At 39.3% G+C, this 115343-nt stretch carries 107 protein-coding genes, 3 tRNA genes, 1 pseudogene and 1 riboswitch (1 of these 112 running past the window's edge); of the genes and pseudogenes, 39 read left to right on the forward strand and 72 right to left on the reverse strand.

Going from position 1 to position 115343, the window contains the following annotated elements; all coding sequences use genetic code 11:
* The first annotated feature begins 1 nt into the window (after position 1).
* From C502_RS0105585 to C502_RS0105625, 8 genes are all read left to right on the forward strand, one after another.
* Positions 2–76: transfer RNA gene (locus C502_RS0105585), tRNA-Gln, on the forward strand.
* Between the two features lie 29 nt (positions 77–105).
* A tRNA-Gln gene (locus tag C502_RS0105590) sits at positions 106–180 on the forward strand.
* Positions 181–198: 18 nt separating this feature from the next.
* Positions 199–273, forward strand: a tRNA-Gln gene (locus C502_RS0105595).
* 100 nt (positions 274–373) lie between these two features.
* Positions 374–1327: a ribose-phosphate pyrophosphokinase gene (locus C502_RS0105600; RefSeq protein WP_018677861.1), complete on the forward strand. Its 954-nt coding sequence runs from the start codon at positions 374–376 to the stop codon at positions 1325–1327.
* 98 nt (positions 1328–1425) lie between these two features.
* Positions 1426–1722, forward strand: a complete 297-nt coding sequence (gene rplY / locus C502_RS0105605; protein WP_018677862.1) for a 50S ribosomal protein L25 — start codon at positions 1426–1428, stop codon at positions 1720–1722.
* Between the two features lie 19 nt (positions 1723–1741).
* The gene (pth, locus tag C502_RS0105610) at positions 1742–2323 is read left to right on the forward strand and encodes an aminoacyl-tRNA hydrolase (RefSeq protein WP_018677863.1); all 582 of its coding nucleotides are present in this window, start codon (positions 1742–1744) and stop codon (positions 2321–2323) included.
* Positions 2324–2469: 146 nt separating this feature from the next.
* Positions 2470–2850 (forward strand): aspartate 1-decarboxylase, encoded by a 381-nt coding sequence (gene panD, locus C502_RS0105620; protein WP_004655255.1) that lies wholly within the window; start codon positions 2470–2472, stop codon positions 2848–2850.
* Between the two features lie 174 nt (positions 2851–3024).
* Entirely contained in the window at positions 3025–4815 is a 1791-nt protein-coding gene (locus tag C502_RS0105625; protein WP_018677864.1) for a patatin-like phospholipase family protein, read from the forward strand.
* A 15-nt stretch (positions 4816–4830) separates the two neighbouring features.
* Here C502_RS0105625 and C502_RS0105630 read toward each other — a convergent pair whose 3' ends face one another.
* On the reverse strand, positions 4831–6006 hold the full coding sequence (locus tag C502_RS0105630; RefSeq protein ID WP_018677865.1) for a hypothetical protein: 1176 nt from the start codon (positions 6004–6006) through the stop codon (positions 4831–4833).
* Positions 6007–6022: 16 nt separating this feature from the next.
* Entirely contained in the window at positions 6023–6241 is a 219-nt protein-coding gene (locus C502_RS19460; RefSeq protein WP_018677866.1) for a hypothetical protein, read from the reverse strand.
* Positions 6242–6423: 182 nt separating this feature from the next.
* Positions 6424–6581: riboswitch (FMN riboswitch) on the forward strand.
* A 94-nt stretch (positions 6582–6675) separates the two neighbouring features.
* Between C502_RS19460 and ribB the strand changes: the two genes are divergently transcribed.
* Positions 6676–7335, forward strand: coding sequence for a 3,4-dihydroxy-2-butanone-4-phosphate synthase (gene ribB, locus C502_RS0105640; protein WP_018677867.1), 660 nt, complete (start codon positions 6676–6678; stop codon positions 7333–7335).
* 50 nt (positions 7336–7385) lie between these two features.
* On the opposite strand, the gene C502_RS0105645 is transcribed toward ribB, so the two are convergent.
* Positions 7386–8060 carry an HAD-IA family hydrolase gene (locus tag C502_RS0105645; protein ID WP_018677868.1) on the reverse strand — a complete coding sequence of 225 codons (675 nt, stop codon included), beginning with the start codon at positions 8058–8060 and terminating at the stop codon, positions 7386–7388.
* A gap of 93 nt (positions 8061–8153) precedes the next feature.
* Between C502_RS0105645 and C502_RS0105650 the strand changes: the two genes are divergently transcribed.
* Positions 8154–8921 (forward strand): hydroxymethylpyrimidine/phosphomethylpyrimidine kinase, encoded by a 768-nt coding sequence (locus C502_RS0105650; RefSeq protein WP_026315750.1) that lies wholly within the window; start codon positions 8154–8156, stop codon positions 8919–8921.
* A gap of 57 nt (positions 8922–8978) precedes the next feature.
* On the opposite strand, the gene C502_RS0105655 is transcribed toward C502_RS0105650, so the two are convergent.
* The gene (locus C502_RS0105655) at positions 8979–9671 is read right to left on the reverse strand and encodes an SDR family oxidoreductase (protein WP_026315751.1); all 693 of its coding nucleotides are present in this window, start codon (positions 9669–9671) and stop codon (positions 8979–8981) included.
* Between the two features lie 10 nt (positions 9672–9681).
* The gene (locus C502_RS0105660) at positions 9682–10278 is read right to left on the reverse strand and encodes a glutathione S-transferase family protein (protein WP_005158378.1); all 597 of its coding nucleotides are present in this window, start codon (positions 10276–10278) and stop codon (positions 9682–9684) included.
* A 76-nt stretch (positions 10279–10354) separates the two neighbouring features.
* On the opposite strand from C502_RS0105660, the gene C502_RS0105665 reads away from it, so the two are divergent.
* Positions 10355–10903 carry a TetR/AcrR family transcriptional regulator gene (locus C502_RS0105665; protein ID WP_005158381.1) on the forward strand — a complete coding sequence of 183 codons (549 nt, stop codon included), beginning with the start codon at positions 10355–10357 and terminating at the stop codon, positions 10901–10903.
* Between the two features lie 162 nt (positions 10904–11065).
* Here C502_RS0105665 and acpP (C502_RS0105670) read toward each other — a convergent pair whose 3' ends face one another.
* From acpP (C502_RS0105670) to C502_RS0105695, 6 genes are all read right to left on the reverse strand, one after another.
* The gene (gene acpP, locus C502_RS0105670; protein WP_005158385.1) at positions 11066–11308 is read right to left on the reverse strand and encodes an acyl carrier protein; all 243 of its coding nucleotides are present in this window, start codon (positions 11306–11308) and stop codon (positions 11066–11068) included.
* Positions 11309–11493: 185 nt separating this feature from the next.
* Positions 11494–11730, reverse strand: coding sequence for an acyl carrier protein (gene acpP, locus C502_RS0105675; RefSeq protein WP_005158388.1), 237 nt, complete (start codon positions 11728–11730; stop codon positions 11494–11496).
* Positions 11731–11816: 86 nt separating this feature from the next.
* Entirely contained in the window at positions 11817–12551 is a 735-nt protein-coding gene (gene fabG / locus C502_RS0105680; protein WP_005158393.1) for a 3-oxoacyl-ACP reductase FabG, read from the reverse strand.
* Positions 12548–13534 carry an ACP S-malonyltransferase gene (gene fabD / locus C502_RS0105685; protein WP_005158395.1) on the reverse strand — a complete coding sequence of 329 codons (987 nt, stop codon included), beginning with the start codon at positions 13532–13534 and terminating at the stop codon, positions 12548–12550. Before fabD ends, fabG begins: the two co-directional genes overlap by 4 nt.
* Positions 13535–13731: 197 nt before the next feature.
* Entirely contained in the window at positions 13732–13917 is a 186-nt protein-coding gene (gene rpmF, locus C502_RS0105690) for a 50S ribosomal protein L32 (protein ID WP_004638135.1), read from the reverse strand.
* Positions 13918–13991: 74 nt separating this feature from the next.
* Positions 13992–14552 (reverse strand): YceD family protein, encoded by a 561-nt coding sequence (locus tag C502_RS0105695; RefSeq protein ID WP_005158415.1) that lies wholly within the window; start codon positions 14550–14552, stop codon positions 13992–13994.
* 95 nt (positions 14553–14647) lie between these two features.
* Between C502_RS0105695 and C502_RS0105700 the strand changes: the two genes are divergently transcribed.
* Together C502_RS0105700 and C502_RS0105705 are read left to right on the forward strand one after the other, a co-directional pair.
* Complete coding sequence (locus C502_RS0105700; RefSeq protein WP_018677869.1) at positions 14648–15310, forward strand: elongation factor P hydroxylase; 663 nt, start codon at positions 14648–14650, stop codon at positions 15308–15310.
* Positions 15311–15398: 88 nt separating this feature from the next.
* Entirely contained in the window at positions 15399–16016 is a 618-nt protein-coding gene (locus C502_RS0105705; RefSeq protein ID WP_018677870.1) for an L-threonylcarbamoyladenylate synthase, read from the forward strand.
* Between the two features lie 10 nt (positions 16017–16026).
* On the opposite strand, the gene C502_RS0105710 is transcribed toward C502_RS0105705, so the two are convergent.
* A complete protein-coding gene (locus tag C502_RS0105710) occupies positions 16027–16746 on the reverse strand; it encodes a GNAT family N-acetyltransferase (protein WP_018677871.1) in 720 nt (239 codons plus the stop codon).
* A gap of 249 nt (positions 16747–16995) precedes the next feature.
* On the opposite strand from C502_RS0105710, the gene C502_RS0105720 reads away from it, so the two are divergent.
* Genes C502_RS0105720 through rluB form a run of 3 tightly spaced genes read left to right on the forward strand, consistent with a single transcriptional unit; the run spans position 16996 to position 19375 of the window.
* Positions 16996–17790, forward strand: a complete 795-nt coding sequence (locus tag C502_RS0105720; RefSeq protein ID WP_018677873.1) for a segregation and condensation protein A — start codon at positions 16996–16998, stop codon at positions 17788–17790.
* Positions 17787–18386, forward strand: a complete 600-nt coding sequence (scpB, locus tag C502_RS0105725; protein WP_018677874.1) for an SMC-Scp complex subunit ScpB — start codon at positions 17787–17789, stop codon at positions 18384–18386. The genes C502_RS0105720 and scpB overlap by 4 nt, the downstream gene beginning before the upstream one ends.
* Positions 18387–18427: 41 nt before the next feature.
* Entirely contained in the window at positions 18428–19375 is a 948-nt protein-coding gene (gene rluB / locus C502_RS0105730; RefSeq protein WP_018677875.1) for a 23S rRNA pseudouridine(2605) synthase RluB, read from the forward strand.
* Between the two features lie 62 nt (positions 19376–19437).
* Here rluB and C502_RS0105735 read toward each other — a convergent pair whose 3' ends face one another.
* From C502_RS0105735 to C502_RS0105795, 13 genes are all read right to left on the reverse strand, one after another.
* Positions 19438–21156, reverse strand: a complete 1719-nt coding sequence (locus C502_RS0105735; RefSeq protein ID WP_018677876.1) for an ABC transporter ATP-binding protein — start codon at positions 21154–21156, stop codon at positions 19438–19440.
* Between the two features lie 12 nt (positions 21157–21168).
* Positions 21169–22311: an ABC transporter permease gene (locus C502_RS0105740; protein WP_018677877.1), complete on the reverse strand. Its 1143-nt coding sequence runs from the start codon at positions 22309–22311 to the stop codon at positions 21169–21171.
* 10 nt (positions 22312–22321) lie between these two features.
* Positions 22322–23260, reverse strand: coding sequence for an ABC transporter permease (locus tag C502_RS0105745; protein ID WP_018677878.1), 939 nt, complete (start codon positions 23258–23260; stop codon positions 22322–22324).
* Positions 23261–23272: 12 nt separating this feature from the next.
* Complete coding sequence (locus tag C502_RS0105750) at positions 23273–25291, reverse strand: M3 family metallopeptidase (protein ID WP_018677879.1); 2019 nt, start codon at positions 25289–25291, stop codon at positions 23273–23275.
* A gap of 56 nt (positions 25292–25347) precedes the next feature.
* Complete coding sequence (locus C502_RS0105755) at positions 25348–27162, reverse strand: ABC transporter substrate-binding protein (protein WP_018677880.1); 1815 nt, start codon at positions 27160–27162, stop codon at positions 25348–25350.
* A 10-nt stretch (positions 27163–27172) separates the two neighbouring features.
* Positions 27173–28960, reverse strand: coding sequence for an ABC transporter substrate-binding protein (locus C502_RS0105760; RefSeq protein WP_026315752.1), 1788 nt, complete (start codon positions 28958–28960; stop codon positions 27173–27175).
* Between the two features lie 161 nt (positions 28961–29121).
* A complete protein-coding gene (locus C502_RS0105765) occupies positions 29122–29793 on the reverse strand; it encodes a hypothetical protein (RefSeq protein WP_018677882.1) in 672 nt (223 codons plus the stop codon).
* Positions 29794–30125: 332 nt separating this feature from the next.
* Positions 30126–30770: a dethiobiotin synthase gene (gene bioD / locus C502_RS0105770; RefSeq protein WP_018677883.1), complete on the reverse strand. Its 645-nt coding sequence runs from the start codon at positions 30768–30770 to the stop codon at positions 30126–30128.
* A complete protein-coding gene (gene bioC / locus C502_RS0105775) occupies positions 30767–31576 on the reverse strand; it encodes a malonyl-ACP O-methyltransferase BioC (protein ID WP_026315753.1) in 810 nt (269 codons plus the stop codon). The genes bioD and bioC overlap by 4 nt, the downstream gene beginning before the upstream one ends.
* Positions 31567–32721 (reverse strand): 8-amino-7-oxononanoate synthase, encoded by a 1155-nt coding sequence (locus C502_RS0105780; RefSeq protein ID WP_018677885.1) that lies wholly within the window; start codon positions 32719–32721, stop codon positions 31567–31569. The genes bioC and C502_RS0105780 overlap by 10 nt, the downstream gene beginning before the upstream one ends.
* Positions 32708–34003 carry an adenosylmethionine--8-amino-7-oxononanoate transaminase gene (gene bioA / locus C502_RS0105785; RefSeq protein WP_018677886.1) on the reverse strand — a complete coding sequence of 432 codons (1296 nt, stop codon included), beginning with the start codon at positions 34001–34003 and terminating at the stop codon, positions 32708–32710. Before bioA ends, C502_RS0105780 begins: the two co-directional genes overlap by 14 nt.
* A gap of 311 nt (positions 34004–34314) precedes the next feature.
* Positions 34315–35037, reverse strand: a complete 723-nt coding sequence (locus C502_RS0105790; RefSeq protein WP_023274692.1) for an alpha/beta hydrolase family protein — start codon at positions 35035–35037, stop codon at positions 34315–34317.
* A gap of 42 nt (positions 35038–35079) precedes the next feature.
* Positions 35080–35409, reverse strand: a complete 330-nt coding sequence (locus C502_RS0105795; protein ID WP_018677888.1) for a DUF6176 family protein — start codon at positions 35407–35409, stop codon at positions 35080–35082.
* A 133-nt stretch (positions 35410–35542) separates the two neighbouring features.
* Between C502_RS0105795 and C502_RS0105800 the strand changes: the two genes are divergently transcribed.
* Entirely contained in the window at positions 35543–36121 is a 579-nt protein-coding gene (locus tag C502_RS0105800) for a peroxiredoxin (protein ID WP_026315754.1), read from the forward strand.
* 52 nt (positions 36122–36173) lie between these two features.
* Here C502_RS0105800 and ftn read toward each other — a convergent pair whose 3' ends face one another.
* Positions 36174–36638 carry a heteropolymeric bacterioferritin subunit Ftn gene (gene ftn / locus C502_RS0105805; RefSeq protein ID WP_018677890.1) on the reverse strand — a complete coding sequence of 155 codons (465 nt, stop codon included), beginning with the start codon at positions 36636–36638 and terminating at the stop codon, positions 36174–36176.
* Between the two features lie 353 nt (positions 36639–36991).
* On the opposite strand from ftn, the gene C502_RS0105810 reads away from it, so the two are divergent.
* Positions 36992–38047, forward strand: a complete 1056-nt coding sequence (locus tag C502_RS0105810) for an SDR family oxidoreductase (protein WP_018677891.1) — start codon at positions 36992–36994, stop codon at positions 38045–38047.
* A 64-nt stretch (positions 38048–38111) separates the two neighbouring features.
* On the opposite strand, the gene C502_RS0105815 is transcribed toward C502_RS0105810, so the two are convergent.
* A complete protein-coding gene (locus C502_RS0105815; RefSeq protein ID WP_018677892.1) occupies positions 38112–39032 on the reverse strand; it encodes an alpha/beta hydrolase in 921 nt (306 codons plus the stop codon).
* Positions 39033–39181: 149 nt separating this feature from the next.
* Here C502_RS0105815 and C502_RS0105820 point away from each other — a divergent pair, with 149 nt between their 5' ends.
* Positions 39182–39712, forward strand: coding sequence for a TetR/AcrR family transcriptional regulator (locus C502_RS0105820; RefSeq protein ID WP_018677893.1), 531 nt, complete (start codon positions 39182–39184; stop codon positions 39710–39712).
* Positions 39713–39744: 32 nt separating this feature from the next.
* On the opposite strand, the gene ligA is transcribed toward C502_RS0105820, so the two are convergent.
* From ligA to C502_RS0105840, 4 genes are all read right to left on the reverse strand, one after another.
* On the reverse strand, positions 39745–41772 hold the full coding sequence (ligA, locus tag C502_RS0105825) for an NAD-dependent DNA ligase LigA (protein WP_018677894.1): 2028 nt from the start codon (positions 41770–41772) through the stop codon (positions 39745–39747).
* A 72-nt stretch (positions 41773–41844) separates the two neighbouring features.
* A complete protein-coding gene (locus tag C502_RS0105830; RefSeq protein WP_018677895.1) occupies positions 41845–42828 on the reverse strand; it encodes a cell division protein ZipA C-terminal FtsZ-binding domain-containing protein in 984 nt (327 codons plus the stop codon).
* Position 42829: 1 nt separating this feature from the next.
* A complete protein-coding gene (gene smc, locus C502_RS0105835) occupies positions 42830–46312 on the reverse strand; it encodes a chromosome segregation protein SMC (RefSeq protein ID WP_018677896.1) in 3483 nt (1160 codons plus the stop codon).
* 10 nt (positions 46313–46322) lie between these two features.
* On the reverse strand, positions 46323–47018 hold the full coding sequence (locus tag C502_RS0105840; protein ID WP_018677897.1) for a GntR family transcriptional regulator: 696 nt from the start codon (positions 47016–47018) through the stop codon (positions 46323–46325).
* A gap of 345 nt (positions 47019–47363) precedes the next feature.
* Here C502_RS0105840 and C502_RS0105845 point away from each other — a divergent pair, with 345 nt between their 5' ends.
* Positions 47364–48329, forward strand: coding sequence for a hypothetical protein (locus C502_RS0105845; protein ID WP_018677898.1), 966 nt, complete (start codon positions 47364–47366; stop codon positions 48327–48329).
* A gap of 18 nt (positions 48330–48347) precedes the next feature.
* Positions 48348–48890: a GTP-binding protein gene (locus C502_RS0105850; RefSeq protein WP_018677899.1), complete on the forward strand. Its 543-nt coding sequence runs from the start codon at positions 48348–48350 to the stop codon at positions 48888–48890.
* A gap of 9 nt (positions 48891–48899) precedes the next feature.
* Here C502_RS0105850 and C502_RS0105855 read toward each other — a convergent pair whose 3' ends face one another.
* Positions 48900–49700: a sulfite exporter TauE/SafE family protein gene (locus tag C502_RS0105855; protein WP_018677900.1), complete on the reverse strand. Its 801-nt coding sequence runs from the start codon at positions 49698–49700 to the stop codon at positions 48900–48902.
* A gap of 29 nt (positions 49701–49729) precedes the next feature.
* Here C502_RS0105855 and C502_RS0105860 point away from each other — a divergent pair, with 29 nt between their 5' ends.
* Entirely contained in the window at positions 49730–50482 is a 753-nt protein-coding gene (locus C502_RS0105860) for a biotin--[acetyl-CoA-carboxylase] ligase (RefSeq protein ID WP_018677901.1), read from the forward strand.
* 15 nt (positions 50483–50497) lie between these two features.
* Positions 50498–51241: a pantothenate kinase gene (locus C502_RS0105865; RefSeq protein ID WP_018677902.1), complete on the forward strand. Its 744-nt coding sequence runs from the start codon at positions 50498–50500 to the stop codon at positions 51239–51241.
* On the opposite strand, the gene C502_RS0105870 is transcribed toward C502_RS0105865, so the two are convergent.
* Positions 51211–51804, reverse strand: coding sequence for an RBBP9/YdeN family alpha/beta hydrolase (locus tag C502_RS0105870; RefSeq protein ID WP_018677903.1), 594 nt, complete (start codon positions 51802–51804; stop codon positions 51211–51213). The two genes, C502_RS0105865 and C502_RS0105870, sit on opposite strands and share 31 nt — an antisense overlap.
* Positions 51805–51961: 157 nt before the next feature.
* Positions 51962–53368, reverse strand: a complete 1407-nt coding sequence (gene ffh, locus C502_RS0105875) for a signal recognition particle protein (RefSeq protein ID WP_018677904.1) — start codon at positions 53366–53368, stop codon at positions 51962–51964.
* Positions 53369–53516: 148 nt separating this feature from the next.
* Between ffh and C502_RS0105880 the strand changes: the two genes are divergently transcribed.
* From C502_RS0105880 to C502_RS0105890, 3 genes are all read left to right on the forward strand, one after another.
* Complete coding sequence (locus C502_RS0105880) at positions 53517–54326, forward strand: cytochrome C assembly family protein (protein WP_018677905.1); 810 nt, start codon at positions 53517–53519, stop codon at positions 54324–54326.
* Between the two features lie 31 nt (positions 54327–54357).
* The gene (locus C502_RS0105885; RefSeq protein WP_018677906.1) at positions 54358–54849 is read left to right on the forward strand and encodes a hypothetical protein; all 492 of its coding nucleotides are present in this window, start codon (positions 54358–54360) and stop codon (positions 54847–54849) included.
* Positions 54850–54927: 78 nt separating this feature from the next.
* Positions 54928–55851: a tRNA dihydrouridine synthase gene (locus C502_RS0105890; protein WP_018677907.1), complete on the forward strand. Its 924-nt coding sequence runs from the start codon at positions 54928–54930 to the stop codon at positions 55849–55851.
* A gap of 41 nt (positions 55852–55892) precedes the next feature.
* Here the strand turns inward: C502_RS0105890 and C502_RS0105895 are convergent, their stop codons facing one another.
* From C502_RS0105895 to C502_RS0105930, 8 genes are all read right to left on the reverse strand, one after another.
* Entirely contained in the window at positions 55893–56942 is a 1050-nt protein-coding gene (locus tag C502_RS0105895) for a DUF6160 family protein (protein WP_018677908.1), read from the reverse strand.
* A gap of 107 nt (positions 56943–57049) precedes the next feature.
* A complete protein-coding gene (locus C502_RS0105900; RefSeq protein WP_018677909.1) occupies positions 57050–59656 on the reverse strand; it encodes a DUF6160 family protein in 2607 nt (868 codons plus the stop codon).
* Between the two features lie 38 nt (positions 59657–59694).
* Entirely contained in the window at positions 59695–60471 is a 777-nt protein-coding gene (locus C502_RS0105905; protein ID WP_018677910.1) for a DUF6160 family protein, read from the reverse strand.
* A gap of 14 nt (positions 60472–60485) precedes the next feature.
* On the reverse strand, positions 60486–62828 hold the full coding sequence (locus tag C502_RS0105910) for a hypothetical protein (RefSeq protein ID WP_018677911.1): 2343 nt from the start codon (positions 62826–62828) through the stop codon (positions 60486–60488).
* A 241-nt stretch (positions 62829–63069) separates the two neighbouring features.
* On the reverse strand, positions 63070–64470 hold the full coding sequence (locus C502_RS0105915; protein WP_018677912.1) for a hypothetical protein: 1401 nt from the start codon (positions 64468–64470) through the stop codon (positions 63070–63072).
* Between the two features lie 411 nt (positions 64471–64881).
* The gene (locus C502_RS0105920; RefSeq protein ID WP_018677913.1) at positions 64882–66288 is read right to left on the reverse strand and encodes a hypothetical protein; all 1407 of its coding nucleotides are present in this window, start codon (positions 66286–66288) and stop codon (positions 64882–64884) included.
* 1009 nt (positions 66289–67297) lie between these two features.
* Positions 67298–67867, reverse strand: coding sequence for a dCTP deaminase (gene dcd, locus C502_RS0105925; protein ID WP_018677914.1), 570 nt, complete (start codon positions 67865–67867; stop codon positions 67298–67300).
* A gap of 114 nt (positions 67868–67981) precedes the next feature.
* Positions 67982–68575 (reverse strand): LysE family translocator, encoded by a 594-nt coding sequence (locus C502_RS0105930; protein WP_018677915.1) that lies wholly within the window; start codon positions 68573–68575, stop codon positions 67982–67984.
* A 313-nt stretch (positions 68576–68888) separates the two neighbouring features.
* Here C502_RS0105930 and C502_RS0105935 point away from each other — a divergent pair, with 313 nt between their 5' ends.
* Positions 68889–69461 (forward strand): DUF2062 domain-containing protein, encoded by a 573-nt coding sequence (locus C502_RS0105935; protein WP_018677916.1) that lies wholly within the window; start codon positions 68889–68891, stop codon positions 69459–69461.
* Between the two features lie 29 nt (positions 69462–69490).
* On the opposite strand, the gene apbC is transcribed toward C502_RS0105935, so the two are convergent.
* The 3 genes from apbC to C502_RS0105950 all read right to left on the reverse strand — a co-directional run bounded on the left by apbC (position 69491) and on the right by C502_RS0105950 (position 72145).
* Positions 69491–70720, reverse strand: coding sequence for an iron-sulfur cluster carrier protein ApbC (apbC, locus tag C502_RS0105940; RefSeq protein ID WP_018677917.1), 1230 nt, complete (start codon positions 70718–70720; stop codon positions 69491–69493).
* A 160-nt stretch (positions 70721–70880) separates the two neighbouring features.
* On the reverse strand, positions 70881–71417 hold the full coding sequence (locus C502_RS0105945; protein ID WP_018677918.1) for a hypothetical protein: 537 nt from the start codon (positions 71415–71417) through the stop codon (positions 70881–70883).
* Between the two features lie 191 nt (positions 71418–71608).
* Positions 71609–72145 carry a GNAT family N-acetyltransferase gene (locus C502_RS0105950; RefSeq protein ID WP_018677919.1) on the reverse strand — a complete coding sequence of 179 codons (537 nt, stop codon included), beginning with the start codon at positions 72143–72145 and terminating at the stop codon, positions 71609–71611.
* A 107-nt stretch (positions 72146–72252) separates the two neighbouring features.
* On the opposite strand from C502_RS0105950, the gene C502_RS0105955 reads away from it, so the two are divergent.
* Positions 72253–72750, forward strand: coding sequence for a hypothetical protein (locus C502_RS0105955; RefSeq protein WP_018677920.1), 498 nt, complete (start codon positions 72253–72255; stop codon positions 72748–72750).
* A 33-nt stretch (positions 72751–72783) separates the two neighbouring features.
* On the opposite strand, the gene C502_RS0105960 is transcribed toward C502_RS0105955, so the two are convergent.
* A complete protein-coding gene (locus tag C502_RS0105960) occupies positions 72784–73245 on the reverse strand; it encodes a hypothetical protein (protein ID WP_018677921.1) in 462 nt (153 codons plus the stop codon).
* The gene (locus tag C502_RS0105965; RefSeq protein WP_018677922.1) at positions 73226–73681 is read right to left on the reverse strand and encodes a hypothetical protein; all 456 of its coding nucleotides are present in this window, start codon (positions 73679–73681) and stop codon (positions 73226–73228) included. Before C502_RS0105965 ends, C502_RS0105960 begins: the two co-directional genes overlap by 20 nt.
* Before the next feature lie 202 nt (positions 73682–73883).
* On the opposite strand from C502_RS0105965, the gene metG reads away from it, so the two are divergent.
* Entirely contained in the window at positions 73884–75941 is a 2058-nt protein-coding gene (metG, locus tag C502_RS0105970) for a methionine--tRNA ligase (RefSeq protein WP_018677923.1), read from the forward strand.
* A gap of 48 nt (positions 75942–75989) precedes the next feature.
* Here the strand turns inward: metG and C502_RS0105975 are convergent, their stop codons facing one another.
* Positions 75990–76853 carry a hypothetical protein gene (locus C502_RS0105975; protein ID WP_018677924.1) on the reverse strand — a complete coding sequence of 288 codons (864 nt, stop codon included), beginning with the start codon at positions 76851–76853 and terminating at the stop codon, positions 75990–75992.
* A gap of 450 nt (positions 76854–77303) precedes the next feature.
* On the opposite strand from C502_RS0105975, the pseudogene C502_RS0105980 reads away from it, so the two are divergent.
* Positions 77304–77549: pseudogene (locus C502_RS0105980) on the forward strand (MBL fold metallo-hydrolase); the annotation flags it as partial.
* An 83-nt stretch (positions 77550–77632) separates the two neighbouring features.
* Here C502_RS0105980 and C502_RS0105985 read toward each other — a convergent pair.
* Positions 77633–78256: a LysE family translocator gene (locus C502_RS0105985; protein WP_026315756.1), complete on the reverse strand. Its 624-nt coding sequence runs from the start codon at positions 78254–78256 to the stop codon at positions 77633–77635.
* A gap of 356 nt (positions 78257–78612) precedes the next feature.
* Here C502_RS0105985 and C502_RS0105990 point away from each other — a divergent pair, with 356 nt between their 5' ends.
* Entirely contained in the window at positions 78613–80235 is a 1623-nt protein-coding gene (locus C502_RS0105990) for an oleate hydratase (RefSeq protein WP_018677927.1), read from the forward strand.
* A gap of 46 nt (positions 80236–80281) precedes the next feature.
* Here the strand turns inward: C502_RS0105990 and C502_RS0105995 are convergent, their stop codons facing one another.
* Both C502_RS0105995 and C502_RS0106000 read right to left on the reverse strand, forming a co-directional pair.
* Positions 80282–81040, reverse strand: a complete 759-nt coding sequence (locus C502_RS0105995; protein ID WP_018677928.1) for a class I SAM-dependent methyltransferase — start codon at positions 81038–81040, stop codon at positions 80282–80284.
* 100 nt (positions 81041–81140) lie between these two features.
* A complete protein-coding gene (locus C502_RS0106000) occupies positions 81141–81818 on the reverse strand; it encodes a DUF1345 domain-containing protein (RefSeq protein WP_018677929.1) in 678 nt (225 codons plus the stop codon).
* 179 nt (positions 81819–81997) lie between these two features.
* Between C502_RS0106000 and C502_RS0106005 the strand changes: the two genes are divergently transcribed.
* The 4 genes from C502_RS0106005 to C502_RS0106020 all read left to right on the forward strand — a co-directional run bounded on the left by C502_RS0106005 (position 81998) and on the right by C502_RS0106020 (position 86325).
* Positions 81998–82546, forward strand: coding sequence for a TetR/AcrR family transcriptional regulator (locus C502_RS0106005; protein WP_018677930.1), 549 nt, complete (start codon positions 81998–82000; stop codon positions 82544–82546).
* 13 nt (positions 82547–82559) lie between these two features.
* Entirely contained in the window at positions 82560–84206 is a 1647-nt protein-coding gene (locus C502_RS0106010; RefSeq protein WP_018677931.1) for an MFS transporter, read from the forward strand.
* 25 nt (positions 84207–84231) lie between these two features.
* Positions 84232–85389 (forward strand): HlyD family secretion protein, encoded by a 1158-nt coding sequence (locus C502_RS0106015; protein WP_409360630.1) that lies wholly within the window; start codon positions 84232–84234, stop codon positions 85387–85389.
* Between the two features lie 66 nt (positions 85390–85455).
* The gene (locus C502_RS0106020) at positions 85456–86325 is read left to right on the forward strand and encodes a 1-aminocyclopropane-1-carboxylate deaminase/D-cysteine desulfhydrase (protein ID WP_018677933.1); all 870 of its coding nucleotides are present in this window, start codon (positions 85456–85458) and stop codon (positions 86323–86325) included.
* Between the two features lie 39 nt (positions 86326–86364).
* Here the strand turns inward: C502_RS0106020 and C502_RS0106025 are convergent, their stop codons facing one another.
* On the reverse strand, positions 86365–90480 hold the full coding sequence (locus C502_RS0106025; RefSeq protein WP_018677934.1) for a prealbumin-like fold domain-containing protein: 4116 nt from the start codon (positions 90478–90480) through the stop codon (positions 86365–86367).
* A 383-nt stretch (positions 90481–90863) separates the two neighbouring features.
* On the opposite strand from C502_RS0106025, the gene C502_RS0106030 reads away from it, so the two are divergent.
* On the forward strand, positions 90864–92060 hold the full coding sequence (locus C502_RS0106030) for a BaiN/RdsA family NAD(P)/FAD-dependent oxidoreductase (protein ID WP_018677935.1): 1197 nt from the start codon (positions 90864–90866) through the stop codon (positions 92058–92060).
* Positions 92061–92096: 36 nt separating this feature from the next.
* Here C502_RS0106030 and C502_RS0106035 read toward each other — a convergent pair whose 3' ends face one another.
* From C502_RS0106035 to C502_RS0106045, 3 genes are all read right to left on the reverse strand, one after another.
* Complete coding sequence (locus C502_RS0106035) at positions 92097–92276, reverse strand: hypothetical protein (protein ID WP_018677936.1); 180 nt, start codon at positions 92274–92276, stop codon at positions 92097–92099.
* A 257-nt stretch (positions 92277–92533) separates the two neighbouring features.
* Positions 92534–94096, reverse strand: a complete 1563-nt coding sequence (locus tag C502_RS0106040) for a mechanosensitive ion channel (protein ID WP_018677937.1) — start codon at positions 94094–94096, stop codon at positions 92534–92536.
* 227 nt (positions 94097–94323) lie between these two features.
* Positions 94324–94524 carry a hypothetical protein gene (locus tag C502_RS0106045; RefSeq protein WP_026315757.1) on the reverse strand — a complete coding sequence of 67 codons (201 nt, stop codon included), beginning with the start codon at positions 94522–94524 and terminating at the stop codon, positions 94324–94326.
* A 206-nt stretch (positions 94525–94730) separates the two neighbouring features.
* On the opposite strand from C502_RS0106045, the gene C502_RS0106050 reads away from it, so the two are divergent.
* A complete protein-coding gene (locus C502_RS0106050) occupies positions 94731–95153 on the forward strand; it encodes a hypothetical protein (RefSeq protein WP_018677939.1) in 423 nt (140 codons plus the stop codon).
* A 66-nt stretch (positions 95154–95219) separates the two neighbouring features.
* Here the strand turns inward: C502_RS0106050 and C502_RS0106055 are convergent, their stop codons facing one another.
* Entirely contained in the window at positions 95220–95981 is a 762-nt protein-coding gene (locus C502_RS0106055; RefSeq protein ID WP_018677940.1) for a ferredoxin--NADP reductase, read from the reverse strand.
* Between the two features lie 84 nt (positions 95982–96065).
* Here C502_RS0106055 and gigC point away from each other — a divergent pair, with 84 nt between their 5' ends.
* Positions 96066–96950, forward strand: coding sequence for a LysR family transcriptional regulator GigC (gene gigC / locus C502_RS0106060; RefSeq protein WP_018677941.1), 885 nt, complete (start codon positions 96066–96068; stop codon positions 96948–96950).
* A gap of 15 nt (positions 96951–96965) precedes the next feature.
* On the opposite strand, the gene C502_RS0106065 is transcribed toward gigC, so the two are convergent.
* The 16 genes from C502_RS0106065 to ndhC form a co-directional block, all read right to left on the reverse strand.
* Positions 96966–97667 (reverse strand): cold shock domain-containing protein, encoded by a 702-nt coding sequence (locus C502_RS0106065; RefSeq protein ID WP_018677942.1) that lies wholly within the window; start codon positions 97665–97667, stop codon positions 96966–96968.
* Positions 97668–97766: 99 nt separating this feature from the next.
* Positions 97767–98060, reverse strand: coding sequence for a cold-shock protein (locus C502_RS0106070; RefSeq protein ID WP_018677943.1), 294 nt, complete (start codon positions 98058–98060; stop codon positions 97767–97769).
* A gap of 117 nt (positions 98061–98177) precedes the next feature.
* The gene (gene upp, locus C502_RS0106075) at positions 98178–98813 is read right to left on the reverse strand and encodes a uracil phosphoribosyltransferase (protein ID WP_018677944.1); all 636 of its coding nucleotides are present in this window, start codon (positions 98811–98813) and stop codon (positions 98178–98180) included.
* Between the two features lie 104 nt (positions 98814–98917).
* A complete protein-coding gene (nuoN, locus tag C502_RS0106080) occupies positions 98918–100417 on the reverse strand; it encodes an NADH-quinone oxidoreductase subunit NuoN (protein ID WP_018677945.1) in 1500 nt (499 codons plus the stop codon).
* Positions 100418–100420: 3 nt separating this feature from the next.
* Positions 100421–102019 carry an NADH-quinone oxidoreductase subunit M gene (nuoM, locus tag C502_RS0106085; protein ID WP_018677946.1) on the reverse strand — a complete coding sequence of 533 codons (1599 nt, stop codon included), beginning with the start codon at positions 102017–102019 and terminating at the stop codon, positions 100421–100423.
* A 1-nt stretch (position 102020) separates the two neighbouring features.
* A complete protein-coding gene (gene nuoL / locus C502_RS0106090; protein WP_018677947.1) occupies positions 102021–103916 on the reverse strand; it encodes an NADH-quinone oxidoreductase subunit L in 1896 nt (631 codons plus the stop codon).
* Positions 103913–104221: an NADH-quinone oxidoreductase subunit NuoK gene (nuoK, locus tag C502_RS0106095; protein WP_004638057.1), complete on the reverse strand. Its 309-nt coding sequence runs from the start codon at positions 104219–104221 to the stop codon at positions 103913–103915. Before nuoK ends, nuoL begins: the two co-directional genes overlap by 4 nt.
* Positions 104221–104739, reverse strand: coding sequence for an NADH-quinone oxidoreductase subunit J (nuoJ, locus tag C502_RS0106100; protein WP_171067616.1), 519 nt, complete (start codon positions 104737–104739; stop codon positions 104221–104223). The genes nuoK and nuoJ overlap by 1 nt, the downstream gene beginning before the upstream one ends.
* Entirely contained in the window at positions 104739–105281 is a 543-nt protein-coding gene (gene nuoI, locus C502_RS0106105; RefSeq protein ID WP_018677949.1) for an NADH-quinone oxidoreductase subunit NuoI, read from the reverse strand. Before nuoI ends, nuoJ begins: the two co-directional genes overlap by 1 nt.
* Before the next feature lie 18 nt (positions 105282–105299).
* Entirely contained in the window at positions 105300–106316 is a 1017-nt protein-coding gene (nuoH, locus tag C502_RS0106110; protein WP_018677950.1) for an NADH-quinone oxidoreductase subunit NuoH, read from the reverse strand.
* 3 nt (positions 106317–106319) lie between these two features.
* On the reverse strand, positions 106320–109004 hold the full coding sequence (gene nuoG, locus C502_RS0106115) for an NADH-quinone oxidoreductase subunit NuoG (protein WP_018677951.1): 2685 nt from the start codon (positions 109002–109004) through the stop codon (positions 106320–106322).
* An 11-nt stretch (positions 109005–109015) separates the two neighbouring features.
* Positions 109016–110341 (reverse strand): NADH-quinone oxidoreductase subunit NuoF, encoded by a 1326-nt coding sequence (gene nuoF, locus C502_RS0106120; RefSeq protein ID WP_018677952.1) that lies wholly within the window; start codon positions 110339–110341, stop codon positions 109016–109018.
* Positions 110338–110847 carry an NADH-quinone oxidoreductase subunit NuoE gene (gene nuoE, locus C502_RS0106125; protein WP_018677953.1) on the reverse strand — a complete coding sequence of 170 codons (510 nt, stop codon included), beginning with the start codon at positions 110845–110847 and terminating at the stop codon, positions 110338–110340. Before nuoE ends, nuoF begins: the two co-directional genes overlap by 4 nt.
* A gap of 12 nt (positions 110848–110859) precedes the next feature.
* Positions 110860–112647 carry an NADH-quinone oxidoreductase subunit C/D gene (gene nuoC / locus C502_RS0106130; RefSeq protein WP_018677954.1) on the reverse strand — a complete coding sequence of 596 codons (1788 nt, stop codon included), beginning with the start codon at positions 112645–112647 and terminating at the stop codon, positions 110860–110862.
* 84 nt (positions 112648–112731) lie between these two features.
* Positions 112732–113409, reverse strand: a complete 678-nt coding sequence (locus C502_RS0106135; RefSeq protein ID WP_004881335.1) for a NuoB/complex I 20 kDa subunit family protein — start codon at positions 113407–113409, stop codon at positions 112732–112734.
* 6 nt (positions 113410–113415) lie between these two features.
* On the reverse strand, positions 113416–113967 hold the full coding sequence (ndhC, locus tag C502_RS0106140) for an NADH-quinone oxidoreductase subunit A (RefSeq protein ID WP_018677955.1): 552 nt from the start codon (positions 113965–113967) through the stop codon (positions 113416–113418).
* 396 nt (positions 113968–114363) lie between these two features.
* Here ndhC and C502_RS0106145 point away from each other — a divergent pair, with 396 nt between their 5' ends.
* Positions 114364–115343 carry the 5' portion of a sensor domain-containing diguanylate cyclase gene (locus C502_RS0106145; RefSeq protein ID WP_018677956.1) on the forward strand. The gene runs 439 nt beyond the window's last position, so only the first 980 of its 1419 coding nucleotides appear in the window; the start codon lies at positions 114364–114366; its stop codon lies beyond the right edge, outside the window.

The raw sequence follows: 115343 nt of genomic DNA on the forward strand, positions 1-115343 counted from the left end.
TAGGGGCGTCGCCAAGTGGTAAGGCACCGGGTTTTGATCTCGGCATCCGTTGGTTCGAATCCAGCCGCCCCTGCCAATTTTCATCTGTAGATATATGTAATATATAGGGGCGTCGCCAAGTGGTAAGGCACCGGGTTTTGATCTCGGCATCCGTTGGTTCGAATCCAGCCGCCCCTGCCATTACATATTATCAAATTTAGGGGCGTCGCCAAGTGGTAAGGCACCGGGTTTTGATCTCGGCATCCGTTGGTTCGAATCCAGCCGCCCCTGCCATATAATAGATTGTTTCCAAATTACCCGTTGGAAAAATTAAAAATTTTTCCCTTGCGCTCGGTCGAAGTATTGCTTCGCTTAACCCTCGCTCAGGTGCTTCATGCCCAATCTTGTCGTTTTCAGTGGAAGTGCTCATCCGCATTTCGCCCAAAAAGTCGTAAGCCATTTACATATTCCACTCGGTGCTGCTTCTGTAAGCAAGTTTTCTGATGGTGAAATTTCAGTTGAAATTACTGAAAATGTTCGTGGTAAAGACGTTTTTATCGTTCAATCTACTTGTGCGCCAACCAATGATAACCTGATGGAAATCTTGGTTATGGCTGATGCATTGCGTCGTGCAAGTGCTGGTCGTATCACCGCAGTCATTCCGTATTTCGGCTATGCACGCCAAGATCGTCGTCCACGTTCAGCTCGTGTACCGATTACTGCGAAAGTTGTTGCAGATATGCTGACAACTGTTGGTATTGATCGCGTCGTCATGATTGACTTACATGCAGACCAAATTCAAGGTTTCTTCGATATTCCCGTTGACAACATCTATGGTACGCCTGCGTTATTGGCAGACCTACGTCAACAACAACATGACAATCTTATGGTGGTTTCACCTGACGTTGGCGGTGTTGTTCGTGCACGTGCTGTTGCAAAACAATTGGGTGATATCGATTTAGCGATTATTGATAAACGTCGCCAAAAAGCAAATGAATCACAAGTGATGCATTTGATTGGTGATGTAAAAGATCGTGATTGTGTCATTGTCGATGACATGGTTGATACGGCAGGTACGCTATGTAAAGCTGCTGATGCATTGAAACAATTTGGTGCTCGTCGTGTCATTGCTTATGCAACGCATCCTGTTTTATCGGGTAAAGCACTTGATAACCTTCGAAATTCTGTCATTGATGAACTTGTTGTTACCGACACGATTCCTCTTTCAGATGAAGCCTTAAACTTAGGTAAAATTCGCCAAGTTTCTGTTGCGAGCATGGTTGCTGAAACAATTCGTCGTATCAATAACGAAGAATCTATTAGCGCAATGTTTGATAGTTATCTATAATAGCCCAGCTTTTTCTTAAACCCTAGCTTCTGCTAGGGTTTTTCTATCACTAAACTGGTCGCAAGTTTAGTCTCTTAAATCTCAATGAGGATATGCCCATGGCAAACTTCGTATTAAATGCTCAAGCACGTGAAGCTGCTCTACAAGGGAAAGGTGCGAGCCGCCGCCTTCGTCACGCAGCACAAATTCCAGCAATCATCTATGGTGGTAGCGCTGAGCCTGTAACAATTACTTTAGAACTTCGTCAAATCGTTAAAGCTTTAGAAAATAACGCTTTCTTCGAAGAAGTGATCGAAATCCAAATCGGTGACAAAGTTGAAAATGTTAAAATCCAAGCGTTACAACGTCACCCAGCTAAAAACACACCTATGCACGCTGACTTCAAACGCGCATAAGTGTTAAAGGCATAAATTAGTGTCAGATATTTCGCTAATTGTTGGTTTGGGTAATCCTGGAAAGGAATATGCCCAAACCCGCCATAATGCAGGCTTTTGGTTTGTTGAACAGCTTGCTGATCGTTATGGTATTTCCTTAAAAGCTGATCCAAAATTTCATGGATACAGTGGTCGTGGTCAAATTGAAGGCCATGATGTACGTTTACTCTTACCTACCACTTTTATGAACCGTTCTGGTCAAAGTGTCGTACCATTTGCTAAATTTTATCAAGTTGTTCCTGAAGCAATTCTCGTTGCTCATGATGAACTCGATATGGACCCTGGTGTTATTCGTTTAAAATCAGGTGGTGGACACGGTGGACATAATGGTCTTCGTGATATCGTTCCGCATATTGGTGCTAATTTCCATCGCTTGCGCATCGGAATTGGACATCCTGGTTCTAAAGAACGTGTTTCTGGTCATGTGCTTGGCAAAGCTCCTAGCAGTGAACAAGCTTTAATGGATGCAGCCATTGATCATGCCTTATCCAAAGTGAAAATGCTCGTCGATGGACAAGTCTCACAGGCAATGAATCAAATTAATGCATACAAACCCGCTTAAATTTAAACTGAATTGTTGATCAATCACGCTTGCCATATTGCATTTTTAAGCGCAAAATGCGCATCAAACCGCCTATCGCCAGCGGGAAACGTGACAAGTCAACCAATAAGATATTCATCTTAGGTCTTACTCAGGAGACGCTAGCCATGCTATCTCGTTTATTAAAATGTAAAATTCACCGCGCAGTTGTCACTCATGCAGAACTTCATTATGAAGGTTCTTGTGCAATTGATGGTGTATTAATGGACTTAGCAGGGATTCGTGAATACGAAGAAATCCACGTATGGAACGTAACGAACGGCAAACGCTTCACAACTTATGCAATTCGTGGTGAAGATGACTCAGGTATTATTTCAGTGAATGGCGGCGCAGCACACCAAGCTGATGTCGGTGATTTAGTGATTATTGCAACTTTTGGTGATTTCACTGAAGTAGAAGCAAACCTTCACAAACCTCGTTTGGTTTATGCAAATCCAGACAATACAGTCAATCACACAGCAAACTGTATTCCTGTACAAATTGCATAAGCAGTAAAAAATTCCTAAAAGCCAGTCAATATGAACTGGCTTTTTTATTAGAATTTAAAAAGAGAAAACTGAAATACAAAAACACTTAAAAATAAGCTTTTATTTTACTGAACCTGACTTGTAAAACAGTACGACACTTTATTAAATAAATAGAAAATAAAGAAAATTAATAATATGGATATTGTAACAATACTTAGTAAAGTCACAGTTTTTTCCCACTTAGATGAACTAAGCTTAGTTATGCTTGCTCAGCACTGTTCAATTACATATTTACAAGCAGGGCAACAACTCTACCAAACCAATGATCCTGCCACTCACCTTTATATCATCGTTTATGGTCGTATCAGGTTAAATACAGTTTCAAATTTATCTACCTATTTAGGTCGTTATGAAGTTCTTGGTGAAATAGGTATAATTTCCAATCAACCACATCATGGTTCAGTCAAAGCCATGAGGGATACGACACTATTATCTATTCCACGACAACAATTTATAGATTTCCTTTACCACCAAATTAATACGCTATTTGCTTTATCCCAATTAATTATTGCTCGCACACAACCTGATTTACAACATGCACATCCCATGAGCCATAATAGAACCTTGTCAATTATTCCTGTTTCTTCTCAAATTCCAGCAATCCATTTAGCAGAAAAACTTACTGAGCACTTACAGCGTTGGCCACATGTACGTTTAGTCACAGCTGCTCATGTCGATGCTCTATTTGGAATTGGGTTTAGCCAAACACCGCTCGATTATGGTGATGATGATTTAAAATTGAGACAATGGTTAGCTAGTTTAGAAGAAAAACATTGCTACGTCCTATATGCAGCACACCAAAATGATGATCAGTGGTCAAAACGCTGCTTACGCCAAGCCGATCGTGTATTGATATTAGCTGAAGCCAATCAAACACCTACTCATACCAAATTGGTAGATGTCTTAAATCAACATGATTGGCAAAGCCAGATTGAATTAGTTCTACTGCGCTCAGAGGGTGATCCATCTCCTCATACGCTTATTTGGAAACAGCTCTATCATGCAAGAGCTCATTATTTTATTCATCCTTGGGCGCAAACTGACATCTGTGCAATTGCTCGACAGATTTCAAGTCAAGGGGTCGGTTTAGTTCTTGGTGGAGGTGGTGCACGTGGCTTTGCTCATATTGGGTTAATTCGTGCGCTTGAGCAATTGCATATCCCAATTGATATAGTGGGTGGAACTAGTATGGGCGCATTTGTCGCTGCTTTAGTTGCATGTGGTTTTGATAGTATTGAGATGACACATATCGCTTATGAGACTTTTGTGGCACGAAACTATTTGAATGATTACACCATGCCTAGAGTATCTTTAATTCGTGGACAGCGTTTCCATTCTCGCCTACAAGCGATATTCGGTCATCAACGTATAGAAGAATTAAAAAGAACCTTTTACTGTATTTCAACCAATCTCACGACTGGCGAAGCTGTGATTCATGATCAAGGTGAATTGGCAACATGGGTTGGAACCAGTATGAGTGTTCCTGGTGTTGCACCACCTGTAGCATGGCGTGAAAACTTATTATGTGATGGTGGTGTCATCAATAATCTTCCAACAGATGTGATGCAAAATTTAGAAAGAGGCACAATTATAGCTAGCAATGTCAGTTTACATGATGATATTCGGGTTCCTGGTATTGGTTTGGATCAACCCGATCAAAGTGCCCTATTGAATTGGAACAAACTAATCAAAGATAAACTCCTTCATGCACCACGCCTTGCAGAAATTTTAATGCGGACTGCGACACTTGCAAGTGACACCATGATCCAAACTGCCGCTATTGAACGTGCGAATCTACATATTCGTATGCCAATTAATGGGATTGGAATGTTTGATTGGCATCGACTAGATGAATTGGTTGAAATCGGCTACGAACATGCTCTTGCCACATTAGTTCCGATTCGAGATACCCTCCCCATCGCTTAGACTTTAGATTAAATTTTATATCAAAGTATCAATTTGATAACGGTCAATTAAACCATCTAAATATTGATACGTTTCGACATCAAGTTGTTGCATATAAGTATGGAGAATTTGCTGACATTGCTGCTGTTGCTCTAATGGCATACGGCGTACAATATCAAAAGTTACTTCCCATTGGGAGCGCAATAAGGAAGCATAAGCAATATGATGTAAAACCTTTACGTCAATTTGAGCAATTGCAGTTGCAACCACTTGTCTCGCTTCATTTTGCATATAATTAACAACAACCAACATATCTGTCCATAAATCACATTCGTCCGCTGCTTCAACAATACTTTTGATGATTTCAACCTGTCGCAAAGCAGGTAAATTTGCAACATAGTATTGGGCTTGTTCAGATAAACAGGCAACAACTGGTAGCATATCTTCCCAAAGTTGATCTTCTTGCGCTGCCCGAATAATTGCATTTATTACAGTTTCACCTTGCTGTACGGCTAGATCACCCAATTCCTGCTTTAGCTCATAACCAATATGACTCATTAATGCCAATAACTTAGGCCACACTAAACGCTGTGTTTGATCACCTATAATCAATAATGTCTTTTTAATACGTTCTTTAGGCAAAACATGTACCAAATGATCAATGCGTTCTCTTGATTCGATATAAAAAGCGATTTCCAATAAATCGCTTTCCTTATCAATCATTTGAGCAACGTCTTGTACAACCTCATCAGATAGCATTCCAACAAACCGCCCCATGGTAACAAAATTTTCTTGTTCTAAAAGAACTTTAGCAATATCAATAATTTGATGTGTAGTTAGATAAGCCAATAATTCTCTTGCCAATCTAGGGTCTAAGTAAACTGAAATCGAAGCCAGTGTATTCGCTGGTAAATGTTTCGCAATTCGATAAAGGTTCTCTGTTGATAAATGTACTGCGATTTGAGCGACGATAAAGGGATCAAAAAAATGCTTTACCATCAACACCGTCAACCTACTCGGCAGCCAATTCACCCACCCAGCTAAATAACGAAAACGTGTTTTTTGTTGGCTTTGTAGCAACTCAATAATTGCAAAACGAAATTGTCTCAAGTTTTCTGGTGCTAAAGGAAGTAAAAAAGCCAATTGCTGCTCTGAAACATTTAGAATCTGAGTAAGTTTTATAATTTCAGCATGAACAGCAAGTCGAGTCATGACAGTTCCCTTATTTTTAGATTTTTTTATTTTTAAAAAGAAACCGTAAAAAAAATGGCATCTGAAATAAACTTTTATTAATTTTTTGATTTTCCGATTGAACAGTCTGTTGCAATTGTTGATTAAGCCAGTTCATATCCTGCTCAGAAATATAACTAAAATCCTTAAGACTCATCACAGGCCGATGCAGTTGTTGTGCCAGCTTCTCTAACTCTGATTGGTGTAATTGATCCATTTAGCTGACCCATTTTATTGTTGTTTTATCATTTGAGTTTATGCTTAATTGGCATTCATTACTAGTTTCGCCAATGAATAAAAAAGATTGAACAAGCTCTCTGCTTATTTCTAGATTTGTATAGAACGATTCATTCTATAAAAACTATATTTTTCACAAAAAATATGAATATAATTAAGACACATCGCTTCAGGGCGGGGTGAAATTCCCCACCGGTGGTAAGTTAGGCTTTGATCATCACCGACCTAATCAGCCCACGAGCCTGTATATATATTTATATACTCGCAGATTTGGTGAGAGACCAAAGCCGACGGTATAGTCCGGATGAAAGAAGACGAAATCACCAGAACAACTTTGGTTCGTTTTGGTGCGCGCTTATTTTTACATCAGTCCTGAAATGTTCAACCGTATCCTATTTACGAGAGCGTTTCATTATGTCAAGTTTAATTCAACCCGAACTTTTTTTTTCAGCCCTTTCTCCTGCTGAACAACGTATTCAACAAGCTTTAGAAGACATCCGCCAAGGCAAACCAGTATTGGTAATGGATGATTTTGACCGCGAAAATGAAGCCGACTTAATTATTGCTGCTGAAACACTCACTGTCGAAACCATGGCACGAATGATTCGTGATGGTTCTGGTATTGTGTGCTTATGCCTAACAGAAGAATTGGCAGATCATCTAGAACTCCCACCAATGGTGGTCGACAATTCTAGCCAATTTAAAACAGCATTCACGGTAACGATCGAAGCAGCTCAAGGCGTTACGACAGGTGTTTCTGCTAAAGATCGCGTAACAACAATTTTAGCTGCCACTAAAGATGGTGCTATTGCAAGTGACCTCAGTCGCCCAGGTCATGTATTTCCATTACGCGCACGTGATGGCGGTGTATTAACTCGCCGTGGACATACCGAAGGAACCATTGATTTAGCTCGCTTGGCTGGCTTAAAACCATCAGGTGTATTATGTGAATTGACTAATCCTGATGGTTCTATGGCATCAGGTATTCAAGTTTTGGCTTATGCTCAAACACATGGTTTAACACTCATTAGTATTGACGAATTAGTTCAATATCGCTTGAAGCATAATCTCTAATCAAAGAATAAAAAGCCTCGAATCATCGAGGCTTTCCATCACTTCAATGGTTATGAAACTTTTCGTTCCACATTAAGTTCATCAACCTTGCTGATCAATTGGCTAAATTGTGAAATTTGGGCAATCGGTTGTGCCTGAGCGAGTTCTTCTGCTGTACCATAACCATAATTTACAGCAATGGTTTCAATACCGTGGGCACGTGCACCAATCACATCATATTGACGATCTCCCACCATAATGCACTGCTGCGCATCCAATTGCTCTTTTTCAAGAATATATGCAATTAGATCTATTTTATTGGTACGTTCACCTGTTAATTCACTGCCATACATTTCAGTAAAATATTGATCCAACCCAAAATGAGCAAGGATACGTTTCGCATAAACTGTTGGCTTCGCCGTCGCTAAAAATAACCGATAACCTTGTACTTGTAACTGTTGCAACGTTTCTACCACTGTTGCATAGACCTCGTTTTCAAATAAACCTGTCACTGAAAAACGCTCGCGATAAGCAAGTAACGCTTGTTCAGCAAAATCATCATCCTGAGTATTTAATAACTTTGCAAATGAAGCTTTCAACGGAGGTCCAATCGTCCAATCTAAATCGACTTCATCCGCTAAAGGGTGGCCCAGTTTTTCTAAAGCATAACGAATTGAGCGATGAATACCCGCTTTGGGGTCAGTTAAAGTCCCATCTAAATCAATCAGAATATTTTTGATCGTCATTCGTTCAATCTCTTAAAGCCTTACATAACATAGTCGAGAGTTTCTCGAAACTCCCATATACTAGCCTAAATGAGAGAATAAAAGGAAATGGCTGTGCGTCCTACCGTACTATGTTTTTCAGGTTTAGATCCATCGGGCGGTGCTGGCTTACAAGCAGATATTGAAGCAATTGGGCAAAGTGGCGCACATGCAGCAATTGCTTGTACTGCTTTAACCATTCAAAACTCGCAACAAGTCTTTGGTTTCGAAGCAACATCAAAAGAGTTACTACTTGCTCAAGCCAATGCGGTGGTGGGTGATTTACCGATTAAATGTGTGAAATCTGGCATGTTAGGCACGACAGATAATATCGCAGCCTTAGCTGAGTTTTTACGTGGGTATCCAGATTATCTATATGTGCTTGATCCAGTTTTAGTGGCAAATAGCGGGGGTTCATTGGGTGACCAAGCCACTTTAGTCAAAGCATTTGTTGAATTAATTCCATTGGCAACCGTGATCACCCCCAATACCGTTGAATTAAGAGCCTTAACAGGTATTGATGATATTGAGCAAGCCACTCAAAAATTATTTGAAATGGGCGCAAAAGCTGTACTAGTGAAAGGTGGACATGAAGATACACCTGATCATATTCGCAATGTCCTTTATGCTGATGGCAAAATGATTGCGGAAAGCCGTTGCCCACGCCTAGAGGGGCAATATCATGGCTCTGGCTGTTCTTTGGCAAGTTTTACTGCGGGGCGATTAGCTCAGGGTGATTCACTCAAAATTGCCGTTCAACATGCTGAAACATGGTTATTTGGCGTATTAAAACAGGCTGAGACACCTGTACCCAATGGGCAAAAGGTTCCAAAACGCTTTTAATACTTTAGTGGAAATGAATAGAAATATGCAGATTTCTATTCATTTGCTCAAGCTACACTAACGATAGTTCACACCATTATTCAAATCAAAAACTTCACCACTTAAACAAGTGGGGGCAGCATCTGCTAACCAAAATGCCATATCTGCAATTTCTTGTGCTTGGCAAAATTGCTGATTCAAAGTGGCTTCTTTTAAACGTTTCTGTCTCTCAATCGGAATCTTTTGCATCATCTGAGTTTCAACAGGACCAGGTGCGATGCTAAAGGTTTGAATATGATACTGGGCATGACTTCGAGCTAAACTACGCATCCCATTTATCAACCCTGCTTTTGAAATTCCATACCAAATATCAGGATGCCCAATTTGCCCTGCAATTGATGCAATACTAATGATTCGCCCAGATTGCTGTGTTTTAAACACATTCTCAGCCACATCTATACTCAATTGCATGGTATGAATCAAATTCACATTCATAATGTTATACAATTCATCCCACGTATATGAACTTGCTGTAAGTGTATTCATATAACCTGCATTATTAATCAGAATATCAAATCGTCCGATCTGCTCCATAACACTTTTAAGTTGCTTATATTGCAACATATCCGCTTGCCAATGATGTAAATGAGCATGGGTATATTGTGGTACATGGCGAGAAATATTATGCACCTCATAATGCTGATCTAAGAATTTCTGGGCAATTGCTTGCCCAATCCCTTGACTTGCTCCAGTGATAACCATTTTTTTCATCATCAACTTATTATTCCTCTAATTCAATAAAATGCGGTAATTGTTGGAAACGTGCTAGCCAAGCTTGGACATCTGGATATGGGTCTAATTCAATGTTTCCTTGATGCGCTAAAGCGATGTAGGGATAACAGGCAATGTCTGCAATCGTAGCTGATTCACCAACCAACCAATGTCTTGTTTTTAAATGTTGATTCACCACTGCTAATGATGCATGTGACATCACAGTGGCATGCTCGATATCAATGTTCGGTTTCTTGATCAAATAAAATGCCCGAGCTGCCGATAAACTAGAAGCAATTCTTTGATTGGCAAAAAACAGCCACTCTAAAATACGTGTCATTGTGATTGTTTCTTGTGGAAACCAAAGCTGATGAGCATCATATGTTTTGGCTAGATAGCATAAAATTGCCTGTGAATCATGGATATATCTCCCCTGATCCTCTAAAACAGGAATCTGCCCTAAAGGATTGAGCTTTAGAAACTCTGCCGTTTTTTGTTCTTGATGAAGTAAATTTACGGAGATTTGTTCATAGTCCAAATTCAAAAATGAAAGTAATAATCTGATTTTGTAACAATTTCCTGAGATTACAGTATTATAAAGTTTCATTGTCATCTTCTTTTGTGGTTATAGTTTCACTGTACCGAACGATCGGTACAAAAACAAGTAATCTGAGTAATTTTTTATGGATAAACCAACATTGATTCGATCTTTGTTAAGTATTTTTAGAGAATATGGCTATGAAGGTGCATCTTTATCTAAAATCTCAGAACGTACAGGTTTAGGTAAAGCCAGTTTGTACCATCATTTTCCAAATGGAAAACAACAAATGGCACAAGAAGTTTTGAGCTATTTAGAACAATGGCGCGAAGACAATATTTTTATTCATCTACAAAGCAGTACCCTACCCATTGAACGTTTAGAAGCTTTAACAAATTCATTGAAGCAGGTGTATGAAAATGGTCATGTGGCATGTATTTTGGCAGTTTTGACCTTGAGTGAAGCTCACCAAATCTTCTTACCTCAAATCCAACCTGTCTTTTTAAGATTGATTGAAAACATTGCACTCGTTTTACAAGATGCAGGAATGACAGAGGATCAAGCTTTAGAACGGGCACAAGATACCGTGATACGCATTCAAGGGGCTTTAATCTTATCTAGAGCATTACAAAGCCCAACACCTTTTTTACAATTGATGGATAAACTACCTAAACAATTATTAAGTAATATTTGAATTCTATAAAAAAGGCGCATAGTGCGCCTTCTTGCTTGACTTGACGCAATTATCATCTTAAATACGTCTTGTAAATCTATGTATATTTTTAAGTTAATTCTTCATAGAGAACCACAAAAACGACTCCATGCTGCTTTCGATCAGCTCAAAGCATTATGCAATTTACGCATCTTCTCCCACAATATTCGCCATATAATCAATTGCAGATCGAACTGTGATAATTTTCTCTGCCTCTTCATATGGAATTTGAATACCAAATTCTCCTTCCAAAGCCATAATAAGCTCAACTACAGCTAATGAGTCAGCGCCTAAATCATCTGTAAAAGATGCATTAGGCAAAACCGTGTCTTCATCTACACGAAGTTGCTCAATAATGATCTCTTTAACACGTTTTGCTATATTCATAAAATTCCCTTTTGTTGTTATGGTTCCATAAATTATTTTAAATAGCATAAATTTTATACGCCTAAATAAACTCTTTTCATATTCAGAGTTTACTTTTTCTTGTAAAAATATGTATAAATCCTCTCAAGCGAAAGTTGAGCATATAAAAAAGCCACCTTGCGGTGGCTTTTGGTCATACAAAATGATTAGCCAAGTTTTTTACTTACATAATCAATTGCAGATTGAACAGTCGTGATTTCATTTGAATCTTCATCAGGGATGGTGATATCAAAATCATTTTCAAAAGACATAACTAATTCAACTAGATCTAAAGAGTCAGCACCCAAATCATCCATGAAAGATGCTTCGTTTTTAATCTCTTCAGCACGAATACCTAATTGTTCAGCTACTGCATGTTTGATACGTTGTTCGATATCGCTCACAGGAATTCTCCTCATTGCTTGTGGCGTTTTAATTTGCCACTAGTTTAATTGAATATAAAATTTTTTAAAAGTTTATACATCGCCACTTAGGCCATGTATAAACCACCATTTACGTGTAAAACTGTACCAGTAATGTAACTAGCCTTATCGCCAGCAAGGAAACTCACTGCATTCGCAATATCTTGAGGTTCACCTAGACGATTTAAAGCTACTTGATCACTCATTTTTTTACGAACATCTTCGCTTAACTGATCAGTCATTTCAGTGGCAATGAAACCAGGTGCAACACTGTTCACTGTAATCTGACGACTACCCATCTCTTTGGCTAAGCTACGACCGAATGCTTCAATCCCTGCTTTTGCTGCCGAGTAGTTGGCTTGTCCAGGGTTAGCAAAATGTGCAACCACTGAACTAATATTAATAATGCGACCAAAACGTGCTTTCGTCATACCTTTAAGCACACGCTTAGACAAGCGATAAACAGCTTTCAGGTGAATATTGAGAATGTCATCCCAATCATCTTCAGACATACGAAGTAGCAAATTATCTTTGGTAATGCCTGCATTGTTGACCAATACCAACACTGAACCATATTTTTGTTCAATGTCTGAAACCAGTGCATCAATCGCTGTGCCATCACGAACATCGAGTACAGCACCTGCTCCATGTTCAGCAAAACTTTCTGTGAGTTTTTGCGCGCCTGATTCAGAAGTCGCGGTACCAACTACAAAAAAACCGTCTTGAATGAGTTGCTGTGCAATTGCTGCGCCAATACCTCGGCTTGCTCCTGTCACTAACGCAACTTTTCGTTGTTGTGTCATGCAATTTTTCCTTCTGCCACTAACACTGCGTTTAGGGCATCTTCCATACGTGCTTTGCTATCAATCGCAAATGCTTTTTCTATGTTCGGTAATCGCTTGGCAAGATTGCTGAGTACTGTACCTGGTCCACATTCAACCACGTACTGGATACCTTGATCTTGTAGATACTGCATGGTACGTGTCCATTGAACTGACTGGTATAACTGAGCCGTTAATGCCTGACGTAACTGAGCAACATCTGTCGCAATTTCCGCGTTGACATTTTGTATTACAGGAAGGCGTGGTAGCTCAATGGCAGTTTGTTCCAAAGCTTCAGCAAACTTTTCTGCGGCTGGTTTCATTAAAGTACAATGTGACGGTACAGAAACAGGCAATGCAATCGCTTTACCTGATTGTTCTTTGGCTTCAGCCATGACTTGCTGAACTAGAGCAGCACTGCCCGCAATAACAACCTGACCCTGTGCATTGTAATTTGCAGCGTCAACTGAACCTTGACCCGTAGCAGATGCATTCTTACAAAGCTCAATGACTTTCTCATCTGCCAAGCCAAGAATTGCAGCCATTGCACCTTCACCTTGAGGAACAGCGCTCTGCATCAATTTTCCACGTACATGTACCAATTTAACCGCATCGGCTAAAGTCATTGCTTCTGCTGCAACAAGCGCGCTGTATTCTCCTAAAGAGTGCCCAGCCAAGTATTTGGGAGCAATACCACCGAGTTCTAACCAAACACGCCATAATGCAATGCTCGCAGTCAGTAATACAGGTTGCGTATTCTCAGTTTGATCTAAACCTTCACCACTTTGGGCAATATGCCAAAGATCGAAGCCAAACGCTGAAGATGCTTCTGCAAATGTATCTTGAACGACACTAAACTGCTCTGCAAGTTCAGCCAACATGCCTACTTTTTGTGAACCCTGACCAGGAAAAACAAATACTGTTTTTGTTGCTTGAGCAGCCTGCTCAAGTCGTTTAGTCGACATATAAAAATCCTTAAAATGGTCTATCGCCAATTTCATCAACACCCATGATTTTACATGAGAATGACAACAGACTCTTTTCCGATGCGGCAATTTACCATTTATTAATTCGTTTTTTAATTGCGAAAAACAACAAAAAAGGGAGCTTTCGCTCCCATTTTTTCTATACTTTAAGCTAACGCTTAATGCATATAACTCAATTATTCAGCATCAGCTGCTTTAGCGAATAATTGACGACCACGGTAAATACCATCTTTAGTCACGTGGTGACGACGATGAGTTTCACCCGTAGTTTGGTCTACAGATAATGCATTCTCGGTTAAAGCGTCATGTGAACGGCGCATGTCACGGCGAGAGCGACTTTTACGGTTTTGCTGAACGGCCATGATGGCTCCTTACAAAGATCGAAAAAATGGATCAGAACAAATTCAGTTGTCTTAACTCAACATTATAACACAAATTATGAGTTAAGTTTACCCTTCAAACTTGCCAAAACATCAAACGGATTATCCCGTTTCTCTTCGACAACGTCCTGAATGGTAGGTTGGTGCTTATGCTCACAAGCATCATGCTTAGGAGATAAAGGCATCAACAATAACAGTTCATCTTCTAGTAATGCGAGTAAATCAACTAATGCAGGTGCATCAAAATCACCTTTCTTCGAAGATTCACTTTCACCTAAAACGATGAAATCAGCATCCTCATCCAATCGCTCTATCAGTGACTCATCATCAATTAAAGCTAAATGAAAGTCTGAAACCAATTCAATTTCAACAGGTCCCAAACAACGTTGGCACACCATTGGAACTTTTGCTTCAGTATGTCCATCTAACCATACAATACGATGATAGATATCCATTGATAGCTTACAGTCTATGTTGATCAATTGATCATCAATTGAACCAACAGCTTCTCGAGCAATACGAGCAAAGCGAGACAATGGCAGTGTTCCTGACCATGTAAAGCCCTGTTCAGCCCATTTAAATGGCTCGATTTGGCTTGGAAAAGTATTTGCTGACATAATTAAGGCGGCAATTCTACAAATTCATCGGTACTCTGTCAAAGATTAAGATACAATTTTGCACTTCTTTAGACAGAACTCGTGGTAACACAGCAATGCATCTGTTGCAGCCGCAACTTGAAGTAACAACTTCATTACTTGTTAGCCCTTATTCAACTCCTGTCTCTGCCTTAGCGCCAAATCAAGTGCAACGTTCATCTTGGCAAAAGTTAACAACAGAACCAGAACAGGTTGATTGGCTTATTTTACACTTTAATCACTGGTTTTCCCACCATAATGTCACACTTGTTAAAGGTGATTTTGAACCAGAATATTTCCCAGCGACTTTTGAACAAGCTGCAAGGATCCAATTTGCCCATGGTTTTTTTAATAGTGCCTTGCATGAAATAAGCCATTGGAGTATTGCTGGTGCACAACGTCGCCTGCTTCCTGACCTTGGTTATTGGTATGCCCCAGATGGTCGCAGTACGGAACAACAGGCACTTTTTGAACAAGTTGAGATTAAACCTCAAGCGATTGAATGGTTATTTGCGACTGCCTTTGGTCGAAAATTCCGTGTATCTTTAGATAATTTGACAGGTGATGGCGGCAGTGGACAACATTTTAAAGATGATGTTTTTACACAAGTACAACGTTATTTTTCTGGTGAAGCCAAGCTACCCCATGATGCAGCCCATTTCATTTATTGCATCTGTCTTTGTACACGCAATCGTACACCGTTACAACTTGATGAATTTAAACGTGAATATCTTGATTAAATGACAAAATTAACACATCAGAGACTTGCATCAGTTATACAACACATTTCATACTAAATTCAGCCATATAGATCAGGGAGTTATCATAATGTTGCATTTACATATTCATCCTGAAAATCCACAGGCTCGTTTAATCACTCAAGCAGTTGAACGTATTCGTTCAGGTGATGTTGTGGTTTACCCAACAGACGCAGCGTATGCAATTGGCTGTCAAATCGGAAATAAAAGCGCGATGGAACGGATTGCGCAAATCCGTAATTTAGGGGCAAAGCATCAATATGCCATTATGTGTTGTGATTTATCTGACATTGCCACTTATGCCAAGGTCGATAACGCCATGTATCGCTTGTTAAAAGCCAATACCCCTGCTGTCACCACCTTTATTTTAGCTGCGACTAGCGAAGTACCTAAACGTTTAATGCACCCTAAGAAAAAAACCATTGGTCTCCGTATTCCAAGTAATCCAGTTGCTCAAGCTTTGTTAAAAGAACTAGGCGAACCATTATTAACCAGTACATTGATTTTGCCTGATCAAAAAGATCCGCTTGATGATCCATACGATATTGAAAATCAACTCGCCAAACGAATTGATGTGTTTATTGATAGTGGTTTTGGCACTTTATCGACCACGAGTATTGTAGATTTATCAGGAGAAAATCCTGTCGTTGTCCGTCGCGGTGTCGGTGATGTCAGTGCTTTTGAGTAAGCACTGATCTTTAGTCGATAAAAAATTCTGAAAGACGTTGTTTCTGAAAACCCTGCGCATCAAAATTCTCAGGACTGAGCCATTGCTGATAGGCTTGATCTAAATTAGACCACTCCTCATCAATGATTGAAAACCATGCCGTATTTCGATTTCGTCCTTTTATGATCCGATCTTGACGAAATAAACCTTCATATTGAAAACCAAAGCGTAATGCTGCGGCTTTAGAAGGTGCATTACAGTCATCACACTTCCATTCAACTCGTCTAAAACCATTGGCAAAACATTGTTGTAATAGTAAAAAGATCACCTCAGTTGAAGCTTTAGATTTTTTCATTTTATGGGAAAAGTAAACATTACCGATTTCTATCGCAGCATGCCCAAGTCTCGGATTTAAGAGTGCAATCCAACCTTGAGCCTCTCCATCAACTTCAATCAAAAAATGGGTCGAGTCTTTAAAACCAAATAGATTTTGTAAATTATTTTTTAATGCAATTTGGCTTTGCGGTGCAGAATAAGGCAAATACGTCCAACATTCTTCACTAGGTTCAGTGACGACACAATTCCAAATTAAGCTTGCTGCTTGCTCAGACAGACCCTCAGCAACATCAATTAAGTTGATATATTGCCCTTTCAGCTCTCCTGAAATGGGTTGAATTGATAAATTATGCTTGAGTGAAAAGCCAACATTTTGACCGAATTCATTCTGTTGTGTTTTTAAATAATTTTTCATAATAATTTATAATGTAGGAAAAATAAGCGTTTAGATGATAATTTAAGCATAAAGTTTTTATATAACCTACATCAAATTGCATAAATATGAAAAATACCCTGACAACTTTAAGGTTTTTGTAAGTGAGTAATTTATTAAAGTATCGATTTCGATTAGAATAGCGCTGCTCTTTGTAGTATGTGTCATCCCTTGAACACAAAAAAATCATCTTTTCATGCTTTTGAAAATTCGCGTGGCTTATAACGGTATATGAATCAAATTCTTCCTTCTCCATTGGAATTACTTCCCTCCATTCGTGTGCTTGACGAGTGGCAAGAAGTCATACCTGAAGATTTATATATACCACCTGCTGCATTTGAAATTTTACTGGAACAGTTTGAAGGTCCGTTAGACTTTCTGATTTATCTGATTCAAAAAAATGGCTTTGATCTTTTACAGTTAGATATTTCACCGATTGCGACCCAATATTTATCCTACATGGATAGTATGAAATCACTCAATATTGAGTTAACAGCGGATTATATGGTAATGGCTGCATTACTTGCTGACTTAAAATCACGCTTACTTCTACCCAAGCCAAAAGTTGTGGATCAATTTGAAAAAGATCCAAAACAAGCATTGATTGATCGTCTCGAGACTTATTTACGCATTAAACAAGCAGCAGAAAGATTAGGGCAAATGCCAATCTTTGAAAGAGATACTTTTAGTACCAATGTCAGTATTGGGCATATTGCACCAATCTATGAAGGTTATGATGTTGATGCTTTACGTGATGCGTTATTCTGCATATTTAATCGTCCTGAACCTATTACCCATGTAGTGGCTCAAGAACCTGTGTTGCTCGAAGAACGCATCGCTTTTATTCAAAGTCAGCTCGCGTCAGGTCAGGCATTGAGTTTTATTCACTTGCTCAATCCACAACAAGGTCGCATGGGCATGGTGGTGACGTTTATGGCTGTGCTTGAGTTAACCCGTCAACAGAAAATTCAAATTATTCATTCTGGAATTGAAGCTCCATTGACAGTTCAAGGTATTGCTGCATGAGCCTAGATTCATTTGATCCCAATGAAGGAATGTCACTCGAAGACATTCATCATGATGTTTTATTACAAATTGAAGCAATTTTGTTCGCTAGTGACTCACCAGTTTCACTTGCAAGGCTAAAAGAAGCATTTCAAAACCAATATAATAAGCAGCAGTTACGTCAGTTCTTGCAACAACTTGCTGTGCTACAACATGGGCGCTCGATTGAGTTGATTGAAACGGCACAAGGCTTTCGTTTTCAAGTACGAGCCAAGTATCGAAATATTATTGCCCAAGTTTGGCCCGAACGCCCAACAAAATTATCACCCTCATTACTCGAAACAGTCGCAGTAATTGCATATCATCAGCCAGTAACGCGTGCTGATATTGAGCAGATTCGTGGTGTATCGAATAATAGCCAAATTTTAAGAAATCTATTTGACTGGAACTGGATCAAAGAATCTGGTTTTAGAGATTTGCCTGGAAGACCTGCGTTGTTAGTAACAACGCCCCAATTTTTAAATGCATTTGGTTTAGCTTCGCTAGGTCAATTGCCTCCCCTACAGAACGCCAAGGAAGCATTCATGACACTCGACGCACATGCGCCGAAGTCTTGAGAAGGTGAACTGTTGATCATTATGTCTAAGGTTGTGCTGTCATGAGTGAGAAATTACAAAAGGTATTAGCGAGAGTGGGGCTAGGCTCACGTCGCTATATGGAGGAAGTCATTGCTGCTGGTCGCGTCAGTATCAATGGAAAAATTGCTCAAGTAGGTGAACGTATTGAACCTACTGATGAACTACGTATCGATGGCCGTAAAGTTCAGTTTCAAGTTGAAGATGAAATTCGCCGCCGCGTTCTCATTTACTATAAACCAGAAGGTGAAATTTGCTCACGCAATGATCCTGAGAAACGTCCAACCGTATTTGATCATTTACCGCAAATTGCCAATGATCGTTGGGTCATGGTGGGTCGTCTAGATATTAACAGTACTGGTTTATTGTTATTCACCAATGATGGTGAGCTTGCTAATCGCTTAATGCACCCTTCAAACGAAGTTGAGCGTGAATACGCAGTCCGTGTGATGGGTGAAGTGACTCCTCAAATTCGTAATACCATGCTGAAAGGTGTAGAACTTGAAGATGGTCCTGCGAAATTTGAATCATTCTCTGAAATCGGTGGCGATGGTATCAACCGCTGGTATCAAGTCGTGGTAAAAGAAGGTCGTAACCGTGAAGTACGTCGTATCTTTGAATCACAAAGTTTAAAAGTCAGCCGTTTATTACGTACTCGCTATGGCACGATCATTTTGCCACGTGAGCTACGCACGGGTCGTTGGATGGAATTGGATAAAACCGATATCGACAATTTAGCAAAATCTGTTGAATTGAAACCACGTCAAGGCACAGGCTTATTTGGTATGGCAAAACGCCGTACTGAAAAGATGGCTGAGAAACCATTAGCTTCACGTCGTGGTGGGTATTTACGTCAACAACGTCGTGATGATGAACAAGATCAACCGCAACAACGTTCAAATAGCAATGCTAACAACAATAGTAATGGACGTAAAACGATTGGTTTTAATAAAGGCTTCAAAAAACCTTAATTATTTGCACAAAAATATAAAAAACGCTCAAATTTGAGCGTTTTTTATTGCACTTAAAGACCTCATACGATGCCCTGTGGAATCGCATTGAGTAATTTTTTGGTATATTCATGCTGCGGATGTAAATACAATTCATCCGAATTGGCAATTTCAACCAACTCGCCCTGATTCATCACCATCACCTGATCTGAAATGTATTTCACGACAGATAAATCATGTGAAATAAAGATATAACTCAGACCAAACTCATCCTGCAAATCTTGTAAAAGATTCAGTACCTGCGCCTGCACAGAAACATCCAATGCAGAAACAGATTCATCACAAATTAAAATCTCAGGTTTTAAGGTTAAGCACCGTGCAATCGCAATCCGTTGACGCTGCCCACCTGAAAACTCATGCGGATAACGATCATAAGCTTGTGTTGGTAAACTGACACGCTCCAATAATTCCAATGCCATTTTTTTGCGTTCAGCATCATTTTGACCAATACCATGAATCCGCATCGGTTCTAATAAAATTTGTCCGATGGTAAAACGTGGATTGAGTGAAGCATATGGATTTTGAAAAATGATCTGTATCTTTCGCTGATACTGTGAGAACTCTTTCTCGGTCATTGCAAGAATATCTTTCCCCCCAATCAGCGCCTGCCCGCCCGTCGCCTCATGTAAACGCATCAGCAATAAACCAATCGTAGTCTTACCTGAACCTGACTCACCAACAAGACCAAGGGTTTTGCCTTTTGCCAATTGGAAGGATACGCCTTTAACCGCCTGAAACTCCTCTCGTCCCCATAAACCTTTACGACTATAGAATGACTTTTTCAGGTCTTTAACATCTAAAATGATCTGTTCATTTCCAAGCAAACCACGTGTGCGCTGTTTCATATTCAGCTCAGATAAATTGCTTACTTCAACCCATTGCCCATTTTCCTGTTTCATAAAGTCACTGGTGATCGGCAAACGATAGGGACGTGTCGCTAGCTGAGGACGACAATGCAGTAAAGCACGGGTATACACATCTTTCGGTTGTTGCAGCACTTGTTCAACGAAGCCACTTTCACGAATCTCACCATGACGCATGACAATCACTTCATCTGCGATTTCACCGACCAATGCTAAATCATGGGTAATAAACAGCATCGACATTTGATGACGTTGACGTAAAGATTCTAATAAATCAATGATCTGCTTTTGAATGGTGACATCTAAAGCCGTGGTCGGTTCATCCGCAATCAATAATTTCGGCTCACAGGCGATTGCCATCGCAATCATCACCCGTTGCTGCTGACCACCTGAAAGCTGACTCGGATAAGCATCAATCTTGGTTTCTGGTGCAGCAATACCGACTTCTTTCAGTAATTCAAGTACCCGTACTCTAGCCTGCTTAGGTCTCATACCTAAATGAATACGCAGCACTTCGGCAATCTGATCACCCACCGTAAATACAGGATTCAGCGACGACATCGGTTCTTGGAAAATCATGGCAATGTCTTTACCACAAATCTTACGCATTTCTTTGGCTGACAAATTTAGTAAGTCTTTATCTTCAAAGCGAATTCGACTTTGTTCAGCGATTTGGCTTTGCCCTTTCGGCAATAAACCCATCACGGCCAATGAAGTTACAGACTTACCACTGCCCGACTCACCAACCAGCGCTACGGTTTTATTTTTAGGAATTGAAAATGAAATCCCTTTGACTGTTTCAATCCACTGCTTATTTTCGCCCTTAAAGCTGACACGGAGATCATCGACACGTAATAGCGTTTCGTTTTGGTATTGCATTTTGTCTCTCCGCTATTTCAACTTAGGATCTAAAGCATCACGCAATGCATCGGTAAACATGGAAAATGCCGTGACCAAAATTGCCATAGCGATGGATGCCGCAGCCAGTTGCCACCATTTGCCCAAGATCAATTCGCTTTGGGCTTCATTCAACATACTGCCCCAAGACACCACACCGACAGGTACACCAAAACCGAGGAAGCTCAGAATCACTTCAGATTTAATGAATGACACCACCAAAATCGAAATTTGAACCAAGGCGATATGACTCACATTTGGAAATATATGCACAAACATACGGCGTAAGTGACTGACACCAATCGCCTTCGCTGCAAGTACATATTCACGCGATTTGTGCTTCATATATTCAGCACGAACCAAACGAAATACCCCAGTCCAACCCGTTAAGCCTAAAATTAAAACAATCGACAGAATTCCTTTTTGTTGGAGTACCGCAGCAATCGCGAGCACTAATAACAGATAAGGAATCGAAGTAAAAATGTTATAGAACCAGTTCAGTGCATCATCCACCCAACCGCCAAAATAACCTGCAATTGCGCCAAGAAAAGTACCAATCACCACCGCCAATAAAGCGGATAACAAACCGACCAGAATTGAGGTTTCAGCACCTTTAATGGTTTTCAGCAAAACATCTTGTCCCCATTTATCTGCACCAAAAGGCAACGTGGTTTTTAACACTTGTTTTTGATCGAGTAAGTGTCCTCCAAGCTGCTGATCAATCTGTCGCATATCTTCAGCCAAAGGATCAATCATGCCATAGCGATCAATCGCAGAACTGCCTTGTTGCTCAGCCTGAATTTCCACATTGAGCTGTTGAATAATATCTTTTAGTGGATCAACTGGATTTTCAGGTAATGCCTCTATCTTCTGGCTACTGTCTTTAATTTGATCTGACTCAGTATCCGCCCCTAAAAATGTCGGTGGTGCGTAGCTGACGGCGACTTCTTTATTCCAATTGGAAGCAATCGCGCCTGTCATCGATAACGCGAGCAAGATGAAATAAAACAGCACCACCAAGAAAGAAACCAAGGCGATTCGATCTGATTTCAATCGATTCAAGGCTAAATGCCACAATCCTGTTGATGCAGGAGATTCACTTGAGGAGGATTTGCCTTTAAAAATTGTACTGAGCATTGTCATCCTCCTATTTCAACTGTACACGAGGATCGAGGAGCTTATAAATCAGATCGGCGATCAAGTTAAAAATCATGGTGAGCGCAGCGATATATACCGTAATGGCTTTAATCACAGGGAAATCACTGCGTTCAACCGCAATAATAATTTCCCGTCCGATGCCTGGAATACCAAAGAAACGTTCAATCAGGAAAGCACCAATCAACAATGCAGGCAGACTCGCCATCACTTCGGTGACGATTGGAATCGAGGCATTACGCAGTACATGTACACCCAGTACCCGTGATTCGCCCACACCTTTGGCGCGTGCAGTCCGCACATAATCTTGGTTAATTTCATCCAAAATAAAGCTACGATACAAACGCAGTGTTGGGGCAATACTCACTACCAACATAATTAAGATGGGTAACAAAGAATACTGGAATAAGTTTTGACTAAAACTATCGCTCCAGCCCTGTACAGGAAACCAACTGAGTTGATAAGCCAGAATATATTGAAACACAATGATATAGACCAAGATACTGATCGACATACCAATGGTACACAGCATCATCACCATACGATCTGTCAATGAACCACGCACTGATGCAATCGCTAAAGCCAAAACAATAGAAATGACCGTTTGCAAAATCGTCAGTGGAATCAATAAAGTCAGTGACGGTCCTAAACGCGTCAGAATAATCTGTGAGACAGGTTCACCTGTACTCCAACTTGCACCATAGTCAAAGGTCAAAATTTGCTGAATAAAAATCCACAATTGCACATAATAGGGCTGATCAACCCCCAATTGTTTACGGATGTTTTCAATTTGCTCTGGGCTAGACATTTTCCCTGCCAAAATATATGCAGGATCGCCCCCCACCCAATTAAACAAGAAGAAAATCAGCAGAATGACACCCAACATGGTCGGGATCATTTGCCACAGTCTACGCACGACATAAGCAAGCATGATGGCAAATCCTTATTTAACCCGTTGACCTGTAATTTCACTAAAGAAGGCTTTGTTATCGGGTTCTCTGCCTAAGAAATCTTTGACCAGTTGGGCTGCATTCTTTTGACTGCCTTGAGATAAAATCGTTTGGCGGTAACGCTGACCCACTTCTGGATTATTCAAGTTATCACCGAAAGCAGACAACATATCCAGAGCCAATACTTCAGACCACATATAACCATAGTAGCCCGCTTGATAGCCCATCAGATGTCCAAACTGCCCAGGAAATTCAGTCGTTGGGACATAGCCTAATGCGGTTGCGGATTCCATTTTTTCCCAGACATCCATTGGCTGTACTTTCAGTGCATCTGCACCATGTAATGCCATATCATATTGTGCATAAAGCGTTTGACGTGCATAACGTAGACCACGCCCATAATTGTGTACTGATTTAAGACGCTGAATTAATGCATCATCAACACGTGGACAGGCAGGATCACAATAGTCAGCCACTTTAGACAAAGTTTCCTTACGGCGTGCCCATTCTTCATACATTTGTGAGGGTGCTTCAACAAAGTCACGCTCCACAGAAGTACCTGACTGACCTGAGTAACGGGTTCTCGATAAAATGCCATGTAATGCATGACCAAACTCATGTACAAAGGTTTCAAGTTCATCACCATTTAAACCTTTGCGGTTAAAGTTAGTGACCAAGACTGAAATTGGCTTGCGCTTGCTTAATGTACTTCCACCATAGACACCCCATACCGCCGCATGCCCATATTTGCCTTCACGTGGAAATTTATCCATGTACAGACCACCCAGCACTTCACCTGTTTTCTTGTCCGTTACATCATAATATTCAACTTCTTCTTGCCATGCATCGACTTTAGCGGCTTTAAACTGAATACCATATAAATTTTCAGAAATCGCAAACAACCATTTTTGTGCAGCGAGTGTTGGGAAATAATCACGCAGTTTTTCTTGGTCAACCTGATATTTGTCTTTACGGAGTTTTTCACTCCAATACGCCATATTCCAACGGTTAATTTCAGCTTGATCTAAACTTATTTTCAAACTTTTGGCTTTAAAAGCACGCAGTTCTTCCACCTCTTTTTGTTCTAAAGGCGCAACCACGTTATGCACATCCGCCAAAAAATGATTTACCGTCTTTGGGTCTTTCGCCATGCGTTTTTTTAAAGCCCAATCGGCATAGCTTGATTGACCAAAAAGTTGTGCCTGTTCATAGCGCAAATCAATAATTTGTTTAAGTAAAGTTAGGTTTTTTTCTGTGCCACGACGTGTAAATGCCGTTTGATAACGTTTCCGTGCATCATCACGCTCTGAAAGCTCCATAAAAGGCTGATACTCTGGGTATTCAAAACCTAATAAATAATTGCCTTTATCATTTTTCTTTAAGCCTGAAATATAACTGCCTGGTAAGCCTTTTAGCTCGGCAGGCGTAAATTCTAATTTCTCTGGATTATCACGAATATTGCGTGAAAACTGCTGCGACAGTTTCGTCAATTCATCCAGAATATTTTTTAACCTTGCTCTTTTTTCAGGTGCAAGTTGTACCCCTGTATCTTCAAAGGCATCAAGAATGTCTTGGCGGTATTTTTGATCAATCGAATCTGTCGCTTTGGTGTTTTTAATACGTTGATATAAAACTGGATTCTGATAAATTTCAGTCTGTAATTGATTGATTTTTACTTCACAATCATCGGCGGTTTTACGCAATTTAGCATCTGGATCAACATTACTATATAAGTTAATTGGCCCTGCGAAGTCTTCAAAACTTGCCATCAATTGATCCCATTCTGCGAGAACAGGTGCAGCCGCAGACTGAGGTTGAACTGTTTGTTTTTCTAACTGGGAAATACGTTGTTGTAACTTCTGCACGTTGGCATCACACCAGTCTGCACTGGCGCTGTTTTTTAAAATAGGTAAAACAGCAGATGTGCTTTCTGCCCACACACCTTGGCTCATCCCTGTCATTGCCATAGATAACAGACATAGTGTCGATCGTTTCAACATTTTTTTCGCCATCATACTCTCCAATTTAATTCATCAATCATTTGGGCTTCTTGCGAACCCTTTTAGGACTAAGGTTGCTTATCTTGCATATCAATGTACATCCATTCTGCGGGCAGAATAGGATGTTTCTTATAACCAATCACTCGAGGTTGTGCCACAACCGTTCGGTAACGCGTCGACATGAATTGTACAGGGGCATAAAACTCTAAAAGACGTGACATTTTACGATAGAGCAGATCACGTTCAGGGCTATCAGCAAGTTTTAAAGACTGTTCATATAAACGATCATATTCTGGTAATTTAAAACAAGTGTGATTGGTCGCATGAATATTATTGCCATAAAATAACTGCATAAAGTTATCTGCATCGGGATAATCTGCAATCCAAGCAGAAGCTTTAAACATGGTTTTACATTGTTTTTCAGCCTTTAAACCTTCTGCAAAAGGCACAGGTTTAGAAACCATATTGACTTTAATATTGGCTAATTCTTTCTTTAGGAGTTCAGCCATCTGCATACTTCGCGCACTGCTACTGGATGGCATAAATTCAATCACCAGTGGCTTACCATTCGGCAACATCCGCCAACCATCTTTGCCCACTTTGTAGTTATAACGATCAAGTAATAAATTCGCTGCTTTTACTGAATACGGAATGCTGCTTTTATAATTGGGATCATGCCCCGTGACACCATAAGGAATCGGTGATTCTAATTTTTTGGCATTCCCTTTGGCTAGGATGTTGATAAATTTCTCTTTAGAGGTCGCCATCGCCATCGCTCGGCGTAAAGCAATTTTCTCCTTACTGAAACCACCCACCACTGGATTTTGTATATTCCAATACAAATAATCAATCGAAGGGTCAGCGATACGTGAAAGTTGAATCCCTTTTTTCACTAACTCGGGCTTTAATTGACCATCTTTTAACGCTTGTGCAGGTAATTCACCATCTAACGTAAAAATATCTAGCCCATCTTTTTGGAACGATAACCATCCTGACTGTGATTCTTCGATCACCTGAATATCGACCACACCAATCTGCGGCATTTTTTTGCCTTGCATTTGCTGTACGATTTTCTGATCTTCAGGATGGGTCGCTTTAAAATTCCATGTATAACCGCGATAATCAGGATTTGCTTTCAAAATAATACGCGAGCCTGGTGTCCATTGTGCGAGAACATAAGGCCCTGTTCCCACAGGATGTCCCATCGCATAGCCTGCTTTATCACGATAATGTTCAATCACTTCACGCGCGACTGCACCTGTTGGCTGATGGGCAAGCAACATTGGGAAATTATAGTTTGGTTCTTTTAACCGAATCACCAAGGTATAACGATCAGGTGTTTGTAAACCGCTAATTGGCTGATCATAGTTAAATTTTCCATTTTTAGCCGCTTGCTGGATGGCGCTATCCATTCCTGAGATACGTCCCTCAAACAACCAACTGTTGGGTGAATGCAAATTTGGATCAAGTAATCGTTTAAAAGAATAGGCATAGTCTGCTGCGATTAATTCTCTCGCTTTGCCTTTAAATACAGGATCAGGGCTGAAATAAATCCCTTTTTTTATTCGAATGGTATAAGTCAAACCATCGGCACTTACTTCCGGCAAAGCCACTGCCGTATTTGGAACGAGTTTTGCGGGTGAAGCTAGATAGTCATAGGTATATAACGTTTCAAACACTGAATACAAAATATGTGCTGAATATAAATCTTGTACTGCGACAGGATCAAATCCAGTCTCAGCCACGGGAAAAGCATAACGTAACACTTTATTCGGATTAGCTGGACTTCTTGCTTGTGTATAAGATGTACCCACACTTAATGTTGCGCCGAATAGCAGAGCTAGCGCATAACTTGGCATTGAATATTTGAAACTTTGCTTCATCCTGAACTCATTATTTATTTTGCTGTGAGGGTGTAATATCCAGATATTGCCAATTGGTATTCATAATTGGATGTGCTTTAAATCCCTGCACCTCGGGTTGAATTACCCAGTTTCTAATCCGTGTATCTTGCAAAATCCAAGGGTTATCAGCTTCAACTTGTCGACTCATTTTTTCATAGAATGGCGTGCGTTGGTCAGGCGCTAATTTCATCGCTTGCTGATAAAAGCCATCATAAGCAGCCGATTTATAACATGATTGATTTCCACGACCAATATTTGCACCATACAATAACTGAGTAAAATTCTCACCCTCTGGATAGTCTGCATGCCATGCACCACTCCACATCATATATTGACACTGAGTTGCTGCTTTTAGGTTATCGGCAAAATTACTCACTTTAAAATCAGCTCGTATTCCAATCGCATCTAAATTTTTCTTCCAAAGTTCAGAATACATTACTGAAGAAGAGCCACTTTCCGTATTGATTTTTAAAGTTAAGGCCTTGCCATTTGGAAAACGACGATAGCCATCCGTTCCTTTTTTATAGCCAAAATGATCAAGCAATTTATTGGCTAAAACAGGGTTATAACCAATACTACTGCGATAATTCGGGTTATGCCCATTCACACCTGCGGGCACTAACATCTCAGCTCTAACAGCCTGCCCTTTTCTTAGAATCCGAATATATTCATTCAGATTAAAAGACATGGCGATGGCACGTCTTAAAGCAATTTTCTCTAAACTATTTCCGCCAACCACAGGATCACGCATATTGAACATGGTATAAGTGACTTCTGCCTCTTTATTGGCATAAAGACGAATCCCTTTTTGTTGCATCGCAGCATTCAATTGATTGTTTTGATCTAAAGCTTTAGGAATAGCACTTGAAGTTAAGGTATCGAAATCCAATTGTTTCGATTGAAATGCCAACCAACGTGATTGTTCTTCTTCAATAATACTAATATTCACTTTGCCAATTTGTGGCATAGGCTTACCACTCATTTGCTTAACGAGTTGGTTATCCCAAGCTGTACCTGTCGACTTAAAATTCCAAACAAAACCTCGATAATCTGGATTGGCAATTAGTTCAATCTTGCTACGTGGGACATATCGACTCAACATATAAGGCCCCGTTCCCACAGGATGCATGCCTAACTGATCTTTATAATATTCAACCACTTCTCTAGCCGTCGCTCCAAATGTGCTATAGGCAAGAATATAAGGAAAATTATAATCCGGTTGGGTCAGCTTAAATTGAATTGTATATTTATCTAAGGCTTTTACACCTTCAATCTTAGCATCATAGTCAAAACGACCTGTTTTATTGGCTTGGTCAACGAGGGCGTTCGCTCCAACCAATTTATTATCAATAAAAGAAAAAGATGGTGCATGATTTTTAGGGTCTAAAATGCGCTTAATCGAATAAACATAGTCTTCTGCAACCAACTCTCGACGCTTTCCTTTGAAGGCTAGATCATCGGTAAAGTAAATGCCTGACTTTATTTTAAAAGTATAAACTTGCCCATTTTTTTCAATAGTCGGTAAGCTCTGAGCAGTTGTAGGAACTAATTTCACTGGATTTGCTAAATAATCATATTGAACTAAACGTTCAAAAATCACATCAGCAACATTGCCGCTATAGAAATTAAAGGTTTTGACCATATCAAAGCCATCATCAGGCGCAGGGAAAGCAACACGAAGCACTTTTTCTGCTTGAGCAGGCGTTTTTGCAAATCCAATCGGCATCGCTGCAACAATAGTTGATACCAATGCAACCCTAAAAAATATTGACTTCAACTCAATGCTCACATCATTGTTTTTTAATAAATACTCGACTTTTAGATTGTATTCAACTTTATAAATAAACTTACTTTAACTATTAATAATTCAGTATTTTTATCAAATCATTGTTTCTTCTAAAAAATTTAACAAGAAATCAAAACATACTCTTGTTTTATCTATTTTATTTCATTAATCACAATTGGAATTAGTTTACTACTCACCTTATAGCCTTGTGGTTTGTTATTACATGCATCTCCGGTTACTGTAGTTCGAATCACATAAGGCGAATAAGGCATGACATTTAAATAACCTGAATTTTCCCGCCCTGTGCGACAGTCTTCTGCTCCTAACTTTTCATCATAGCGCCCACCATAAGAAGATTCTTCGACCTCTGTAATGACTTTACTCGTCCATTGATTTAAATAAACCAAGCTTTTACTCGATTCAACAGTACCCTGTCCTGAGCCAGCACTTTCAATTTCGATCAGTTGAATCGGTTTGCCTTTATAAACGGTAGGATGCACTTTAAAGCTATTCGATTGCCCACCAAACTCCTTTAAAATTCGAGCTTGTTTTAATTTTGGACGAGTTAGTACATAACCAGCCCAAAAATTACGTCCTGCATTTTCAAAACTCACACCCGATAAATAGGCTTCTTCACCTGAGATCAGTTTTACGGCTTCGGTTGAATCAATCTGAATGGCTTGAGGTGGATTGGCATTTGAATCTTGTAAGCTAGTGATCCAACTAATGATGGTTTTATCTGTGGGTACAGCAGCGTGAGATACTGAAACTGTTATGAAGAACCCACATAAAATGGATAAAACTAATTTCTTATTCTTGTTCATTCTTGACCTTGCTTTTATTTAACAGAAATTCTCACATGAAATATGATACTCGGAAACGTCATCCACAACCTGCGTGAATTTTGCAATATATTGTTTCTGCGAAATAATAAAAACAAAACCAAAAAGAGAACAGGTTTTGTGGATGACAATGCCTTTGCCTACTTTGGGCGAAACCAAAGTAGGGCGAACCTGAACGAAGTTGAAATATATTTCAACCGAAGTGCAAGACACAGTGGTTTATCCCTAACTTTAGCTTTAACGGAGTATGACTCCGTTAAAGAACCTAGACAATTATTTCAATAAGTTAGTATTTATTCTAAGCCAAATCTAAGTTAGTTAAACTTTTCCAACTCAATCCATTGAGCATCAGGAAAATGCTTCGCCAAATAAGCTTTTAAATAATCGGCGGTATCTTTCGAAATAAGCGGATCTTTCGACTCATCCTTTAAGTTATACACCAAAGCATGCAAACTCAAACCACGCAGCTTTAAAGCCTCTAAACTCAATAAAGTATGATTAATACTGCCCAAACGTCCTGAAGTCACTAAAATCACAGGAAATTGATGCTGAGCAATATAATCAATGGTCAACAATTCTGTGGTTAAAGGCACCATCAAACCACCTGCACCTTCCAACAGTACCACATCAAACCGCTGAGCAAGTTCATTAGTCGCTGCTTCGATCTTGGCAAAATCTAAATCACGTCCATCCAAACGTGTGGCTAAATGGGGCGAGGCTGGATAAGTAAAAATTTCAGGCATGGTCAGCTTTTCATGATCTTCCTGAAACCAACCACTGCCCATAATTTCACGATGCTTTTCGATGTCCTCAGACACATCGACATTACCTGTTTGTACCAACTTCTGGGTAATAACACGCTGCCCTTGTTCGGTCCAAAGTTTGGCGAGATAACCCGTGGCATAAGTTTTACCAATTTCTGTATCAATACCGCTGACAAAATAAATTGCTGCACTCATGCTATTCTCCGTGCAATCACATAAATCGGATGATAAGTCAGGCTGAAACCCTGCTCATCATAGAACTGTTGATAATCTGAATAAAATTGCTGCAAGGATTGCTTGGTCCAGCGATGGGATTGAGCCGTTGCTGTCACCCCTGTCGCTTTTAGATGATGCAGAACTAATTTAGGATCATCAAAATATAGACATTTTTTCTCTTCTTGTATAAACACAATCTCAAAGCCACTCTCTTCAAGTTTCTGTTTCAATACTTCACTGGAATAATAATTTAAACCTTGTCCTGTCAACTGCTTAATTTCACTCAGATTATTTGGCCCAAAAGTAGAAAAACCGAAATATGAATTGGATTTTAAGGCACTTTGAATCCGCCGTAATAATGCAGGTAGATCAACCATCCACTGTAATGCTGAACTGGAAATCACAGCATCTAAAGACTGCGGTAAAGTAAGCTGTTCAATATCGCCGATCAGCCAATCAACCTTAGGTCTCCCCTTAACAAAAGGGTGAGAAGTATCACTTCGCAAGTGAGGGGATTTTAGATTTAGAAAATGCTGATCGACATCCTCATAAAGATCATTTAAAAATAATTGATCAAACTGAAAATGAGTATGAAATAAATGCGTTAAATTACCCGACCCACAACCGATCTCAAGTACAGAATCAAAAGTCTTTGGACAATATTGTTTAAGATATTCAAATAACTGTGCGCTAATCTGCTTTTGTACCACAGCATGCTCGATATAGCTTTGTCCTGCTTTGGCAAAACGTTGGGCAACCAGTGCTTTATTGACGCTCACAAACACTCCACCAATTGTTCCAATTCATTTTTTTGCACCAAAGAAGTTAAGGAGATACGCAAGCGTGAACTATTCTGCGGAACTGTTGGTGGACGCACTGGCATGGCATAAAAACCTTGTTGCTGTACAAAGCGTGCTTTTTCAATCGCAGCTTGGCTTTCGCCCAAGATAATTGGAATGATATGACTGCTGGATGGACTCGAGAAACCTTTTGCAATCACCACTTGCTGTAAATACTGACTGATCTCAGCCAAGTGCTGACGCTGTTGCTGCATGCTCAACACTTTATTAAAAATAAAATCTGACCATGCCATCGAGATTGGAGGCAAAGCTGTACTAAAAATCAATGGGCGCATTTTATTGATCAGATAATCACGAATGATTGAATCACAAATGATATAGCCGCCTACCGAGGCAATTGCTTTACCAAAGGTTCCAACCAAGAAATCAATCTGATCCAATACGCCATATTGTTCAGCACAACCAAGACCTTGCTCTCCCCTGACGCCAATCGCATGTGCCTCATCGACATACAACATGGTTTTAGCAAAGCGTTGCTTTAACTGAGCCAATGCCGCTAAATCCGTCTCGTCCCCATCCATACTAAAAATACTTTCAGTCACCACAATAATACGTTCAATTTGCTCATCTTGATGATACTTTTGCAATAGCTGTTCCAGATGCTGCAAATCATTATGACGATAACGTACATATTGAGCAGTTGATAGTCGAATGCCATCAATCATACTCGCATGAACCAGTTTATCGGCCAAAATCACGGTTTTGCTATCACACAAAGCTGGTAAAATACCAATATTCATGTGGTAGCCACTATTAAAGAGTAAGGCAGCTCGACCAAAAACTTTGCTTAGGCTATTTTCAAAGTGTTCATATTCCGCAAAATTTCCCGTAAGCAAGCGTGAAGAAGATGAACTAAAGAGCGCTCGTTCGATTTTCAGCGTATCAAGAAATTCTTCTCTTAAACTTAAATCAGCTGCCAAACCTAAATAATCATTGGATGCCAGATTCAACATGGTTCGATCTTGAATGGTAATCCATCGTCCAGATTGCTGATTTGAAGTGAATTGACGGAAATTACCTTGCTGCTTGAGATGGTCTAGCTGCTCGGCATAATGATCAAGCAAGGACATTAGTATTTACTCCTTGCATATTTTTTACCACTTCACTCATCTGTGCTAATAAATAATGGAGTTCATCATCCGTGATCACGTACGGCGGCATCACATAGACCAATTTACCAAATGGACGCACCCAAATACTCCGTTCAATGAACTGTTGCTGCAAGGTTTTCATATCAACATTAGTGGTTAATTCCACCACGCCGATCGCACCTAAAACCCGTACGTCAGCAACATGCTCAAGCTGTGCTAAATCGGTTAATTGTTCAGTGAGAATCTTTTCAATCCGTTGAATATTGGCTTGCCAGTCCTGCTCAATCAATAATTGGGTGCTTCTTAATGCAACCGCACAGGCCAGTGGATTCGCCATAAAGGTTGGGCCATGCATAAACACACCGGCTTCGCCGCGACTAATGGTTTCAGCCACTTGCTTAGTCGTTAAGGTCGCAGACAGCGTCATATAACCGCCTGTCAAACCTTTACCAATACACATGATATCAGGTTCAACTTGGGCATGTTCCCATGCAAACATTTTACCCGTGCGCCCAAAGCCTGTTGCGATCTCATCGAAAATTAACAATAAATTATATTGTTCACATAAAGCCTTGGCCTGACGTAAATATTCAGGATGATAAAAACGCATACCGCCTGCACCTTGTACAATTGGCTCGATAATCAGTGCAGCAATACTATGATGATGCTGTTCAATTTGCTGCTTGAGTTCATGAATATCTTGCGGATTCCATTCTCCATCAAATCGACTTTGTGGCGCGGGTACAAAGATTCGATTCGGTAAACTGCTGCCAAAAATCTGATGCATCCCTGTGACAGGATCACACACCGACATTGCATTCCAAGTATCGCCATGATAGCCAGAACGCGTGGTAATAAAATTGGTTTTCTCGGGTTGATGCAATGCAGCCCAATACTGCACTGCCATCTTTAAGGCAACTTCTACGGCAACTGAACCTGAATCTGCGTAGAAAATCTTATCTAAGTTCGGTGGCATAATTTTTAATAATAATTTGCCTAATTCAATCGCAGGTTCATGGGTCAGACCGCCAAACATGATATGTGCCATGTTCTGCAATTGATCTGTAACTGCTTGGTTTAGTTCAGGATGGTTATAGCCATGAATCGCACACCACCATGACGACATGCCATCAACCAAAGTTCGACCATCTTCTAGTTCGATGGTTGCGCCATAAGCACGTTTGACTTTAAAGGTTGGCAATGGATTTAACATCGAAGTATAGGGATGCCATATATGTTCTAAATCAAATAGGTCAGTCATCCTATACCTCTATAAATCCAATATTTAACAATGTACTGCATGGTGTTATTCCGAGTACTCACCCAATTTCAGGATAAGCCTTCAGCTGGACTTACTTTTCAAAGATGAAAAGTAAGCAAAAATCTTTTGTTAGGCTGATGGCACGTCCTTGATGCCACAGCCTAACGGCGACATCCATGTCGCCTCCACGATAGCGAATACTCAAAGTAAATTTCAACAATGATAAAAACGTTCAATAAGTTTCAATCGCTCTTAATCTTAAACTTGTCAAAATCTAAAATATATTGCGAGAACTTTCATTTCAAGCCAGATTAAGCGGTCTTTTTAAGAAAATCTTCAATTATTTGCACAGTCTGCTCAACCATAAAACATGGAAAGCCATGTGAAGCGCCTTCGACAGAAATAACAGATTGATTTTTTGCAGCTAAATTCTGAATATTCTGTGAAATTTGGTAAGGAACTAAAGCATCGTGCTCAGCAAAGACATGTAACTGTCTACCTTGATATTTTTTACATATATCAACCAAATTTAACTGCTCTAACAATTCTAAACCTTGCTTCAATAACACAATCGGTTGTGGACGAATCAATTTTTGCATAGCTAAGAAATCTTTCTTTGCCGAACTTGTACCTTGGCAGACCAACAAACCAAAACGCTTTAAGGTGCTAATCGCATCTTGCTCAAATGACTGTTTGAACTGAAGAAAGGTTTCAACAGACATTGCTGTAGACCAATCAAGTTGAGCGACAAAACATGGATTTGAAGCTAAAGTGATTAACATCTTCTGCTTAGCATATTGTTTTTCTATTTGATTGACCAATAAGGTTGCCAGTTGCCCACCAAGCGACCACCCGACAATCACATCAAATTTTGCCGCAAGTTCAACATACTGTTGCAAGATTTCATCATTTAGGGCATTAAAAATATTAATCCGCTCAACGATATGCCCTTTTTGTGCCAAAGCTTCATGTAATGGTCTTAATAATTCTGCACCACCGCCCCATCCTGTGATGAGTAGAATCTTATAGATCACACGTTTGTCCAATTTTTCCAACTTTAAGCCAGTATACTCTGATTAGCTCTCGTCATTATTTTCCAAATCTACCAAAAGCTTCGCTGGAATAACACGTTCCCAATTTTGTTTAAATTGCTTATGAACCTTATCTATATCAAAAGAGCTGTTCCGTGCAACTTGCTGAGCATATGCAATATCATTTGCACGCATATAAGCAAGTAGATAATGATTTCCATCTAGTTCCAATTGAAACCAAGATTCAACTTTTACTCCTTCCGCCTGAAGTGTTTGAATCGCTTCTGCTTTACGTTGTTCAATTTCTTGCTGCCAAGCTTCGACATTCGCTAACGTATTTGTTTTTAATTTAATAAGAACCGCGCCAACATCCATTCATTTTCCTCTTCTTTTTTAAATAATCATTCAATTGAAATATATAAAGCAGATCAAAATTCTGTAAAGAACTTTCTGACACATCCAATTCCTAAATTTGCTAAAGTATGTATTATTACACTTTGAGATCACGCTGATGAATACGATAAAATCCAAAGTTCTTATTGTATGTAGTTCACTCTTATTATGGAGTGCGCCAAGTTTAAGTTTGGCTCAAAACTCTATATTTTCCAAACAGAATACTGCACAAAAAGAATGGGTTGGACAATCTTCACCTGATTTTAAACTACAAGATCAAAGTGGCAAATGGCACACCCTCAATCAATATAAAGGCAAATGGATTGTGCTTTATTTCTACCCTAAAGATGACACTGCTGGCTGTACACAAGAGGCTAATCAGTTTAAATCACTTTATCCTCAATTCTTAAAATCAAATGCAGTTGTACTCGGTGTCAGTCTAGATGATGTCAGCTCACATCAAAAATTTTCGCAAAAACTAGGTTTGCCTTTCCCCATTTTGGCAGATGAAAAAGGCGAACTTGCTGGAAAATTCGGTATCGTCAGAAATTTTGGGATTACCAAAATTGCCAAACGTGAGAGTTTTCTGATTAATCCACAAGGTGCAATCATGTATCACTATAGTAGTGTGAATACGCAGACGCATGCTGATCAAGTATTAAAAGATTTAAAAGAAGCCCAAACTAAAAAATAATTCATAAATAAAAAACTCAGCACATGCTGAGTTTTTTATTTATTCGTAAACCTTAGATTTGCGATTGAATATAGTTTTGCAAACCAATTAATTCAATTAAACGCAATTGTTTTTCTAACCAATACGTATGATCTTCTTCTGTATCAGATAGCTGCTGACGCAACATATCACGACTAATGTAATCACCTTTATCTTCACAAAGCTTAATACCTGTCGCTAGTTTTTCGCGTACATGATATTCAAGTGCTAAATCAGCTTTTAAACAACTTACAACATCCGTACCCACATTGATGTCTTCACGGTTCATGCTCGGCTGAGCGCCTAAGAACAACACACGACGAATAATTGAATCTGCATGAGATGCTTCTTCCTGCATTTCATGGTCAATCCGTTCATAAATCTTGCTCAAGCCCCAATCTTCATACATTCTTGAATGAATTAAATATTGATCACGAGCAGCCAACTCACCGCCAATGAGCATATTTAAATAGTCGATGACTTCTGGATTGCCACGCATAATACTTACTCCCTATCGAATAAGTCTATTATGGTGAAATTAGATAGTAATTGCAAAAATATTATGTGTAAGCTTATGATTTATATAAAATTAAAATGAGAAACATACGCATTTACAGTTTTAATTAGCCTAATTTATCTAAATAAAATAAGCCTTTGCATACGATTCAAAAACTGTCTAAACCATAATTTTAGGAAAAATCTGTTGTTTGAATTTTTGTAACGATTCGCAATGCTTCTTATTCAGTTCGGCTTTTAAGCAAAAATTATAAAAAAATGACTGTTCAGCCGTTGTTTGTTTGAGCAAAATTCGTTAAATAACATCAATCACAAAAACATTATGCGGAAATAACAATGGACAAAAGTAAACCAATATTAGTCACTGGCGCAACAGGTTATATTGCTGGCTGGATTATCGAACGACTGCTCAATCAAGGCTATAACGTTCATGCAACAGTTCGAGACCCATCAAAGAAAAATAAAATTCAGCATTTATATGACATTGCAGAAAAGTCATCTGGAAAAATTCAATTTTTCAAAGCAGATTTACTCGAACCAAATTCTTTTGATGAATCCATGCAAGGATGTGAAGTCGTCATTCATACCGCTTCTCCTTTCGTTGTGACCAATTATAAAGATGCTGTCAAAGATATTATTGAACCTGCGGTCAAAGGAACAGAAAATGTCTTGGATAGTGTGAATCGTACTGAATCAGTCAAACGTGTGGTGCTCACCTCAAGTATTGCCTCAACCTATGGCGATGCCGTTGAGATTCAGAAGACTGCCAATAATCAATTTGATGAAAGCCACTGGAATAACACCAGTAATGAAAGCCATCAACCCTACCCTTATTCAAAAGTTGCTGCGGAACGTAAAGCATGGGAAATCGCAGAACAACAAAATCGTTGGAGTCTAGTTTGTATTAACCCAGCGTTGGTGATGGGACCTTCACTCACTGATGCCAGTCAATCTGGCAGTATTGAAGTTTTACAACAGTTCGGCAATGGTACAACATTATTTGGTGTACCGCCGATGTGGAATGGAATCGTAGATGTTCGTGATGTTGCAGATGCGCATGTTGCTGCAGCACTCAATCCCAAAGCACAAGGTCGCTATATCATTTGTGGTGGAACATTAAGTTTACTTGAAATGGGCAAAGCCTTAACGCAAAAATTTGGTTATAGATACCCATTCCCTCATTTTACCGTACCTAAAACTGCCTTTTCTTTGATTGCTCCGGTGTTTGGTCATTCACGTCAATTTGTAAAACTCAATATGGGCTATCCGATCTACTTTAATTCACAGCGTAGTGTGAATGAGTTAGGCATTCACTATCGAGATATTCGTGGCAGTGTTTGCGAACATTTCCAGCAATTAATCGATGATGGCATTGTTAAAAAACGTGCTTAAAACCAAGAACCGTTCAAGTTTAATCGCTTGAACGGTTTTTTATAGTCTTTACGATCAGTGATGTTTAACAGCAGATTAATTTCTTTAAGAACTCAAGTTGATACTGGATATTTTGTTGAAAAATTGGTTCAAAATATGGCTCAAAATGATTCGCCTCCAATAACCGATATTCAATATGTGGATTATTTATTTTTTTGATTTTCTCAGGATCAAAAGGTGCAACAGAATCTTGAGTCGCACCAATTAATAAAGTCGGTATTTTAATGGTTTTTAAATGGCGAATCGGTCGATACATGCCAATTGTCAGCACTGAACGTGCAGTGACACGATTATCATAATCATCAATAGACTTTCCTGCTTCATTATAATTTTTTATAAAAAACTCATAAGCCTGATCACGATTCATCGTCGCAAATTGATGTTCAGGTGCGATCACAGGAATATAAGTCCGTGACTGAGATGGTAAATAATCCTGAACCACTTTTAAGCCAATTTTCAACATATCTTTAACAGGATTGGCAAGAACGGCTTGTACCCCGTCTAGCATTGGAACATGAGCAATCGCCCCCAAGAGATGAGGATATTTTGCTGCGAGATCAATCGCATGCCCACCACCAAAAGAAGTCCCCCAAACCACGATTTTATCTACATCAATCTTTTCTAAATTCTGTAAATATTGAATCGCTTGCTCAGCTTCACGGACACGTAACCACGGTGAAATTTGATTTCGAGGCATCCCCTCACTTTTACCCCAAGTCGAGTAATCAAACGTCATGACGGCGTAACCGATTTGCATAAATGCTTGAACAAAAGGCAAGGTCAACAAATCTTGCGTTCCACCCCAACCATGCACCATCAAAATGACTGGATGTTTTTGTGCAGTCTCGGCATTTGGATAATATATTTTTGCAGCACATTGATTGCCATTAGGTGAATAAAAGCTTGCCTCTACACTTTGATCAAGCACATGTTGAAATGTTTCCATTACCTTATTTCCCAATTTATCTTAAATACCATTCAAGAAATATACGCAATTCTTAAATACCATTCAAGATAAGAATAAAATTATCTGCAAATTTTTAAAAATGATCGAATCGCTGTAAAATCAGTTCTGAAATATTTTGAGTCCACACAATGGCGCGCAATAAACGTATTATTCAAAACACGGATGAAAAGAAAGCAGAAATTATTGCCGCTGCACGAATGTTATTTCTTGAGATCGGCTATGATGCAACATCAATGTCCAAGTTAGCAGCAACAGCAAAGATTACTCCCAATACAATTTATTGGTACTTTAAAGATAAAGATGAAGTGTTAACACAAGTTCTTAGTTCAGAGCTTATTGACCGCCTAAATGAATATCATAATCAGTCTTTTTCCAACCACACTCAACGATTATTGTGGGTCATTCAACAACTGGAAAGTGTCAAACACCTAATTACAACCGTACATAGCCGTTTGAATTATTCTGAGGAAATTCGCGTATTACATGAAAACTTTCATAGAATTGTAGAAAGTCTATTGTGTATAGAATTACAAAAAATGGGCTTATCCGCAGCAAAAATAGATGCAACCACTCAAATTATTGTTTTTACTATAGAAGGTATTTTGTCCCATCAGCTAACGGATGAAGCTAAATATCAAATCTGTGAACTTCTGATGTAAAGCGCATGCAGAAGTCCACACCATTTCTTTCATCAAACTGGATATTGTGCCAAGAAATCTAAAAACTCTTGTTCGTTCATCACTCGAATTTCTAATTTTTGTGCTTTATCCAATTTGCTTCCTGCTTTTTCACCTGCAACGACACATTTGGTTTTACTGGAAACACTACCACTGACTCGCGCACCCAAAGCTTGTAACTTCTGTGTCGCCTCATCACGTCCCATCGTTTCCAGTGTGCCTGTCACCACCCAACTCTCACCATTTAAGGGTTGACGTGTCGGAGCAGTTGGTGCATCCCAATGAATCCCCGCTGCCAATAAACGATCGAGTACTTCAATGTTATGTGGTGCTTGGAAAAAGTCAGCAATCCACTCCGCTGTAATATCACCGACATCTGGGGTTTTCTTGAGCGCTTCAACATCGGCAGCTTTCAAAGCATCCAAAGTTTGGAAAGTATTGGCTAACATGCGTGCTGTGGTTTCACCTACGCCACGAATACCTAAGCCATAAATAAAACGTGCCAAAGTCGTTTTTTTACTCGCTTCGATTGCATCAATCAGGTTTTGAACGGATTTTTCACCCATTTTCTCGATAGTTAATAATGTGTCACGATGTTCATGCAAATGATAAATATCGGCAACATCTTTGAGTAAATCGAGGTGTAAAAGTGATTCCACCCAACGATCGCCCAAACCTTCAATATCTAAAGCTTTACGGGATACAAAGTGACGAATTGCTTCAATCCGTTGTGCCGCACAATATAAGCCACCAGAACAACGTGCTAATGCTTCACCTTCTGGCATGACAACAGGCGATTCACATACAGGGCAATTCGTCGGAAGATGTACCATCTCCGCATCAGTAGGTCTAAATTCAGCCCAAACTTTTTCAACTTTTGGAATCACATCACCCGTACGATAGACACTGACCGTATCACCAACACGCACATCTAAACGATGAATTTCACCAATATTATGTAGAGTAACATTGGATACCGTAACACCTCCCACAAAGACGGGTGCTAAACGTGCAACAGGTGTCAGGGTTCCAGTACGTCCGACTTGCCAATCAATATTTTCAACTTTGGTCAGCGCCGCTTGTGCAGGGAATTTATAAGCGGTTGCCCAGCGTGGTTCCCGACTTAAAAAGCCCAATTGTTGTTGTTGTTTCAGATCATCGACCTTCACCACCATGCCATCAATTTCAACTTTAAGATCTGGACGTTCTTGTTGAATTTGTTCATAGCGTTGTTGTACTTCTTCAATTGAAGCACACAAGAATTGACGCTCAGCGATTTCAAAACCAAATTTGGTTAACCAATGTAAACTATCATGCATCGTTGCGAGACCATGACTAGGCTCACACTGAGCAATACCGTAAGCATAGAATGCCAATGGACGTGACGCAGCAATATTTGGGTCAAGCTGTCTTAAACTTCCTGCCGCGGCATTACGTGGATTAGCAAAAGTCTTCTCGCCTTTCGCTTCTTGATCGGCATTGAGTTTTTCAAAGCCTTGCTTTGGCATCAACACTTCACCACGGACTTCTAAAAATTGTGGAATCGCTTGATGCTGACTTGATAATACTTTGGGCAAGTTACGAATGGTTTTAACATTTTGGGTAATATCTTCGCCTGTTTCCCCATCACCACGAGTGACACCACGAACCAGTACACCATTTTCATACCAAAGTGAAATCGCCAAACCGTCAAGCTTGAGTTCAACTTCATATTGAACTTTTTGGTTCGGTAAACGCTCATCAATACGGCGAGCAAAAGCAAATAGATCATCTTGATTAAAGACATTCCCCAATGACAGCATTGGCACTGTGTGGGTCACGCTTTCAAACTTTGATAGGGCTTGACCACCAACTTTATTGGTCGGCGTATCGGTCTGAATCAAATCAGGATATTGTTGTTCTAATGCTTTAAGCTGATGAAATAAATGGTCATATTCACTATCAGAAATGGATGGCTCATCCATCACATAGTAAGCATGGTTATGTTTTGCAATCAGTTGAATTAACTGACGCATTTGCTCAATAACTGAGTTGTGTTCCATTTAAATTTCACCATATAAAAGGGCGGAAAAACCGCCCTATAATTTTTTACTGAATTTATTATAAAAGATTCATTAGACTGTTGCTTGATTTGGACGGTAATCAATCACATGATGACGCCAATGTTCTTTCAATTGTGGCGTAAATTCTAAATTATTTTCATCATAGACTTTGCCATCGACTTCACGCGCAATTAAGCCTGCAATACTGGTCATCATGTCATACCCTGTCACAGCTTTGCTATTTGGCAGTGCAAGGAAGAATGCTAAACCTTGTACTTGCTCACCAGATAAACTTTCTAAATCAAAGCCAGCAGGACCATTGTCCGTCATTCGCAATACAGAGAACATCAATGTGCTTGGCTCTTCTGTATTTTCATAACGGTGGAAACACGACATTTCACCAAAGCGGAGACCATATTTCAGCAATACTTTTAATGCTTTATCGCCCGACAACGCACGGCGTGGATTTGGAAAAACATTCAGCGCAATAATCTGCTCAGCTGTTGCTAATGCACTTTCATCATCATAACGTTGCTGTTCATGTAAATGCACATCCAAGATATTACTCTCACCATCAAATTCTTCAATTTCAACAGTTGCAATATTTGGATTTAAACTCAGTTCTGGCTCAACTTTCGTTTCATCAGCTTTATCTAACAAGTCTTCATCATCAGATCCGTCCACTTGTGGTTGATCTTCTGATCGTTCAATGCTTGTATTGATTTCAGTATGAATGACAGGCTCAGCCGCAACTTTTACCGTTTCTTCAGCTTTCTCTTCTGCAACAGTTTGTACTGGTGCTGCTTGAGTATCTACTTGAATAGTTTCTGCTTTAAAACTTGGTTCAACCCGTTCAGTTGTTGAGATTACAGTATCTTTTTGTAGAAGCTGCTCTCGTACATTACGCGGGATCACAGGCTGATTGCTGTCAGAATTAATATGTAAATCAGCGTCTAATGATGGCTCAACTGTTTTTGGTTTTCTCAAAACCATTGCTAAACCAACGAGCATAATCACAACGGCGATAACAATGCCTATTATTGTATTCATTTCCATACTAGGACTCCGAAACTAACCCGTATTCTTTTGCCTGTTCTAAATCGACAGTCACTAATTTTGATGTGCCTGGCTCTGGCATGGTCACTCCCAGTAAATCAGTTGCCATTGTCATCGCCAATTTATTATGAGTAATGTAAATGAATTGCACTTGCTCAGAAAGCTCTTTTACCAAATTACAATACCGTTGTACATTGGCATCATCAAGTGGTGCATCAACTTCATCTAATACACAGAAAGGTGCAGGATTCAATCTAAAGATCGCAAATACCAATGCCAAAGCAGTTAAAGTCTTTTCACCACCTGAAAGTAGTGCCAAAGAACTGTTGCGCTTGCCTGGTGGACGCGCCATCAATTTCACCCCTGACTGCCAATCATCCTCAAGACTTAAGGTCGCTTCACCGCCACCAAACACCTTTGGAAACAACACTTGCAGCTCTTGATTTACCTGATCAAAGGTGGTCATAAATAATTTACGTGTTTCTTGATCAATACTTTTCATCGCATCTTTGAGCTGATCAACCGTATTTTGTAGATCTTGCATCTGATGACTCAGCTCATCAAAACGCTGTGACACGTCTGCATATTCTTGTGAAGCTGCCAAGTTTACCGCACCAATTTTATCAAATTGTTGCAATGCTTTTTCTAATTTCTGTTGATGATCTTTTATTTCAATCGAGAGGTCAGATAAAGCATCCGCATTGAGTTCTTTGAGCTGTTCCAGATAATGCTCACGATCTGATTTAGCAGCCTGCCAAGCCAAACGCTTTTGCTCTAACTGCTCACGCACCTGCTCATCTTTTTGCTGTGCTTGATGACGTTGTTCCGTCAATTGCTGCTGTTTCTCTTGGACTTGATTCAGTTCAAGTTGCCACTCATTCCAATTTTTTTGCAGCTTTTCTGTTTGCTGAAATTGCTCTTGGAATTGCGACTCTAAGTTCGGTAATTCAAGCTGAATCGGATCAACAAACTTCTTCGCTTGCTCAATCTGTTCAATGATTTGTCGATATTGGGTTTTCAGGAATGAAATATCTTTTTCGAGCAACTCAATTTGTTGATTGGCTTGCGAAGTCTGACGGCGCAAAGCTTCACGTTGCTGCTGCTGTTGCGTCAACTGCTGCTGTTGCTCATCCAACTGTTCATTCAGATTTTCGACCTGAAATTGTAAAGTCTTATAATTCGGTAATACTGCTTCTAATTTGAGTGCAAGTGCATGTAAATCAATTTCCAAATCATCACGCTGCATGGCATCTTCTTCAAGTTGCACATCGAGCTGTTTAAGTTGATCTGCTAATTGCATCTGCTGTAATACAAATGCCTGTGCCGTACTTTGTAGTTTGGCAATTTGTACATCAAACTGTTGCTGCTCTTTCTGTTTTTGTTTCAGGGTTTGCTGTTGTTGCTGTAAGTTTTGCTGTTGCTGTTGCAACCCTTGCTGCTGTTGTGAAAATTGATTTTCCGAATCAAGCAATTGTGCTTGCTTCTCCGCAAGCTGCTGTTCAATTTCTTCTAAACGGATTTGATGGCTGAGCATCCCCTGCGCAGTTTGGCTGTCTTCATCATAATGCAGACCAATCACCCAATCTGCTCCAACATGATAACCATCGAGGCTTAAAATTGACTGCGCTTGAATGAGATCAGATTGATAATTTAATGCGGTTGCTAAATTCTCAGCCACAGTAACATTTGACCAGAGCGAAGATTCTGGCGCTTCGATCCAGTCTGATAGATATTTTAAATCTCCCCTAACTCCTCTTTGAGAAAGAGGTGAGGAGCGATTATAGCTCTGCAAGGGAGATTCTATTTTTAACTGACGTGCCACACCTTCTTGAAAGGATTGCTCATCATCCAACAAATGTGCTTGCAGCCACTTGGCTAAGAATTTTTCAATAATAGCCGCATACGTTTTACCTTGAGCAGTTAAACGTAGGCTTTGCATCAGTCGAGCCGCATTTTGATCATGCTTCGGACTCTGCTTCGCCACCAATTGATTTAAGTTCTTTTGTTCAGCCAATAAAACCTGAATCTCAGTTTTCAAGTTCTGTCCATCGGCCTTCTGCAACTGTTGTTGATCTTGCTGTGTCTGAACACCCTGCTGTAATTGCTCAATCGCGGTTTCTAACGCAATTATTTCCTGTTGCAGTTGCTGCTGTAATTGTTCTAACTGCGCCTGTTCATCATCCTGAACCTGTGCACGAATCTGAGTGGTTTGCGTTTGCAAGGTCTGCTTTTGCTGCTCTATGCGCTGTACACTTTTGCCAAGCTGCTCAATTTGCGCTGCCATTTGCAACTTTTGCTGTTGTTGCTGATCAACTTGTACCTTGAGTTGTTCAAATTGCTGTTGTGCTTGCTTATGTTGCGCCTGAACATCGCTAAAATTTTGCTCAGCCGTTTGTGTCTGCTGCTCTAAAGCAAGTAATACTTCATTTTGTTCATCAAATTGAGTGGTTAAAGTCTCAACCTGTAATTCAGATAATTGTAAACGCTCTTTGGTTTGTAATTTTTGCTGTTCAAGTTGAACTAAGTTACTGCTATTTTGTTGGAATAAACTCTGTTTTTGTTCCAAAGTCATTTTTAATTCAGATAGCTTTTTCTCTGCCTGTTGCCATTCATGCTGCAAAGGTGAAGACTGCTGAATTAAACGCTGAAATAAAGCACTGGTTGCTTCAAGATCATGTTCAATGGTATGTGATTCAGAACGAACCAGTTTAAAACGTTCCCCAAGCGCCGTCATTTCAACCGTATATTCTTGTTGTAGCTTTTGACTTTGATTGGCTTGGAAAGAAAGGATTTCGATTTTGAAAGTCCGAATCTGACTTTCTAAGGTTTTATATTGGATTACTGCTTCTGACTGACGCTTTAGCGTTTTTAGCTGCGATTTCAACTCAGCTGCAATATCATCTAAACGTGCAAGATTTTGCTCAGTATGTTCTAAATGTTGCAAGGTCTCACGGCGACGTGCCTGATAACGAGACACTCCTGCCGCTTCTTCAATAAACACCCGCATTTCTTCAGGCTTAGCATCAACCAAACGGTTAATCATGCCCTGTTCAATCACCGCATAAGAGCGAGGCCCTAGACCTGTACCCAAGAAAATATCAGTAATATCACGACGGCGACAACGTGTGCCATTCAAGAAATATTCAGACTTACCTTCACGTGTCACTTGGCGACGAACAGCAAGCTCGTTATAGGCATTATAAGCCCCGCCTAATTTGCCATAAGTATTATCAAACCGCAGTTCTACACTTGCAACACCGACAGGTTTACGCTTGACTGTCCCTGTAAAGATGACATCCTGCATGCTGCCACCACGTAATTGGCGTGCATTGGACTCGCCCATCACCCAACGAATTGCATCAATGACATTTGACTTACCACAACCGTTTGGACCCACTACTGCGGTACGGTTTGCCTTAAAATTTAATGTGGTACTATCGGCAAAAGATTTAAAGCCTGAAAGTTTTAAACTGCTTAAACGCATACTGCCCTAACTAGCGGCGTGAGCGTCTAGCCCAAGCCAATTCAATCTGTTTCATACGTGTCAGAGATTCCAACACAAGGTTGCGCAAGTGTCGACAAAAATCTTCCATAAATAAAGCAGCTTGTTGTGATTTTCGGATCAAAATAGCATCAATCACCAGTTTAAACAGAGTAAATGATTCTTGCAGCTCACGACGTGAAGTATTCAAGGTTAAAAAATAGCTACGACGTAATGAAGGCAAAAGTTCTTTATAGAATTGCATAAGGTAGGGATTTGCCACCATATCATGCTGTTCTGCTAAATATTTAAAGATGGAATCATAAAATTTTTCGATATCTCCAGCGCGGACAAACTCAACCAATTGATCCAATAACGCTTGTATATGTTCAGCTTCATTGACACGCCAAGTTTCACTAATTCGTTGCACGATATGCCCAAGCACCATGACATTAGTATCGAATAGTGCCTTCACCTGTTGAGCTGACATTTCAGAAACAATCGCACCACGGCGTGGGAAAATTTCAATCAGATAAGTACGTTCTAGTAATAACAAGGCTTCACGAACAGAACCACGACTCACATCTAATTCCTTCGCAATACGCAATTCTTGAATACGCTCTCCCTCAACTAACTCACCACTAATAATTTGTTCACTAATATATTTTGCAATCTGTTCAGAAAGACTATCAGCCTCTTCGAGATTCATAATCCCCTCGCTCTCGTTGTTATACGCATGTTCCAATGCTGTTTGCGCTTTTTTGTTTTAACTGATCTTGCCTTATAAATTCTATATCATTGTCTAACAATTTTATTGCTTTTTAAGTCAATACCTATAGATAACTCAGACACTCGTTTAAATTTAAAGCAAAAATAAGCATTCCTCATTTTTAAGATCAAAGAGTTAGCTTCATTTCATCAAATTGACCGCATATCTGAAAGTTAATCTATTTTCCGAAAATTTGTTGATATAAATCACATAAAATAATATTTTTACCAATACAAACACATTTGATTAATTTTACTGAATCGCTCAGTAAATATGAGTGACATTATGGGTGTTCATCAAGCAGTTAATATCGCAATTTTTGGGCTTAGTCTCAGAACATTGAACGAATTAAAGGAACACGTTCAAACCGCGGTCCCAAGTCATATTCAAGTGAATTGGAGCAACATTGCGGAACCACAACTTGATATTTTGATGATCAATCATATGTTTTTTGATTCACCCAATATCAAGAGTTTAATTAAAAATAATAATATCAATGTGTTACAAATCGCGAATGATGTAAATAAAAATAGCTCAATTGAAGATGACACCTTATATTTACCCCTCAACCACGTTCACTCACTTCATCATTGGCTGAATGAACGTTTGACTAAAAACCAAGAATTAACTGCAATACCGCTACCGACATCCACAAATAACATACTTCATCGAAAGCAAATCAAAGACATTTTGCTGGAAATTCAAAACCCTAGAAATGGAAAAATTCAGTTATTCGACAATAATGGTTTAATTGCTATTGCAGATCCTCGCAACGAATGGGTCTGGCAGAACCCTAGCCTTCGATCATTGCAAACAGATTCAAGTTTGAACTACACCTATGCGACTCAAAATGATCAACTTTGGATTACTGACACCCCTCAGCAAGATCTAAAGCTATGGTTATGGAATCTCCTATGGACTTCAAGCGACTTCGATGAGCTCTGCCCATCATCAGTATCAAGTTTTTATTTAGAGATTTGGCCACAACCTCATCACAAAGCAGAACGACAACAAATTCTACGTATGGCTGCATGCTTTGCCAAAGGTGCTCAAATTTCAGTTGTCGCAACTCAATTAAGATTACCCGAAAAACGCGTGAAACAATTTGTTGCTGCGAGTTTAGGTGCACAGTACGGCAGAGTGATCAAAGATCATCAAGCCAATTACCATCCTCAAAATCCTCAGACTGAAACAGAACAAAACTTTATGAAAAAACTGTTTGGTCGATTACGTAACCGTTTAGGCTTTTAATCAAGGACAATCCTACCTATGATTTTACATCAATATAAAATTGTCTTTGGTGGAACCATGGGCTCAGGTAAATCCACTGCCATAAAAACACTTTCAGAAGTTGAAGTTGTCAGTACTGAAGCCCTTAATACAGATATTGAATCACATGAAAAATTACTCACGACTGTTGGTATTGATTATGGTGAGATTACATTAGAGGATGATGTCAAAGTTGGATTATATGGCACACCTGGTCAAGATCGTTTTGATTTTATCTGGGCTGTGATTTGTAAAGGGGCAATTGGTACCATTGTCATGATTGATCATGCTGCCGAAAATCCACTACTTGATCTAGAACAATATATACAAGCATTTCAGCCCTTTGGTAATAATATTGTGATTGCGATTACTCATATCGATCGTAAACCCGAACGTACATTTTCCATATATCGCGATTGGCTAAGTGCACAGGGACTCAATTATCCATTATTTTTTCTCGATGCACGCCAACAGGATGATGTGCTGCTTTTAGTTGAAACACTGATTGCGACAATTGAAGTACATTATGGACTTATAAATTAAAGGGCTTATTTAAAGTAACCCTTTATAAATAAAATAACAGCCTACGACAACAAGTAGTCCAGCAAAACATTTTTTCAACATCGCTGCTGATAAACGATGAGCCACTTTTGCCCCGAATTTGGCTGTGATAAAGCTCATCGTACTAATACCGAGAAAAGCATAAATATGCACATAGCCAATGGTATTCGGTACATCAATGTGTTCTCTAGCACCAAACCACATAAACCCAATTGCACCTGCCACCGCAATAGGTAAACCACATGCAGCAGAAGTTGCCACTGCCTTTTGCATGACCACACCATGACGATTTAAAAATGGTACGGTCAAACTACCACCGCCAATCCCAAAAATCGCAGAAGCAACACCAATGCCTCCACCCGCTGCAAACTGTAATATTGCCGATGGTAAATGACGATTTGGGTCAATCACTGCATGCGCTCCCCTAAACATCTTGTATGCCATCCAAACTGCAAAAACACCAATAAGCAATTGCAAATGTTGCCCCGACATCAGATCAGCTACGCCTGCACCTAAAAATGAGCCTAAAACCAATCCAGGCGCTAAATTACGAAAGACTTGCCAAAGCACTGCTCCCTTTTTATGGTGTGCAGTGACTGAGCTAATTGAAGTCACAATAATGGTAGCTAAAGACGTTCCCACTGCAATATGCATAATCACATTAGGGTCATAATTCATTTGAGTAAAGACAATATATAAAATCGGTACAATAATTAAACCACCACCAACCCCAAATAACCCCGCAGTAAATCCAGCAATTGCGCCAATCAGCAAATATATGATTAACTCCATAAACACATGACCACTCTATTTATAAAACAATGGAAGATTTAGCAACTCGCCAGCTTCAGCAATTACTCAATGCAAAGAATCAATTTCCTGAAATCGTCTTGCTCAAAACCACGACAACATCGACCAATGATGATATGCGTGAAATTGCACAAAAAGGTATGACCACAGGATTGGTATGCAGTGCCCAACAAACTCAAGGGCGTGGTCAACATCAACGACAATGGGCATCTCCTGAAGGGAATATTTATTTAAGTACGCTGATTCATACCAAGACAACCTTAGATGGTCGCCTTGCACTTGAAGCGGCTTTAAATATCCTGCAAATGCCGAGCTTGCAAGGTTTAAGTCTACAAGTCAAATGGCCCAATGATCTATATAGTTCACAAGGCAAATGGGGGGGAATTTTGGTTGAGCCACTTTCAGCACATCAAGCGATTGTCGGTGTCGGGATCAATTTAAATACTCCACCTGTAGAAAATGCAGATCAAGCCATTACCTCATTAAACATGCTAGGTCTAAACCATCTTGATCATTTGACGCTTATTGCTGAACTCTATACTGCAATTCAACAAGCGGCTCAATGGTTTGAACATGGTAGTTATAATTTGGCAGAACGCTTTAACCATCATGCGATTTGGTTGAATCAACACGTTGAATTTGAACATGCCCAAGGTAAAATTCAGGGATACTTCCAAGGCATTTCTAATGATGGTGCAGTGCTCATCAAAACCGAACAAACAGAAAAATATTATCAAGGCCGTTTACGACTTGCTTCACTTTGAGGAAATGACCATCCAATGAAAAGTTTATGGCTAGATATTGGCAATACTCGCTTAAAATATTGGATCACTGAACATGATCATGTGATTGAGCATGCTGCTGAATTACACTTACAGTCTCCAGCCGATTTATTACTGGGCTTGATTCAGCATTTCCGCCATCAGCATTTAAGTCAGGTGGGGATCTCATCTGTTTTAGACGCGGAGAACAACCAACGTATTCAAATGATTCTCGATATTTTGGAAATTCCAATTATCTTTGCCAAGGTACATGCCGAATATGCAGGACTGCACTGTGGTTATGAGGTACCAAGCCAACTTGGGATTGATCGCTGGTTACAAGTGTTAGCCATGGCGAAACCCAATGAAAACTTTTGTGTGATTGGTTGTGGTACAGCCCTAACTATTGATTTAGTCGAAGGTTTACAACATTTAGGCGGCTATATCCTGCCAAATCTATATCTACAACGTGATTCGCTGATTCAAAATACCAAGGGCATTAAAATTCCAGATTCGGCTTTTGATAATTTAAAACCTGGGCACAACACCGTCGATGCAGTACATCATGGTATTTTACTGGGTCTAATCAGTACCATTGATCAAATCATGCAACAGTCACCCAAAAGTCTGATTTTGACAGGTGGTGATGCTGATTTATTTGCTAAATTTCTTAGCCATTATCAACCTCAAGTTGAACTTGATTTACTGCTGAAGGGATTAAGAAATTACGTTCAGCTCAATTCAGCTTTAACTAAAGTTTGAAGTATTTGTAATAATTGAGGAAACGTACTATAGCCATCTTCAGTACGGAAATGCCCTGCCTGAACAGCTTCAGCTTCAATCAGTTGGGCATTCAGTAAATTTGAAAATTTAAAGGTCAAAGGCACTGGGACAATAGGATCATTCGTAGAAAAGAAAACGAGGCGTCTTTTAACATTGGCTCGGATTACGGCGCTCGTAAAATTTGAATGCTTGATAAATTCATCATATTCAGGAAATTTAGCTATAGGTTCATTAAAAGCAGCAATAAATAAGCATGCTTTCAACTGAGTTTTTTGCAGATGCTTTGCTAGAAAGTGAGCCACGGCAATACAAGACAATCCATGGGAAACAACAATACTCTGTTCATTTAAATCTTGTAGTTGTGTTTCTAAACAAGTTTGCCAAATTTCAGCTTCTGGGTGATTCGAGTCCGCAAGGAATATACATTCAGCGGCAATTCCTTCAGATTTTAATTGTTGTTCTAACCATAAATACCAATGCTGCTCTGGATTTGCATTTTCACAATGTAGTATAAATACCTTACCATTCGAATTATGTGACATATATAACACTTTATAAATATAAAACAAATACTTAAAATAATTGTGTCTCTTATTCATTTATTTTCATATTGATTTTCTGTATTAAATTTATACTTAGATGCACAAGAAAAATTTAACAAAAAAGGCGCAATTTGCGCCTTTTCTAGAGAGCTTTAGGTTATTTCTTTGGTTCATTACTACCAAATAAAGGTCCCATGTTACCGCCACCAAATTGCTTTTGCATATTGCCCAAAGACTTCAACATTTTGCTCATTCCAGATGGATTCGCAAATTTTTTCATCATTTTTGCCATTTGAACTTGCTGCTTAATTAATTTATTTACTTCAGCGACGTCCATCCCACAACCAGCAGCAATACGCTTTTTACGGCTTGGATTCATTAAATCAGGATTACGACGCTCTTTGATCGTCATCGACTGAATAATTGCTTCCATACGCTTCACTTGCTTTTCAGGATTCGCTTGTGCAATTGCATCTTGGATACCTGAATTACTCATGCCAGGCAACTTATCCAAGAAGCCCATCATACCGCCCATCTTGCTCATTTGTTCAAACTGCATCAGCATATCTTCAAAGTTGAAGGTTCCGCCTTTTTGCAGTTTTTTCGCCATTTTTTCGGCTTTTTCTTTGTCGATTTTACGTTCAACTTCTTCGACTAAAGAAAGTACGTCACCCATACCCAAGATACGTTGTGCAACACGATCTGGATGGAATGGCTCTAATGCATCTAACTTCTCACCGATACCCAAAAACTTGATTGGTTTACCTGTGATCGCACGAACAGAAAGTGCTGCGCCACCACGTGCATCACCATCAGTCTTAGTCAGAATAACACCTGTCAACGCCAAAGCATCGTTAAATGCTTTGGCTGTGTTTGCAGCATCCTGACCTGTCATTGCATCAACAACAAACAAGGTCTCAGTTGGCTTAACAGCAGCGTGTAATTCTTTAATTTCCTCCATCATGTCTTCATCGACATGGAGGCGACCTGCCGTATCGACAATCAAAACATCCGCAAATTGGATTTTCGCTTGTTCAATCGCACGCTTAACAATATCAATTGGTTTTTCAGTGGCTTCTGAAGCAATGAAACCAACACCCACTTCATTGGATACTGTTTCTAACTGTTTAATTGCCGCTGGACGATAAACGTCAGCAGAAACAGTCATCACTTTTTTCTTTTGACGTTCTTTTAGAAAACGCGCTAGTTTTGCCGCAGTTGTTGTTTTACCTGCACCTTGCAAACCTGCAAGTAAAACCACTACAGGTGGCTTTGCACTTAAATCTAAAGTCTCATTTGCCTCACCCATCATCTTGGTGAGTTCATCATAGACAATTTTTACAAATGCCTGACCAGGAGAAAGCTGAGTCATCACTTCCTGACCAAGGGCTTCTTCCTTAACCTTCGCGATGAATTCACGAGTTACAGGTAATGCCACATCGGCTTCAAGAAGTGCCATACGTACTTCACGTAAGGTATCTTTAATATTGTCTTCGGTCAGCTGCCCTGAGCCAGTAACATTTCTTAAACTCTGTGTGAGTCGTTCTGTTAAGGTATCAAACATTGCGAAATCCGCTTAAAATGGCTAGTTGCAAAAAAAATCTTTCTTAAAATAGAAAATTTATGCGTAAGATGCTATAGGATACTGTAGTTCGAAGCGAATTTATATCTTATATAGTGAATATTATTCATCCTCCTAAAAAAGGTTTGACATGATCAGTCTCCCCTTGGTTTACACAATTTTGGCACTTGTAGCCTATACTAGTTCTTTTTGGTATTTGTTTATACGTTTGATGTCAAAACGTACTCCAAATCTTTGGTGTTATGGTCTTTTAATTACTTTAGGGTTGGTGCTGCATAGCATCGTACTCTATCCAGATATGATGACACCAATCGGCATCAATTATGATGTATTTAACCTGATGTCCTTTACTTCAGGACTCATGTTGGCACTTAGCCTCATCTTGAGCTTAATTCGCCCTATTTTGCCTTTAAATTTAATTGGAACACCTGTCGCTGCATTTGGCTTAATTTTAGGTTATGCCTTTAGCCAACCAAACCAAGTGATTGAACAACATAGTTTAGGCTTAGATTTACATATTATTCTGTCATTATCCTCTTATGCAGTGCTGTTAATGGCAACGATTCATGCTGTATTGCTTTGGTTCCAAGATCGTGAATTAAAAAAGAAGCAAAAACGACGGATTTGGGTGAATTTACTTCCTCCATTTCAAGTCATGGAATCGGTACTTTTTGATTTAATTATTACAGGTTTTGGTCTACTTACCGCAGCTCTGCTCTTTGGTTTCTTTACCATTGATAACTTCTTTGCACAACATCTCGCACACAAAACCGCATTCAGTATTATTTCATGGTTCTTATATGGCGCACTATTAATTGGACATTACAAGTTTGGTTGGCGCGGACGTAAAGCGATTCGTTTTACCATTACAGGTTTTATCTTGCTCGCAATTGGTTTTATCGGGAGTAAGTTTGTTTTAGAAATGATTTTGGGACGTTAAACAACACCACTTAGCCATTTGAGGAATAACTTTGTATTCATATTACAAATATATAGATACAGATGGGGAAATAACTTTATATGAAGTTGATCAGGAATATTATTGTTTAAGGTCGATATTTGTTAACTCATCAGAATGTATAAATACAAATTTAAGCATAAAGCAAACTAATTTCTTCTTACCCGAAGGTAATTTCTCCGAAAGCTTAGATATATTGACTCCAATAAAAAAAGAAGAATTTTTAAATTTCTGGGATCAGTCGATATCTAAATATTTAAAGCGGTGGAACGAATTAAAAAACAAATTCAAAATAGGGGAAATGATCGAAACCGAAATTGTTTGTTTTTATCCTCAAGGAGTAATCGTTCAATATGATAAAGAATTTTTTGGTTTCGTTGACTACAACGATTGTAAATCTGTTCTAGGTGCATCAAATATGTACCCTCAACAAAAAATTAAACTTTTTGTTGAAAATTTTGATGATGACAACTTATGGGTTAATTTTTCAATTAAATCTGTTTAAACACTTTTTCAACATTAGTAGACAGCCTATCTGAAAATGCGTATAACGCAGTATTCACTTCATTAGGTAATAATCATCGTGAAACTTGTGCTCGCTCCAATGGAAGGCTTAACTGATCCGATCATGCGTGATGTGCTCACTCATGTTGGCAGTTTTGATTGGTGTGTCACTGAGTTTATCCGTATTACTGACAGTATTCTTCCCGACCACATTTACTACAGTTTTTGTCCTGAATTAAAAAATGAGGGAAAGACCGCAGCAGGTACGCCAGTCCACGTCCAGTTTCTTGGCAATAATCCAGATATGTTGGCAGCAAATGCAGCTAAAGTAGTCGAGCTTGGCGCTCCAGCGATTGATCTTAATTTCGGTTGTCCTGCAAAAACAGTGAATCGTCATCGTGGTGGTTCTGTATTGCTTGATGAGCCTGAAACAGTACATCAATTGGTCAAAGCAGTTCGTGACGCTGTTCCTACGCATATCCCTGTTTCAGCAAAAATGCGTTTGGGTTATTTGGATGAAAACCACACTTTAGATAATGCACATGCGATAGAAGATGCTGGCGCAAATTGGCTCACCGTACATGCGCGTACTAAAGCTGATGGTTACACTCCACCTGCGTATTGGGAAAAGATTCAACCGATTACCGAAGCATTAAAAATCAATGTGATTGCGAATGGTGAGATTTGGAATAATGCTGATGCTAAGGCATGTCTACAACAATCAAACTGTCAAGATATTATGATTGGTCGCGGTGCGGTGACTACACCAGATTTAACCTTATGTATTCGTGAAAATAATGATAATCCCATCCTTTCTTGGCAGGATTTAGTTGAACTCCAACAACGGTTTTTAAGTGGTCAATTTAAAACTGAAATTGGAATGATTGGTCGTTATAAACAATGGCTGGGAATGATGACGAAAGCCTATCCTGAGGCTCAAGAGCTATGGGCTAAAGTAAAAAGAGAGAAACAACTCGAACTTATTCTTGAATCTCTAAAATAAAAATAGGGAGTTAAACTCCCTATTTATCAGCTTCTAACCGATCACATTCCACTAATTTTCATTTTTAGATTTGTAATTGATGCACCAGTCATTCCAATATTACCGATCGAGTTATTTTGTAAACCATTAAATACATTAGGGTCAGTAGTTCCAATTGTATTACCTAATTTAATATTATTTAAACTCAAATTAAAGTCATCAGTTTTACCAGAATTACCAAAAACTATTCCACCCACTTCAGTGCTTGTTGGCCCTTCAATTCCAGCATAAAAACCATTTAATCTAAAACCAGTACTGCTATTGGTTGCTTTAAATTGTAAATCAAAACTAGCACCAATTGGTGTCGTTGTAGGATCACCTGATGTTGTATAATCTGAAACAAGCATCATATTACAGCCCGTGCCCGTCCCACAAATTGAGTCAATTGCTCCACCAAATAAAATCATTTTACCTTGAGGAGATGCACCCAATTGAATATTGATTGTTGGTTTGTTTGATGCAAGAAACTTAATATCAAAATTATCTTTTACTCTTAATAATTCTTTAACACCTGACTGAAGCTTAATCGCGGTAGAAATATCAAAAATTGATTTACGAGTATAGGTACTTCCACTAATAATTGATAAATTATTTGCGTCAGCAGTATAGACAGAGAATGGCTTTATACGAAAGCCAGTATAGTTTCCACTAAAAGACAAAGCTATGTTAGCAAAAGCACCTTTTGATCCTGTCCCTTTATCAGTATCTATCACCGCATTTATTGTAGGAAGTGCTGTATCAGCATTAGCTGCATCAATTCCGACAATCGCAACGGGATTTGGCTTTAATGCATTAAGTGGTGTTTGCCCTGCTACCCCTGCAATCACTAAACCTGCACGACTCGTATAATTTGGTGAGGTGTAGCTACCATTAGATAAACCATCTGTATCAATGATGCCAATTTGATTGAATTCAACTTTGGAGTTGTTAATTGAGATATTAATACCATCTTGCCCAACAGCAGATGCAAGACTTTGGTCATCCATCGGCTGCATTGCCATTGTATAAGGACTTAGTAAAAACAAACATCCTATCAATTTCTTTTTTTTCATTGTCCTAATCCTTAAGACAAGTGGCTAAATTATGCTCACAATTCTAGCACAATATTATTCAAGTACAATATTTTCAATCATGTAGTTAAATAATATACCCAAATAAATTAATTTCTTGGAATAATACCTAGTTGGCTACTTAAACGTCCACCTGTAAGTACCATTTCACCAAGCCGAGCGCCTGCACCTGTTGTTGGTGGATACAAATTAATATCTCTTGCTCTAAATACGCCCGCAATTTTATCTGTACCTGTACCTGTACCATTCGTTCCAGCTGGATTAAATGTTAGTCCAGTATTAAATCCAACCATCCCTTCACCAGAACTATCACGCCCAACAACAATTGCATTATTAAATGCAAGTTTACCAGTCAAATTATCTAAACCTAGAGTTGAACCATCTACAGGATCACTGATTTGAATCGTATTATTAGAACCAGTTAATTCAAAATCACCTACAATATTTAAGCTGTTACCTGTACCATCATTTTTATACTCATTATTCGGAATAAGAGAAAAGTCCATATTTCCCCCCAAGCGTAATTTAAGACCTAAAAGAACATCATCCTTCAAAGCAAAATTATTCGTTGGAGCAGAACTACCACTTGCACAGCCAAGTGCATTAATATTCTGAGCACATGTTTTATAAGTAGAACCAGGTAAATATCCTGCAGCAAGTTCAGCTGACATAACAATAAGCATATCTTTTAAACTCACGTTAAAGCTGCCTTTTTCAACACCAATAGTTCCAGCACCTTTCAAGAGCATATCAACATTTCGTAATCCCATATAATAATTTGCAGGCTGAATACCATTAGCCGTATTATTATCGTTATCACCACCATCAATAACTAGAATTGATGTTGTTTTATTACCCTGTGCTATGAAACTACCATTACGGTCAATACCATCTGTACTCATGGCTAAAGAAAAGCCTAGTCGTGGAGTTTGTCCAACACCAATAGCTGCTTTATTACCACTCATATCATATGTATAAACAGTAGAAGCATCTATTTTAGTACCATACATTGCCATATTGGCATTTAAATTATAGAACGGTAGTGCTAATCCCCAAGAGTTTAATTTGTTCGTTGTCGTATTAGAACCATCATGCTCTGTGATTGGCTGATATCCTGAAGCAGGGTTATAAGTTGCGCTATTAGTAAAACGTCCCTGACGTGAAATCGCTTGAAACTCTGCACCACGAACTGCAATCAACATGCTATATGGATTTGTATTCCCAGTACCTGTATGAATATTTTGAGTATAATCAGCAGCATTTGTTAAATAACTACCACTCGTTCCACCAAAACGGCTCGTCTGAAACATATAATTGGCTGGTAGTACCACTGATTTTGAATCAACTAAATTTATATATACATTTCCACTATCAAAAGAACCACGTGTTCCAGATTGAAGACCTGTTAAGTTTCCAAATTCAAACCCATAAGTATTTAATCCTGCACCACCGATTTCTAAAGTTGTGGCATTGGTCTTTTCAGCTGCACTAACCGTACCATCCATATTGGTATCCAACATCATATCGGTATCAGTCGTAAAATCCGCTTTCATACGAAATGCTATGCCTGAATTACCCATAATATTACCACCTAAAGCGGCAGCACCAGCACCATTATTAGATGTTCCCAATATATTGGTATTATTAGGATTACCATATTGCCCAACAGCAATTATAGGATTTGGTCGAGTTGCACTTTCTAACCCACGAACCTGTAAAGAACCATTGACCATACGACCACTAGCGCCTACGCGAATCAATCCTACCGCTCCAGTAGGACTCTTCGTATCAGAGGTAACTGCATAACGTGTATTATTGTCAGTATTATTAACATTTTTATTCATCATAAATTCGAGGTTTAAACCAGCATTTGTCGCCTTATTAGTACCATTCTTATATGATTGAGCCGTAATCGCTGAGCTACCACTATCCTCTACTCTCGTAAAATCAACATAACCTAAAGTTGAGCTTGGTTTATCTGTCGTTAATGCATTTGCTGTACCAACTGAATTAGTTTGGATTCGTAATCCTTCTTTATCATCAACATACATTACCCCCTTACCTAAAAAGTTAAAATTGAGGTTTTTGAGTATGAGTTGATTCAGTTGATTATTAACATCTACCTGTCCAAGATAAAGATTAATATTTTTTAAACCTAGAACTAGACTGGATTGACTCGTTTTACTAAATAAGCCATCGCGGGTTTTAAAACTAAGTCCAATCGCTGAGCTTGTTTGAATTCCCAAAGTACCTACAGGATCACTACAACGAGCACTTGCTTCAGTATCACAAATCTTAAATGCATCGACAGTAATTAGAGATGGATTACTTGATAATTCTAAATCTAAACCAGACTTGCCAGCCTCACTACCAATGTTAATTTTATAATCGGTACCTAAAGCCAAGGTTGAAGCATTACTTTGTCTGATCTTAAAACCTTCGGCTATTGCTCTTAACTTAGTATTGGTTGCTCCATTACTTCCTCGACCGGCATCATCTTCCCAGTAAAATTGTTGAACATCAACGGCATCATAGGTTGTTGCAATTTGTACACCATCTTGGCCATTCACATTACGTAGAGCACTATCATCTAAACGTTGTAAAGCAAATGCAGAATGACTCGCCAATAACAAGCTTAAGGCTAACGTTGTCATTGTAAAACAAGTTGTATTGTGATTTTGGTTATTTTTTTTCATCACTTAAATCCTTGTGAATCAATAAAGAGTAATGATTATTAGCAACGAGGGTGGCTGCCATCACAACCAAACATCATCACCCTTCCTTGCAATGCAAGATTCCCATTCATCTGTACTCCCATAAAACCAGTTTCTCGACCAGTATCATAGTTATTCGCTGTTGTCGCTCCACTTGCAACTGTTCCCATAGTCTGAGTTTTAGCCGCATATGTAGAGGTTTTTAAGTAACCATAATCACTTGGAGTTGTACTTGATTCTTCAATCAAATTCCCACTAGCATCATAATAAGAAAGTACCTTATCTTGTTCGATAGACAAAGCATTAAAACCAAAATTACGGATCTGAATAGGCTTTGACACATCAAAACTTAATTGAATAGCTGGTTTAATCTTGTCAACACCACTATCATTTTTATAAACAAGATCAACACCATCTAAACCCAGCTTTTGGATATTAGTGGTTCCTTGAATTCCTTTCATAACTAACCATAATTTTCGACCTTTAGCCGTACTTGAAGGATCACTTGCAGCTTTAGTCCACAAATCAGCCGCATCACCTGTATTTTGTTGTACAAAACGCTTATTAAATGAAATTGCTAAGCGACAATATTCCAAATTAGTACAATTAAATGTGGGTGATTTAGTTGCATCCTGTAAATCAGCATTAGACATTACATTATGGTTTAACGATAACTTTAATGATAAATCTGCACCAGCCTGCCCTTCCACTGCTTGTAAAGCCTGATTATCTAAAACTTGTAATTCTGCATGTGAGAAACTTGTTGCAAATAATAGAAATAAAATAGTTTTTTTCATGGCATTACTCCTGTTTATAGTCCAGCTGTTGTTATTTTCATATGCTGAATAAGTAAGCCATCAATTACAGCTGACCCCATATTATTCAGCCCAACATTTGGACTAGACGGCGCTGGATTTGAAGTCCACTTCGTACCACTATAATTCGCTCCTGTTCCCTGATTTGCATTCCATGTTGGTAAAGCAGCCCAAGCTGGAATCGTAATTTGACGGGCGGTATTGGTCCCCGCAGTATAAGCAGTATGTGCGATAGTTGGATTATACCCTGCAGCAATTTCAGCTACATCAAAACTATTAACCGCAATCCAGCCAGCATCGCCACTACCATTTGAATTTCCACCTGTCATTGCGAAATCAAAACAAGTATTTGCCGTACCAGTACTGTTATTACATCTACTACCATCTGTAGCCCAATCGAAATACGCTCTAAATGAGGAAAAATTTCGCCAACTACTTGAGTTTATACTGACACCATAAGGATTCGCTGTCTGACCCGTACTATTTAGACCTGTTGCATAAGTCCATCTATTTTGTTGGTTAGCCGTTGTACTGGTGGTATTGTTTGTACAATCTGGCGTTCCTGCACCGCCTGCAACACAACCATTTGGCGTATAATAAGTACGAAGACGGGCCTCTAATTGATAATAATTATTTGTTTTAGCAGCTATATTTGTAGTCCCAGTTGGTATCAGTCCAAATGAAATACCAATCGCATCTTGGGTAGCTGTACCCTTAAAGGCTTGGAGAGTCCTGCCACCATCAAGTGACTCGACAGTACCAATACTAAGACTACTATGTGTTGCTAGTTTTTTATTTGCTAAAGCTGTAGCTGAGTAATCATCGCGAGGAGACCCTCCTTGATAACCGGCTAGCTCACTTGTTCCACATTGATAAACGTTACAGGTCGAACCCAAATAAGTTGCATCTAAACCACTGTAATCTGTATAAATTTTCTTATAAATTTCTTCTTTATTTGGAATTCTAGTCACTTCTAGACTGAAATTTTTACCATCTGAACCCAAAATGACAGGCTGATATAAAGAGCCTAAAACTAAATTAATATTTGGATTGTACATAAACAATCCTTCATTTGGTGAAAAGTTTGGTGCCGTTGTTGCGCCGCTACCACTAATTCCTGGACTAGCTAATAAGCCTTGTGCTGTACCCGTAGTACAACCATTTAAATTTCCAGCACCACACTCTTGCGTACTAAATCTGAGAACGCTGTTGACTGTTGGCATTGTAAAACTCCAAGCGCTAATGGAGTCTGTGGTATTTTTCGTTCTTAATTGGTAAATACGACTATTAAATGACGCATCCGTAGGCTCAGTACCTGAGTCAACATAATTCAAATCTTGTGTAGAGTAACGTAACGTTGTACTTTCAGTTCGACTCACCGTTGGTCTTGTGATACTCGCTTTTAAACCACTTGCATCTCCACTATTGAAACGTAAAATTCCAGACATCCCAAAAGTATTATTATAGAAATAACTTAATCCTGCAGTATCAGTTGCTCCTTTTAGCGTTTGGAACATTTGCAAATTACTGCCATTAATACTAAAGCCATTCCAAATCGCTTGAAGTCTAAGTCGGTTTGCCCTTTCAGCCTCTTCTGTTCTTGGTGTATGTGTTGTACTAAACAACTCACCTAATTTAAATTGATCTGCATTTCCCTCTGCTTTACTTTGGTCTCGAATAAAGGCATCAGCCCATAATGCGAGCTTTAAATTATAAGCATCAGCTCCACTAGCAGCTGTGGTTGGTAAGGTCGTTTCATACAACGGTGCTTCTAAATTAAGATAAGTAATCTGACAAGATAAATCAGTGCTCCCAGAGCAATTACTCGCACTAAAATTTGGAACATTTTTAGCAGTTGTTGCTTTAAATATCCATGGATTAGTTGCGGTCCCCCAACTTCGAATTGCAGCATTAGCAATACCACTTGTTAACCCGGAATCTAAACGACTATTTGAATTATTATTTGCATTTCTAGAAAGTGCCAAACCATATAAATAAAGATCAGCTTTACCCACAGAATGATCAGAAGCATTCACATTGCCGTCTTTATTCGTATCTTGCACAGTCGAAGTCAATCCACCTACAGGTAAATAATGAATATATCCTGTGTCATTGATTCGTTTTGTCGGGTCTAAAATATCTGTCTGAGTTTCATTTGCACCTGCACCCCGAAATACAAAATAAGCATCTTGTGGTAATAGTGCAATTCCTTCACCCGTTGTTTGACTTAAGCCATCATCGGAGAGCTCTTGCAATGCGAAAGCAGGTTGGCTTATACAAAAGCCAATCAAACTCGCTAAAACAGTTTTTTGAAATGATACCGTACGAACTGTAGTCATCTTGACCTTCCTGTTAACGATGCTCCGCACCACATTATTTTTATCCTATATAAGTGATTTAAATCTCTTAAATATAGAGAAGTGCTTCCAAGCATCACTTAAATCATAGGTTTGACCTATGTTATCTCACCCCATTATGCCGATTAATTACACAAATGCAAAACAAACTGGCTAAATGTTACATTTTTCCGATAAATGAAAATAAAAAAAGCAGCCGAAGCTGCTTGTTAAATTTATACCATTAGCAAAACTTTAGTGTGCCATAACAGTTTGGTGTAAAGTCTTGTTTAGCCAATTGCAAATCGATTAACGTCATACTTGCATGTGCAGCATTAATTAAATCTACAGTTCCTACTGGAATTGCACTCCCCAACAAGCAATCTTGCGCAATAATAGAACCACATTGAACTGGATTGGCTGTTAAATAAGCACTTACTTGGGTAAATACATCATTTAATGTTGCTTTCGGAATATCTACTTTAAGTGTTGGATCAATTTTCCCAATATCGATTGGATTTGAGAACTCTAACCACCATCCTTTTTGTGCAACAGATACATTATTTGTCCATTGAATATCTTGAGACTGTAAAGACAATGAAGCTGCTGTTCCATTTAAACTTGCTTTGTGAAAAAAGCCTAAATTTTCACTAATTGCAACATCAACAGTTAGATTCTTGATCGTTCCCGAAGTGGTTTTATTATTTAAATTAATCAATCCTGCTGCATTTGCACTCAAAGTACCACTTAAGTCAATATCACGAACTAAAGCGGTTGCAGCTAAAGGTGCAGTACTAATCCGTTTACCTGTAATTACTTGTTGAGGTAGTACTAAATCACCTTTTAGAATATTACTCCCTGTCGCTTTATCACGAAGATTAAGGTTGTAAGCTGTCGTAGTAAAATCTAAGGGAACAAAAAACACACAACATGCCTTACCTGTAATTGCATTATATCCATCAGATTGATTTAACGTTCCTCTAGCAGCCTCTCCACTCACTAAACTAGTACCAAAACCATTTACTAATGCAGTACCTGTAGTTGCAGCAACTTCCATATAACCACTCAATGAGTTAATACCATTCGCATTCGCACTATTCTCAGTACCAAAAGTAATTAAGCCCACTGCTTTCTCAGCACTTAAATTAAGTCCTACAACCTCGCGCGTTGCTGCACTATTTGGGTTCTTAATCGCAAATTGAATAAAGGGATTGGTCAAGGCCGCCGAAGAACCCACTCGAGCATTTCGGTCAGTCGCACTGTCAGTATTGGACGTTGCCGAATTACCTAAGCCACTTAAACTTAGATTTTCAATATCGATATCACATGCACCTGCACCGTTTACACCACCACAGCCTAATTGTAATCTTTTTATATTTACGTTTAGCTCTAATAACGCCTCAAGTCCCAACTTATAGAATCCAATTCCGCCATTACTTGGGTCAGTAATCCCCGTGCGCTTGGACTCTAAATTGGCATTATCTTTTGGAGAAATATAAGTCAGACTCATTAAAGCCTGCCCAGTCGCTGCAGACATCTCACTATCACTAAGCGTTTTAAGTGTTGAAGATTCGGCATGTGCTGAGCCAAAGCATAGACTGCCTAAAGCAAGCATTGCACAATAAAATACTTTATACTGTCGCATAAACCGACCTCCGTGTTAAAATATCCATACTTGACTTGTTTATTTTTTATTAGATCTTATACACAATCACATACTACTTCTAAAACAATAATTTTATGTGATCTCATATAAAAATTAAATAAACTCGTTTAACAGTCGCTTTGGAGCAATTCCATGCAAACTGTAGTCATTTTGAATTTCCTGTTAACGATGCTCCACACCACATTATTTTTATCCTATATAAGTGATTTAAATCTCTTAAATATAGAGAAGTGCTTCCAAGCATCACATAAATAATAGGTTTGACCTATGTTATCTCACCCCATTATGCCGATTAATTACACAAATGCAAAACAAACTGGCTAAATGTTACATTTTTCTGATAAATGAAAATAAAAAAAGCAGCCTAAGCTGCTTGTTAAATTTATACCATTAGCAAAACTTTAGTGTGCCATAACAGTTGGGTGTAAAGTCTTGTTTAGCCAATTGCAAATCGATTAAGGTCATACTTGCATGTGCAGCATTAATTAAATCTACAGTTCCTACTGGAATGGTACTTCCTGCTAAACAATTAATCGCAAAAATTGGACCACAATCTACAGGTTGTATATTTGTTAAATAATTACTTACTTGGTCCATAACTTCATTCAATGTTGCTTTCGGAATATTTACAGCTAACGTCGGATCAATTTTCCCAATATCGATTGGATTTGAGAACTCTAGCCACCACCCTTTTTGTGCAACAGATACATTATTTGTCCATTGAATATCTTGAGACTGTAAAGACAATGAAGCTGCCGTTCCATTTAAGCTTGCTTTGTGAAAAAAGCCTAAATTTTCACTAATTGCAACATCAACGGTCAGATTTTTAATCAATCCACTTGTTTGTTTATTTAAATTAATAAGACCAGCAGCAACAGCAACAATATTGCCAGATAAATCAATATCACGAACTAAAGCGGTTGCAGCTAAAGGTGCAGTACTAATCCGCTTACCCGTAATTACTTGCTGTGGAAGTGTTAAATCACCTTTTAGAATATTACTTCCTGTCGCTTTATCACGAAGATTTAAACTATAGCTAGTTGTCGTAAAATTTAAATTTCCACCAAAAAGAATACAACAAGCTTTACCACTAATCGCATTATACCCATCAGATTGTTTTAGCTGCCCTAGTGCCGCCTCTCCTCCAACCAAACTTGTACCATATCCATTTACCAATGCAGTACCTGTAGTTGCAGCGACTTCCATATAACCACTCAATGACTTAATACCATTCGCATTTGCACTATTCTCAGTACCGAAAGTAATTAAACCTACTGATTTCTCAGCACTTAAATTAAGTCCTACAACCTCGCGCGTTGCTGCACTGTTTGGGTTCTTAATCGCAAATTGAATAAAGGGATTGGTCAAGGCCGCCGAAGAACCCACTCGAGCATTTCGATCAGTCACACTGTCAGTATTGGACGTTGCCGAATTACCTAAGCCACTTAAACTTAGGTTGTCAATATCAATATCACACGCACCTGCACCATTAACACCGCCACAGCCTAATTGTAATTTTTTGATATTTATATTTAGTTCCAATAACGCCTCAAGCCCCAATTTATAAAATCCAATTCCGCCATTACTTGGGTCAGTAATCCCCGTGCGTTTGGACTCTAAATTGGCATTATCTTTTGGAGAAATATAAGTCAGACTCATTAAAGCCTGCCCAGTAGTCGCAGACATTTCATCATCACTCAATACTTTGAGTTTTAACGATTCAGCATTTGTTGAATTAAAGAATATGCTAATGAAAGAAAAAAACATCGCATAATAGTAAAAACGATACTGCCTCATAATACCATACATCCATATGTGTTTATTTTTATTACATTTTTAATATCATCACAAATCACTATTTAAAACAGTGATTTTTAAAAATCCATAAATTAAAACTACCTCACTCTATTTTGTTTATTATTGACCACCAGTGTCATTTATCTCACATTTTATCAAAAAGTAAAATACCGACCATCATTATTTATCAATAAACAAACCTAAACACCTATAAAATAATAAAATTTCCATTAAAAATATTTAACAAAAATCCTATTTTTCAAGACAAAATATCTACCACTAAATTACTATACTCAAAATAGAAAAATTATTTTTAATACTTATAATTTTTCATCTTTCCAAAAAACAGAGATTCTTCAAATAGTTTGATATTAAAAACAACCTATTTATCACTTATCAATAATGAGATATTTACTGCTCAGGTTGAAATGGATGAAATTTATTTTAATGGTACCCCCGAAGATAAGTATAATGTTACTAATAAAATGATCGTTCTTTGGATTATTAAAGTAAAATCGAGAAACCTATATTATTGTTATTCCGAAAATAATCCTGCACACCTATAAGTATCGTGTAAAGAAAATAGTACATAATAGTATGGTCTACAAAGCTAAATAGTATCGTTAGTATGCTCGAGGTATGCCAATTTTTGCTACCATAAAAATAATCATCCTAGTCACTTTGCAAACAAGAAAACCATTGTAATTGAATAACTTTTATTAAATAAAAAATACAATAAAAACAGAGCCTTAAATTACACTATAAAAGATAAAAAGCTTTGTTTTAAACGATTTAGTTATAGAATGGTCAAAACAATAATTAAAAATATTGTGATTATAGGCTGGAGTTTAAATTCTATCTCATTTAGACCCCAAATATTGATTAGAAATGATCGATTTAAAGAAATCATATGCATGCGGACGACAAAAATTGACTCTTAGATCTTTATATTTATTTGATAAAATAAAGTATTCATCATGATGTCAGATGATGAATACCCATAATATTATTAAGTTCTTGGTAAAGTAACGCCAGTTTGTCCTTGGTATTTACCACCACGATCTTTATAAGAAGTTTCACACACTTCATCGCTTTCAAAAAATAGCATTTGTGCTACGCCTTCACCTGCATAGATACGCGCTGGTAAATTTGTTGTATTCGAAAACTCAAGTGTGACGTGACCTTCCCATTCTGGTTCTAATGGTGTCACATTCACAATAATCCCACAGCGCGCGTAGGTTGATTTACCCAAACACACCGTTAGAACATTACGCGGAATACGGAAATATTCAATCGTACGTGCTAGAGCAAATGAATTCGGTGGAATGATACAAACATCTGATTCAATATCAATAAAACTTTTATCATCAAAATTTTTCGGATCAACAATCACTGAATGGACATTGGTAAAAACCTTAAATTCACGCGCACAACGCACATCGTAGCCATAGCTAGAGACCCCATAAGAAATCAACTTTTCCCCATTTTCATCGAAACGGACTTGATTTTCTGCATAAGGTTCAATCATACCGTGTTGTTCGCTCATTTCACGAATCCAACGATCAGATTTTATTGCCATGACTTTTATCCAAAATCTAAGTTAATGATTGGCGAGTACTTTAACGCAAAATGACGTGAATAGAAACAACAGTACCTTGTTACCCAAATGATTCAGAGATAACAAGGTGATATGTTATAAATTAATCAAAGCAGAGTAGCTGATCGGAATAGCAAAGCTGACAAGAACAATCGATGCAGTCCGCTGTAACTTAGATTGAGATAACCATTTCACTTTGTTGGTTGCCAATGCTGCACCAACAGAAATCCAGAATAAAGCAATTGGAAGAATCATCCCCACAAAACTACTCATATGAGCAAGGTAAATTTCTTGATTTTGCCATGCTGTAGTTGGGAAAATTGCTGAAGCAAATAATAGTGCTTTAGGGTTTAATAATGTCGCACATAACAATTCCCTAGGTCGAATTGTCGGTTGATTTAAGATCACGTCTTGGTTTGCAGTACGCCATAGTTTAATTGCAAGGAAAAGAATATAACCTGCACTTAATAATTTCAAAAATGTTGGTAATAAAGGTAAAGTTGCTGAAACTTTACCAATCAGCATTCCCCAAGCACTAATCGCAAGAATATAGCCAACCGCTTCTGCTGGAATCAATAATAAAGATTTACGCAATCCAACTTGAATACCAGAAGATGCAAGTAAAGTATTGGTTGGACCTGGAGTCAGCAAAATGGTTATAACTAAACCAATAAAAAACCATGAAATCATTGAATGACCTCACTGAAAGATAAGTTCAGATTAATATAATTACGAATTGATAGCAAAATTTTAACTGTAAGCACTTATGACGGAAGGCTATTTAAATAAATGTTTTATCTATATTTTATTAATTACAAGCCCACTCTACTCTAGAGTCACTGTACTAAATATAACGACCTAAAATACGACACATATAACGTATTCAACGTGCCTTGATTTTTCAACAAGATAAACTTTGGTTCTATTTTAAGTTTTCAATAAGTAAATAATGTTATTTTATATACATTCGTTCACTTTTTCCTTTCAATGTGCTTCCTCGTTTATGCCTAAGAAATTTTTTAATAAGTGGCTGCCCTCATCAGAAAAAGTCGCTCGTCTAAAATTTATGAGAATTTTTGGTCAGCGTACCTTAAATCCTTTGCTTTGGTATGTGAACCGTCGCTCGATCGCTAAAGCCATGTTTATTGGAACATTTTGGGGCATACTACCTGTACCCTTTCATAGCCTATTTATTATTCTGACGGTGTTATGGTTTGAAGTGAACTTACCGATTGGACTATGTATGGCGTGGTTAACCAATCCTCTAACTGTCGTTCCAATTCTCTATTTAGGTTTTTGGTTTGGCACTAAAATTTATCATGTACATATGATCAATACGGACATGTTATTGGGTGTTTTACATCAAATTTTGAATTGGCTTAAAAATTTTGGGCACGGTCATATTGATTTTAGTCTTGCAAAGATTTTAGTGTCAGGACTTGTCATTGAAGCGGTATTATTTGCGATTAGTTTTTATTTAATTACACATTTACTTTGGCGCTGGAGCGTGGTGAAGGCTTGGAAAAAAAGAAAACAAGCTCAGCTCTCAAATCACGAAATAAATAAAAGCCTCTAAAATTTATTTAGAGGCTTTTGCATTTAGAGTTAGAAAATACGATTTTCATCTCGCTGACGTTGTGGCAGCTTACCCATTTGTTGCAGTACAGCTTGGGCAATATTGAGATAACTCTCTGCCGCTGTATCTTGAGCAATCACACTTGGTTTTCCATTATCCGCATGTTCACGAATCTTCGCATCCAAAGGTAGGCGTCCCAAAAGTGGAATATCGTATTGCTCAGACAATTGATCTCCACCACCAACACCAAAAATCTGTTCTTCATGACCGCAATTAGAACAAATATGAGTCGACATATTTTCAATGACACCCAACACTGGAATATTCACTCTGTTAAAAAGCTCAATTCCTTTTACAGCATCCATGAGTGCAACATTTTGAGGGGTAGTGACAATCACTGCACCTGTTACAGGAATACGTTGTGCCAAGGTCAATTGAATATCACCAGTGCCTGGTGGCATATCAATGACTAATACATCCAAATCTGGCCATAAGGTTTGATTAAACAGTTGCATCAAAGCACCTGTTGCTTTCGGCCCACGCCAAGCCACAGGTGTATTGTGCGCACCAATTAAATGCCCAATTGAAAGTACCGCCATACCATAGGCATCTAAAGGTACAAAATTTTCATTTTCAATTTGTGGCGTGCGACCAGCATTACCCAACATCGTTGGAATACTAGGCCCATAAATATCTGCGTCTAAAACACCAACCTTTAAACCAAGTTGTTGTAAAGCAAGTGCAAGGTTCACTGTTGTCGTTGATTTACCAACGCCACCTTTACCTGACGACACCAAAATTACATTCTGAATACGAGGGTGTGCAGCAACATCACGTTGTTGTGGCGCAGCCTTTTGAATGGGTGGATTATTGGGGTCAACTTCAGCTTTAGGCGATGCATCCATCACTGGGGGTAAATTGCTATTTTCAGCTTTAGGTTTAGATGAACAGCTATGACCTGCTTCACCATGTGCCGCATGTTTTTGTTGAATAATATGTAAATTTAATTCTTGAATACCGCATTTTTCTAAGGCTTCGGCAAGCTCATCATGAATCTGTTGTAAATGGTCTTTTTCTTGAGGGAACGTATTGATCGTGAGTTGTAAAATTCGACCTTGCACATTGACTTGGCTGATACGATCTTTCAAACCATTTTCAGAATGTGGCAGTACATAATTTTGTAAAACGGTTTGAATCTCGTCTTCCTTCACTTCTTGTGCTGGTGAAAAAACAGATTTTAAGGAAGAAAGCCACGACATTTTATTTACTCCAAAAACAGATGATCAACATATCACTGAATTTGGCTAGTTTATCAGTATTGAAGATACGGCGCTCATATCAGAGAAGATAATTACTCATTTTTATAGCAATTTTCTTCTCTGAATATAAGCATTACTTATTTAAAAGTTCATCCAAAAATTAACCTTTGAATTTGTTAAAGGTATCTGTTGCCGCTTTCTTTAAATCATCCAGTTTATGGCTCGCTTGAGCTTTTAAATCTTCAAGTTTAGCAGCAGCCTCATCTTTTAATTCAGCAGCTTTTGCCTTAGCATCTTCCAGCTTATGGCTTGCTTCTTCTTTTAAATGATCCAACTTCTCTTTAGCTGCATGTTGAGTATCCGCCAGTTTTTCTTTTAGTTCATCGGCTTTGGCAGTCAAAGCGGCTTTACTCTCACCATACTGATCTGTTGCATTGGTCTTTAAATCATCTAAAGCCTGCTCACCCTTTTGTTTCAACTCATTGGCTTTATCTTTTGCTTGTTGCAAATCAGCTTTTGTCTGTTCAAGGTCTTTTGCTGCAAAGTTTTTAACATCTTCGACCGTTTCCTGACCTTTTTGTTTGATATCATTTCCAAATTCGCTGACTTTATCTTTGGCTTGCTGTAAATCTGTTTTAGTTTGCGCCACGTCTTTAGATGCGAACTCTTTTAACTGATCAATTTTGTCATTACTCATGTCTTGGTCCTCTTGTTATATCGTATATAAGTCACAGTTGATTTCAATTACAGTTATACAAGATTCTGTCGACAGTTATAGGAATTGCTGCAAATTGAAACAAATGGGATACAGGATGATTCAATTTATTGCTAATAAATAACCATTTGAATTTTCAGATATAAACATCATATAAATGCATAACAACTGAATTACTTAATACGATCGGACTGCCGAATTTCATACAATATATGCCAACTGAGTGGATGATCCTTTGATAAAGTAGGATGTTGAAATTCTGCTACTTTTCCCATGCCCAATCTTTGCATAAGAACTTGTGATCGAAGATTATCTAAAGTGGTAAAAGACACGACTTTTTCAAGTTGTAAATGATTAAAAGCAAAATCTAGGGCGGCATTTGCTGCTTCATATCCGTATCCTTTCCCCCAATAAGCGTGATCTAAACGCCAACCAATTTCAACGCAGGGAGAAAATGAAAATTGTGTCGGTTGATCATGCAAACCAACAAAGCCAATGAATTGCTGATTGTGCTTTAACTCAACTGCCCACAAGCCCCAGCCTTGCATTTCGATAATCGATTTCATTTTATCAATCATGGCATCGCTTTCTGCTCGCGTGAGTTGTTTTGGAAAATATTCCATCACCTGTGGATTGGTGCTCATTGCAGCACAGGGCGCATAGTCCTCTGTTTGCCATTGTCTTAAACGTAGTCGAGCTGTTTCGATCATTTTTAGAACCAATAAATTTGTATTCAAAAGTATTAACAATATCAAGGGACAGATCAGATATACTTTTACGCTATCACAATCTTCACCTTATCTATAAAGCTTTATATATGAATGAAAATGAACTTTTAGACATCCAAAATGAACTTCAAGCTCAGGAAAAACGTTTGAAGTATATTCTTTCAAGTAAAAGAAGAATCCAAAACATGATTGATTCTTTTGAAAGTGATTTGGCTGAGCAACTCCTTCCTGCTATTCATAATGAAAGCAATGATTATGCTGGAATTGCATCAAGCCTAGCACTTTCGATCTGTTGGAAATTTTCTAAAGTTGAATTTCCGAAAACTATTCATTGGTGTAGTGAACTAAGTATTAGTAATTTAGAAATCAAAAATGAATTTACGGCTGTGATCAAAGCTCAAGCGTGGTTAGGTACGTTAGGAAGTGATGAACTTTGGCAAACACCACTCTTTGCTGAAATCACAGTTGACCCAAAAACCAATAGCTTAAAGAGCTATCACATTCATTTCTTGTCTAAAGGAAAAATCATTTCTTTAAGAAAGAACTCTAAGCAAAGTGTGACCGTTAAGCAAATGCAAAGTATGTAATCCTTCGGGATACATACTTTTGAACAAAACAACTCAACTGCGCTTTAATTTTTCAAAACCATTCGCAGCAATAAATCCCAACAACAGTGGAACTAGCATAAAAATATATGCAAAAATTAAAGTAATAAATAGTTCAGATTGAAAGCTTTTTCTACCTAAAACAATCATAATACTCAGAATATAACCGACTAATATCAGCCCTAAACCTCTGAACAGTTGAGATATATCGATTATCTTTTTAGGCTGAGGTAAAAAGTAGTAACAAATCAAATAAATAAAACTAAGGCATCCAATTAAAATTGGAGAAAACATAATGATAGTTGCAACGCCTCTCAGCACACCATTAGAAATATCTTGAGATGAAAATATCTGTTCATACATCAAAAAACACCAAACTAAGATGATTATACTGGCTGTTGCAACAACGCCTGAAATAATTGAGCGTACAAACCAACGTTCAAAAATTAACGTTTCATCACAATAATTTTTTGTCATTAATCTTTTTCCTCATCACGAGATAGCAAACATTCGCGCTCATACAGCCGAGAATTGCAATAAACAGAAGTCCTAAATAAATCACTAAACCAATCACCAAAACTGAAAAATCTGTCTCGTTCGCTCGCGCTTCAAAAAAGATCATTAATACTAAGGACATCCAACAACTAAAAAGGATAATTCCTACTTTTAGCAATTGGCTCGGATCGAAAATCTGTTCAGGTAATTTCAATACTGCAAAAACAATCAAGTAAAAGATAAAAACCAAAACGATGAGGATTGGCGTTAGATACATCATGACTTCCATCCCATCACTGGCCACATGAATCAGATGATTCTGTCGAAAATTTAAGAACAAACAAAATGGAATCACAAAACTAAAAACAGAAACTAAACTGGCTGAGAGTGATGCACAGACCAAAGACCAAGACCTCATTTCTATTCCTCTATTTTTGAGATTGTACTTATTCTTAACAAATGAAATGTGTTTTGGTTGAAGCCAAAGTGAAGCTTGTATGAAGTTTGAAAATAATGATTCCCCATCAGGCTAAAAAGATTTCACCGATTCCCTTGTGCAAGTCGCTCTTAAGTCATGTAAAATCATTTGCCTTGTAAATACGAATGAGAGAACAATATCCGTGCGTAAAATTTTAGTCACCAATGCCCTTCCTTATGCCAATGGTCCAATCCATATGGGACACTTACTCGGTTATATCCAAGCAGATATTTGGGTTCGTGCGATGCGTGCAATGGGTCATGACGTGACTTACGTATGTGCGGATGATGCTCATGGTACTGCGATCATGTTACGTGCTGAAGCTAATGGCATCAGTCCTGAAGCGCAAATTGCCAATGTTCAGAAAGAGCACATTCGTGATTTTGATGGTTTTAGCGTGCATTTCGATCACTATGATTCAACCAATAGTGATGAGAACAAAGCGCGTTCAGAAGAAATTTATATTAAGAACCGTGAAGCAGGCAATATTGCAATTCGTCCTGTAAATCAGCTTTTTGATCCTGAAAAAGGCATGTTCCTGTCTGACCGTTTCATTAAAGGCACATGCCCAAAATGTAAGTCAGAAGATCAATACGGCGATGCATGCGAAGTGTGCGGTACAACTTACAATGCAACTGAATTATTGAACCCACGCTCAACATTGAGTGGTGCGACTCCTGTTGAGAAATCGTCAGATCACTATTTCTTTAAACTTCCGAATTTCTCAGAATATTTACAGAAATGGACCCGTGACCAAGGTCGTTTACCTGTTTCAATTGCCAACAAGCTAGATGAATGGTTTGAAGCAGGTTTATCAGATTGGGATATTTCGCGTGATGCGCCTTATTTTGGTTTTGAAATTCCAGATGCGCCAAACAAATATTTCTATGTTTGGGTGGATGCACCGATTGGTTATATGTCGAGTTTTGAAAACTACATCAAAACCAAACGTCCTGATTTAAGCTTTGATGACTTCTGGAAAAAAGATAGCGATAAAGAAGTGTATCACTTCATTGGTAAAGACATCGTTTATTTCCATGCGCTGTTCTGGCCTGCAATGCTTGAAGGTGCGAACTACCGTACCCCATCAGGTTTATTCGTGAATGGTTTCTTGACTGTGAATGGTCAGAAGATGTCGAAGTCTCGCGGTACATTCATCAAAGCTGAGACCTATTTACAGCACTTGAATCCTGAATATTTACGTTATTACTTTGCGTCTAAGCTTTCTGACAAAGTTGAAGATTCAGATTTGAACTTAGATGACTTCGTACAGAAAGTGAATTCTGACCTTGTGGGTAAAGTGGTGAATATCGCCAGCCGTTGTGCAAAATTCATTAACAGCAATTTCAATAATACGCTTTCAAATACCTGTGCCGAGCCTGAACTGGTTCAAAGCTTTATTGATGCGGGTGATTCAATCGCACAAGCTTATGAAGCACGTGAATTTTCTGCGGCTGTTCGTGAAATCATGGCACTTGCGGATAAAGCGAATCAATATATTGATGAGAAAAAACCTTGGGCACTTGCGAAGCAAGAAGGTCAAGAACAACAAGTTCATGATGTTTGCTCGGTTGGTATTAACTTATTCCGTCAACTTGCGATTTACTTGGCTCCTGTTCTTCCAACACTTGCTGCTCAAGTTCAGGCTTTCTTACAACTTGAAAGCTTTGATTTTGCATCACGTCAGCAAGTTTTAGTTGCACATGAAATTGCTCAATTCCAACCTTTAATGCAACGTGTTGATCCTAAAGCCGTTGCAGCAATGGTGGATGCATCGAAAGATTCTTTAGCTGCTGCGGCAGAAGCGCCAAAAGTGGAAAAGAAAAAAGAGAAGAAAGCCGAGAAGAAGCCTGAACCTAAAGTGGGTGAAGCTGAAATTATTGGTATTGAAGACTTTATAAAAGTTGACCTCCGTGTAGCTGAAGTTTTAGAAGCTGCAACGGTAGAAGGTTCTGATAAATTACTTCAATTGACTTTAAACGTTGGTGAAGCTGAACCACGTAATGTGTTTAGTGGTATTCGTGAGTTTTATCAGCCAGAAGACTTAAAAGGTAAATTGGTAGTAATGGTGGCTAACCTTGCTCCTCGTAAAATGCGTTTTGGTATCTCAAACGGTATGGTACTTGCCGCAGGTAATGGCGAAGGTGTTTGGGTGATTTCACCTGAATCTGGTGCTAAAGCGGGTGATAAAGTTTCTTAATCGAATATATGACAAGGCCTCTTCGGAAGCCTTGTCATATTGTCACAATCATTTAACAAATGTTTTTATGCATGTTGAATTTTTTGCATGAATATAATCAATTTTACACTCATAAGTTAAAGCATATTCCCCTTCTAAAAAGCTTGTTAAATTAGCGGGTAGAGTTGCCTGCTCTATAGGTACAATAGATTCAAAACCAAAATCATCAATAATACGATTATTTTCACTCAATGCTTGAGTTTCACTTTGACTTAATTCTTGATGATCATTTTTCCACATAATCATCATGGATGCTTCATTCACACCATCTTCTCGTTGCTGCATATATAGAAGATCAGTTTTTAAGATTTTATTCCGGTTTTTTAGAGTGAATTGGCGGACTTCTTCTAAATTTGTGTTTTTTTCCTCACAATTACATGGTAAAGCATCACTTGTTATCTTAGCTTGTAACCAGTAATTTTGAATATTTAAATAAAAAAGCATGGTCTTTGGATCATATACAATTTTATTCAACTTAAGATTTATGTGTTTCTTTTGGGTTAAAAAATTTGTACAAAGCATTCCCTCTTTATTTTTTACTTGCTTAAATTCACTCGTTACCTCCTGCGTCAAACTTTGCTTTTTTTCAGGATCTAAATGAATAAATATCTTATCTACATTTGCCTTAAAGTTTTTATCATACCGACCATTTTTATCTAAAGCTTCAAACACATTGGTTTCAGCCCCATAAATTTCCTGCATTTGTTGTGGATATTTTTTTCGGCAATCTGCAAAAAGTAGTTGTTGTGAAATGAGCATTTTTAAAAATGTATCAGGATCAGCTACTCGTTCAGCATAAACATATTTACTTGAAAAAATGATGATGAAAATGATAAATATCTTTCCATAATAATTTAATATTTTATAAGGCACAGAATTCCCCCATGTTCCAATATTTCATTCATTATTAAATCTCATTCATAAGTTATTTCTAATTTAGATTTTCTTGTAGCTTTGGATGAAAGCAAGCCTATTCAGACAAAACTCATTAACCTCCTGATAATCTTTACCTGCTAGGATAAATTCCTTAAATAAATTTGATTAACTTTCTTTTAAATAGCTAAAAATCTTACATTGAGTCCCGACCGGCACATAAACTTAGAGTTTTCTGAGTTTTGTAGCCAATCGAAGCCTATATTTAATCGTATACATATTTTTCTTATCACTCGAGCTTTTCTTCTGTTTTCTGACGTCTGAATTGGAATTTCTGTAGCATCTATAATCACAATATTCTATCAATAAAAAAACAGATGAAAAAATCTATCTCATGTGCTAAAAATAGACAATCCAACTAATTTCGAGAATATTTATAAATGAAAAAAAATGCTGGCTTTGGCTCTATTGAGTTCATACTTTCCCCTACTTACTCACGCAGAAACAAGCAAAACCCTACCAGTCATTGAACAGCAAAAACAAGTCGCTGGTTACTACCAACATCAAGCAGGTGACGTACAAATCACTGCCCTGCTCGATGGTACAAGCTTTATGCCACCAACCTTTTTAAAGATATATCAAAGAGCAAGTGTATCAAATATTAAAAAATACTACGTCAATCAAAATAAAAGCATCTAAATCCCAAGTAACGCCATTCACGTTACAGGAAAACCTTTACAGTCTGTTGCTTTAACCTAGATTGGCGACAACTAAAATAATCACTTCATCCCAAAGATCAACTTCAACCCAAGTAAGGTCATTACCCCACCTGCAACACGATCAAATACTTTCTTAAACTTTAAATATACACGGCGTGGTTTTTCCGCAGACAATGCCACCGCAACCAGAGAATACCAACCTGCATCAATAAAGAAGCACAACATCGGCAACACCACATAGAAATACGTTGGGATTTCTTTTGGTAATAACGCGGTAAAAATACTGGCAAGGATAATCGCAATTTTAGGGTTACTAAGCTGGGTAATCAGCCCTAAACGAAAAGCCTGTGCATAGCTCATGGTCTTCACAGTACCATTCATGGCTTCCATGGGTTCTTTAGCATGTTTAATGATTTTAAACGCCAGCCAAAGTAAGTACAGACCACCAAAAACTTTCAAAGCAATATAGGCAGAAGGCACAGCCAACAAAATTGCTTGTAGCCCCATCACTGCAAGTAAACCAAATAATGCTGCACCCGTGCCTGTACCTAAAGCAGTAAATAAGCCATGTTTACGAGAAATCGCAATTGAGTTTTTGGCGACATAAATAAATGTAGGGCCAGGACTAATAGCACCTAACATTAATGCCAAAGTAATAGAGCCTAAAATCAATAATGATTCCAAGTGAGCCTCTGTATTAAAGTAATTTTCAACCATTATTTTACTTAAAAAACCACGACAGAAGATACAATTTTTTGACATCAACGGAAAAATTAATCTCCTGTTTGATCAAACTAATAATTTTACAAAACAATAAAATAGAGCAAAAACTCAATTTAATTTCAATATCAAATAGTTAAAACATAACACAGGAATATTAAGATTTTGTTGTGTATCCATTTTTTCTATTAAAGTATTTTTATGATAAAAATTTATCATCATTTTTTAGCATAACTTTCATATATTTTTACACAATACAATCCCATAATAAAAATATGGTTTTTAATTTTTCCTTTAGAACTACAAATGAGGCACATGAGATGCAAAGTAAAAAACTGAATACTCTCGATCGCTCTAAATCACATCTTTGGATTGTTGGCGGCGGCATTGCAGGTATGGCTGCTGCGGCATTTGCCATCCGCGATGCAAAAGTGCCAGCCAAACATATTCATATTTTAGAAGAACTCAATGTTTCAGGTGGTTCGATGGATGGTGGGCATAATCCACTCAATCCAAATCAAGCATGGGTCACACGTGGTGGACGTATGCTAACTGATGAGACTTATCTGTGTACTTGGGATTTATTTTCAAGCATCCCGTCTTTAGAAAATCCAGACATTTCTGTCCGTGAAGAATGTCGTGAGTTTAACGAACAAGTTAAAACCAATGCTCAAGCACGTTTGATCGACTCAAATCATATTATTGCAGAAGCTCAAAAATTGGGATTATCAACGCTCAACCGCGCTCAAATGTTACGTCTACTGGCATTAAAAGAAGATCGTATCGGTAGCCGCCGTATTGATGAATTTTTTGATGATGCATTTTTCCAAAGCAATTTTTGGCGGATGTGGCGAACCACGTTTGCCTTTCAAAAATGGCATAGCGCAGCAGAATTACGCCGTTATTTTTTACGTTTCATTCAAGAATTACCGCGCATCCATACCTTAGCAGGCGTGAAACGAACCAAATACAATCAATATGATTCAATGATTCACCCCCTACAACGTTGGTTAGTGGAACAAGGCGTTGATGTTCGTTTCGGTAGTTATGTTACAGATGCGGACTTTGTCGAAGATGCCCAAACGAAGGAACGTAAGGCAACTCAACTTTATGTCAACATTCCAGAAGGCACTGAACAAATTCAACTGGGTGAGCATGATCTTGCGCTCTTTACTTTAGGTTCAATTACAGCTGATTCACGCTATGGTGATAAATTCGATGTTCCTGAGCTGATTCGTGATCGACAAGATCATGGCTGGCGTTTGTGGGAAACATTGGCTCAAAAAGCCCCTGATTTTGGTCGCCCAATGACCTTCTATGGCAACATTGATGAGCATAAATGGAAATCTTTTACCCTGACCATGCATGATGATGTGCTGCTAAAACGGATTATTGATTACACAGGAAATGAACCTGGTACAGGTGCATTAATGACTTGGTTTGAATCTGGTTGGCATTTGTCTGTGGTCGTTCCTGCACAACCGCATTTTGCTGACTTACCAGAAGGTAAATTCACCTTATGGGGCTATGGTTTTGAAATTGACCATATCGGTGATTACATTAAAAAACCGATGAGTGAAGCGACAGGTCAAGAGATTTTAATTGAGTTGATTCATCAACTTGGTTTCGATGACATCTTGGATCATGTGTTGGCACATACCGACATTAGCACAGTAATGATGCCTTATGCCTCTGCCCTATTTGCATGCCGTAAAGCAGGTGATCGCCCATTGGTGATTCCAGAAAATGCGGTCAACTTTGCTTTCTTAGGTCAGTTCGTAGAGCTTGAAGATGATGTGGTTTTCACTGTGGAATATTCAGTACGTTGTGCCATGATTGCCATTTATCAACTATTAGGTGTCGAGCGTGAAATTCCAGAGATTTACAATGGTTTACTTGATCCTAAAGTTGGCTTAAATGCTTTGGAAGCAGTCTTTCACTAAGTTTTAAATAACCATAGGGCGGATTGCTGCCCTATGGTTGTTCAACTTATTTTGATAAAACGATATAAGCAACGTCACTGCTAAATGAACCATCAGCTTTGATTTGATAATATCGTTGCACCTGCTCTGATGCTTTGGTCTGTAAATCACGTATGGTGGTAATGGCATATTCAGGCGTTTGCATCCGTTCTGTCCAACTTTGGAAATCTAAACCTAGATGCTGCTTTGCAACGGTTTCAACTTTAAAGCCTGTATATTCCGCGAAATGCATCCATTCTTCTAAACTATAATTTCTGACATGACTCGGATCTCGAATCATTTCAATGGTCTGAAAAAAGCTATCAATCGCTGGGTTTGAATTTCCTAAAATATCAACAATAATAACTTTGCCGTCTTGAGTTAATACACGATAAATTTCATGCATTGCCTGAGCCGCACTCTGCCAATGATGCGCTGAATAACGCGTGATGACACAGTCAAAATATTGGTCTACAAAAGGCAATTGTTCCGCTGCACCTTGTTGGGCAATCACATTTTCAAAACCTCTTTGTTTGGCTTGAGTCGATACAAGCTCAACCATTGACGGCGTTAAATCATAGGCAACTATTTCATCAACCAATGCTGCCACCTGATAAGTCACATGCCCACCGCCACAGCCCAAATCCAAGACTTTTTGAAATTGATGAGATTGGATGAGTTGTTGCATTTTCTGAAATTCGACGCCTTGTGCATGCACTTGGCTGTTTAAATAAGCTTGCGATTTATCTTGATATTGCTGTTGATTAACTTGATGCTGAGTGGTCATGTTTTTATCCTTGCGATGTCGTCCAGCTTTTAAAATAGACGACACTAATCAAAAATAAAAATGATGAATTTTAATTCAATCAATAAAAATAAGTTATCAATTATAATCCAATCAAACTGGCTGCCACATTGATTGCGATGGCTAAAATCATGGTATTAAAAATAAAAGCCAAGACACAATGAAAAATATTCAGATGCCTCAATTCAGAACTGGTAATCGAAACATCTGCCGTTTGTGCAGAAGTGCCAATAATATAACTAAAATAAATAAAATCGAGATAATCAGGTTGATCAGTTTTTGGAAAATCTAAACCAGAATTCTTTTGCTGACTCTTGGCAAGATAATAATCATGCGCATAATGAATCGCAAATAAAGTATGCAGCAACAGCCATGTTGAAAAAATAGTCCCGATGGTCAATAAAATCAGAAATCCTTTTAAAAAAGCCTGATCTTTGGGGACATGACTGAGTTGTACCACAATTGAAATAAAACAAATCACAATCGCAATCAACACGACATTTAGAATCGCCCATTTGCCTGCATCTTGTTGCTGAGCGCGTTGTAAAATATGGGTCGAGTCTAAGCGCCACATCATTTTTAAAGTCAGAAATAAATATAACCAAATGGCAATATTCCAGCCGATTTGTAGACAAGTCGCCCATTGCCAATCGGTGAAAAAATGCAAAACTGCATAAATCACGAGACCTAAACTAAAGGTTGCTGATAAGTATGGGCGATGTTTTAGCCCTCTCGCAAAACGCTGTATAAAGCCCTGCATTCTTCACCTTTTGTTTTGTGTTTAGTCTCAATTGATGCTTATTTTGACGTTATAAAGTCTTATCGGAACACCATATCACATGTATTTTACTTAAATTAAACAAAATATAAGCGGCTTAAGATTTACTTCGGACAAAAATGTCCGTTTAATTAAGATTCGATCTTTCAAGAATTTGAGTCATGGCAAAACGTCAGCAATTGGCAGCGCATAATCGTGACGAACTCCTCAACGCAGCAGAGGAAGTCTTTAGAACACACGGTGTTCACGTCCCATTACAAACCATTATTGATCATGCAGGCGTTGGTCGTGCGACCTTTTATCGTAATTTTGCAGATCGAAAAGCATTGATGCTGGCTTTACTTGAACAAGCAATGACTCGTTTAGAGCAACGTGCTCTAGCCTTACAAGGACTCAATGATGGTTTTATTCGTCTAATCGAAGGCCACGTTGAACAACTTCCACATTTGGTGGTATTGATTGATTACTGGCGCATTATTGATCGACAAGACCCAATCATGCTAAACATTTATGAAAGACGTGACAAAGCACTGCAACCACTGATTGATCAAGCAATTGAACATCGACTCTGTCGCCCTGATCTGACCCCGCAAGATTTTGGCATGATTACGGCGATTTTAGGCTCTTCATTTCAGGGACATCATCGTTCTGATCAAATTCGCTTAGCACAACGTGCAATAGAATTATTATTAAACGGCATTAAAGTTTAGTTCGAGGAATAACATGGATAAAAGCCCTCGCTATCTTGAAACTCCTCCTGATTGGTCTGCCGATGAGCGTCCAACCTTACCCGGCTCGCCCGCAGCAATCGCACACGCTAAACCAAAACGCTTCGCCTATTTTTTTATTGGGCTGTTTATTTGTATTGCTGCCAGCTTAAGTAATGGCTTTATCGTTGCGAATTTGCCCATTTTCCAAGGTGAATATGCTCTAACCCCTTCTCAAGCTGCTTGGTTACCTGCGGCTTATGTGATGGCGAATGTCAGTTCTAACCTGATTTTATTTAAAGCCCGTCAACAATATGGTTTGCGCCTATTCTCAGAAATTGGTCTATTGGTTTTTATTGGCGTATTGATCTTACACATTTTTGTCAAAACCTATGAAATGGCCTTGTTTGTTCGTTTCATCGCTGGCTTAGCAGCTGCACCCCTTAGCTCATTGGGTATGTATTACACCATGCAAGCTTTTGGTAAAGCCGATATGGCCAAAGGAATTTATTTAGCATTCGGATTTCAACAGCTTGGTCTACCCTTGGCGTGGATCATTTCCCCGTTCTTGCTGAGTGCCAATCAGTGGGATGTGATTTATACCTTTGAACTAGGCTTAGCGATCTGTTGTTTAGCGATGGTGGTTGCCTTGAAGCTTCCTCGAAGCTTGCGTTTACAGGTTTTTGAAAAACAGGACTTCTTCACTTTTGCTTTGCTCGCTCCCGGTTTTGCATGTTTGTGTATTGTATTAACCCAAGGTCCAATTCATTGGTGGTTTGATAGCCCTTGGTTGGCCTATACCTTAATTGTGGGTTTTTGTTTAATTGTTTTTGGTCTTACTTACGAACATTATCGTGCTAATCCATTGATCATGACGCGTTGGTTAGCAGCGGGCGATTTACTCAGTTTTGTGGTCAGCGCCTTTGCCTTACGTTTGTTAATGTCAGAACAGAGTTATGCCGCAGTTAATTTTCTCAAAACCATAGGTATGGGACCTGATCAGTTTGTCCCACTCTATGTCGTGATTTTCTGTGGCACCATCGCAGGCTCAGTCTTTAGTGCACTCACCTTTCACCGTGAACGCCTCATTCTGAATTTATTTCTCGCTGAAATCTTAATTTTAATTGCCTGCGCCTTAGATTATCACCTCACCAGTGACGTTCGTCCTGCCAATTTCTATCGCAGTCAATTTTTAGTCAGCTTTGCAGGTGGGGTCTTTATCGGCCCACTGTTACTCATGGGCTTTATGCGAACTTTACAACGCGGTCCTCAATATGTAGTGACCTTTATTGTATTGTTTTCAGCAACGCAAAACTTTGGTGGTTTAGTCGGTTCATCCTTCTTTAACACCTATCAGCAACGCCATACCTATGACTATAAAGTAGAAATCAACAGCAGTCTCGACCCTACCGACCCCATCGTCGCGCAACGCTTACAAACCTATCAACATAGTGCCATGCTCAACAGCAATGATCCTGTTTTGCAAAACAACCAAGCCTTGCAGAATCTGAATAAAGTAGTAACCCGTGAAGCCCAAGTCCGAGCCTATAACGATGTAATTGCATTAAATGGCATTTTTGCAGTGGTTTTACTACTTTGGGGCTTATTCAAATATGCACGGAATAAATACAAAACCCGAAAAAGTTTGCAAACAGCCAGTTAGTACCACCGTATTAGATTGAGAAAAGATTATGTCTGAACAAGATAAACCTGACAGCGATAACGCTTCAGATGTGAAACAAAATGAGAGTACTCAAGTGGTAAAAGCGCCTACCGCACAATTGCCACCACCTCCACCACCGACGAGTAAACTGATTAAAACCAAACACTCGACCCTTTGGTGGATGTTACTTGTGCTAATAGTTGGCATTACCATTATCTTATGGGCGTGGCGCATTGGTCCCTTTCATACAGCCGTTGAACAAACCGACAATAGCTATGTAAAAGGTAAAACCACGATTCTGTCCTCACAAATTAATGGCTATGTTAAAGACGTGTTGGTCAAAGACTTTGATCAAGTCAAACAAGGTCAAGTGTTGATGCATATTGATGCCACCACCTATGACCAAAAAGTGACGCAAGCAGCATCAGGGGTAGAGCAGGCTGAAAACAGTCTTGCTAATCAAACCCAAGCGATTGCTCAACGTCAGGCTGATGTTGTGGCAGCACAGGCCAAGCTGGATCAGGTTAAAGCACAATATGACTTATCCGTAGCGCAGTTAAAACGCTATCAACAACTTGGAGATAGTGGTGCTGCTTCAAAATCTGAACAAGATAAAGCAGCAGCAGATGTGCAAAATAATCACGCTTTACTCAAGCAAGCTGAAGCCAATATTTTAGTGGCACAAGAATCGTTAAAAACGGCACAAGTGGCACAATCTGGCTTAAAAGCACAAGTCAATAGCGCGCAAGCACAACTTGACCAAGCCAATACAACCAAAGACTACAGTACCATTGTCGCGCCATTCGATGGGCAATTGGGTGAGGTCAACCCTCGTGTAGGTCAATATGTAGCGGCAGGAACACAATTACTTTATTTGATTCCAAAACAAACGTGGGTCATTGCCAACTTTAAAGAAACCCAAATCGCCAACATGAAAATTGGGCAAAAAGCGTATTTCACTGTTGATGCCATCAATCATCAGAAATTTACGGGGCATGTTGAGCAGATTTCCCCTGCCGCAGGTTCAGAATTTAGTGTACTTAAACCTGACAATGCGACAGGTAATTTCACCAAAGTGGTACAACGGATTTCTGTCCGTATTGCGATTGATCCAAATCAAAAAGGCATGGAAAAATTACGACCAGGTATGTCGGTGATTAGCTCTGTAGATACTGGCTCCTAATACAAGACTGACATTCTCAATCAAATCCATTTACAATGTGATCAAATTCATTTCCCTTGTTCGAAAATGTTTGATCACATTGCTTTTCCCACGCCCTATCAAACATTAGCGCTTAGCAATTCGGTTCAATTAACCATTAAGCGTTTGGATCTGATTCATCCTCAAATTTCAGGCAATAAATTTTTTAAGCTGAAATACAACTTACTCGCTGCACAACAACAAGGTTTGTCTCAAGTACTAACGTTTGGTGGTGCATTCTCCAATCATATTGCAGCAACGGCTTATGCAGCTCAACGCTTTGGCTTTCAAAGTATTGGCATTATTCGTGGTGAAGAACTTGCGACCCAAGACTTAAATCCTACCCTACAAACAGCACAAGATTTTGGCATGCAACTGCATTTTGTCAGCCGAGCCGAATATCGGCTCCGCCATGATGTTGAGTATTTACAACAACTACAGCAGCAATACTCTCAAGCCTTTATTATTCCAGAAGGTGGAACGAATGAACTTGCTCTGCAAGGAACACAGGAAATTCTGAACGAAGATGACCGAAAGAATTATGATGTCATTTGCTGTGCCGTTGGAACTGGTGGAACAATTGCAGGACTGATTGAAAGTAGTTCAAATCAACAACAGATAGTGGGTTTTTCTGCATTAAAGGGGAATTTTTTACAACACGATATTCAACAGTGGACCACTAAAACCAATTGGACATTAACCGATGCCTATTGTTGTGGGGGTTATGCGAAAACTACCGATGAACTACTACAATTTATGCAGCAATTTGAACAGCAATATGCAATTCCTTTAGAACAGGTTTATACCGCTAAGATGATGATGGGGTTGTTCGATTTAATTCAACAGAACCACTTTCCAGCAAATACACGGATTTTGGCGATTCATACAGGTGGGCTACAAGGCCGTTTAAAAACATAAATCACCAAAATCATTTTTATCATTCAACCTAGATTGATGTTATTGATTTACACAAAACCTCACTGTTCCTGTCGCTGCGGGATTTAATACACCAGTCAAGTTCCACTCCAATGCATCTCCGACATGATTGATATTACACGTATTACCATTCGGTGTTGAATTGCAACTCATACTACCGAAACTGGTGGCTATAGGTAAACTATCCTTAATTTTCACATTATTCAGCAGCTTGGTACTATTATTTTTATAGGTGATTTCATACTCTAAATGGTCGACCTTATTTGCTTGATTCGTTACAGCAAATTGGTTTTGATCAGCCGACGTTGAAGGACAACTTGCAACTGCACGTACCTTTTTAGTTAAGCTAAGACCCGCTTTACCAACCAATGTGACATCTTGTCGTTTAATTGATTTCCCCATCATTGTCTGTGTTGGATTTGCCAAGATTACACTATAACTTGCCTCTAAGGTCGAAACATGCTGTGCACCTGCCATGACATTTGTAGGTGAATGAACACGCTGAACCAAACAAAGATCTGCATTGGGTTGTAATGTATATGGATTCGCTACGGTTGGATTAAATATGGTTTCACCACTATCCACACTCCCATTACAATTCGTATCTTTATAAACCAGAGCTTGCCAAACTTGGTCATTACCACTGTTAGGTTGTTGGCTAGACAACTGATTGAACTGAGTAATTTGTACTGGAGCTTGTGAATTAAGACGATGCGGATAATCTGTGACGTCTCCAGAAGCTATGGTGTGTTGCCCGTCTTCAGTCAGGATGATATTCAGATTTGCATCACCAAAATTATTATTTGGATAACTGGTTGCGGTTGTTTTAGGGAGTGAAATCGTATCCGTACTTCGGTTATAACTTCCGGTTGGACTCGCCCCGCTGACAGAGCTATATTCAGGCAAATTTGTCTGTACGATACAAAATGGATTGGTTAAAACACTGTCTTCTACTTTAAAACTATAATCGCCATTACTATTACTGATGGTCACAAGATTAAGTTCTACCCCAGAGCAATTTGCGAGTTTCAGGCTACTACCTGCAATACCTAATTCATTGGCATCTTGCAGTGCATTATAGGCATTACTCAAGATATTATTGGTTGTTCCGCCATTATCGTTAAAAATACGCCCTGTAATCAGGACTAGTTTTTTTCGACTATTGGTTAAAGTACAAATAATTGCAGCATCATCACTGTGAATCGTTAATTTATTACCATTTAAAGCCGTGTTATTGCCTGTACAAATCAAGGTACTATTATAATCCGCTGCATCACCCTTACTGAATGCCTCAAGAATTGTTCCCGTTTTTCCGACCATATTTGGCATCAGAATCACAGGTGTTCCCGTCGTGGCATTTGCGCCTGTCTGATCAGCAACCGAAACTGCTGTGGTCGCATTGGTATCAAAACCAACACTATTAACAATTACACTATCACCAGCGACTGCGTTATCCCATTTTTTTATCAATGTTAAAGTTGTTAGCGTATTGGTTAACGTACAGATGATATCTGCACCTGATACAATTCCACTTTTATTGAGTGTGACTGTCCCATTGACATAATTTGGTGTTACAGAGCTAGTTGGCAATCCTGTACAAACTGCATTGGTTAAACGAAAACCTGTTGGCATACTCGATTCAGTGATCACCGCATCTGTTGAAGGATTAGGACTAGTAAAATACTGAGTCTCACCAACCGTTTCTGTATCTTGGGTGGTTGTGGTAATTGAGTGATTGACAATCCCATTATTGCCTGTGAAATCAAACTTACCAACACCTCCTCGACTGATTTTTTTAATTATTAGGCTTGGCTTACTATTAATAAATGTACAGGTAATATCGGCACCACCTGTAATCAAATGATTATAAGGAATTGTGATTCTATCTGTACTAAAATTACCAAAGGTCCCAATATTTCCTGTAATTAAGCTATTTGAGTCTACACAGCTCGCGGATTTTAGCGCATAACCCGTCGCAATTGATGACTCTCTAATGACGACATCGGTTGAATTACTCACTACCGTTAAAACAGAAGATATTCCTGTTCCAATATTGGGTGATCCCTGTAAGCTCGTTACAACATTACTGGAGTTACTTGATAAATTGGTATTCGCAAAACCAAACGTCCCCGTTCCTCCTTGCGAAATTTTCTGAATCTTCACAGTTGGAATTTTGGTATTTACAAAGTTACAGTTTAAATTGGGGTTATTGGTGATATCGGTCGCTGTAAGTGTATAAGTCGAACCAGACTGACTGCCAACAGCATTACCTGCACTATTACGGCAACTTGCTCCAGTTAGACTCCATCCCCCGCCAGTAGGTAGACTACTTTCATTAATCGTTATGCTACCAGTTCCTGTGACGACAAAAGGTTGCACACCAGTCAGCGTCGTATCACCATCAACCTGATATTCTTCACCCTGAGTCAATGTTGTAATCGAACCCGAAGTTTGGCTTGTACCAGTCAGTGTAAAACCGAAAGTACCTAAGCCGCCTATTGTTGATTTTGTGAGTGTAATTAAAGCTTTAGCAATAGCGACTTGCACACTACTACTATTATCAGATGGGAAAATTTCAGTATTGGCAGCGGGTACATTCACCGTTGCCGTATTGGTAACAATCCCTGCTGCATTTGCTCTCGCTTGAATAATAAGCGTACACGTTGCGCCTTTAGGCCCACTGAATTGACCAGTAAGCGTATTGCCTGTAAAACTCGCATTACAAGTGATTGCACCATTTGATTTGGTTGCACTTAATAAAGAGAGCGTATTGAAATTATTTGGAATTGCATCATTAAAATTTGCACGGCTGGTATCACTCACGGCATTTTCACCTTTATTGCTAATGACCAGTTGATACTGAATCGTATCACCCAAATTCATCGTCAATGAATCAGCTACAAAGGTTCCAGATGTTCCAATCCTCTGTTTCTTCTCAACTTTCAAATCCATATCTGTCGGCAGATCATCGTCTTTGATCACATAGTTTGCGATACCATTACCAGATGCACCGCAATCATTTGAAGACATAATATGAAAATCATTGCTTTGATTGATCGTCACACTAAATGTGTCATCAACTTCATTAATTAAATCATTAATAATTTCGACAGGAACTTCAAGGACGTACGGTGTTCCAGCACCATAATTACCTTGTGGGATGATTTTGGTAAAAGTGTTTGCAACTCCACCATTAATTTTATAATCGACACCTAATTGGGCTGTGCCATCATTCACAGTAAAAACCAATGAAATACCACCACTCGGTACATCACCGACTACAATAACCTTAAGCGGTTGCACTGTGCCGCCATTTTCAGGTACCACATAATTGGCTGAACTAAACTCAATAATGGGTTTTACAATAATTTGTATCGCATCTAAAAAATTTCCGCTGGTGCTCGTTCCAGAGGTGGACTGAAACCCCATTGGTACTTGCCCCGTTGCGCCTGTATAGGTAAATGTCCCACTATAATCGGCCCAACGTTTAATAGTTGAACCCGTTGTTGCCCCAATACCTGACCCCGAGCCACTTAATACCGAACATGTTCCTGACACACAACTTGTAACTTGCCCATCACCTGTTTTACTGGTCGATACAGTTGCAATGGTCTGAGCTCCAGCGCGTAATAACATGGTATCGTCCGCTGTATTACGCCCATTATGGCTAAATTTCCAAGATACTGACTCACCATTCACTAAACAAATATTCTGTGACACGGTTGAAACGGCATCCGCATTCAACTCTACAAATTGATTGCCTTCCCGTGCCTTTATCGTATTGGTTAGCGTGGTATTGGTACCGTCAATATTTCTTGATCCCGCCCACATTTCCATTAACTGCCCAGCACCATTTGTCGTAATTGAACAGGTTCCACTAGAGCCTTCATTGCCATAGGGATGTGTGGTCAGCCAACCGGGTACACGGGTACTACTAATATAGACACGACAAACATTATTACCTGTCGCAATGGTTGGTGTTTCAAAGCCTAAATTTAAATATCCACGTTGATATGCTGCATGTGTTATTGGGGTAATTAATATAAGAAATAAAGTAGCAATCAATACGCTTACAAGATAATAATCGCACCGAAATTTATTGATAATCAATACATATATAGCGTGAATATCAAACATTACCGCCCCCAAAAAATTAAACTTTTCACCTTGATTTGCAATGGAGTGCTATTTTCAAATACCAAAAAATTTCTCGTCATAATTTATGACAAGAACAATCACACCGTTGCAAAAACAAAAAATTAACTAAATTTTCAGAAAAATATCAAACTTTAATGCAAAATAGAGATATAACTCTCATTTTTATTTTACATCAGTACCTTATTATTTTTTATTTAACTAAAGATTATTTTTAAAAAAACTGAACATTTTTTGTATCTAATGATGTAAACCAATCAGATATTCCCACCGATTACAAATAATTTGGGCATTGTGAATTGGACATACTAAACTTGACTCAAATCTTTTATAATCGCTCGCTTTTCGTCTATCGAGTAATACTCATGGTTCATCAAGTTGATGTTGTTGTTATCGGTGCAGGTGCATCAGGCTTGATGTTAGCTGCGGAAGCAGCTAAACGTGGGCGCTCTGTTGCGGTACTCGAGAAAGCCAATAAAGTGGGTAAAAAAATTCTAATGTCTGGTGGAGGTAAATGTAACTTTACTAATCTGGACGTTGAGCCTGCTCATTATATTTCTGAAAATCCACATTTCGTTATTTCAGCTTTAACTCGCTATACCAATTGGGACTTTATTGGTCTGGTTTGCGAATATGGTATTGAGTATGAAGAACGTAAACATGGTCAGCTCTTTACCCTTAAGGGTGCAAAAGAGATTCTTGAACTTTTACTTGCTGAATGCGACAAAGCCAAACGTGTCCAGATTCAAACCCATTGCGAAGTACAACAAGTAAACGCACAAGCGGATTCAAGTTTTATTATTGAAACGAGTCAAGGAACATATCACTGTGAGTCTGTCGTCGTTGCCACAGGTGGCTTATCCATTCCGACCCTCGGCGGTTCAGGTTTCGGTTATGAACTGGCACAACAATTTGGTCATCATGTGTTTCCAACACGTGCAGGTTTAGTTCCATTCACTTTTTCGGATCATTTTAAAGAAGTGACAACACGTTTAAGTGGCAATGCTTTAGATGCAACGTTGGTGAATGATCGCCACCAGTTTACTGAAGCACTCTTATTTACCCATCGTGGTTTAAGTGGCCCAAGTTCATTACAACTTTCAAACTATTGGCATGTTGGTGAAAGCTTCAAGATTGATTTTTTTCCTAGCCAAGACTTAATCCAATTTTTAAAAGAAAAGAAAAAGTCACAACCCAAAGTGCTACTGCGTACTTTACTCAGTGAATTTACAGCCAAGAGTATTGTGCTTGAGTTACAACAACTGATTTGGGCAGAACAAAGTGAAATAGCGATTGGAAATATCAGTGATCTGCAATTGGAACAGATTGCGACACAACTACACGCTTTTTCAGTTAAGCCTTCTGGGACTGAGGGATACCGTACCGCTGAGGTCACATTGGGTGGCGTGGATACCAGTGAAGTGTCTTCAAAAACCATGGAAAGTAAAAAACAAAAGGGCTTATATTTTGTTGGTGAAGTGCTTGATGTGACTGGACACTTAGGAGGCTATAACTTTCAATGGGCATGGTCTTCTGCACAAGCCGCAGCTCAATTCGTTTAATTTAAGTCAAATTGAGCCTGCTCACACAATATCCTGCTAAGAATGATGATCTGAGGAGTTTGCTGCTTCTGTAGATGAAACCTTTTGCATCTTTTCAAGCGGTTTTTCTTTGGCTGAATTTGATTTAGAAACGACAAATTTGTACGCACTCGCCAAGAAACCTACAGTGATGCCTGCAATAATAATCGGTGCGAATACACGATTTGGCCTCTTCATTTCATTCTCCTCTATAGACTTTTTATTTAGAGATTATTGATACTTTATATATAAATGAATTGCTTTTTAGGTCAAATTTCATAGTAAAAGGCATTAAACACTGATCATAGCGATTTTATAATTCAGTTTTATGTCTTATTGTTGCTAAAAATGACCTCGCACCTCGTCAATAAAAATACCCAAAACGCTTATATAAACAAAACGACGACCCTGCCTAGAGTGGTCGTTTTGATCAAAAAAATCAAAGATTATTTTCACTATTCATCTAAATCTGGCAAAGATGATGCTGTGGGACTCACTGTATTGGTTGAGTTTTTTTCGTTTTGATGCAATGAATTGGCCTGTTTTACTTCAGTTTTTGCTTTGTCTAATAAATCTGTTAGTAAACGCTCAGCAGGTTGACGACCACCTAAACCAAATGCCAGTGCAAAAGCAACTGCGACAGAACCCAGTGTTAAACCAAATGCTAAATTCACAATCGAATCTGCAATTCCCATTGCCTTTAAGCCCATTGCGATTACCAAGCCCATAATTAAAATACGGACCAAGTTTGCTAACCAACGTGAACTATTGTACTCACCACGTTGAACCACATTCGCCACGACATTAGCGAGCCAGAATCCAATCACCAAAATGACTGCACCCAGTAAAATACTGGCACCAAATTGAATAAACATCGCAATCAGTACACTGACTTGGTCTAATCCAAGTCGATTCGCAGCTTCTGAAACAGCAAACAGCATGGTAAAGAAAATGATTAAGTAGCCAATCACATCAGAAACACGGGTTTGCCCAAGGAAGCGTTGTAAATCAAGCTTCATTGGGATTTCATCAACACCTGCACCTGAAATCAACTCAGCCACTAAACGTCCAACCAAACGAGAAACGATATAAGCGACAACTAAAATGAGACCTGCTGCAATAATCTGTGGAATTGCATACATGATCTCATTCAGCATTGTTGTTGCGGGTTGGGAAATCGCTTGAATACCCAGTGCCTCAAATGCCACAATCAAAGCAGTGATAATAATCATGGCAAATACAAATGAGCCTAAAAATTTAGACACCTTCGAGTTTTTAAATAAACCGACTTTTTCAGCTTGTGTTTGTAGTCCAAAGCTATGACTCAAACCTTCAACAATACCTCGCACAATTTTCGCAAGAATATAGCCAACAAAGATAATCACACCTGCAATAAACAAATTAGGCAGATAAGCAATTGCTTCATTCAGCATATTCTGTACAGGAATTAGTAATCCTGTTAGACCTAAAATAGACAGCACAATTGGTAAAAATATTAATAAAACCAACCAGTAAAAAATCTCAGCAATATTCCCACTGAGGGCATTAACACCAACTTCACTGCTCAGTTTCTCATCTAATTCTGTTTTAGATAAAACATTGGTCAGCCCTACTCGTACCAAATGCGCCACAATCCAGCCAATAAATCCAACAGCAACAGCAGCCAACAAATTTGGTATATAAGCGAGTACCCGCCCAACCATATGACTAAACGGATCACTCACGCCACTAATATTTAAAACATTGAGTGCACCAACCACCGCAAGGATCACTACAAACCAAAACACCAGTTTGGATAGCAAACGCTCAATATTAGGGGCAAAACCCGTTGCGGTAGATAACTTATGATTAGCGCCTAGCTTTTGCAATAGCCGCTTTACACCTGCGGCAATGACTAAGGCAATAATCCAACCAACAAGTAAGATGAAAATGGCTGCAAAAATCGGATGAAACTGATCCCAGTAATACATTCCATCAAATCCTCCTCGATGGGAAGGATCATTAAAAAATTCATTCATGCATGTTATCCTTATATTGTATTTTTAAATCTTGATATAAATCATCCATCATCGTTCTATGCCGAAGAATATAAATGATGGATGTTATCACCATAGTTTTTGTTGATTTTTCAAGCAATCAACTGCATCACTAATACAACAAAAACCATGCAAAATATTGCAAAAAAGCCCACTAGTTCACACTAATGAGCTTTTGTTTAGCAATAAATTTTTTGGTCTAAAGCCGTTTAAACATTCATAAGTTCGGACTGCAAATTTGACATCATCACTTGAGCAGTTGGATTCGCTGAATGATCGGCGATCATAAATACCAGCAACGCTATCAAAAAAATTCCAACAATCAGCAACATATAGACTGGTAGTTTCCTTTTACGTGCGATCTCTTCCTTACTTGCCACATGGGGTTGTGGCTTACTAAAATCATGCATCATAGCAGCCCTCTTCCTTTTACTTGTTAGGCTTTTATATTAACAATACTCAATGTTGCATTGTGTGAAAAATCTTCGCACTATCGTTGCGTTGGTTGCAGAACTCTACTTTTTATTTCTTAAACTTTTGTATAAAATATAGTCGTTTTAGAATATGTAAGAAATAAGCTATAATAGTTGCCCTCATCTCCTAAACCTTCTGCTTTATGTCCTATAGCCAACAAAGCGTTTCTCTTGAATTAGACACTGATGTCACACATCAATGTTTTTTACATCACACCCGTGATGAACATTTGATTGGAATTATTGAGTTCAATAAACCAAGTTATATTTTGAAATGGGGAGATTTGGAATATTTTCGTCGCCGTACCGAAGAATTTTCGGTGATGCCTTTACCTGATTGTGTCAATGCAATGATTATCGACATTCGGAATGTACAACCTTTTTTAGATAATGAAGTACCTATCTTACCTTGGCGTTTACTCGAAGAAGATTGCCCTGTAAGGCTCGTTGTACCTCAAGATCGCTTAGAACATTACATTGGTCTTTTTGAACCAACATGGCTAAATACCGATGTAGATACAGCCATTCAAGAAATCCGTGAATTTATGGATATGTTTGTTCACTAAAACATATCCATTAAAGGGCAATCCTGCACGACTGCAATTGCTCTTATGCCGCTACAACGCGACTCATTACCAATAATTCTCTACTGCAATATTTCCCTCACCACGGCGATTCATGGTTAAACCACGTTGTTTGAGTGCTTCTTTGGTATCCTCAACCATCTGTGGATTGCCACATAACATCACATGACTACTGGCAGGATTCAAAGACAATCCTATCGTTTTTTCTAATTCCCGATTGGCAATTAAAATCGGTAAACGATCATGTAATGTGGCATTTGGGTCTCTAGTAATAATTGGCACAAATTTAAAGCCAGTATGCCCCTCACCAAAAAGGGCTGTGATTTCTTGGATACGCTCCACATATGCCAATTCAGATGCTGTACGAACACTATAGACTAAGTTGATATGTTGATATTTTTTCCATGTTTCAAAGTCTTGTAACATCGATAAAAATGGAGCTAAACCTGTTCCTGTTGCCAATAACCAAAGATCTTGGGGAACAGGCAGTTGGTAACGTGCCAAAGTCAGATAGCCATAGGACACTTTATCCAAATACAATTCATCACCCACTTTAAGGTGTTGCAAATTTGAGGTAAATGCACCATCAGGCACAACAATTGAAAAGAATTCTAACGTTTCATCAAAGGGTGAAGAAACCACAGAATAAGCGCGTACCACTAATTCACCGTTAACCATTAACCCAATCCGTGCAAACTGCCCTGCACTAAATTTAAAATGAGCAGGTCGAGTGAGGGTAAAACTAAAAAGATTGTGAGCCCAACGATGAACAGATAAAACCTTTTCTACGCTAAATTTTTCAATTGACATGATTTGAACGTGGCACGAAACAGTAGGCTCATGTTAGCATGATCGAATAATTGATGGATACTCAAAACATTAAGGCTATTTAACATGCGCATGACCTTACGCCAATTGGCTGTTTTCGTGGCGGTTGCTCAGGAAGGAACTGTAACCAAAGCGAGTGATGCTGTCCGACTCACACAAAGTGCGGCAAGTATGGCTTTAGCTGATTTAGAAGATGGTTTAGGTGCGCCTTTATTCGACCGTTTAGGCAAGCGTTTACAACTCAATGACTTGGGACGGTTTTTACTACCTCAAGCTTTAGAAATCTTAGGTCGCTGTGAATCGTTTGAACAAGCCGCTAAGGGTGAACTGCAAAGTATTGATTTACGCTTAGGTGCAACCTTAACGATCAGTGATTATTTGATGCCTGATCTCATGGCTGAATTCTTACAACATCATCCTCAAGCACATTTACAGTTACAGGTGGGAAATACTCGCCAAATGATTGAAGCAGTGAATCAATTTCAACTGGATTTAGCTTTAATCGAAGGCTCTTGCCACTTACCTCAATTACAATGTATCCATTGGAGAGATGACGAACTCGCTGTTTGCTGTGCGCCGAGTCATCCATTGGCACAGTTAGGTCGTCCAGTTACCCCAGCAGATTTCGATCATGTCGAATGGATTTTACGTGAAGAAGGTTCAGGCACACGCGAAGTGTTTGACAATGCGATTTTGCAGGATTTACCTGATGCAAATATTCGTTTAACTCTCGGTCATAATGAAGCAATTTTAAAAATTGTGGCGGGTGGTCTCGGTATGTCTTGTGTTTCAAGGCTAGCGATTGAACCACTTCAAGAGAAAGGACAACTTGTTATTTTAGATACACCTTATTGGCAACTGACTCGCCCTCTTTATATGCTAGTACATCGTCAAAAATATCAAGGGCCTGGACTCAAAGCCTTTTTACATTTCTGTGAAGATCAGGTTTAAGCCTGATCTTTTATTTTAATGTCTAAATTGTTGTTCACATGGCTCACCATCATTGTCACCATCCATTTTTGTATTCGGACAATTTTTTAAGAAGAATATAGCTTCCTCACGAGAATGCATTTGTGAACAATGCTTACGCCCATCACAACTAAATTGGGCTTGAGCTTTAACGGGCTGCTCAGCTTGCATTTTATGATGTGGTGTTGATGGTACGTCTAACACCTGTTCTGTTTTTTCAGACAATTTGATTTCAGGTAAATCACCTAAAGCTTGTCGCTGAGCAATCACAATTTTCTTTTGCTCTTCGATCAACTGTGCTGCTTTTATTCTTTGCGATTGTTGATATGACTGATATTTTTGAAAAACAAGACCCGCCAAGATCACGACGATAATTAACCCTGTCAGCGTAATAATTGTCGCTTTTTTAGGATCGGAGCGAGAATGACCCTGTGAAACTGAATTTTTAAATGCCTTATTTGCAACTGGGGTATCTACACTATCTAAAGGCTTTAAATCTAAACGAACGATATTTGTGGCTTTAAATTTCCCCTTGTCTTCAACAATTAAAAATTTAAGCCGTTCCCCAGACTTCAGCTCAATATGGCGATGAGGCACATCTGTAATATGGAAAAATATATCTTTTTTCTCGCCAATTAACTCAATAAAACCAAAACCACGCTCAGTGTTGTAATTTTTGATTATCCCTTCCACAAACATAATTCACTCTTTATCTCATATTAAACAAGGGGCTAAAAAGTCTCTTGCACCCCTCCTATTTAATACCAAACTTAAACTCAACAATCGAAATAAAAGTCATTAACGTCGAAAGTTTGACAATAGCTCACTCGTTATCGATTCATTATGAGCCAATATTTTATTTTTTTTAGTTTTTGCAGGGTTCGGATCTACACGTTCAATTTGGACTGCTTTAAATTTGCCATCATTTTCTAGAGCTACAAATTTTACTTTTTCATTGCGTTTAGGCTCACCTTCCGCTGCTGGGAAATCTGAAATATGAAAAAAGATCTCTCCTTCTGCTGTCGCAATAAAACCATATCCTTTGTCTGGATTATATTGTTTAACTTTTCCCTGATAAAATTCTTTCTTCATGACATTCATCCAATTTTGCAAATACTATCATTCAGTATATAAAAAAAGAGACTCTAAATCCTCCCCTAAAAGCCATATGGTTGGATTAAGTCTCTTTTTTATACATGTTTTAAAAAATTAATCTTTTTGTACGCTACCAAATATCTTGTCGCCAGCATCGCCTAAACCAGGCACGATATAGCCATCTTTATTTAGACCGTGGTCAATTGAAGCGGTATAAATACGAACATCTGGATGTGCAGCCTCTACTTTTGCAATACCCTCAGGTGCAGCCACCAAGATCATCACACGAATATCTTTACAGCCACTTGCCTTGAGTACATCAATTGCAGCAATTAAAGAATTACCTGTTGCCAACATTGGATCAATAATCATGGCTAAACGATTGGCAACATCAGGTACTAATTTCTTATAATACGTACGCACTTCTAAAGTTGCTTCATCACGTTCTAAGCCCAAGACACTGACTTTTGCACTTGGAATTAAATTAAGCACGCCTTCAAGCATTCCAATGCCCGCACGTAAGATTGGAACAATGGTAATTTTCTTGCCTGCAATACGCTGAGTTGAGACTTTACCTGCCCATCCATCAATTTCATGATCCACAACAGGTAGATCCTTCGTCGCTTCATAAGTCAATAACATCGTGACTTCTTGCGCCAACTCACGGAAGTTCTTCGTGCTAATGTCTGAGCGGCGTAATAAACCAAGTTTATGGCGAATAAGCGGATGACAAATTTCTTGGACAGACACGAGTAAGCACCTAAATAATATTAATCTTTTACTATTATAGATTGTTTTTTTACTCTTCATTAAAAAAGCCCCCAATTTTTGGAGGCTTTTTTGTACTAATCAGATCATTGTTGTTGTTGAGACAACATAAAATGCAATGGAGAAAGAATTTCTGACTTCAATGCCAATTTAATCATTGGATCTGGATAGATACCTAATAGTAATACGAGCAATGCTGCACCAAGCACCATGATTCCACCAACTTTAGTTCCCCAATGTGCATCCGCATCAATACGAGGCGTTTCTGGTGGTGTCATGTACATGACAATCATCACACGTAAGTAATAATACAAACCAATACCACTACCCACTACGACCATTGCAGCCAAGAACCAGTGTTGCGTTGTCACCGCAGCCATCACCACAAGGAACTTACCAATGAAGCCTGCTGTTAATGGAATACCTGCCAAAGACAGCATCATTACAGTTAATGTTGCAGTCAAAATCGGACGACGCCAGAACAAACCACGATAATCAGCAAGACTTTGTGCTTCATCCACATTGTTGTATGGACTCGACATCAATGCAACTGCACCGAACGCACCAATCGTTGTAAATACATAGGTAATCACATAAACCGTTACGCTACCTAAGCTTGCATAAGTCATGCTGATTAAAGCAATCAGTAAATAGCCGAAGTGTGCAATCGATGAATAACCGAGAATACGTTTCAAGTTCACTTGGCGTACTGCAAGTAAGTTACCCACTAAGATTGATAACACAGCAATGACCGTCAAAACTGTCACCAGTGATTCAACTAAGATTGCACCAGAGGTCAATAAGTAACGTACAAATAAACCAATCGTTGCAACTTTGGCAGCAGTTGCCAAGAAGGTTGCCATTGGTGCTGGCGCACCTGCATACACATCTGGCGTCCATTTATGGAATGGTGCAAGCGAAAGTTTAAATGCAACAGCAAAGATAATAAGACCTAAGCCCAATAACACCATTGGCTGTTTGATTGCAGTAAATAATGCTTGAACAGAATCATAGAATGACAATGAACCTGTATAAGCATAGATATACGCCATACCCATCAGCAACATTGCAGATGCAGTCGCTGAAAGCACAAGATATTTGATCCCTGCTTCCAAAGACTGACTACGTTGATGAGTATAAGCCAACATGCCGTACACAGGAATCGACATTAATTCTAAGCTGATAAAGAAAGCAGCATAATTCGAACTTGCAACCAACAACATTGCACCTGCTACAGAGCAAAGTAACAAGATATAAAGTTCTTCACGATTATCTTTATAGGTTTCAATGTAGGCATGTGAAAGCGTGCTACATGCTAAAGCAGCAATCAAAATCAAGAATTGATAGAGCATAGTAAATGGATCAACCATAAACATGCCCATGACATTTACTGGAACAAAGTGTCCACTAAACATCGTGTATGCAATAAAAATTGCAGAAAGGTTTAAACCGACCACTGTCGTTGTTGCGACAAGATTATGATTGCGTTTAATCGCAATTAATAACATCACAACAACAGAGGTCAATGCCACAATCATCACTGGGACAAGCGGCATAAGCTCAGAAAAAGAAAGTGTGAAGTTCATGGTTTATCGCATCTCCACTTGTTCAAGTTGAGTTGCAGCCTGTTGAACAGTTTCAACAACTTCTTGTACTGGCATATAACTATTGACTAACCACTGCATGCTTGAATGAGACATATCCAAGAATGTTTGTGGGTAAAGCCCTAACCAAAGCAAACCAATCACACAGACCATCAAAATGCTCACTTCACGTACTGATAAATCTTTAAGTGGGCTTGTATAGTGTTGCTTTTGTTCTGGATTTGGCTCACCAAATAACGCTTTGTGAATCAAAATCAAACCGTAGAGACCTGCAAATACCAAACTTACAGCAGCAATGATTGTGAATGCAGGATAAGCTTTGAATGAACCCATTAAAATCAGGAATTCACCGATAAAGTTACCTAAACCAGGCACGCCCACAAGTGCAGCAACAAAGAACATCAAGAAGAATGGTAAATATTGCAGTTGACCACGAAGACCACCCATTAAGCGTAGATCACGTGTGTGTAAACGCTCATACACTTGACCCGACATAATGAACAATGCAGCAGATGACAAACCATGTGCCAACATCATGATCATTAAGCCTTGGAAAGTCAGGATATTACCTGCATAAATTGCAAGTAGGATGAAACCCATGTGCGAAATAGACGTATACGCAAGCAAACGCTTCATATCTGTTTGTTGGTACGCCAAGAAAGCACCGTAGAAAATACCAATCAAACCGAGAATGATTGCAATATCAGCAAACTGTGCTGATGCTGCTGGGAAAAATGGAATCACAAAACGAAGCAAACCGTACGCCGCAGTCTTAATCAAGATACCAGCTAAATCCACAGAACCCGCTGTTGGTGCTTGTGCATGCGCATCAGGCAACCAACCGTGTAATGGGAATACGGGTAACTTCACTGCAAAACCAACAAAGAAACACAGCATGAATACATAAGCAACTTGTGGTGGTAAATGGTTCGCAACGGCTAATAAATAGCTGTAATCGAAACCAATCATGCCTGTCATCATATATCCATAGACCACTAAGCCCAAGATTCCGATTAGCATGATCAAACCAGCGATTTGTGTATACAAGAAGAATTTCGTTGCAGCATAAACACGCGAACGACCATTCGATCCTGAGTGTCCCCATAACGCAATCAAGAAGTAGATTGGTACAAGCATCATCTCCCAGAAGAAGAAGAACAGGAATAAGTCAATTGCAAGGAATACACCGATCACGCCACCCAAACTCCAAAGGAGGTTTAAGTGGAAGAAACCAACATTCTTTTGAATTTCACCCCATGAACAACCAACAGCAAGCACACCAAGTAATGCTGTAAGTAAAACCATGAGTAAAGATAAACCATCCACAGCCAAGTGAATGCTAATCCCTAGAGTCTGAATCCATGGGAGATGGAATTCAGCTGCCCAAGTTGGAGCTTTACCGCCCAACTCGTAGCTATATGTACCAGTTTGCCAAAGTGCAATACCCAAACCAAAGGTAATGAGCATACCAATCAAGGCAATCCAACGTGGTAAATGTTGGTCGAATTTATCGACTAACCAACAAATAAAACCAGCAATGAAAGGAACTAAAATCAGTGCGGGTAAAATTAAATTGTTTTCCATTTTATTTCCCCACAACCTGAACTACGATCAAGATCATCAATAACACCACTACACCGAGTGACATGCTTGATGCGTATTCACGTAATGAACCTGTTTGACGCGAACTTGTAAAGCTATTACCACCTTTCACAATTGCAGGCAGTACGAGCCATAAGCTATCGACTGGATCACGACCTAAGATTTTCGCAATCAGTAAGTATGGTTTTACAAAAACGATGTCATACAAAGCATCAAAACCAAATGCGGTACGGCAGATATGCGCTAAACCAGAACCCAAAGACGTTTGAGCAAATGATTTAACTGCACCATAGGCAAAGGCAAATAAGAAAATACCAACCGCTAAACCAACAAGGGCAACACCACTTGCTAAATGTTCAGCATGTGCAACCGCTTCTTCTAAAGCTTCAGGAACAACAAAGCTTGGAATACTTGCAGCAGTCAATAATTTTGCAACAGGTGCTTGTAAGAAATAACCAATACCTGTTGATAAAGTCGCAAGAATCGCAAGCGGTCCCCAATAGGTCACGCCATGAATCGCATGTGCATGGGTTTTTTCTTCGCCGAAGAATACCACCCAGATTAGACGGAACGTATAGATAGACGTTAAGAATGCACCTGCAACACCCACCCAGTACAACGTATTGTAAAGTGGAAGGTTTGCAATCGTAGATTGTGCATAGACTGCACCTAAGATCGCATCTTTAGAGAAGAAGCCAACAGTCACGATTGGAAGCGCAGCTAATGCCCCACCACCGATCACAAAACACCAGAATACGAATGGAATCTTTTTACGTAATCCACCCATTTTGAAAATGTTTTGTTCGTGATGACACGCAAGAATCACGGCACCTGAAGAAAGGAACAACAATGCTTTGAAGAATGCGTGAGCAAGCATGTGGAATAAACCAGCTTGGTATGCTTCAGCACCCACAGCCATAAACATATAACCGAGCTGACTCATGGTTGAGTAAGCCAAGATACGTTTGATATCGGTTTGAACCAATGCGGCAAAACCAGCTACAAGTAAGGTTACTGCACCTGTAATCGAGATGAACTGCATTACTTCTGGCGCCATTTCCATCACAGAGAACATACGGCAGCATAAGTACACACCCGCTGTAACCATCGTTGCAGCATGGATCAATGCAGATACTGGTGTAGGACCAGCCATCGCATCGGCTAACCAAGTTTGTAATGGAATTTGCGCTGATTTACCTGCCGCACCTAAGAACAACATCAATGCTGTCCAGATCGACAATGATGAACTTTGCGTCATGACAGTCGCTGCATGTTCAACAATGTACTGTGTATTCAAAGTACCAAACTGTTGATAGAGCAAGAACAATGCGATGAGTAAGAAGACATCACCCACACGTGTTACGGTGAATGCTTTGATTGCTGCCCAACCATTTGCAGGGTTTGAGTAGTAGAAACCAATCAATAGATATGAACACAGACCAACGCCTTCCCAACCCAAGAACAATAACGCCAAGTTATCGCCTAGAACCAACAACAACATGCTGGCAACGAATAGGTTGAAATAAGAGAAGAAACGCGCATAGCCTTCTTCACCACGCATATACCATGATGCGAAGATGTGAATCAGGAAACCAACGCCTGTCACCATGCCCGTCATCAATAATGACAAACCATCGAGATGTAAGCTGATACCAGGCTCAAAACCACCAACACTGAACCATGTCCATAAGTGTTGTACAAAAACGGTTTGACCACTGCTGGTAAATGCAAGACCCGCAATTAAAGCAAATAACGCAGATAAACCCACTGAACCAACGCCAATAATCGCTGCGACGTTTTCAGAAAGTTTGTCACGCCCTGCCGCTAACAGGATAAAACCAATGAGCGGAAATAAAACGGTTAAATATAATGTACTCATCCGCGCATCTCACTAGCAGCATCCACATCCAAGTGATGGAAGCGATGATAAAACTGAAGGACGATCGCAAGACCAATACATGCCTCTGCTGCTGCAAGTGTTAAGATCAAGATGAACATAACTTGTCCATCTGGTTGAGCCCAAACACTGCCTGCTAAAACAAATGCCAATGCGGCAGCATTCATCATGACTTCAAGGCTCATCAGCATAAATAATAGGTTGCGTCGCACCATTACACCGTAAAAACCGAGTGCAAAAAGGATGGTTGCAACAATCAAACCATGTTCTAAAGGGATGTGTCCCATTATTCTTTATCCTCTTCTGCGCTTGGTTCACGTTTGCCGAGGTGATATGCAGCAACTAATGCTGCAAGCAATAACATCGCGGCAACTTCTACCAATAATAGATAGTGAGTAAATAATGCTTGACCGACTGCTTTAGGTCCGACAACTTCTGTACCCATTGGTGCAGAAATCGTGGTGTATTCTCCACCGAGCATCCACACTAAAATTAAGCCCAATAAAAAGCTCATCAGTGCGGGAAAAGCCCATGCATCAGAACTCAACCATTTACGTTCTTGTTCAACCGTATCTTGTCCAAGATTCAACATCATGACAACGAAGACGAACAAGACCATGATCGCACCTGCATAAACGATGATCTCAAGTGCAGCCGCAAACGGCGCACCCACGATCATGAAAATGCCAGCAACAGCAAGTAGAGAAACAATCAAACTTAAAAGTGCATGCACAGGGTTCGTGTTAGTCACAACACGAACGGTCGAAATAATGGCCACAAGTGCCATCAAATAAAATGGCCACATCATGGTAATAAACTCCGTACATCAACTGGTGCACTTTCTTTCTGCGCTTGACCTTTTTCCTTACCATTCACTGCCATACCAGTTACACGGTAGAAGTTATAGTCAGGATATTTACCCGGCCCAGAAATCAATAAGTTTTCTTTTTCATAAACCAAGTCTTGACGCACATATTCAGCAAGCTCGAAATCTGGTGTCATCTGAATTGCAGTCGTAGGACATGCTTCTTCACACATACCGCAGAAAATACAGCGTGAAAAGTTGATACGGAAAAATTCTGGATACCAACGTCCATCTTCTTTTTCCGCTTTTTGTAATGAAATACAACCAACAGGACATGCAACCGCACACAGGTTACATGCCACACAACGCTCTTCACCATCGGGATCACGTGTCAATACAATACGACCACGAAAGCGTGGCGGCACAATTTGTTCGGCTGGTACTTCTGGATATAAAATCGTGTCACGTTTACGTGTTACATGGCTAAACACCATCCATAACGAACGGACAACCGATCCAAATCCAGCTAGAAATTTATACATTTTGTACTCCCTGCTGTCCTAGGCCTGATTCATCAGAATCACAGCACCAGTCACTAACAAGTTGACCAACGCCAATGGCAAACAAATTTTCCAACCGAAGTTCATTACTTGGTCATAACGAGGACGCATCAAAGAACCACGCGCCAACACAAACATCATTACAAAGAATGCTGTTTTAATTACGAACCAGAATACTGGCGGAACAAATGGAATTTCTAAGTTAAATGGAGCGAGCCATCCACCAAAGAATAAAGTCACGATGAGTGCAGAGATTAAAACCACGTTCACGTATTCCGCAACGAAGAACATCCCCCACTTCATCCCACCATATTCAACGTGATAACCCTCAGCCAATTCTTGCTCAGCTTCTGGTTGGTCAAACGGGTGACGATGCGTCACCGCAACGCCTGCAACCACAAAGATTAAGAAACCTAAAAACTGTGGAATAACAAACCAAACATCACGCTGTGCTTCAACAATCTCACGAAGGTTAAATGAACCTGCGATCGCAACTACACCCATCAACGAGATACCCAAGAACACTTCATAAGAAATGGTTTGAGCAGCAGAACGTAAGCCACCCAATAATGAATATTTGTTGTTAGATGCCCAACCACCAAATAACACTGCATAGACTGCAATACCTGCCATTGCCATAAAGAACAATAAACCGATACTCATATCCGCAACGCCCAGTGTTGGACTCACTGGGATGACCATAAATGAAAGTACCGCAGTTGCCATCGCAACTGCTGGCGCTAAACGGAAAGTCAATTTGTCAGCGAACTTTGGTGTCCAGTCTTCTTTGAACATGATCTTGAGCATGTCGGCAACAATCTGGAACATACCACCAGGGCCAACACGGTTTGGACCATAACGGTCTTGCCATAATGCCAACAGACGACGCTCAATAAATGACATCAACGCAGCAACCAAAACTACCACTAGCAAGATCACGACAGCTTGAATCACTGAATAAGCGATTGGCCAGTTCTCAGCCCAGAGTGGCGTTTGACGTATAATTTCTTGATTCATGAATTACACTCCTACTGCCACAGACACAGGCTCTGCCAATGAAACGGTTGGTGCTAAGCCAATTGGGTAACCAATGTAGCCAGTTGGTAAATATTCGATGACTTGTACAGGTAAGCTGATGCTCGTTTCGCCTGCTTTCACGGTAATACGTTGACCATCTTGAACATTTAAGCGGGTTGCATCTTGTTCACCCACCGCAAACATTGCTTCAGGAATACGTGATTCCATTGCAGGTGTTTTAATGGTGAATTCACCAGAACCAAAGATATGGTGCATTGGTACAAGACGGAAACTTTCAGGATTCACAACTACGGCTGTCGGTGCAACATAGCTACGTGCAGGACGTTTTGCTAAACGATCGAATAAACGCACACCCGAATCACCACCTTTTAAGTGACCACCGACTTCATCTTGATATTTGTTCCACGCTTGTGGCGAGTTCCAACCCGCAGCCCATGCGAAAGGTACCAATGAAGAAGGCGTCTGATTACCCACATAACCTTCCATCGAGAATGTTAATGCTGAATCGATATCCGTTGGTTGTTTAGGTTCGTGAATCGATAATGGTGCACGAATCGAAGTACGACCTGAGTAACGACGTGGTTCACGTGCAATTTTCAAACCATGAACACGGTAGCCTGCATCTGGAGCAACGTCTTGAATCGCTTCAAGTACAGGAACATTTTTCACGATGTCATCAATCACATCATCAAGCAATGTCCAATCAACGGCTTTACCTTTAAGACCTGTCTCAATGGCATGTAACCAACGCCATGATTCTTTGATCGCATATTCAGGCTTGTAGTAGCTTGGGTCATAGACTTGATAGAAACGTTGTGCACGGCCTTCTTGACTCACGACAGTTCCATCACCTTCAGCAAAACTTGCTGCAGAAAGTACGATATCTGCAAGTTTCAAGGTTGGCGTTTCACTGTGATCCAATACGATCACTGTTTCAGCTTTATCAAATGCTGCTTTCACTTGTGCAACAGGTAAACGACGAGTTAAGTCATTTTCAATCACAACCACGGCATCATAATCTTGTGCAAATGCTTGCTCTAGACTTAAACCACCGAACAATGCCAAGCCCATTGAGTTCACTTCAGGAACAGTCAATGATAAACCTGCATGTTCACCTAGATTCTGAGCAACTTGTGCAGCAGCTTCGATGATTGCAGCGTCTTGTAGACTCGTACCAGAAATAATCAATGGTTTTTTCGCTGCTTTCAAGGTATCTGCAATGGTTTGTGCAAATGCTTTCGCATCATCAGCCAAACCAGTCAGTGCTTCACCTTTAAGCGCAGCAGCCACCGCAAAACCTAAACGTGCAATGTCATTTGGCGATGCAACTACTTCACCTGTTGCTACATCCGCTAAACGCGTTTGCGTTGCAGCAAGAATGTAAATTGGAGATTTAGCATCTTGACCAATACGTTGTACAGGCTCTGCCAACCAATCAGGTGTACGCGTTTTAGCTGCCATTTCTTTGGCTTTATTTTTCGCTGCTTGGCGAACCGACAAAGCCATACGTGGCGCAGTTTGAGTTAAGTCTTCACCCAAGATCAACACCGCATCGTAACTTTCAATTTCACGCATGTTCGGGTTGTAAATACCCTGTGTTTGCATGATTGATGCAGCTAATTCAACCAGATTTTGCTCTTTTTGAGACAATCCAGTTGAATAGTTGTCTTGTCCAACCAATTGACGTAGCGCATAGTTTGATTCCAAGCTTGCGCGTGGCGAACCAATACCTAATACTTTTTTGCCTTTTAATTGAACAATGACTTGATCAAGTGCTTGATCCACACTCACTGTTGTCACAGCGTCGCCATTACGGAACTGTGGTTGACGTGGACGATCTTCACGATTCACATAACCCGTACCAAAACGACCTTTATCACACAGGAAGTATTGATTCACTGAACCATTGAAACGGTTCTCAACACGACGGATTTCGCCATAACGCTCACCTGGTGAGATGTTACAACCTGAAGAACAGCCTTGGCATACGCTTGGCGCATACTGCATATCCCATTTACGGTTATAACGTGCTGAATGCGTCTTATCGGTAAATACACCAGTCGGACACACTTCAGTCAAGTTACCAGAAAATTCAGATTCTAAAGTTCCTGATTCTGGACGACCGAAATAGACACGTGATGCATTGGCATACACACCAAAGTCTGTACCACCCGCATAATCTTTGTAATAGCGTACACAACGATAGCACGCGATACAGCGGTTCATTTCATGCGCAATAAACGAACCCAACTCTTGGTTATGATGGGTACGCTTCGTAAAGCGATAGCGACGACGATCATGTTGCGTCATCACCGTCATATCTTGTAAATGACAGTGACCACCTTCTTCACAGACTGGACAGTCATGTGGGTGGTTGGTCATCAAGAATTCGACGATTGATGCACGAAAATCCGTTGCTTCTTTGTCTTCAATAGAAATAAAGGTATTGTCGGCAGCTGGTGTCATACAAGACATGACTAAGCGCCCACGTGTATCTTCCGCATTATTATATTGCGTAACAGCACATTGACGACAAGAACCAACAGAACCTAAGGATGGGTGCCAACAAAAATACGGGATGTCGATACCAAGGCTGAGACATGCTTGTAGCAAGTTTTCAGAGCCATTGACTTCATACGATTTTCCATCGACATGAATTGTAGCCATAGTCGAATTCCTTAAGCTTGTTCTACGTCAAGAGCAGGAGCATGGGTTTTAACCTTTGCTTCAAACTCATGGCGGAAATATTTTAATGCGCCCATAAGCGGCTCCATCGCACCTGGTGCATGAGCACAGAAAGTTTTACCGATCCATAATTTACGAGTGAGTTCTTGTAAATGATCGATATCTTCTTTCTTACCGGTACCTGTTTCGAGTGCTTTCAGCGCTTTGACTGCCCAAGGTAAACCATCACGGCACGGTGTACAGAAACCACATGATTCACGTGCAAAGAACTCTTCTAAGTTACGTGTTGCAGAGACCATGCATTGGGTTTCATCCACAACCATCAGCAAACACGTACCTAAACGTGAACCTGCTTTCATAATTGTTTCAGCATCCATTGGAAGATCAATGTGTTCAGCCGCCAAGAAGTCAGTTGATGCGCCACCTGGCAACCATGCTTTCAGGGTTAAACCATCACGCATACCACCCGCATGATCTTCAATCACTTCACGCGCAGTTGTACCAAATGGCAGTTCCCATAAACCAGGGAATTTAACTTTGCCTGATGCACCATAAATCTTGGTGCCTGGATCTTTCGATTTACCCGCAGACAGGTTGATATACCACTCTGGACCACGAAGCATAATCGCAGGCAAGTTATTGTAGGTTTCAACGTTATTGACAATCGTTGGACGACCCCATGCCCCTGCAACTTGCGGGAATGGTGGTTTAGTACGTGGATTGGCACGACGACCTTCAAGCGAGTTAATCAATGCGGTTTCTTCACCACAAATATAACGCCCTGCACCCGTATGCACATGCATCTCGAAGTTCCAGCCAGTACCAAGGATATTTTCACCCAAGTAACCTTTGGCACGAATTTGCTCTAATGCTTCATTTAAGTACTGAGCGGCTTCGATATATTCACCACGGATAAAGATATAACCGTGAGTCGCTTCAAGGGTATAACCTGCAATCAACATCCCTTCGATCAATTGATGAGGAAGTTGCTCCATCAACAAACGGTCTTTAAATGTACCTGGCTCCATTTCATCAGCATTACAGATCAAATAACGTGGACCACCATCATTTGGTGCCATGAGTGACCATTTAATGCCTGCTGGGAAGCCTGCACCACCGCGACCTTTTACTGTCGCAGCTTTAATGACGTCAAGCACATCTTTCGGTGGCATGCCCAATGCTTTTTTAAAGCCAGCATAACCTTCTAGCGCTTCGTAATCGTCAGCCACACGGACGTGCTCTTGCTTACTCAAACGCCACGTGAGTGGATGCGTTTCTGGATTACCGTCGCCATAAATTGGTTTTGGTTCAGTATTCATACATACTTCTCCAATAACTGTTTGACTGATGATACGTCCACTAAACCATGCGTATCTTCATCAATCATTAAGGTTGGACCTTTGTCACAGTTGCCTAAACAGCAAATTGGGAGCAAGGTAAAACGACCATCTGCTGTGGTTTGCCCGTATTGGATACCCAACTCACGCTGAAATGCTTCAGCTAAAGTTTCTGCACCCATCAAGAAACATGCAATTGAGTCACACAATAAAATCACGTGACGGCCCACAGGTTGGCGATAAATACGGTTATAGAACGTTGCTACACCTTCTAAATCAGCCACGCTCATACTTAACAATTGTGCAATTGCATTCATTTGAGCATCATCTACCCAGCCATTACGGCGTTGTACACCCTTTAACGCATCAAGTGATGCTGCACGAGGGTACGGATAGTGATCAATGTGATGTTCAATTTCATGGATTTCTTCAGTCGTCAAAATCCCTTCAACATTCACACGAGGTTTTTTATCAGTCAAAATCATCATAATCGTTTGCCCCTAGCGATCCACGTCAGCCATAACCACGTCAATGGTCGCCAAATAAATGATCAAGTCAGAAACTAAACTGCCATTAATCACAGAAGGCATTTGCTGCAAATGCGTGAAAGTCGGTGTACGAATACGCGTACGGTAACTCATGGTTGACTTATCTGAAGTCAAATAATAAGTACTCGCACCTTTCACCACTTCAGTCATAAACGATGACTCACCCGCAGGCATTACAGGACCCCAAGACACGCTCAAGAAGTGCGTAATCAAAGTTTCAATATCTTGTAATGTCTTATCTTTTGGTGGTGGAACTGCCAATGGATGATCCGCTTTATAAGGACCAGAAGGCATGTTATCCAAACACTGCTGAATGATTTTCAACGACTCAGTAATTTCACGGAAGTGAACCAATACGCGCGCATAAGCATCGCCTTCGTATTCTACTGGCACATCAAAATCAAAGTTTTCATAACCGCTATATGGACGATATTTACGAACGTCAAAGTCAATTCCTGTCGCACGTAAACCTGTACCTGTTACACCCCAAGCCAACGCAGATTTAGCATCGTATTGCGCAACATTGCGAGTACGACCAATAAATACTGAGTTTTTAAGTGCTGCAGTGTAGTACTCGTTCAAACGCTTCGGCATCCACTCCAACAATTCCTTCACTAGCTTCTGCCAGTTATTTGGAAGGTCGTGTGCTGTACCGCCAATACGGAACCATGCTGGGTGCATACGGTAACCCGTGATTGCTTCAACGATGTCATAGACTTTTTGACGGTCTGCGAACATATAGAATACTGGCGTCATACCACCCGCATCCTGAATCGCTGTACCACAGAACAACAAGTGGTTATTGATACGGAACAATTCATTCAACATCACACGAATGACTTGTGCGCGCTCAGGAACTTTAATCCCTGCAAGCTGCTCAACCGCCATCACATATGGCATGTTTTGCGCACAACCACCTAAGTAGTCAACACGATCCGTATACGGAATGAATGAATGCCATGTTTGACGTTCAGCCATCTTTTCCACACCACGGTGGTGATAACCGATGTCAGGCACACAGTCTTTGACTTCTTCGCCATCTAACTGCAAAACAATACGGAATGCACCGTGCGCAGATGGATGGTTAGGACCTAAGTTTAAGAACATAAAGTCTTCATCGGCAGTGCCGCGTTTTAGACCCCAGTCTTCAGGTACAAAGCGCAAGTGTTCTTGTTCAAAATCTTGCTTCGCTTGATCTTGCATATACGGCGTATATTCTGTCGCACGTGCCGAATATTCTTTACGTAAAGGATGACCTTCCCAGTAAGTTGGTAACAAAATACGACGGAGCATTGGATGCCCTGCGAAATTGATCCCAAACATATCGTAGGCTTCACGCTCATACCAGTTGGCATTTGGCCAGATATTACTTGCTGTTGGAATGTCTAAATCATTTTCATTCAATGCAACTTTGATACGAATATCACTATTGCGCTCAAGTGAAAGTAAATGATAAAACACTGTAAAATCAGATGCTGGCAAACCATCACGGTGAACACGTAAGCGTTCATCTACCGCAGACAAGTCAAACAGCATCACATAAGGACGTTCCACTTTACGGAGGAACATAAGGACTTCTTGCACGCGTGCGCGCTCAACCCAGACTGTTGGAAACTCTTCAAAAGTCGCCTGCACGTAGAAGTTCTCACCAAATTTGGTTTTGAGCTCTTCTACAATTGCAAATGCTGGGCGTGAATCAACTTTCGTTGATTCTGGCATAGCAATGTCAGTTTCAGCCATTGGCTTGGCTTCCTATTTAATACAAATTCTGGCAATTTTCCCGATGACCATATCCATGAGATATGTCAAAACTCATCGTTAAAATTATTTAATTTCATCCATAGAGCGTAAGTTTTTCACCGCAATACGGTCAGCATTCTTACGATCGCGTTCTGGCATCATCTTTGGCTTATACACAGGCTGAAGATCATCACCAATCACCGCTGAAAGTGGACGGCGCTCAAGTTGAATTTGGTCTTGAAGTAACATCAATGCTTGAATGAGTGCTTCTGGGCGAGGAGGACAACCTGGGATGTACACATCAACAGGAATAATTTTGTCTACGCCTTGCACCACAGAATAGATGTCGTACATACCACCAGAGTTTGCACAAGCACCCATTGAAATGACCCATTTAGGCTCAAGCATTTGTTCATACAAACGTTGAATAACGGGTGCCATTTTGACAAAGCAGGTTCCTGCAACAATCATCAAATCCGCTTGACGTGGTGAAGCACGAATTACCTCAGCACCAAAACGTGATAAGTCATGTACGCCAGTCAATGTGGTTGCATATTCAACGTAGCAGCATGATGTACCAAAGTTAAATGGCCACAAAGAGTTTTTACGCCCCCAGTTCACTGCGGTATGCAACACATCTTCAAGACGTGTCATCATCACACTTTTATTCACTTCTTCCTCAAGAGGATCAGTTACGATTTGACGATCTTGTAATGGATATTGATCGGCATCTGGATTCGCACGGGTTAAAGTATATTTCATCCCGACTTACTCCTGTTTAAATGATGATGTAGTCGGTGTCTTAGACTTAAGACGACCAGAAGACTGCGCTGGAATATGACCAGTAGGATCGACAACCAATTCTTCAATATTATTGAATCGAGTAATGTCAGCAATATTCATATTCGGTGAGCCAATTTTTATTGTCATACCAGCAGCTTTACGACGATCTACAGGTGCCCAATTCAGCGCTCCTACAGAAATTGCATAAACCAAGGCAATCAATAGATCAACAACAAAAATAACGACCGTGGTAAATCCAAACCAACCTACTTCACGAACAGAAGTTGCCCATGCGTAGAGGTAAAGGGCTTCCAAATCAAAAACCACAAAGAAGATTGCAACTAAATAGAATTTGGCTGACAAGCGAATACGAGCGCCGCCCGCACTAACTACACCTGATTCAAACTGCTCTTGTTTCGCACGCCCCCATGCTTTACCCCCGAGGAGTAAGGGAACGGTAAGCATAAAAACGCAAAGAAATGTAACGCCGATCACGAAGGCGATAATCGCCCAATCGTATGGAGTAATGGCACTCATGCGGGGATAACTCCTGGCAGGCCTATTTTTAACAAAGAATGTATGTATTGGCCTTCAAATACACCAAACACAAAATTAATCCCGCCAATTGTACCTGATTTCTAATTTCTCATGCTAGTTGAAGCGCTTTAGTCTTTAGGATGATTTTGTTGATTAATTTACTGATCTATCCTAGATCACTATGAATTCCCCCTTAGAAATCGAATTATCTAATCAAATACTCTATCTTGATCATTTTTTTCTTTATTTATGCGCCAAAAACATTCTTAATTTATTACAAATGCTCAAAAACATTGCAGTACGAACTAAATCATTGCATTGATACAAATTTATGCTGAAAATTTAAACAAAATTTATATAATAGCCCGAGAAAATTCCTCAAGGAAAAGTGTCAGGATGACTCCATCAGTAGCAGAATTAAAGCCTCGATCGCTTTTGCAATTATTTTTAATTTTTACTGCTGTGATCTTTTTTTGTTGCATCCTTGGTATCGCGACCCGACATTTAACATTTCTTGCTTCGTTTTGGCCTGCAAACTCCGTTTTACTGGGTCTACTTATCCGCTTTCCACAAACACGCCATCCGATCAGCTTTATTGGTGCTATGGTGGGATATTTACTCGCAGATACACTACAAGATACCCCGTTTTTACTCAACTTCTGTTTAACTTCTGCCAACTTACTTTATGTCATCACTACACTGACTCTCTACATACGATTTAATACATTTATACGCTCAATGCATTATGGTTATTTCTACTTATTCTTATTTAGTTTTTGTTGTTTGGGAGCACTATCTAGCTCATTGTTTGCTGCATTCACACTGCCCTACTTTAATACAAAATTTGCTTTAGGCTCATTTTGGATCGATTTTGGCTATTGGTTCACTGCAGAAATTCAAAATGCTTTATTGCTTTTGCCTGCAATTATTAGTGCGCCACATTTGTTTGAATTTAAACAACAACTCAAAGAACTTAAAACCCAAACTGCGCTATCAACTCTTCCTTTATTTACTGTTATTTTCTCAATTGTAATTGGCTACTACGATGCTGGGCCTGGCTCATTACTTTATCCTATCGCACCATTAATTTGGTGTGCCCTACGTTACCGTCATTTTTCAGTTGCGATCATTACCTCGATTAGCTGTGCATTCATTATCTATCATGTTTCGCAAAACTATTTATTACTTTACCCAAACCAATATCTGAATAACACCATCTCGACTCGTTTAGGTTTAATCATGATGACCATCGCTCCACTTACGGTATCCAGCATCAACATGGTTAGATCCAAACTTATTCAAGAATTACAACATACTATTGCTCATGATGAATTAACCTCGAGTCTAACACGGCGTCAATTTCTACAATCTGTAGA

The organism is Acinetobacter tjernbergiae DSM 14971 = CIP 107465, from assembly GCF_000374425.1.
In the GTDB taxonomy this organism is placed as follows: domain Bacteria; phylum Pseudomonadota; class Gammaproteobacteria; order Pseudomonadales; family Moraxellaceae; genus Acinetobacter; species Acinetobacter tjernbergiae.

Bases quoted from the DNA above. Each gene is read 5' to 3' on its own strand.
- C502_RS0105910 (WP_018677911.1), bottom strand. From the start codon at position 62,828: ATGACTACAGTTCGTACGGTATCATTTCAAAAAACTGTTTTAGCGAGT.
- C502_RS0105765 (WP_018677882.1), bottom strand. From the start codon at position 29,793: ATGAACAAGAATAAGAAATTAGTTTTATCCATTTTATGTGGGTTCTTC.
- C502_RS0105840 (WP_018677897.1), bottom strand. From the start codon at position 47,018: ATGAATCTCGAAGAGGCTGATAGTCTTTCTGAACAGATTGCAAAATAT.
- C502_RS0106065 (WP_018677942.1), bottom strand. From the start codon at position 97,667: ATGTTTGTGGAAGGGATAATCAAAAATTACAACACTGAGCGTGGTTTT.
- C502_RS0105810 (WP_018677891.1), top strand. From the start codon at position 36,992: ATGGACAAAAGTAAACCAATATTAGTCACTGGCGCAACAGGTTATATT.
- C502_RS0105955 (WP_018677920.1), top strand. From the start codon at position 72,253: ATGAATGAAAATGAACTTTTAGACATCCAAAATGAACTTCAAGCTCAG.
- nuoL (WP_018677947.1), bottom strand. From the start codon at position 103,916: ATGAGTACATTATATTTAACCGTTTTATTTCCGCTCATTGGTTTTATC.
- ribB (WP_018677867.1), top strand. From the start codon at position 6,676: ATGTCAAGTTTAATTCAACCCGAACTTTTTTTTTCAGCCCTTTCTCCT.
- fabD (WP_005158395.1), bottom strand. From the start codon at position 13,534: ATGTCGACTAAACGACTTGAGCAGGCTGCTCAAGCAACAAAAACAGTA.
- C502_RS0105960 (WP_018677921.1), bottom strand. From the start codon at position 73,245: ATGACAAAAAATTATTGTGATGAAACGTTAATTTTTGAACGTTGGTTT.
- C502_RS0105745 (WP_018677878.1), bottom strand. From the start codon at position 23,260: ATGCTTGCTTATGTCGTGCGTAGACTGTGGCAAATGATCCCGACCATG.
- C502_RS0105845 (WP_018677898.1), top strand. From the start codon at position 47,364: ATGGGTGTTCATCAAGCAGTTAATATCGCAATTTTTGGGCTTAGTCTC.
- C502_RS0106070 (WP_018677943.1), bottom strand. From the start codon at position 98,060: ATGAAGAAAGAATTTTATCAGGGAAAAGTTAAACAATATAATCCAGAC.
- C502_RS0105750 (WP_018677879.1), bottom strand. From the start codon at position 25,291: ATGGCGAAAAAAATGTTGAAACGATCGACACTATGTCTGTTATCTATG.
- C502_RS0105995 (WP_018677928.1), bottom strand. From the start codon at position 81,040: ATGACCACTCAGCATCAAGTTAATCAACAGCAATATCAAGATAAATCG.
- C502_RS0106010 (WP_018677931.1), top strand. From the start codon at position 82,560: ATGGATAAAAGCCCTCGCTATCTTGAAACTCCTCCTGATTGGTCTGCC.
- C502_RS0106025 (WP_018677934.1), bottom strand. From the start codon at position 90,480: ATGTTTGATATTCACGCTATATATGTATTGATTATCAATAAATTTCGG.
- C502_RS0105950 (WP_018677919.1), bottom strand. From the start codon at position 72,145: ATGATCGAAACAGCTCGACTACGTTTAAGACAATGGCAAACAGAGGAC.
- C502_RS0105645 (WP_018677868.1), bottom strand. From the start codon at position 8,060: ATGACGATCAAAAATATTCTGATTGATTTAGATGGGACTTTAACTGAC.
- C502_RS0105720 (WP_018677873.1), top strand. From the start codon at position 16,996: ATGAATCAAATTCTTCCTTCTCCATTGGAATTACTTCCCTCCATTCGT.
- C502_RS0105660 (WP_005158378.1), bottom strand. From the start codon at position 10,278: ATGAAACTTTATAATACTGTAATCTCAGGAAATTGTTACAAAATCAGA.
- C502_RS0106030 (WP_018677935.1), top strand. From the start codon at position 90,864: ATGGTTCATCAAGTTGATGTTGTTGTTATCGGTGCAGGTGCATCAGGC.
- nuoE (WP_018677953.1), bottom strand. From the start codon at position 110,847: ATGATGATTTTGACTGATAAAAAACCTCGTGTGAATGTTGAAGGGATT.
- C502_RS0105990 (WP_018677927.1), top strand. From the start codon at position 78,613: ATGCAAAGTAAAAAACTGAATACTCTCGATCGCTCTAAATCACATCTT.
- C502_RS0106135 (WP_004881335.1), bottom strand. From the start codon at position 113,409: ATGAAATATACTTTAACCCGTGCGAATCCAGATGCCGATCAATATCCA.
- C502_RS0105900 (WP_018677909.1), bottom strand. From the start codon at position 59,656: ATGAAAAAAAATAACCAAAATCACAATACAACTTGTTTTACAATGACA.
- C502_RS0105850 (WP_018677899.1), top strand. From the start codon at position 48,348: ATGATTTTACATCAATATAAAATTGTCTTTGGTGGAACCATGGGCTCA.
- ndhC (WP_018677955.1), bottom strand. From the start codon at position 113,967: ATGAGTGCCATTACTCCATACGATTGGGCGATTATCGCCTTCGTGATC.
- C502_RS0105695 (WP_005158415.1), bottom strand. From the start codon at position 14,552: ATGTCAGCAAATACTTTTCCAAGCCAAATCGAGCCATTTAAATGGGCT.
- C502_RS0105870 (WP_018677903.1), bottom strand. From the start codon at position 51,804: ATGTCACATAATTCGAATGGTAAGGTATTTATACTACATTGTGAAAAT.
- C502_RS0105630 (WP_018677865.1), bottom strand. From the start codon at position 6,006: ATGACTCGACTTGCTGTTCATGCTGAAATTATAAAACTTACTCAGATT.
- bioA (WP_018677886.1), bottom strand. From the start codon at position 34,003: ATGACTGACCTATTTGATTTAGAACATATATGGCATCCCTATACTTCG.
- acpP (WP_005158385.1), bottom strand. From the start codon at position 11,308: ATGAATATAGCAAAACGTGTTAAAGAGATCATTATTGAGCAACTTCGT.
- C502_RS0106055 (WP_018677940.1), bottom strand. From the start codon at position 95,981: ATGTCAATTGAAAAATTTAGCGTAGAAAAGGTTTTATCTGTTCATCGT.
- bioD (WP_018677883.1), bottom strand. From the start codon at position 30,770: ATGAGTGCAGCAATTTATTTTGTCAGCGGTATTGATACAGAAATTGGT.
- C502_RS0105735 (WP_018677876.1), bottom strand. From the start codon at position 21,156: ATGCAATACCAAAACGAAACGCTATTACGTGTCGATGATCTCCGTGTC.
- smc (WP_018677896.1), bottom strand. From the start codon at position 46,312: ATGCGTTTAAGCAGTTTAAAACTTTCAGGCTTTAAATCTTTTGCCGAT.
- C502_RS0105625 (WP_018677864.1), top strand. From the start codon at position 3,025: ATGGATATTGTAACAATACTTAGTAAAGTCACAGTTTTTTCCCACTTA.
- rpmF (WP_004638135.1), bottom strand. From the start codon at position 13,917: ATGGCCGTTCAGCAAAACCGTAAAAGTCGCTCTCGCCGTGACATGCGC.
- nuoF (WP_018677952.1), bottom strand. From the start codon at position 110,341: ATGAATACTGAACCAAAACCAATTTATGGCGACGGTAATCCAGAAACG.
- nuoM (WP_018677946.1), bottom strand. From the start codon at position 102,019: ATGGAAAACAATTTAATTTTACCCGCACTGATTTTAGTTCCTTTCATT.
- C502_RS0106005 (WP_018677930.1), top strand. From the start codon at position 81,998: ATGGCAAAACGTCAGCAATTGGCAGCGCATAATCGTGACGAACTCCTC.
- nuoH (WP_018677950.1), bottom strand. From the start codon at position 106,316: ATGAATCAAGAAATTATACGTCAAACGCCACTCTGGGCTGAGAACTGG.
- C502_RS0105740 (WP_018677877.1), bottom strand. From the start codon at position 22,311: ATGCTCAGTACAATTTTTAAAGGCAAATCCTCCTCAAGTGAATCTCCT.
- C502_RS0106035 (WP_018677936.1), bottom strand. From the start codon at position 92,276: ATGAAGAGGCCAAATCGTGTATTCGCACCGATTATTATTGCAGGCATC.
- C502_RS0105600 (WP_018677861.1), top strand. From the start codon at position 374: ATGCCCAATCTTGTCGTTTTCAGTGGAAGTGCTCATCCGCATTTCGCC.
- apbC (WP_018677917.1), bottom strand. From the start codon at position 70,720: ATGTCGTGGCTTTCTTCCTTAAAATCTGTTTTTTCACCAGCACAAGAA.
- C502_RS0105860 (WP_018677901.1), top strand. From the start codon at position 49,730: ATGGAAGATTTAGCAACTCGCCAGCTTCAGCAATTACTCAATGCAAAG.
- C502_RS0106050 (WP_018677939.1), top strand. From the start codon at position 94,731: ATGTCCTATAGCCAACAAAGCGTTTCTCTTGAATTAGACACTGATGTC.
- nuoI (WP_018677949.1), bottom strand. From the start codon at position 105,281: ATGTATAAATTTCTAGCTGGATTTGGATCGGTTGTCCGTTCGTTATGG.
- C502_RS0105705 (WP_018677870.1), top strand. From the start codon at position 15,399: ATGTTGCATTTACATATTCATCCTGAAAATCCACAGGCTCGTTTAATC.
- nuoN (WP_018677945.1), bottom strand. From the start codon at position 100,417: ATGAACTTCACACTTTCTTTTTCTGAGCTTATGCCGCTTGTCCCAGTG.
- C502_RS0105820 (WP_018677893.1), top strand. From the start codon at position 39,182: ATGGCGCGCAATAAACGTATTATTCAAAACACGGATGAAAAGAAAGCA.
- C502_RS0105655 (WP_026315751.1), bottom strand. From the start codon at position 9,671: ATGAAAAAAATGGTTATCACTGGAGCAAGTCAAGGGATTGGGCAAGCA.
- C502_RS0105920 (WP_018677913.1), bottom strand. From the start codon at position 66,288: ATGAGGCAGTATCGTTTTTACTATTATGCGATGTTTTTTTCTTTCATT.
- C502_RS0105795 (WP_018677888.1), bottom strand. From the start codon at position 35,409: ATGGATGTTGGCGCGGTTCTTATTAAATTAAAAACAAATACGTTAGCG.
- C502_RS0105945 (WP_018677918.1), bottom strand. From the start codon at position 71,417: ATGAGTAATGACAAAATTGATCAGTTAAAAGAGTTCGCATCTAAAGAC.
- C502_RS0106020 (WP_018677933.1), top strand. From the start codon at position 85,456: ATGTTTGATCACATTGCTTTTCCCACGCCCTATCAAACATTAGCGCTT.
- ftn (WP_018677890.1), bottom strand. From the start codon at position 36,638: ATGCGTGGCAATCCAGAAGTCATCGACTATTTAAATATGCTCATTGGC.
- C502_RS19460 (WP_018677866.1), bottom strand. From the start codon at position 6,241: ATGGATCAATTACACCAATCAGAGTTAGAGAAGCTGGCACAACAACTG.
- C502_RS0106040 (WP_018677937.1), bottom strand. From the start codon at position 94,096: ATGAATGAATTTTTTAATGATCCTTCCCATCGAGGAGGATTTGATGGA.
- C502_RS0105830 (WP_018677895.1), bottom strand. From the start codon at position 42,828: ATGGAAATGAATACAATAATAGGCATTGTTATCGCCGTTGTGATTATG.
- rplY (WP_018677862.1), top strand. From the start codon at position 1,426: ATGGCAAACTTCGTATTAAATGCTCAAGCACGTGAAGCTGCTCTACAA.
- rluB (WP_018677875.1), top strand. From the start codon at position 18,428: ATGAGTGAGAAATTACAAAAGGTATTAGCGAGAGTGGGGCTAGGCTCA.
- C502_RS0105755 (WP_018677880.1), bottom strand. From the start codon at position 27,162: ATGAAGCAAAGTTTCAAATATTCAATGCCAAGTTATGCGCTAGCTCTG.
- C502_RS0105700 (WP_018677869.1), top strand. From the start codon at position 14,648: ATGCATCTGTTGCAGCCGCAACTTGAAGTAACAACTTCATTACTTGTT.
- scpB (WP_018677874.1), top strand. From the start codon at position 17,787: ATGAGCCTAGATTCATTTGATCCCAATGAAGGAATGTCACTCGAAGAC.
- nuoG (WP_018677951.1), bottom strand. From the start codon at position 109,004: ATGGCTACAATTCATGTCGATGGAAAATCGTATGAAGTCAATGGCTCT.
- C502_RS0105965 (WP_018677922.1), bottom strand. From the start codon at position 73,681: ATGAGGTCTTGGTCTTTGGTCTGTGCATCACTCTCAGCCAGTTTAGTT.
- C502_RS0105915 (WP_018677912.1), bottom strand. From the start codon at position 64,470: ATGCGACAGTATAAAGTATTTTATTGTGCAATGCTTGCTTTAGGCAGT.
- gigC (WP_018677941.1), top strand. From the start codon at position 96,066: ATGCGCATGACCTTACGCCAATTGGCTGTTTTCGTGGCGGTTGCTCAG.
- C502_RS0105865 (WP_018677902.1), top strand. From the start codon at position 50,498: ATGAAAAGTTTATGGCTAGATATTGGCAATACTCGCTTAAAATATTGG.
- nuoJ (WP_171067616.1), bottom strand. From the start codon at position 104,739: ATGTGGCCATTTTATTTGATGGCACTTGTGGCCATTATTTCGACCGTT.
- C502_RS0105855 (WP_018677900.1), bottom strand. From the start codon at position 49,700: ATGGAGTTAATCATATATTTGCTGATTGGCGCAATTGCTGGATTTACT.
- C502_RS0105710 (WP_018677871.1), bottom strand. From the start codon at position 16,746: ATGAAAAATTATTTAAAAACACAACAGAATGAATTCGGTCAAAATGTT.
- C502_RS0105815 (WP_018677892.1), bottom strand. From the start codon at position 39,032: ATGGAAACATTTCAACATGTGCTTGATCAAAGTGTAGAGGCAAGCTTT.
- C502_RS0105905 (WP_018677910.1), bottom strand. From the start codon at position 60,471: ATGAAAAAAACTATTTTATTTCTATTATTTGCAACAAGTTTCTCACAT.
- C502_RS0105665 (WP_005158381.1), top strand. From the start codon at position 10,355: ATGGATAAACCAACATTGATTCGATCTTTGTTAAGTATTTTTAGAGAA.
- dcd (WP_018677914.1), bottom strand. From the start codon at position 67,867: ATGGCAATAAAATCTGATCGTTGGATTCGTGAAATGAGCGAACAACAC.
- ligA (WP_018677894.1), bottom strand. From the start codon at position 41,772: ATGGAACACAACTCAGTTATTGAGCAAATGCGTCAGTTAATTCAACTG.
- C502_RS0105935 (WP_018677916.1), top strand. From the start codon at position 68,889: ATGCCTAAGAAATTTTTTAATAAGTGGCTGCCCTCATCAGAAAAAGTC.
- C502_RS0106045 (WP_026315757.1), bottom strand. From the start codon at position 94,524: ATGCATGATTTTAGTAAGCCACAACCCCATGTGGCAAGTAAGGAAGAG.
- panD (WP_004655255.1), top strand. From the start codon at position 2,470: ATGCTATCTCGTTTATTAAAATGTAAAATTCACCGCGCAGTTGTCACT.
- C502_RS0105880 (WP_018677905.1), top strand. From the start codon at position 53,517: ATGATCAGTCTCCCCTTGGTTTACACAATTTTGGCACTTGTAGCCTAT.
- C502_RS0106000 (WP_018677929.1), bottom strand. From the start codon at position 81,818: ATGCAGGGCTTTATACAGCGTTTTGCGAGAGGGCTAAAACATCGCCCA.
- C502_RS0105930 (WP_018677915.1), bottom strand. From the start codon at position 68,575: ATGATTTCATGGTTTTTTATTGGTTTAGTTATAACCATTTTGCTGACT.
- fabG (WP_005158393.1), bottom strand. From the start codon at position 12,551: ATGACACAACAACGAAAAGTTGCGTTAGTGACAGGAGCAAGCCGAGGT.
- C502_RS0105895 (WP_018677908.1), bottom strand. From the start codon at position 56,942: ATGAAAAAAAAGAAATTGATAGGATGTTTGTTTTTACTAAGTCCTTAT.
- nuoC (WP_018677954.1), bottom strand. From the start codon at position 112,647: ATGGCTGAAACTGACATTGCTATGCCAGAATCAACGAAAGTTGATTCA.
- nuoK (WP_004638057.1), bottom strand. From the start codon at position 104,221: ATGGGACACATCCCTTTAGAACATGGTTTGATTGTTGCAACCATCCTT.
- C502_RS0105780 (WP_018677885.1), bottom strand. From the start codon at position 32,721: ATGTCCTTGCTTGATCATTATGCCGAGCAGCTAGACCATCTCAAGCAG.
- ffh (WP_018677904.1), bottom strand. From the start codon at position 53,368: ATGTTTGATACCTTAACAGAACGACTCACACAGAGTTTAAGAAATGTT.